At 61.1% G+C, this 115343-nt stretch carries 104 protein-coding genes, 16 pseudogenes, 2 riboswitches and 1 other annotated feature (2 of these 123 only partly in view); of the genes and pseudogenes, 74 read left to right on the top strand and 46 right to left on the bottom strand.

The window, feature by feature from the left end:
* Positions 1-670, bottom strand: partial view of an aspartate-semialdehyde dehydrogenase gene (gene asd, locus G5S35_RS38180; protein ID WP_110329857.1) — the 5' portion only. Its footprint begins 446 nt before the window's first position; only the first 670 of its 1116 coding nucleotides appear in the window; the start codon lies at positions 668-670; the stop codon falls past the left edge of the window.
* A 270-nt stretch (positions 671-940) separates the two neighbouring features.
* Between asd and G5S35_RS38175 the strand changes: the two genes are divergently transcribed.
* Complete coding sequence (locus G5S35_RS38175; RefSeq protein ID WP_110329872.1) at positions 941-1372, top strand: MarR family winged helix-turn-helix transcriptional regulator; 432 nt, start codon at positions 941-943, stop codon at positions 1370-1372.
* Between the two features lie 193 nt (positions 1373-1565).
* The gene (locus G5S35_RS39920; RefSeq protein WP_237181999.1) at positions 1566-1742 is read left to right on the top strand and encodes a tautomerase family protein; all 177 of its coding nucleotides are present in this window, start codon (positions 1566-1568) and stop codon (positions 1740-1742) included.
* Between the two features lie 397 nt (positions 1743-2139).
* Here G5S35_RS39920 and adh read toward each other — a convergent pair whose 3' ends face one another.
* On the bottom strand, positions 2140-3660 hold the full coding sequence (gene adh / locus G5S35_RS38165) for an aldehyde dehydrogenase (RefSeq protein ID WP_110329855.1): 1521 nt from the start codon (positions 3658-3660) through the stop codon (positions 2140-2142).
* 376 nt (positions 3661-4036) lie between these two features.
* Here adh and G5S35_RS38160 point away from each other — a divergent pair, with 376 nt between their 5' ends.
* From G5S35_RS38160 to G5S35_RS38125, 14 genes and pseudogenes are all read left to right on the top strand, one after another.
* The gene (locus tag G5S35_RS38160) at positions 4037-4873 is read left to right on the top strand and encodes an AraC family transcriptional regulator (RefSeq protein ID WP_110329854.1); all 837 of its coding nucleotides are present in this window, start codon (positions 4037-4039) and stop codon (positions 4871-4873) included.
* Positions 4874-4951: 78 nt separating this feature from the next.
* Positions 4952-6049 carry a threonine aldolase family protein gene (locus G5S35_RS38155; protein WP_110329853.1) on the top strand — a complete coding sequence of 366 codons (1098 nt, stop codon included), beginning with the start codon at positions 4952-4954 and terminating at the stop codon, positions 6047-6049.
* Between the two features lie 523 nt (positions 6050-6572).
* A riboswitch (glycine riboswitch) is annotated at positions 6573-6662 on the top strand.
* Positions 6663-6666: 4 nt separating this feature from the next.
* Positions 6667-6758, top strand: a riboswitch (glycine riboswitch).
* Positions 6759-6819: 61 nt separating this feature from the next.
* A complete protein-coding gene (locus G5S35_RS38150) occupies positions 6820-8025 on the top strand; it encodes a D-amino acid dehydrogenase (protein ID WP_110329852.1) in 1206 nt (401 codons plus the stop codon).
* Positions 8026-8324: 299 nt separating this feature from the next.
* Positions 8325-9281, top strand: a complete 957-nt coding sequence (locus G5S35_RS38145) for a 2-dehydropantoate 2-reductase (protein WP_237182053.1) — start codon at positions 8325-8327, stop codon at positions 9279-9281.
* A 259-nt stretch (positions 9282-9540) separates the two neighbouring features.
* A complete protein-coding gene (locus G5S35_RS39910; protein WP_237182052.1) occupies positions 9541-9687 on the top strand; it encodes an FAD-binding protein in 147 nt (48 codons plus the stop codon).
* 10 nt (positions 9688-9697) lie between these two features.
* Positions 9698-9880: a hypothetical protein gene (locus G5S35_RS39905; protein ID WP_237182051.1), complete on the top strand. Its 183-nt coding sequence runs from the start codon at positions 9698-9700 to the stop codon at positions 9878-9880.
* Positions 9881-10154: 274 nt separating this feature from the next.
* On the top strand, positions 10155-10313 hold the full coding sequence (locus tag G5S35_RS39900) for a hypothetical protein (protein WP_237182050.1): 159 nt from the start codon (positions 10155-10157) through the stop codon (positions 10311-10313).
* A gap of 45 nt (positions 10314-10358) precedes the next feature.
* A complete protein-coding gene (locus tag G5S35_RS39895) occupies positions 10359-10547 on the top strand; it encodes an FAD-linked oxidase C-terminal domain-containing protein (RefSeq protein ID WP_237182049.1) in 189 nt (62 codons plus the stop codon).
* 98 nt (positions 10548-10645) lie between these two features.
* Positions 10646-10696: pseudogene (locus tag G5S35_RS40220) on the top strand (hypothetical protein); the annotation flags it as partial.
* 49 nt (positions 10697-10745) lie between these two features.
* Positions 10746-11360: a 4Fe-4S dicluster domain-containing protein gene (locus tag G5S35_RS39890; protein WP_237182048.1), complete on the top strand. Its 615-nt coding sequence runs from the start codon at positions 10746-10748 to the stop codon at positions 11358-11360.
* Positions 11361-11388: 28 nt separating this feature from the next.
* Entirely contained in the window at positions 11389-11580 is a 192-nt protein-coding gene (locus G5S35_RS39885) for a (Fe-S)-binding protein (protein ID WP_237182047.1), read from the top strand.
* A gap of 325 nt (positions 11581-11905) precedes the next feature.
* Complete coding sequence (locus G5S35_RS38135) at positions 11906-12595, top strand: class I SAM-dependent methyltransferase (protein ID WP_111475086.1); 690 nt, start codon at positions 11906-11908, stop codon at positions 12593-12595.
* A gap of 219 nt (positions 12596-12814) precedes the next feature.
* On the top strand, positions 12815-13111 hold the full coding sequence (locus G5S35_RS38130) for an H-NS histone family protein (RefSeq protein WP_110329849.1): 297 nt from the start codon (positions 12815-12817) through the stop codon (positions 13109-13111).
* Positions 13112-13353: 242 nt separating this feature from the next.
* The gene (locus G5S35_RS38125) at positions 13354-13647 is read left to right on the top strand and encodes a hypothetical protein (RefSeq protein WP_110329848.1); all 294 of its coding nucleotides are present in this window, start codon (positions 13354-13356) and stop codon (positions 13645-13647) included.
* Between the two features lie 223 nt (positions 13648-13870).
* Here G5S35_RS38125 and G5S35_RS38120 read toward each other — a convergent pair.
* Positions 13871-14116: pseudogene (locus G5S35_RS38120) on the bottom strand (transposase); the annotation flags it as partial.
* Positions 14117-14525: 409 nt separating this feature from the next.
* On the opposite strand from G5S35_RS38120, the gene fliE reads away from it, so the two are divergent.
* From fliE to tnpC (G5S35_RS38090), 6 genes are all read left to right on the top strand, one after another.
* On the top strand, positions 14526-14867 hold the full coding sequence (fliE, locus tag G5S35_RS38115; RefSeq protein ID WP_110329847.1) for a flagellar hook-basal body complex protein FliE: 342 nt from the start codon (positions 14526-14528) through the stop codon (positions 14865-14867).
* A 150-nt stretch (positions 14868-15017) separates the two neighbouring features.
* Positions 15018-15515, top strand: coding sequence for a flagellar basal body rod protein FlgB (gene flgB, locus G5S35_RS38110; protein ID WP_110329846.1), 498 nt, complete (start codon positions 15018-15020; stop codon positions 15513-15515).
* Between the two features lie 84 nt (positions 15516-15599).
* On the top strand, positions 15600-15959 hold the full coding sequence (locus G5S35_RS38105) for a DJ-1/PfpI family protein (protein WP_311684179.1): 360 nt from the start codon (positions 15600-15602) through the stop codon (positions 15957-15959).
* A gap of 150 nt (positions 15960-16109) precedes the next feature.
* Positions 16110-16589, top strand: a complete 480-nt coding sequence (gene tnpA, locus G5S35_RS38100; protein WP_373681723.1) for an IS66-like element accessory protein TnpA — start codon at positions 16110-16112, stop codon at positions 16587-16589.
* Entirely contained in the window at positions 16589-16942 is a 354-nt protein-coding gene (gene tnpB / locus G5S35_RS38095) for an IS66 family insertion sequence element accessory protein TnpB (protein ID WP_181441131.1), read from the top strand. The genes tnpA and tnpB (G5S35_RS38095) overlap by 1 nt, the downstream gene beginning before the upstream one ends.
* A gap of 99 nt (positions 16943-17041) precedes the next feature.
* The gene (tnpC, locus tag G5S35_RS38090) at positions 17042-18646 is read left to right on the top strand and encodes an IS66 family transposase (protein WP_183040844.1); all 1605 of its coding nucleotides are present in this window, start codon (positions 17042-17044) and stop codon (positions 18644-18646) included.
* Positions 18647-18857: 211 nt separating this feature from the next.
* Here tnpC (G5S35_RS38090) and G5S35_RS38085 read toward each other — a convergent pair whose 3' ends face one another.
* Positions 18858-19745, bottom strand: a complete 888-nt coding sequence (locus tag G5S35_RS38085) for a LysR substrate-binding domain-containing protein (RefSeq protein WP_110329841.1) — start codon at positions 19743-19745, stop codon at positions 18858-18860.
* Positions 19746-19845: 100 nt separating this feature from the next.
* Here G5S35_RS38085 and G5S35_RS38080 point away from each other — a divergent pair, with 100 nt between their 5' ends.
* From G5S35_RS38080 to G5S35_RS38070, 3 genes are all read left to right on the top strand, one after another.
* Positions 19846-20760, top strand: coding sequence for a DMT family transporter (locus tag G5S35_RS38080; RefSeq protein WP_110329871.1), 915 nt, complete (start codon positions 19846-19848; stop codon positions 20758-20760).
* 107 nt (positions 20761-20867) lie between these two features.
* The gene (locus G5S35_RS38075) at positions 20868-21266 is read left to right on the top strand and encodes a MarR family winged helix-turn-helix transcriptional regulator (RefSeq protein WP_110329840.1); all 399 of its coding nucleotides are present in this window, start codon (positions 20868-20870) and stop codon (positions 21264-21266) included.
* Between the two features lie 111 nt (positions 21267-21377).
* Positions 21378-21761, top strand: coding sequence for a tautomerase family protein (locus G5S35_RS38070; RefSeq protein WP_110329839.1), 384 nt, complete (start codon positions 21378-21380; stop codon positions 21759-21761).
* A 72-nt stretch (positions 21762-21833) separates the two neighbouring features.
* On the opposite strand, the gene G5S35_RS38065 is transcribed toward G5S35_RS38070, so the two are convergent.
* Both G5S35_RS38065 and G5S35_RS38060 read right to left on the bottom strand, forming a co-directional pair.
* On the bottom strand, positions 21834-22991 hold the full coding sequence (locus tag G5S35_RS38065; protein ID WP_110329838.1) for an alpha-hydroxy acid oxidase: 1158 nt from the start codon (positions 22989-22991) through the stop codon (positions 21834-21836).
* 77 nt (positions 22992-23068) lie between these two features.
* Positions 23069-23461, bottom strand: coding sequence for a tautomerase family protein (locus tag G5S35_RS38060; protein WP_110329837.1), 393 nt, complete (start codon positions 23459-23461; stop codon positions 23069-23071).
* Between the two features lie 138 nt (positions 23462-23599).
* Between G5S35_RS38060 and G5S35_RS38055 the strand changes: the two genes are divergently transcribed.
* A complete protein-coding gene (locus tag G5S35_RS38055; protein ID WP_110329836.1) occupies positions 23600-24517 on the top strand; it encodes a LysR family transcriptional regulator in 918 nt (305 codons plus the stop codon).
* Between the two features lie 164 nt (positions 24518-24681).
* On the opposite strand, the gene G5S35_RS40405 is transcribed toward G5S35_RS38055, so the two are convergent.
* Complete coding sequence (locus G5S35_RS40405) at positions 24682-25068, bottom strand: substrate-binding domain-containing protein (RefSeq protein WP_181441130.1); 387 nt, start codon at positions 25066-25068, stop codon at positions 24682-24684.
* A 423-nt stretch (positions 25069-25491) separates the two neighbouring features.
* Between G5S35_RS40405 and G5S35_RS38045 the strand changes: the two genes are divergently transcribed.
* The 8 genes and pseudogenes from G5S35_RS38045 to G5S35_RS38015 all read left to right on the top strand — a co-directional run bounded on the left by G5S35_RS38045 (position 25492) and on the right by G5S35_RS38015 (position 29925).
* Entirely contained in the window at positions 25492-26574 is a 1083-nt protein-coding gene (locus tag G5S35_RS38045) for an ATP-dependent DNA ligase (protein WP_183040843.1), read from the top strand.
* The gene (locus G5S35_RS38040; protein ID WP_110330015.1) at positions 26571-26774 is read left to right on the top strand and encodes a hypothetical protein; all 204 of its coding nucleotides are present in this window, start codon (positions 26571-26573) and stop codon (positions 26772-26774) included. Before G5S35_RS38045 ends, G5S35_RS38040 begins: the two co-directional genes overlap by 4 nt.
* Positions 26771-27145 (top strand): hypothetical protein, encoded by a 375-nt coding sequence (locus tag G5S35_RS38035; RefSeq protein ID WP_110330016.1) that lies wholly within the window; start codon positions 26771-26773, stop codon positions 27143-27145. Before G5S35_RS38040 ends, G5S35_RS38035 begins: the two co-directional genes overlap by 4 nt.
* 67 nt (positions 27146-27212) lie before the next feature.
* The gene (locus G5S35_RS38030; protein ID WP_146230145.1) at positions 27213-27638 is read left to right on the top strand and encodes a hypothetical protein; all 426 of its coding nucleotides are present in this window, start codon (positions 27213-27215) and stop codon (positions 27636-27638) included.
* Between the two features lie 38 nt (positions 27639-27676).
* Complete coding sequence (locus G5S35_RS38025) at positions 27677-28078, top strand: hypothetical protein (protein ID WP_110330018.1); 402 nt, start codon at positions 27677-27679, stop codon at positions 28076-28078.
* The gene (locus G5S35_RS38020) at positions 28078-28554 is read left to right on the top strand and encodes a hypothetical protein (RefSeq protein ID WP_110330019.1); all 477 of its coding nucleotides are present in this window, start codon (positions 28078-28080) and stop codon (positions 28552-28554) included. Before G5S35_RS38025 ends, G5S35_RS38020 begins: the two co-directional genes overlap by 1 nt.
* The gene (locus G5S35_RS40145; RefSeq protein ID WP_258365592.1) at positions 28554-28682 is read left to right on the top strand and encodes a hypothetical protein; all 129 of its coding nucleotides are present in this window, start codon (positions 28554-28556) and stop codon (positions 28680-28682) included. Before G5S35_RS38020 ends, G5S35_RS40145 begins: the two co-directional genes overlap by 1 nt.
* 201 nt (positions 28683-28883) lie before the next feature.
* Positions 28884-29925: pseudogene (locus tag G5S35_RS38015) on the top strand (PDDEXK nuclease domain-containing protein).
* Between the two features lie 659 nt (positions 29926-30584).
* Here the strand turns inward: G5S35_RS38015 and G5S35_RS38010 are convergent.
* The 7 genes and pseudogenes from G5S35_RS38010 to urtA form a co-directional block, all read right to left on the bottom strand.
* Positions 30585-32129, bottom strand: coding sequence for an amidase (locus G5S35_RS38010; protein ID WP_074987278.1), 1545 nt, complete (start codon positions 32127-32129; stop codon positions 30585-30587).
* A gap of 97 nt (positions 32130-32226) precedes the next feature.
* On the bottom strand, positions 32227-32916 hold the full coding sequence (gene urtE, locus G5S35_RS38005) for an urea ABC transporter ATP-binding subunit UrtE (RefSeq protein ID WP_074987279.1): 690 nt from the start codon (positions 32914-32916) through the stop codon (positions 32227-32229).
* A 2-nt stretch (positions 32917-32918) separates the two neighbouring features.
* Positions 32919-32972, bottom strand: coding sequence for an ABC transporter ATP-binding protein C-terminal domain-containing protein (locus tag G5S35_RS40400; protein ID WP_390971001.1), 54 nt, complete (start codon positions 32970-32972; stop codon positions 32919-32921).
* Between the two features lie 9 nt (positions 32973-32981).
* A pseudogene (urtD, locus tag G5S35_RS38000) lies at positions 32982-33656 on the bottom strand (urea ABC transporter ATP-binding protein UrtD); the annotation flags it as partial.
* Positions 33653-34789, bottom strand: a complete 1137-nt coding sequence (urtC, locus tag G5S35_RS37995) for an urea ABC transporter permease subunit UrtC (protein WP_074987281.1) — start codon at positions 34787-34789, stop codon at positions 33653-33655. The pseudogene urtD and the gene urtC, both read right to left, overlap by 4 nt.
* Before the next feature lie 4 nt (positions 34790-34793).
* Entirely contained in the window at positions 34794-35693 is a 900-nt protein-coding gene (gene urtB, locus G5S35_RS37990) for an urea ABC transporter permease subunit UrtB (RefSeq protein ID WP_074987282.1), read from the bottom strand.
* A gap of 61 nt (positions 35694-35754) precedes the next feature.
* Positions 35755-36948, bottom strand: a complete 1194-nt coding sequence (gene urtA, locus G5S35_RS37985) for an urea ABC transporter substrate-binding protein (protein ID WP_074987283.1) — start codon at positions 36946-36948, stop codon at positions 35755-35757.
* 398 nt (positions 36949-37346) lie between these two features.
* Between urtA and G5S35_RS37980 the strand changes: the two genes are divergently transcribed.
* The 10 genes and pseudogenes from G5S35_RS37980 (at position 37347) to G5S35_RS37930 (ending at position 47343) form a co-directional block, all read left to right on the top strand.
* Positions 37347-38513 carry a transporter substrate-binding domain-containing protein gene (locus tag G5S35_RS37980; protein WP_074987284.1) on the top strand — a complete coding sequence of 389 codons (1167 nt, stop codon included), beginning with the start codon at positions 37347-37349 and terminating at the stop codon, positions 38511-38513.
* Complete coding sequence (locus tag G5S35_RS37975; RefSeq protein ID WP_074987285.1) at positions 38510-39118, top strand: ANTAR domain-containing response regulator; 609 nt, start codon at positions 38510-38512, stop codon at positions 39116-39118. Before G5S35_RS37980 ends, G5S35_RS37975 begins: the two co-directional genes overlap by 4 nt.
* Positions 39119-39511: 393 nt before the next feature.
* Positions 39512-39913 (top strand): annotated as a pseudogene (locus G5S35_RS37970) (CobW C-terminal domain-containing protein); the annotation flags it as partial.
* 225 nt (positions 39914-40138) lie between these two features.
* Positions 40139-41139: pseudogene (locus G5S35_RS37965) on the top strand (phage integrase family protein); the annotation flags it as partial.
* A gap of 221 nt (positions 41140-41360) precedes the next feature.
* Positions 41361-42497 (top strand): annotated as a pseudogene (locus G5S35_RS37960) (IS3 family transposase).
* Positions 42498-42650: 153 nt separating this feature from the next.
* Positions 42651-43244: a CGNR zinc finger domain-containing protein gene (locus G5S35_RS37955; RefSeq protein ID WP_183040841.1), complete on the top strand. Its 594-nt coding sequence runs from the start codon at positions 42651-42653 to the stop codon at positions 43242-43244.
* Between the two features lie 350 nt (positions 43245-43594).
* Positions 43595-44428 (top strand): annotated as a pseudogene (locus G5S35_RS40395) (dsDNA nuclease domain-containing protein); the annotation flags it as partial.
* A gap of 145 nt (positions 44429-44573) precedes the next feature.
* Positions 44574-45538 (top strand): annotated as a pseudogene (locus tag G5S35_RS37940) (helicase-related protein); the annotation flags it as partial.
* A gap of 196 nt (positions 45539-45734) precedes the next feature.
* Positions 45735-45998, top strand: a complete 264-nt coding sequence (locus tag G5S35_RS37935) for a helix-turn-helix domain-containing protein (protein WP_074987288.1) — start codon at positions 45735-45737, stop codon at positions 45996-45998.
* Position 45999: 1 nt separating this feature from the next.
* Positions 46000-47343 carry a type II toxin-antitoxin system HipA family toxin gene (locus G5S35_RS37930; protein WP_183040840.1) on the top strand — a complete coding sequence of 448 codons (1344 nt, stop codon included), beginning with the start codon at positions 46000-46002 and terminating at the stop codon, positions 47341-47343.
* Positions 47344-47368: 25 nt separating this feature from the next.
* Here the strand turns inward: G5S35_RS37930 and G5S35_RS37925 are convergent, their stop codons facing one another.
* From G5S35_RS37925 to G5S35_RS37900, 6 genes are all read right to left on the bottom strand, one after another.
* Positions 47369-49042: an MFS transporter gene (locus G5S35_RS37925; RefSeq protein ID WP_183040839.1), complete on the bottom strand. Its 1674-nt coding sequence runs from the start codon at positions 49040-49042 to the stop codon at positions 47369-47371.
* A complete protein-coding gene (locus G5S35_RS37920; protein WP_074987291.1) occupies positions 49039-49995 on the bottom strand; it encodes an ornithine cyclodeaminase family protein in 957 nt (318 codons plus the stop codon). The genes G5S35_RS37925 and G5S35_RS37920 overlap by 4 nt, the downstream gene beginning before the upstream one ends.
* Positions 49992-51029 carry a 2Fe-2S iron-sulfur cluster-binding protein gene (locus G5S35_RS37915; protein ID WP_074987292.1) on the bottom strand — a complete coding sequence of 346 codons (1038 nt, stop codon included), beginning with the start codon at positions 51027-51029 and terminating at the stop codon, positions 49992-49994. The genes G5S35_RS37920 and G5S35_RS37915 overlap by 4 nt, the downstream gene beginning before the upstream one ends.
* 74 nt (positions 51030-51103) lie before the next feature.
* Positions 51104-51583, bottom strand: coding sequence for a GlcG/HbpS family heme-binding protein (locus G5S35_RS37910; RefSeq protein ID WP_074987299.1), 480 nt, complete (start codon positions 51581-51583; stop codon positions 51104-51106).
* Between the two features lie 117 nt (positions 51584-51700).
* A complete protein-coding gene (locus G5S35_RS37905; RefSeq protein WP_074987293.1) occupies positions 51701-53158 on the bottom strand; it encodes an aldehyde dehydrogenase family protein in 1458 nt (485 codons plus the stop codon).
* 129 nt (positions 53159-53287) lie between these two features.
* Positions 53288-54019, bottom strand: a complete 732-nt coding sequence (locus G5S35_RS37900; protein ID WP_074987294.1) for an iron-containing redox enzyme family protein — start codon at positions 54017-54019, stop codon at positions 53288-53290.
* A gap of 361 nt (positions 54020-54380) precedes the next feature.
* Between G5S35_RS37900 and G5S35_RS37895 the strand changes: the two genes are divergently transcribed.
* The 4 genes from G5S35_RS37895 (at position 54381) to G5S35_RS37880 (ending at position 56311) form a co-directional block, all read left to right on the top strand.
* Complete coding sequence (locus G5S35_RS37895; RefSeq protein ID WP_074987894.1) at positions 54381-54686, top strand: 2Fe-2S iron-sulfur cluster-binding protein; 306 nt, start codon at positions 54381-54383, stop codon at positions 54684-54686.
* The gene (locus tag G5S35_RS37890) at positions 54683-55033 is read left to right on the top strand and encodes a hypothetical protein (RefSeq protein WP_074987895.1); all 351 of its coding nucleotides are present in this window, start codon (positions 54683-54685) and stop codon (positions 55031-55033) included. The genes G5S35_RS37895 and G5S35_RS37890 overlap by 4 nt, the downstream gene beginning before the upstream one ends.
* 64 nt (positions 55034-55097) lie before the next feature.
* On the top strand, positions 55098-55376 hold the full coding sequence (locus G5S35_RS37885; RefSeq protein ID WP_074987896.1) for a 2Fe-2S iron-sulfur cluster-binding protein: 279 nt from the start codon (positions 55098-55100) through the stop codon (positions 55374-55376).
* Complete coding sequence (locus tag G5S35_RS37880) at positions 55370-56311, top strand: alpha/beta hydrolase (protein ID WP_074987897.1); 942 nt, start codon at positions 55370-55372, stop codon at positions 56309-56311. Before G5S35_RS37885 ends, G5S35_RS37880 begins: the two co-directional genes overlap by 7 nt.
* Before the next feature lie 64 nt (positions 56312-56375).
* Here the strand turns inward: G5S35_RS37880 and G5S35_RS37875 are convergent.
* The 3 genes and pseudogenes from G5S35_RS37875 to G5S35_RS37865 form a co-directional block, all read right to left on the bottom strand.
* A pseudogene (locus G5S35_RS37875) lies at positions 56376-57744 on the bottom strand (IS3 family transposase).
* Between the two features lie 83 nt (positions 57745-57827).
* On the bottom strand, positions 57828-59018 hold the full coding sequence (locus G5S35_RS37870) for a methyl-accepting chemotaxis protein (RefSeq protein WP_080180395.1): 1191 nt from the start codon (positions 59016-59018) through the stop codon (positions 57828-57830).
* 90 nt (positions 59019-59108) lie between these two features.
* Positions 59109-59717, bottom strand: a complete 609-nt coding sequence (locus tag G5S35_RS37865; protein WP_074987900.1) for a glutathione S-transferase family protein — start codon at positions 59715-59717, stop codon at positions 59109-59111.
* 451 nt (positions 59718-60168) lie between these two features.
* On the opposite strand from G5S35_RS37865, the pseudogene G5S35_RS37860 reads away from it, so the two are divergent.
* From G5S35_RS37860 to G5S35_RS37840, 5 genes and pseudogenes are all read left to right on the top strand, one after another.
* Positions 60169-61261: pseudogene (locus G5S35_RS37860) on the top strand (porin).
* 138 nt (positions 61262-61399) lie between these two features.
* Complete coding sequence (locus G5S35_RS37855) at positions 61400-62131, top strand: iron-containing redox enzyme family protein (RefSeq protein ID WP_074987294.1); 732 nt, start codon at positions 61400-61402, stop codon at positions 62129-62131.
* 173 nt (positions 62132-62304) lie between these two features.
* A complete protein-coding gene (locus G5S35_RS37850; protein WP_074987914.1) occupies positions 62305-63873 on the top strand; it encodes a hypothetical protein in 1569 nt (522 codons plus the stop codon).
* A gap of 13 nt (positions 63874-63886) precedes the next feature.
* A complete protein-coding gene (locus G5S35_RS37845; protein WP_080180398.1) occupies positions 63887-64615 on the top strand; it encodes a YjbE family putative metal transport protein in 729 nt (242 codons plus the stop codon).
* 180 nt (positions 64616-64795) lie between these two features.
* Positions 64796-65494 (top strand): GntR family transcriptional regulator, encoded by a 699-nt coding sequence (locus G5S35_RS37840; protein ID WP_074987912.1) that lies wholly within the window; start codon positions 64796-64798, stop codon positions 65492-65494.
* 116 nt (positions 65495-65610) lie between these two features.
* Here G5S35_RS37840 and G5S35_RS39875 read toward each other — a convergent pair.
* Positions 65611-65937, bottom strand: a pseudogene (locus G5S35_RS39875) (LysR substrate-binding domain-containing protein); the annotation flags it as partial.
* Between the two features lie 357 nt (positions 65938-66294).
* A pseudogene (locus G5S35_RS37830) lies at positions 66295-66828 on the bottom strand (IS110 family RNA-guided transposase); the annotation flags it as partial.
* Between the two features lie 158 nt (positions 66829-66986).
* Here G5S35_RS37830 and G5S35_RS37825 point away from each other — a divergent pair.
* From G5S35_RS37825 to tnpC (G5S35_RS37815), 3 genes are read left to right on the top strand one after another with little or no spacing between them, the layout of a single operon-like run.
* Entirely contained in the window at positions 66987-67478 is a 492-nt protein-coding gene (locus G5S35_RS37825; protein ID WP_183040837.1) for a transposase, read from the top strand.
* Positions 67454-67804 (top strand): IS66 family insertion sequence element accessory protein TnpB, encoded by a 351-nt coding sequence (gene tnpB / locus G5S35_RS37820; RefSeq protein WP_074987642.1) that lies wholly within the window; start codon positions 67454-67456, stop codon positions 67802-67804. The genes G5S35_RS37825 and tnpB (G5S35_RS37820) overlap by 25 nt, the downstream gene beginning before the upstream one ends.
* 31 nt (positions 67805-67835) lie before the next feature.
* Positions 67836-69416: an IS66 family transposase gene (gene tnpC, locus G5S35_RS37815; RefSeq protein ID WP_183040836.1), complete on the top strand. Its 1581-nt coding sequence runs from the start codon at positions 67836-67838 to the stop codon at positions 69414-69416.
* Between the two features lie 15 nt (positions 69417-69431).
* Here tnpC (G5S35_RS37815) and G5S35_RS37810 read toward each other — a convergent pair whose 3' ends face one another.
* From G5S35_RS37810 to G5S35_RS40215, 4 genes are all read right to left on the bottom strand, one after another.
* Entirely contained in the window at positions 69432-69947 is a 516-nt protein-coding gene (locus G5S35_RS37810) for a hypothetical protein (RefSeq protein ID WP_074987645.1), read from the bottom strand.
* A 484-nt stretch (positions 69948-70431) separates the two neighbouring features.
* A complete protein-coding gene (locus G5S35_RS37805; RefSeq protein ID WP_074987646.1) occupies positions 70432-71274 on the bottom strand; it encodes a DUF3037 domain-containing protein in 843 nt (280 codons plus the stop codon).
* Positions 71271-72011 carry a HipA family kinase gene (locus G5S35_RS37800; protein WP_074987647.1) on the bottom strand — a complete coding sequence of 247 codons (741 nt, stop codon included), beginning with the start codon at positions 72009-72011 and terminating at the stop codon, positions 71271-71273. Before G5S35_RS37800 ends, G5S35_RS37805 begins: the two co-directional genes overlap by 4 nt.
* Positions 72012-72851: 840 nt before the next feature.
* Positions 72852-73061 carry a hypothetical protein gene (locus G5S35_RS40215; protein WP_074987674.1) on the bottom strand — a complete coding sequence of 70 codons (210 nt, stop codon included), beginning with the start codon at positions 73059-73061 and terminating at the stop codon, positions 72852-72854.
* Positions 73062-73285: 224 nt separating this feature from the next.
* On the opposite strand from G5S35_RS40215, the gene G5S35_RS37795 reads away from it, so the two are divergent.
* Together G5S35_RS37795 and G5S35_RS37790 are read left to right on the top strand one after the other, a co-directional pair.
* The gene (locus G5S35_RS37795) at positions 73286-73639 is read left to right on the top strand and encodes a hypothetical protein (protein WP_124263369.1); all 354 of its coding nucleotides are present in this window, start codon (positions 73286-73288) and stop codon (positions 73637-73639) included.
* Between the two features lie 440 nt (positions 73640-74079).
* Positions 74080-75317, top strand: a protein-coding gene (locus G5S35_RS37790; protein ID WP_183040409.1) for an IS3 family transposase whose coding sequence is annotated in 2 segments (ribosomal slippage) — positions 74080-74371 and positions 74371-75317 — 1239 coding nt in all. Because the reading frame shifts where the segments join, the coding sequence is not laid out codon by codon here.
* Positions 74361-74477, top strand: a sequence feature (AL1L pseudoknot). Its footprint overlaps the gene before it by 117 nt.
* Positions 75318-75366: 49 nt before the next feature.
* Here the strand turns inward: G5S35_RS37790 and G5S35_RS37785 are convergent.
* Positions 75367-75561, bottom strand: coding sequence for a cupin domain-containing protein (locus G5S35_RS37785; protein WP_161495588.1), 195 nt, complete (start codon positions 75559-75561; stop codon positions 75367-75369).
* A gap of 336 nt (positions 75562-75897) precedes the next feature.
* On the opposite strand from G5S35_RS37785, the gene G5S35_RS37780 reads away from it, so the two are divergent.
* Together G5S35_RS37780 and G5S35_RS37775 are read left to right on the top strand one after the other, a co-directional pair.
* Positions 75898-76722, top strand: coding sequence for an alpha/beta hydrolase (locus G5S35_RS37780; RefSeq protein WP_074987649.1), 825 nt, complete (start codon positions 75898-75900; stop codon positions 76720-76722).
* Positions 76723-76892: 170 nt separating this feature from the next.
* Entirely contained in the window at positions 76893-77666 is a 774-nt protein-coding gene (locus G5S35_RS37775; RefSeq protein WP_183040852.1) for an IclR family transcriptional regulator, read from the top strand.
* Positions 77667-77794: 128 nt separating this feature from the next.
* Here the strand turns inward: G5S35_RS37775 and G5S35_RS37770 are convergent, their stop codons facing one another.
* The 3 genes from G5S35_RS37770 to G5S35_RS37760 all read right to left on the bottom strand — a co-directional run bounded on the left by G5S35_RS37770 (position 77795) and on the right by G5S35_RS37760 (position 82364).
* Entirely contained in the window at positions 77795-79141 is a 1347-nt protein-coding gene (locus G5S35_RS37770; RefSeq protein ID WP_074987651.1) for an MFS transporter, read from the bottom strand.
* Positions 79142-79306: 165 nt separating this feature from the next.
* The gene (locus G5S35_RS37765) at positions 79307-80923 is read right to left on the bottom strand and encodes a GMC family oxidoreductase (RefSeq protein ID WP_074987652.1); all 1617 of its coding nucleotides are present in this window, start codon (positions 80921-80923) and stop codon (positions 79307-79309) included.
* Positions 80924-80945: 22 nt separating this feature from the next.
* Positions 80946-82364 (bottom strand): NAD-dependent succinate-semialdehyde dehydrogenase, encoded by a 1419-nt coding sequence (locus G5S35_RS37760; protein ID WP_183040835.1) that lies wholly within the window; start codon positions 82362-82364, stop codon positions 80946-80948.
* A 309-nt stretch (positions 82365-82673) separates the two neighbouring features.
* Here G5S35_RS37760 and G5S35_RS37755 point away from each other — a divergent pair, with 309 nt between their 5' ends.
* The 6 genes from G5S35_RS37755 (at position 82674) to G5S35_RS37730 (ending at position 87847) form a co-directional block, all read left to right on the top strand.
* Positions 82674-83084 (top strand): cupin domain-containing protein, encoded by a 411-nt coding sequence (locus G5S35_RS37755; protein ID WP_074987654.1) that lies wholly within the window; start codon positions 82674-82676, stop codon positions 83082-83084.
* Positions 83081-83845 (top strand): HpcH/HpaI aldolase family protein, encoded by a 765-nt coding sequence (locus G5S35_RS37750; RefSeq protein ID WP_074987655.1) that lies wholly within the window; start codon positions 83081-83083, stop codon positions 83843-83845. Before G5S35_RS37755 ends, G5S35_RS37750 begins: the two co-directional genes overlap by 4 nt.
* 11 nt (positions 83846-83856) lie before the next feature.
* Entirely contained in the window at positions 83857-84789 is a 933-nt protein-coding gene (locus tag G5S35_RS37745; protein WP_074987656.1) for a DUF6282 family protein, read from the top strand.
* Positions 84790-84821: 32 nt separating this feature from the next.
* A complete protein-coding gene (locus G5S35_RS37740; RefSeq protein ID WP_074987657.1) occupies positions 84822-85658 on the top strand; it encodes an IclR family transcriptional regulator in 837 nt (278 codons plus the stop codon).
* A gap of 19 nt (positions 85659-85677) precedes the next feature.
* Positions 85678-86742: a beta/alpha barrel domain-containing protein gene (locus tag G5S35_RS37735; RefSeq protein ID WP_074987658.1), complete on the top strand. Its 1065-nt coding sequence runs from the start codon at positions 85678-85680 to the stop codon at positions 86740-86742.
* Positions 86743-86821: 79 nt separating this feature from the next.
* Positions 86822-87847: a porin gene (locus G5S35_RS37730; RefSeq protein ID WP_074987659.1), complete on the top strand. Its 1026-nt coding sequence runs from the start codon at positions 86822-86824 to the stop codon at positions 87845-87847.
* Positions 87848-87865: 18 nt separating this feature from the next.
* On the opposite strand, the gene G5S35_RS37725 is transcribed toward G5S35_RS37730, so the two are convergent.
* The 11 genes and pseudogenes from G5S35_RS37725 to G5S35_RS37675 form a co-directional block, all read right to left on the bottom strand.
* The gene (locus G5S35_RS37725) at positions 87866-88210 is read right to left on the bottom strand and encodes a cupin domain-containing protein (RefSeq protein ID WP_074987660.1); all 345 of its coding nucleotides are present in this window, start codon (positions 88208-88210) and stop codon (positions 87866-87868) included.
* A 270-nt stretch (positions 88211-88480) separates the two neighbouring features.
* Positions 88481-89671: a M20 aminoacylase family protein gene (locus G5S35_RS37720; RefSeq protein WP_183040834.1), complete on the bottom strand. Its 1191-nt coding sequence runs from the start codon at positions 89669-89671 to the stop codon at positions 88481-88483.
* Positions 89672-89791: 120 nt separating this feature from the next.
* Positions 89792-91261 carry an aldehyde dehydrogenase family protein gene (locus G5S35_RS37715; protein WP_074987662.1) on the bottom strand — a complete coding sequence of 490 codons (1470 nt, stop codon included), beginning with the start codon at positions 91259-91261 and terminating at the stop codon, positions 89792-89794.
* Entirely contained in the window at positions 91258-92535 is a 1278-nt protein-coding gene (locus G5S35_RS37710; protein ID WP_183040833.1) for an NAD(P)/FAD-dependent oxidoreductase, read from the bottom strand. The genes G5S35_RS37715 and G5S35_RS37710 overlap by 4 nt, the downstream gene beginning before the upstream one ends.
* Before the next feature lie 75 nt (positions 92536-92610).
* Positions 92611-93279, bottom strand: a complete 669-nt coding sequence (locus G5S35_RS37705) for a haloacid dehalogenase type II (RefSeq protein ID WP_074987664.1) — start codon at positions 93277-93279, stop codon at positions 92611-92613.
* A 98-nt stretch (positions 93280-93377) separates the two neighbouring features.
* Positions 93378-94703, bottom strand: a complete 1326-nt coding sequence (locus G5S35_RS37700) for an NAD(P)/FAD-dependent oxidoreductase (protein WP_074987665.1) — start codon at positions 94701-94703, stop codon at positions 93378-93380.
* Between the two features lie 338 nt (positions 94704-95041).
* The gene (locus tag G5S35_RS37695; protein ID WP_074987666.1) at positions 95042-96898 is read right to left on the bottom strand and encodes an ABC transporter ATP-binding protein; all 1857 of its coding nucleotides are present in this window, start codon (positions 96896-96898) and stop codon (positions 95042-95044) included.
* Positions 96895-97802: pseudogene (locus tag G5S35_RS37690) on the bottom strand (ABC transporter permease). Before G5S35_RS37690 ends, G5S35_RS37695 begins: the two are co-directional and overlap by 4 nt.
* On the bottom strand, positions 97799-98752 hold the full coding sequence (locus G5S35_RS37685; RefSeq protein ID WP_074987668.1) for an ABC transporter permease: 954 nt from the start codon (positions 98750-98752) through the stop codon (positions 97799-97801). Before G5S35_RS37685 ends, G5S35_RS37690 begins: the two are co-directional and overlap by 4 nt.
* Before the next feature lie 133 nt (positions 98753-98885).
* On the bottom strand, positions 98886-100463 hold the full coding sequence (locus tag G5S35_RS37680) for an ABC transporter substrate-binding protein (protein ID WP_074987675.1): 1578 nt from the start codon (positions 100461-100463) through the stop codon (positions 98886-98888).
* Between the two features lie 115 nt (positions 100464-100578).
* Complete coding sequence (locus G5S35_RS37675; protein ID WP_237182042.1) at positions 100579-101487, bottom strand: GNAT family N-acetyltransferase; 909 nt, start codon at positions 101485-101487, stop codon at positions 100579-100581.
* Between the two features lie 379 nt (positions 101488-101866).
* Here G5S35_RS37675 and G5S35_RS37670 point away from each other — a divergent pair, with 379 nt between their 5' ends.
* From G5S35_RS37670 to G5S35_RS37635, 8 genes and pseudogenes are all read left to right on the top strand, one after another.
* On the top strand, positions 101867-102808 hold the full coding sequence (locus tag G5S35_RS37670; RefSeq protein ID WP_074987669.1) for a LysR family transcriptional regulator: 942 nt from the start codon (positions 101867-101869) through the stop codon (positions 102806-102808).
* A 121-nt stretch (positions 102809-102929) separates the two neighbouring features.
* Positions 102930-104059, top strand: a pseudogene (locus G5S35_RS37665) (DSD1 family PLP-dependent enzyme).
* A 78-nt stretch (positions 104060-104137) separates the two neighbouring features.
* Complete coding sequence (locus tag G5S35_RS37660) at positions 104138-105109, top strand: ornithine cyclodeaminase family protein (protein WP_074987671.1); 972 nt, start codon at positions 104138-104140, stop codon at positions 105107-105109.
* A gap of 128 nt (positions 105110-105237) precedes the next feature.
* The gene (locus G5S35_RS37655; RefSeq protein ID WP_144005108.1) at positions 105238-106719 is read left to right on the top strand and encodes an NAD-dependent succinate-semialdehyde dehydrogenase; all 1482 of its coding nucleotides are present in this window, start codon (positions 105238-105240) and stop codon (positions 106717-106719) included.
* Positions 106720-106918: 199 nt separating this feature from the next.
* Complete coding sequence (locus G5S35_RS37650) at positions 106919-109924, top strand: FAD-binding and (Fe-S)-binding domain-containing protein (protein WP_338048751.1); 3006 nt, start codon at positions 106919-106921, stop codon at positions 109922-109924.
* Positions 109925-109990: 66 nt separating this feature from the next.
* Complete coding sequence (gene gabT / locus G5S35_RS37645; protein WP_183040832.1) at positions 109991-111283, top strand: 4-aminobutyrate--2-oxoglutarate transaminase; 1293 nt, start codon at positions 109991-109993, stop codon at positions 111281-111283.
* An 838-nt stretch (positions 111284-112121) separates the two neighbouring features.
* Complete coding sequence (locus tag G5S35_RS37640; protein ID WP_183040831.1) at positions 112122-113627, top strand: sensor domain-containing diguanylate cyclase; 1506 nt, start codon at positions 112122-112124, stop codon at positions 113625-113627.
* A gap of 243 nt (positions 113628-113870) precedes the next feature.
* Positions 113871-114677, top strand: a complete 807-nt coding sequence (locus tag G5S35_RS37635) for an IS5 family transposase (protein ID WP_074987920.1) — start codon at positions 113871-113873, stop codon at positions 114675-114677.
* Positions 114678-114685: 8 nt separating this feature from the next.
* Here the strand turns inward: G5S35_RS37635 and G5S35_RS37630 are convergent.
* Both G5S35_RS37630 and G5S35_RS37625 read right to left on the bottom strand, forming a co-directional pair.
* Positions 114686-115047: pseudogene (locus G5S35_RS37630) on the bottom strand (transposase); the annotation flags it as partial.
* Positions 115048-115118: 71 nt separating this feature from the next.
* Positions 115119-115343: the 3' portion of an IS6 family transposase gene (locus G5S35_RS37625; protein ID WP_183040830.1), read on the bottom strand. The gene runs 510 nt beyond the window's last position; 225 of the gene's 735 nt are visible here — the last part of the coding sequence; its start codon lies off the right edge, out of view — the gene reads right to left on this strand; its stop codon occupies positions 115119-115121.

The following is a 115343-nucleotide window of genomic DNA, read 5'->3' as shown; positions in this document are numbered from 1 at the left end:
CCGCGAGCGGCACACCAAATCGGGTGATTGGATAGTCGTCGCTCGCCGCAGCGAAGCGAGCGCGATCCAATACGTCAATGGTCGGCGTCGCGGGATCGGCGAGTGCCGCGCGCGTGTGATCCGATAGCGCGGTCATTTGACCAAGCAGTTCAGTCACATGGGTGGCACCCGCACCTGATGCGGCCTGATAGGTCATCATAGACATCCAATCGACGAGCCCAGCTTGGAGCAGCCCGGCCAGGCCAACGAGCGATAAGGTGATGGAACAATTGCCACCGATAAAATTCTTCACCCCCGATGCGATAGCCGCGTCGATGTGCACTCGATTGACCGGGTCGAGAGCGATTACGGAGTCACTGTCCATGCGCTTTGCCGATGCCGCGTCGATCCAGTAGCCATTCCAACCGGCGGCCCGCAGAGCGGGGTAGATTGCCTTCGTGTAACTGCCGCCTTGGCACGTGACGATGATGTCCATCTCTGCGAGTTGTTCGATCGCGTGGGCGTCACGTAGTGTGTGCTCTCTGCCTCTATGATCGCGCGTGCGCTGGCCAGCGGCCGATGTACTGAAATACGTCGGCGCGATGTGCGCGAAGTCGTTTTCTTCCCGCATACGCTTTAGAAGGACGGAGCCGACCATGCCTCTCCATCCGACCAATCCCACTTTTCTCATGTTTCGCTTTCCCCGGCAGGCATGGCCTGCTCGCACGCCCACAATCGGTTGAAGCCAATACTCTCCGTCATCATTACCTGGCGGCTTTGGATAAAATAGCCGTTATTTGCATGGTGACGTACTTCCTTGACGGTCCGACGAGAGGGTGAGCCTGTCTCGTCAGGGGGGCATTTGCAGGTCCTCAGCTGCTGGCGCGTGGCTATACTGTCGCTTGTCTTACTCGACCCGATAGCTTGCGGGTGCGCCTATCTAGAGTTCGTCGATTCCAACATGTTCACTGATTGTTACTGCACACAATTCCGGCGCTCCGCGAATGCACTGACCGGGGTCTACGACGACGCTCTACGTCCTGTCGGTTTAAAAATCACGCAATTTTCACTTCTGCGTGCACTGGAGCGCCTCGACGCGGCGACTTACACGGAGATTGCAGGCGAAGTCGGACTCGACAAGACCACTATTTCTCGCAACCTCAAGCTCCTGATCGATGCCGGATGGGTTAACGTAACCTCTGAGGCCGACGCTCGCGTCAAGGTTGCGCGATTGAGCAAAGAGGGCGACGAAAAATTGCGCAGTGCCGAGCCTTACTGGAGGCGTGCCCAGAATCGGGTTGAGCGTGATGTCCAGAGGTTCATGAAAGGCGCTGCCAAGGAGCGCTTGCTTGAGGCGCTGGAGTCGCTGCAGCGTCCGGACGACCGGGGCTAGAAAGGCGGCCTGCGAACGCTTTATTTTGTCGCGCCATTCACAAGGGTTAATCCTTCCTGACGGGCAACCGCTCCAGCGAATAAGATGCACCTACAACCATTTGCAGGCCTGATGGTTGCTCGGATATTGAGTGCGGCTTGCCGCTTCACTATCGGCCATAGAGTTTTAGCTACATTTATTTGAGGAGCGCGCAATGCCGACATACGTTGTGACGGCAGCTGAGGGCCGTTTCACCCCCGAGGAAAAAGGCGAAATCGCAAAGGGAATCACACATGCCCACAGCAGTGCGACCGGGGCACAGGGATTCTTTGCGCAAGTCATATTTTCCCCTGTCGCCGCAGGCAATCACTTTCTCGGGGGAAGCCACTGAAAGCAGACCACATTTTTGTACATGGTCAGATTCGGGCAGGGAGAACGAACGAACAGAAACAGGGCCTGCTCGACAGCATCGTGGGTGTCGTGGCGCGTGCTGCAAACACCGACAGCCGCTACGTTTGGGTCTACCTGGCTGAGTTGCCCGCCGCGCAGATGGTGGAGTATGGGAAGCTGCTGCCGTCTCCCGGTGGCGAGTTGGCTTGGCTGGAGTCAATGTCTCAGGAAGATCGGGACTATCTGACCAGCGTTGGACGATAGGTCGTTGCGCAGCGAGGCGCGAAGTTCAGTGCGGTGCGTCTCATAGACACACCGCACTGCAGACGATACGCAGAGCAGAGAAAAGATAACAACACACCCGGCGCGGATACGTGATCCGCCCCAGCTCGCATAGGTCAGAAGAACCCGAGCGGCTTCGCGGCGTAACTTACGAGCAGATTTTTCGTCTGCTGATAGTGATCAAGCATCATCTTGTGGTTTTCGCGCCCGATACCGGATTGCTTGTAGCCACCGAACGCAGCGTGCGCAGGGTAGAGGTGGTAGCAATTGGTCCAGATTCGACCTGCCTGAATCGCCCGACCGAATCGGTAGGCACGATTGCCGTCACGCGTCCAGACGCCCGCTCCGAGGCCATAGAGCGTGTCGTTCGCAATCGCGAGTGCTTCTTCCTCATTCTTGAAGGTGGTAACGGAAACAACGGGCCCGAAAATCTCTTCCTGGAAGATTCGCATCGAATTGTTTCCGCGGAAAATGGTCGGCTTCACGTAGTAGCCGTCGCGCAGATCGCCGTCCAGTCGGTTTTGCTCGCCGCCGATCAAACATGTGGCGCCCTCGTCCTTGCCGATCTGCAGGTATGACAAGATCTTCGATAACTGTTCGTACGAAGCCTGCGCCCCGATCATCGTGTCGGGGTTGAGCGGATGTCCTTGCTTAATGGCGGCCACGCGTGACAGAGCACGTTCCATGAATTTTTCGTACGCGGATTCCTGGATGAGTACCCGCGACGGGCTAGTGCATACCTCGCCCTGATTCAGGGCAAACATCGCAAAGCCCTCGAGTGCCTTGTCGAGGAAGGAATCGTCTGCGCTGACGACGTCATCGAAGAAGATGTTCGGGCTCTTTCCGCCCAACTCGAGCGTGACCGGAATGAGATTTGTGCTCGCGTACTGCATGATGAGACGGCCGGTCGAGGTTTCGCCCGTGAATGCCACTTTCGCCACCCGAGAGCTCGATGCTAGCGGCTTGCCGGCTTCCACGCCAAAGCCGTTAATGATGTTCACGACCCCCGGCGGAAGCAGATCGGCGATCAGCTCGATCAGCACCAAGATTGACGCGGGAGTCTGCTCAGCCGGCTTCAGCACCACGCAGTTGCCGGCCGCTAGTGCGGGCGCGAGCTTCCACACCGCCATCAGCAGCGGGAAATTCCAGGGGATGATCTGTGCTACGACGCCAAGCGGTTCGTGAAAATGGTATGCGACGGTATCCTGATCGATCTCGGCCAATGTACCTTCTTGCGCCCGCACGCATCCTGCGAAATAGCGGAAATGGTCGATCGCGAGCGGTAGATCGGCGGCACGCGTTTCACGAATGGGCTTGCCGTTGTCGATCGTCTCCGCAACGGCGAGACGTTCGAGGTTGTCCTGCATTCGGTCGGCGATCCGATGCAGAACGAGTGCGCGTTCGGCAGGCGAGATAGCCGCCCAGGCTCCCTTGGCAGCGTGGGCGGCGTCCAACGCCATCTCGATATCTTCTGCCTGAGAGCGCGGTACGTCACACAGCGGCTTACCTGTGATTGGGGAAACATTGGTGAAATATTCACCGGCCAAAGGCGGAACCCATTTTCCACCGATGAAATTGTCATACTTGCGTCGATAGGGGAACGACGTCGTCAGATGTTCAAGGTCAGCATGATTCATGGAGTGTCTCGCTTGAGATTAGAGGGACGCAGGACGAAGAGTGTCCTCAACACGGACCAGCGGGGGAGGCGCCAGGCCCTGATCGGGACGTTCCGTTACGGATCGTTGAGTTGCACATGCGCGTCGACGCGTGGCCGGCCAAGCATCCTCGCGGCTTCCTCGTGCCGGGTGATGGACAAAATTGCGGTTTTGTGCAAAATCGGGACTCGCGGAACGAATTGGCAGCGTCATAGGTGCATAATTTGGAAGATTGAAGATTATTTAGATGTAGCTACAATCATTGCGTCCAGTCTGCGCCACATGGCAGGCCGCGAATGCACCGGTGCCTCGTTTCTGCTGGATGATCGTTGGCCACCACTGACTATGGGGCACGAACATGAGTACTGGACATACGTCCCGATCAAACCAGGCAAAATTTTGGCGCGAGCCTGGCTTCGCGGATGCTGAACTGATGACTGCGAGCTATCGCACCCATCGGTTTCCGCCGCATGCACACGATGAGTTCGCGATCGGCGTGATTGAACGCGGGGCACAGGCATTTCTCGAGGGCCGCGGTCGACGGTTAATCATGCCGGAAGGCGCGATCTGCGTGATCAATCCCGGTCAGCTGCATGAAGGGCGTCCGGCAATTGAGGGCGGTTGGGATTACCGCATGGTGTACGTGTCCGCGTCAGCTCTGCTCGGCCTAGTGCGAGACGCGGACGGCGCACCGCAGCGGTCCGTGCATTTTCCCGATGTCGTGATGGATGACCCGGATACGATGTTGCTATTTCGCACCGCACACATTTGCTCGGAATCTCACGACGCGAGCCAGCTTGAAAAGACATCCCGACTGACAACCGCGATGACCCAACTCGTGTTGAGGCACGCGTCTACAGCTCGTCGGCCTTCCATCGGGGGAGCAATGCCAGGGGCGGTGAGGCGGGCGCGTGACTATATCGATGCCCATTTTGTGGATAATCCGTCGCTCGACGTAATCGCCCAGGTAGCAGGGATGAGCGCTTACCACCTGCTGCGCGAGTTCAAGAAATCAGTCGGGGTCGCGCCCCATGCGTACCTTGTGCAACGCCGAGTCGCGCTGGCTAAGCACCTTGTGCTTCGGGGGGTGCCGCTGCGGCAGGTTGCCATTGAGGTCGGCTACTGCGATCAAGGGCATTTGAGTCGGGAATTCAGTCGCTTCTTCGGCGTGCCGCCGGGTATCGCTCGGCAGTAAATCCGCAAGTTTGTCCAAATCCCCGGCCGGTATGTGGCTGAAGCTGTGCTCACTATTCACCTGATTCGGGGGCACACTATGATCGATCTGCGAAGCGACACCTGCAGCCAGCCTACCAAGGCCATGCGCGACGCCATAGCCAACGCACCAGTCGGCGACGACGTATACGGCGACGATCCGACCGTCAAAGCACTTGAGCGAGAAGTCGCGGAACTGCTTGGTAAGGAAGATGCCGTTTACATGGTGACGGGCACGATGACCAACCAGGTCGCGATCCGGGCGCACACCGAGCCGGGCGATGCCGTGCTCTTCGATCAAAATGCCCATGTCTACATTCTTGAAGGCGGTGCGCCGGCGGCGTTCTCTGGAGTGCTCCCGCGTCTGCTGCCCGGCGTGCGCGGCGTATTCACCCCGGAAGACGTGTCGAATGCACTCGGCGTGTCGCATCGGTTCTTCCCCAACACGATTCCCGCACCGGTCAAGCTGCTGTGTCTGGAAAACACCCACAACATCGGTGGCGGCAAGGTGTGGCCGATCGAGCGACTTCAGGCTGTCTGCGAGCTTGGCCGACAGCGCGGGCTCGCATTGCACCTGGACGGCGCGAGGCTATGGCATGCGACAGCTGCCACCGGGATTCCCGAGCGCGAATACGCCCGCCACTTCGATTCGGTCAGCGTCTGCTTCTCGAAAGGCCTCGGTGCGCCGGTAGGCTCAGCGCTGGCTGGCTCCCGTGACTTCATTGCTCGCGCGCGTCGTTTCAAGCAGCAAATCGGCGGTGGTTTCCGCCAAGCCGGGATTATCGCGGCAGGTGCGCTGCATGCACTGCGCAATCATCGTGAACGGCTTCAGGAAGATCATGAGCATGCTCGAATGCTCGCCAACGGTATCGCAGGTCTGCCTGGCATTTCGCTCGATGTTTCCGCGATCGAAACTAACATCGTGCGTTTCGGCGTCTCTTCGCTTCCCGCTGGAACATTCGTCGAGCGTCTTTACGACAAGGGTCTGTATGTACTGCCGTCCGGCGCAGATGGCGTACGCGCCATTCCTTATCTGAACATAACTCGCCAGCAGGTACAGGAAGCCATCGATATCATTTCGGTCGTCGCACAAGAGAACGCACGTAACGCTGGCGTGAGTGGACCTGGCGGCAAGGTGTCGTCTGGGGCCGGCTATTAATTACATTTTTTGGCGTCAGCCTAAAGTATCACCTTGATAGCAGTAAAAGCGGGGGTGACGATGCCCTCGTGACGGTCGCTATCTCTCGATCAGCTCGTCACACCAACTCGTTGGTGGCGCGTGGCAATGCGCGCAAGTGCGTTGCCACGCGTCTATCGAGAATGGCAGGGCGGAACCAAAGGCTCGAGCGATCAGGAAGTCAGTGCGCGTCTCGACGCAGTCGTTCATAGGGTGTGCACACGACCGGGGCAGATAACGGAGCGCACGTTCAGGTTGGCACCGATCAATTTGTCGAAAGGGAGTTCCGACCTGTCACTCTGCAGAGGAATGTCTCGCAAATTCGAACGGCTGCACAGGATTGGCGTGAGTGGAGCAGCTGCCTCACGCGTTGGCGATGCAGGGCGTACTACTCCTGCCGTTGGAAGGATCCACTCCTCCGACAAGATGCATCGGGGTGTCCGCGTCAAGCGGTGAGCCTAGCTATTGTCCGATGCATGTCATGGTAGTTTTGCAATCGTTGTATTCGTGCATCACGGGAGAGACCGCTCGATTGAGCGGCGCCGATGGAGCAACCGCCCCGGAAACTCTCAGGCAAAAGGACCGTGATGCGAGGACGCTCTGGAGAGCGGCGCCTCGTGCGCCCACCGAAGGGGAGCCACCGCCGTAACGCAACAGGGACAGTGGCGAAACTCTCAGGTAAACGGACAGATGGGGCATCCGCGTCGGCGACACATATCGCTGGCGATGCTCAATACAATCTGGACCAGAACATGTCACGAATCGCCATCATTGGCGCCGGTATTACCGGCGTCACTACCGCTTATGCCCTTTCGAATCACGGCCATAGCGTCAGTGTCTTCGAGCGGCATCGCTATGCCGCAATGGAGACGTCCTTCGCGAATGGTGGCCAGCTCTCGGCCAGCAATGCGGAGGTATGGAACAGCCGTGCCACTGTCCTCAAAGGACTGCGTTGGATGTTCGCACGCGACGCACCGCTGCTACTGAATCCGCGGCCAAGCTTACACAAGTACGGCTGGATTGCCGAGTTTCTCGGAAACATCCCGCGATACGAAGCGAACACGATTGAAACTGTGAGGCTTGCGATCGCTGCACGCGCACACCTATTCCACATTGCGGAGCGCGAGGGCATCCAGTTCGATCTCGAGCAGCGCGGAATCTTGCACTTCTATGCAACGCGCAAGGAGCACGAAGCAGCAATGCGCGTGAATACCTTGCTGCGAGCGGGGGGGCTGGATCGTCGCCCAGTGACGCCGGAGGAGATGCGCGCAATCGAGCCGACTCTTCACGGCCGCTTTCACGGAGGATTTTTCACTGAGTCGGATTCGTCCGGGGATATCCACAAATTTACCGGAGGGCTTTCATCGGCCTGCGAGCGTCGCGGTGTGCAATTTCACTACGACACGGCAATCGACAGCGTCGAATCCGTGGACTGCGGCAAGATTTTGATTTCTTCCGACCAACGACGCGAAGTCTTTGATCGCATCGTCATCTGTGCCGGCGTCGGCAGTCGCCGGTTCGCTGCGATGCTGGGCGATCATGTGAACGTCTATCCAGTCAAGGGCTATTCGATCACGGTACATCTGGATGATGAACCGAGTCGGAGCAGCGCTCCCTGGGTGAGCATCCTCGATGACCGCGCGAAGATCGTCACCAGCCGTCTTGGGACAGACCGGTTCCGGGTTGCGGGCACAGCAGAGTTCAACGGCGTGAACCGGGATATTCGTTCGGATCGGATCGAACCATTGATCAATTGGGTGCGTCGATACTTCCCTGTCGTCTCCACTTCGCGAGTTATTCCATGGGCAGGACTGAGACCGATGCTGCCAAGCATGCTGCCGCGCGTGGGTCGTGGCAGGCGCCCTGGTGTCTTTTACAACACGGGACATGGTCATCTGGGCTGGACTTTGTCGGCGGCAACCGCGGAGGCCGTTTCCTCCATGATCGGTGTAGATTGAGCGAATGGCAACATTGCCGTTTGCCAACAGAGCGTGCTTTGCCACAACTCGCCCGGATAGAGTTCGGAAACTCCCATTTGCAAGTCAGTCGCCTGCAAGTGCAGTGGCAGATCGACATCACCTCGGTCTATCGGGTTTTTGTCTTTCCGCAGCAGCGGCGAAAGTACGGTAACTACGGGCCCCTATCGTTTTTATAGATGAAATACTACTTTGATAGTAGTATCTCATCTATAGCGGTGTTCGCCCTCATAGAATGGGACCGGGCACCACGCCACATATCACGCAGAGCGGGACATTCGATGGCAGACAATATGAGCAACCGTCATGAAAGGCTTAGAGTTCTTATCCTTGGCGCTGGCGCACTGGGTGGTTACTATGGCTCCCGCTTGATCCAGGCCGGCGCTGATGTAACGTTCCTGGTGCGTCCCCGGCGCGCTGAAGCGTTGATGCGCGATGGATTGCGTGTATCGAGCTCATTGGGGGACTTCTCTTCGGCGGTCCGTACGGTGGCCGCGGACGCAGTGAGGCCGGGCTACGACCTGGTCTTGCTCACCTGCAAAGCGTACGACCTCGACGACGCCCTGAATTCGTTGGCGCCCGCGCTAGCCGGCGCAGCCGGTATTCTCCCCCTGCTGAACGGCATGGCGGTGTACGACACGCTAGACCGTCGCTATGGTCGAGCGCGTGTGCTGGGGGGCGTCTCGTATATCGCGGCGTCGAGCGCAGAGGACGGCAGCATCGTGCACATGGGCAATCAGGACAAGCTCATTGTCGGTGCGCGCCATCCGTCGCAACGCGATCTGGTCGGGCAGCTCCATGCGGCGTTCGCCGCCACATCGGGCTTGCGTGTGTTGTCCGAGAGAGTTGATGCTGACCTCTGGCAGAAGTGGGTAATGCTGTCCTCAGGCGCAGCCGCGACCTGCCTGATGCGCGGGCGCTTGTGCGATATCTTGCGAACGTCTGATGGCAAGAACTTGATCTCCGCATTGATCGAAGAGTGTGTAACTGTCTCCAGGGCGGAGGGCTTCGATCTCAGCCCGCAGGTCGTGGACGGCGTCCGTCGCTTTTTGCTGGATGCAGAGTCGACCTGGGCCGCATCCATGATGCGCGATATTGCGCGACTCTCCCCGCGTATCGAGTCGGAAGCGATCGTCGGTGACATGATCGCCCGCGCGGCACGCCACCAGATCGATACGCCATACTTGCGGGTTGCCTATGCGCATCTGCAAACGTACGTCCTACACAGCGCGAATTAATACAAGTGCTATTGGCGCAACCCTCACCATCGGTGCTGCGCCCCACCTGGCTATCGATCCGAAGAGTATCAGGCGCTACGCGCCGAGCGCGACGCTGCGTGCCGAGCTTCAGGAAGCGAAACCAGTTGGTAGAGACTACCGGCTTCGCACTGCGCGGTCATCTTGCTGAGCTGGGCGCGGAGCTTATGATGAGTGCCGGACGTGGACTTCACGCTGTCGCAGCCGGGCATGCCCGACGACATCGCACGAGCATCGTCGCGTGGTGGAAGCCATGCGCGCGTTCCAAGAAGCCGACTTACCGATGCTCACGCGTGGCGGGGGCACGTCGATGTGCGGGCAGTCGGTCAACGCGGCGGTCATCATCGACGCGTCGAAGTACCTCACGACCATCGGGGAAAACCGATGAGACGAGCCTCGTGGCTAAGGTGCGGCCGGGCGTGATCTGCGATCAGCTCAACGACGCCGCCGCGTTGCGCGAGCACCTCGCGGCGGGCGGCCGACGCGCGGAAATTGTCTCGGGTCTGCTCGGTCCCGTGGAGAGATACGGCGACGCCATCCGCGAAGGCTTTCCCAAACTCAAGCGCCGCGTCGCGGGCTAAAGCGCCGACCAGCTGCGGCCGGCGAACGATTTCAACGTCGCGCGTGCTGGTGGGCTCCGAAGGTACCGGCGTTTCCGTGCTGCGCGCGAAGACTACGCTAGTCATCAACCCCGTACATCGCCTGCTCGTGGTGTTCGGATTCCCGACCATTTTCGATGCCGCCGATTGCGTGCCGCAACTTCTGCCACGGTCGCCGATCGCGATGTGAGAGCTAGACACGGGCATCGTCGAAGGCTTTCGCGAGCGTTGCATCGCGCTGGCTGACATCGTCGATTTGTCAGAAGGCAATGCTTCGCTGATCGTCGAATTCGGCGCGTTCGACAAGGCCGTGGCGATGGAATTCGCGCAGCGCGCGGCGGCACTCGCGCCTGAGTTGTCGGGCACGCCGTCGGCGCGGCTCGTCGACGATGCCGCGCTCATGAAGCGTTTGTGATCAGCCCGCGAAACCGCCGCGTCGGCTACCTCCATCGGCGACGACATGTCGAAGCCCGATCCGGTCGTCGGCTGGGAAGATGCCGCCGTGGAGCCGCGCCATCTCGGCGCCTACCTGCGCGAATTCTCGGCGCTGTTGGAATTGTACGGCTACAAAACGAGTGTGTACGGCCGTTTCGGCGATGGCTGCATTTACTCGGGCATCACCTCGACCTGCGTAACGGGCAAGGCCTGAAGCCGTGGCGCGAGTTCCTGTTCGACGCCGCGAAGCTCGTCGTGAAGTACGAAGGCTCGCTGTCGGGCGAACGGTGCGACGGCTAGGCGAAGGGCGAGATGCTGCACCTGATGTACTCGCCGGAACTGATGGAAGCGTTCCGCGCCTCCAAGGCGATCTGGGATCCGCGCGAGCGTATGAATCCGGGCAAGCTGGGCGATGCCATGCCGGTGGACGACAAACCTGCGCCTCGGCACGACCTATCGTCTCTTACATGTGTCGCGCCAGTTCACGTTCGGCGATCTAGCGAAGCCCGACACGTTCGCGCGCGCGACGGAGCGCTGTATCGGCATGGACAAGTGCCGTTCGCTGGGCGGGGACAAGATGTGTCCGAGCTATCGCGCGTCGCGCGAAGAGAAGTATTCGACGCGCGGCCGCGCGCGTCTGCTCTTCGAACTGCTCAAGGGCGAAGTGATCGAGAACGGCCGGCAAAGCGCGGCCGTGAAGGACTCGCTCGATCACTGTCTGGCCTGCAAGGGCTGTCGCAGCGATTGCCCCACGCATGTGGAAGTCGGGAATCACAAGAGCCACTTGCTTTACGAGTATCACAAGTACAAGCGCCGTCATGTGATGGACGCGGTGGTGAGCCGCACCGGCAAGTGGCTGCCCGCCGCCACGCATGCGAGCGGGGTGGCGAATGCGCTGATGCGCAATCCGTCGTTCCGCAAGGTGAGCGCGAAATTCTTTCTCGCCCGAAGACGTGAAGTTTCCGGCCATCGCCGCGAAAGCTTTCCGCAACGGCGCGAGCGCGAAGCGCCTGCTCGCGCTGTGTGAAAGCACGACAAGCGGGAGGAGGAAGCGCATGCCCGTTCTGCTATGGGCCGACACATTCAACAACGGCTTCACGCCCGAAGCGATGGAAGCGGCGGTGCGCGTGTTCGAATCGAAGGGCCTCGAAGTGCGCCTGCTGAGCAGGCACGTGTGCTGCGGATGTCCGATGTACGACGCGGGTCTGCTCCACCGACATTTTCATGTCAACCGCGTAAGCCGGTAATCGACCGACTATAGTTCAAAAGAATCTCGTCTCCACGAGCGCCACCAGCTCAGGAAGATTCGGCATCTCAGATCACTCTGCACGGTGCTCATGACCATCGATTAGTTATCGCCACATCTGAAATATTAGGTAAGGCATGCTAAGGTATCGAAAGTAGATTGCCGTTGCGCATGAGGATAGGTGAGTCGCACTGATCTTGCCGACCTAGCTTTTGGTGCATTCGTCGGAGCGGCGCGCGCAAACGCCTTATTGGTCTACATTTTTCAATACATGTGACAGCGATTGTCCCCGCAGTCATTTGATTAACCCGAACAACGCCAACACTGTGGATACGAACAATCTGATTCAGGTAATAGAATATTCAATCTTCAGAAAGACTACTGACAGCTTCGATGTTCTTCAGTGCGCAAAGATCGATGCAGCGCTGTCTTCAGCTCGGTACTATCAGCGAAACATGCTGAGATCCAAAAATTTCTCCAATGATCTGGATCATTTGGCGTTTTCGCTCGAGAACACTTGTATAAATGGTCTTTATTTAGAGTTTGGTGTGGCATCTGGGCGCACGATCAACCACATTGCTGGATTGAAAAGCGGACAGACAATCTACGGATTCGATGTATTCACGGGTCTGCCTGAGACATGGAGAACTGGCTTCGAGTCGGGCGCCTTCGGACGTGCCGCATTGCCGCCGGTACGGGAGAACTGCAAACTGATTTCAGGACTTTTCGAAAATACCTTGCCTCCATTTATAGAAGGCAAGTCCCGCGATATCGCATTCATCCATGTCGATTGCGATTTGTACGCGGGCACACGCACCATCTTGGAGACATGCCGGCCATATTTGAAGGCCGGCACCGTGATCTGTTTCGACGAGTATTTTAACTACCCCGGCTATGAGCAGCACGAATTTTTAGCTTGGCGCGAGTTTTATAATAAGTATGGAATTGCATATGAATATCTCGGCTTCGTCAGCAGTCACCAACAGGTATCGATTCGTATCACAGCAATCGCCTAGTTAAGGCGATTGCTGTTATCGCTGGCCCCTTGTTTGCAACGTGATGGTAAGAGTATTTCGGCTATGACTGAAAGGTTTGCATTTCCCACCAAGCTGAACACGCATTAGTCACTGATGGGCGTCAGCGTGCGTGCGGGGCGGGCAGCGGGCAACTGCCGGTTGCACTGACGCGAAGCGGGCTATGATCGTCATCATCGTATCCGATCGGGGAGATAGATCTTGGCGACATACAAGGAGCTGAAAGCACAAATGGCCGAGCTGGAGGCGCAGGCGGCTGCTGCCCGGGAGGCAGAGTTTCAGGAGGTCCTCGCTGACATCCGGGCGAAGGTGTCCGAGTACGGATTCACGGAGCAGGACATCTTCGGCCGCAGGCGTGGTGGACCGCGGGCGCCGGCGGCACACGTGGCGGCCAGATACCGTGACCCGAAGACGGGGGCGACCTGGTCGGGTCGGGGCCGGGCGCCGAACTGGATCAAGGACGCGAAGAACCGCGACAGGTTCCTGATCGACAGCTAATACGCGCGGGGAAGCAAACGTCAGGCATATGCGTTTCCACGAACGGGCGGCAGGCGGGTATCGCATCGGCGGTTGATGGTCAGTGACCACGCGCAACGGCATCGGGTGAGGGTCGACGCGATCCGGCGTACTCTAGACCATCTCAGATCGCCAGCGCATGCATGTAGCAACCGGCGAACGTGTTTGGCGCCAATCCCGGTGCGTAGCGCAATAGGTCCGGCGGCTCCGCGTAAAATGCGCTTATGTTTAACTCCGCGGAGCGCAGGTTGGTCAGGCCAAGGAAAGCAGAAAAATTGAAGGTTGTCGCAGTCCGCATCGATCCGGGCATTGAGCGCAGGCTACGGCTTCTGGCGGAAACAAGCGGCGGCAAGCCGTCTTTTTTCCTGCAGCAACTGATCGAAGGCGGGATCAGCGCGCTCGAGGAGGTCTGGCTGCCAGCGGACCAGTTGGCGCAGGTCCGCGCCGGCGAAGTACCCGGGCCCGCTGCGTTCCGGGCAGCCCCTGATCTGTTCGACGAACCGGAGTTTGATCGCTGAAGGGTTGCGTGCCCCAAGCGCTAGTCCGTTGCCCACCGACTGCTCATAGGGACCTGTGGTGGCATGGATGCGCTCGTCAAGCCTATTGCCGTGGACACGGCATTTTCCACTTCGTTAGATCGCCCAGTGGCAGAGGGAACGAACAGCTGCGGATGGGAGCGATTTTATGGGGCCGGTACAAGTTTCACTTCCCGAACGGATCAATTTTTACTTTGTCGGACGGTTGCCAGACACCAGCGTGCTGCCACTCGACCAGACGTCGCCAGCGAGCCGTGCCTGAACCGCATCCCATTTCTTGCGGGATCAGATTCCATGTAATGCCGGAGCGCAACACGAACACAATGCCTGCGAGCACCGCGCGGTCGGGTGTCGGTTTGCGGCCCGCATACTGGCGATTGCGTGGCGCTCGCGCAGGCAGAAGCGGTTCGATGAGTGACCACAATTCGTCGTCGATTAGTTCTTTAGGCATCGCATCCTGTCAGTCAAAACAAGACAGCAAGTTAAAACCAACCCAGAAAAGTTAACAGCCCCGAAATTTAATTTCGCAACAACTTCTTAGCCGAACCCGGGAGGACCGTCGCCGATATATAGGACCTCCAAGCTCGCTGACAACAATGGCCGCTCCCTGCTTGGCTCCGGACGGCCACTCGCAGCGCACGTTGCTGTGTTGAGTCGTCGTTCGGTAACTTATTGTCATAGTAGTTGCGAGCGAGATAACAAAGTTGTAATTGGACCGTATCCTTGGCGTCATGAAGGATCGTCATAATGTCCTCCGCTCTGGTGCGCGGGCTAAGAGCGACTCCTACAGACGAAACCAGCGCGCACCATGCGCAGCTTTAAGCCGGTTACGTTTGCCCGCGCCGCAATGACGGGAGATAGTGATGGTACCGGTAAATCCGATCACATCTGCTTTGCAGCAGATGCAAGTAATGGCGAATGAAGCGGCGAATCCGGAGTCGCTGGACTCTTCGGCGTCGGTTTCGTCTGCGACCAGCCAGGTTAGCTTCACGGAACTGCTTCAACAGTCGCTCGCGAAGGTAAGCGCCAGCCAGGCGTCGGCATCGGGTGAGATGCATGCGTTCGAACTTGGCGCGTCGAACGTCTCGCTCAATTCTGCGAAGATTGACGGCGCTAAAGCCGGCATTATGTTTCAGCAATCGCTGCAAATCCGCAACAGACTCGTAAGCGCCTATACCGACATCATGCAGACGCAGTTGTAGTGAAACGTCGGGCTTCTGGATGCTCGGAATTTGAGTCTTGGGCAATGCCGACCGATTTGCCAAAGGTTATTACGGACTCGGGGCCTTCTCAGTTGCCGAAATTAACGTTCTGTGACGCCTTGCACGCCCGATCAATCGTAAGGGACTTTAATGCTAGATAAGCTCGATGCCGCCTTCGCCTTTGACAAACAGGCGCTTGATGTCCGCTCGTACCGACAGGAACTGATGTCCTCGAACATCGCGAACGCAGACACGCCAGGCTACAAGGCGCGCGATGTCGATTTCGCGTCCTCTCTTGCCCGAGCACTGCGACGGAGCGACGGCACGGTGGGCTCGGGCCCGTCGAAAGGCTCTGCGCTGCCCATGATGGGGACTGCCAACATAACAAGCGGCGTGACGATGGCATTGACGCAACCCGGTCACATCGCCGGCGACACGACGCTCGTCGCAATGGGCGGACCTGCCGATGACTATGGCCCGTTGCTATACCGAATTCCAATACAGCCAGCGCTCGACGGCAACACGGTGGATCTGGATACAGAGCGCGTTCAGTTTGCGGACAACACGGTGCATTTCGAATCGCTGCTTACGGATGTGTCGGGAGAAATAAAGACGTTGCAGTCGGCGATCACGTCGGGCGGCACCTGAGGTTGGGAGACGTTGATCAGCGTAGCAACTTCCGCCGACGGGCGTGTAACCGACTCTTGAGCGTCCGACTGAACACAAGGCTGGATCAAATTTGACCGTCATGTTGGCGACGTGAAGGCCTCCGAGTACGACGCGTACATTGTTCCGGGCGGGACGTGGAATCCGGACTCCCTGCGAGCCGACCGGGACGTCCTGAATCTGGTTAACGAGGCTCATGCTTCAGGAAAGCTTCTCGCCGCAATCTGCCACGGTCCCTGGATCCTGGCAGATGCAGGGCTCCTTAAGGGGCGCCGCGCGACCGCATGGTGGTCGACGGAGAAAGATCTGACGAATGCTGGCGCGACCTACATTGACGAAGCCGTCGTAGTAGACGGGCGCATTGTGACCTCCCGTGCACCGACGGACCTCGAGCCGTTCGTCACGAGGATTGGTTCGATGCTGTAACGGACTCCGATTAGTGTCGACCACACTGATCTGAGCTGCGGGCGCCCATCGTCGACGGGACTTTCGTAAGCGCGAAATTCTCCGCACCTAGGCAGCGCTGCCGAATCGATCCACGATTGCGTCCGCAGACTTGAATTGCGGACGCAGATGATGACCGACACTGACTTTGACTTTCTCCCTCTGCGCGTAACCCGGACGTGCGCGGATGGCAAGCATCGATACGATCCGGAGGGCAAGCGTAAGTTGATCGCAGCCTGTCGCCGGCCGGGCGCGTCATTGGCTGGTCTGGCGCTGAAGGCTGGGGTCAATGCGAACCAGTTGCGCAAATGGGTGCAACTGGAAGAGCGATGTGAAGTTGCCGACGTTTCACATGATGCTATCGCGCAAGCACCGTCAACCTTCGTGCCGGTCGTCTTGATCGGCGAGTCACTGGCATCGACTCCTGCGGACACAGCATTACCAGCCCCGCAGCCGTTGCTGCAACGAGATCCGCCACGTCCGTCGCCGCGAGCTGCACCACTTGCGCGCTTGTCGGCAACACTGCCTAACGGTGTCGTGCTCGAGCTCGAATGCTCTGGGAGAGACACCTCGCTGGTCACGGCGATGATTGCCGCGCTGGGAGCGGGCTGATGTTCCGCTTCGACAACGACCTGCGGATCTACCTGCATCGCGAGCCGATCGACTTCCGGGCTGGACTGAATACGCTGGTGACGATGGTCGAACAGTCGATGCAGCTCGATCCGCTCGCGGGAGCCGTCTTCGGATTCCACAACCGGAAACGGGATCGGGTAAAGCTGTTGCTCTATGACCGTGCCGGCTTCTGGCTGATGTTGAAACGGCTCGAGGTGGATCGTTTCGCGTGGCCCCGTCGTCAGCAGGCCGTGATCGAACTCACGGTCGACCAGCTCCATCTGCTGCTCGACGGCGTCGATCTCGACGCGCTGCGTCCACATCCCGCACGACAGTACTGCTTCACGAGTTGAGGAGCGGAATCGCGAACGTCGTTGGCGAACAACGGCCGTCCCGGCTGTTACACATCTCCGTAAACCTGTGCGACGCCGCGCTTCGCTATCGTGAAGCGCATGAAAGCCGATCTCGCCCGATTGCCGCAGGCCGCCAAGGTCTATATCCACGAACTCGAAGCAGGTCTCGCCGAGCGCGATGCCAGGATCGACGAACTGACCAAGCGCCTCGACGCGTTGGAAGAGCAATATCGTCTCGCACTGGCCCGACAGTACGCGCCAAAGAGCGAAAAGCGCGAGGGCCGCGTGTTCAACGAGGCCGAAGATGCCGCCGACGCCGATCCAGACGGCGCAGGCGACAGTGACATGCCTTCGCTGCCGGACACCGGATTGCCGGAGCTCGACAAGCCCGAGCCGCGTAAGCGCGGCCGCAAGCCGCTGCCTGCGGATCTGCCGCGCGAGCGCATTGAGTACGACCTGCCCGAAGAGCAGAAGATCTGCCCGTGCTGCGGCAAAACCCTGCACCGCATGGGCGAGGACGTCAGCGAACAGCTGCACATGGAGGTCAAGGTATCGGTGCTGCAGCACGCGCGCGCCAAATATGCGTGCCGGCACTGTGAACGTCACGGCGTGCGTACGCCAATCGTGATCGCGCCAATGCCAGCGCAGCCCCTGCCGGGCAGCTATGCCAGTCCGTCGATGATCGCCGCCGTCACGGCCGGCAAGTACGTCGACGGCACACCGCTGTATCGAATGGAGGATGTGCTCGCGCGCTCGAACATTGCAGTCAGCCGCGGCACGCTGGCGAACTGGATCATCCGCCCGGCCGAGCTGCACTACGCGCGGATTTACGATGCGCTCAAGCAGATTCTGCGAAGCCAGTGGTTGATCCACGGCGATGAGACCACGGTCCAGGTGCTCAAGGAAAAGGATCGAAAGGCACAGGACACGTCGTACATGTGGGTCTACAGGAGCGCAGCGGACAGCGAGCAGCCGGTCGTGTTGTTCGAGTATCAACCTGGGCGCGGTGGGGAACATCCGCGTGCCTTCCCCGGCGACTACGCCGGCACGCTGATGACGGACGGTTGGCCTGCCTGGCGCACGATCAAGACGGCGATGCACCTCGGATGCCTGGCGCACGCGAGGAGGCTGTTTACGGACGCGCTCAAGGGCCAGAAGAACAAGCCGAGTCCCCGCATCACGAAGGCACTCGAGTTCTTCCAGGCGCTGTATCAGGTCGAGGCGCTCGCGAAGCAAACGCTGCCTGAAGGCGAAACGCTGACCGATTACCGGTATCGCCTGCGGCAGCAGCACAGCGTGCCGCTGTTGACCGCCTTCAAGACCTGGCTTGACGAGCTGGCACCGAAGGTTCTGCCGCAGAGCCTGCTGGGCGAAGCGATCGGTTACTGCCGTCGGCAATGGCAGTATCTGATCCGCTACGTCGATGACGGCCGTCTGCCGCTTGATAACAACGTCATCGAGCGCGACATCAGGCCGTTTGCCACTGCGAGAAAATCGTGGTTGTTCAGCGACACGGTTGCGGGTGCGAAGGCGAGTGCGATGGTATACAGCATGATGCTCACATGCCGCGCCTGCGGCGTCGAACCGCACGCCTGGCTGCTGCATGTGCTGACCGAATTGCCGCAGCGCGCCGCAGACGCGGACATCAGCGACCTGCTGCCGTTCAATTACGTGAAGCAACAAGCCGAGGCGAGCGTGAGCTGACACAGCGAGCGCGCCGCAGTCATCGCGCCGGCACACTTTACCGAAACCCAGATGCGGCCATCGCCGGTCAGCCTCGGCCGTAGCGATGCGGCTATGCTTGCCCATCAGCTGCAAATGATTCTCCATTCGGTGTGCTGAATTTACCGCTTACGGACTTTCGGGCGCCCGCTTCATTTGGGCATCAGTCCTCGACAAGCGGTGCGGTGCCCGGTCAGCCAGCCTCGACCTGGTCGAGAAACCATTCTTTTAGTGTCTCGACGGCTGGGACGGCCGCCTCCGCGCGTGGATGGACCAGGTAGTAGGCAGTTCGGAGCGCAAGCGCGAATACGAAAGGCTCGACAAGGGATCCGTTAGCCAGTTCGTCCTCCACAAGCAGCGCGCTCGTTAAAACGATGCCTTGGTTTCTAAGCGCCGCATCAATGGCCATCAACGACTGGTCGAAATGAATGCCGCGAATCGATTCGATTTCATCCGGCGAAAGTTCGCTGAATTTGCTTAGCCAGTCCACCCAGTGAGGGTGAAGCGTGTTATGCAGCAGTGTCGCTCGTGCCAGGTCAGCGGGCGCCTTCAATGCGAGCTCACTCGCGTAGCGCGGGCTGCAATACGCCCTGGCCTCATCAGCTCGAAGGAGGGTGACGCACAGATCAGCGTCGCTACCGTCGAAATACCGGACGGCTAAATCAACCGGTTCGAAATCGAAGTCGACAAGCGTGGTCGAGGTGGTCAGGTTGAGCGCAATACCTGGGTTTTCGCTCAGGAACGCAGCCATGCGCGGCGCGAACCACTTCGCGGCGAAGCTTGGCGGCATTGTCACGCGCAGGCCGCGCCGCCTGGACTCGCGAATCCTGTGACTCGCCAGGACGATTTGCGCTAGCGCTGGCTGTATCTGCAAAAAGTAGGCCTTCGCCTCTGGCGTTGGGATGAGCTGGCGTATCTGTCTGACAAAAAGGGGGGCGGTCAGCCACTCTTCCAGCTTCTGCACTTGCTGCCCAACCGCGCCTGGGGTGACATGCAATTCGACAGCGGCCTCCGAAAAGCTGCCATGGCGCATGGTGGCTTCGAACGCGATAAGAGCCTTCAGGGGTGGAGGTGTGTTCATGGCGTAGTTTTTCTATTGCATGCCAAAGTTTATTTCGGTTGTCCGGGGGCTGTCCAGCGCCCAGAATTCATCCCAGTTATATCTTTCCTGGAGGTTTGAAATGAACCCCGCAAGCGTCGCTTTTGGTCTGTTGGGCTTTATTTGGGGCACCAATTTCTTGTTCATGCGCTGGGCCAGCGTTCTCATCTCGCCGTCGCAGATCGTTTTTCTGCGCGTGCTCTTCGGATTTGCGCCCATCCTGGTCTTTGCGCTCTTTAGAGGGGCACTGAAGTGGAAGCAGCTCCGCCATGTGCACCACTTCTTCGTGATGTCGTTGCTTGCCACGACGGTGTACTACTACTCGTTTGCGAAGGGAGCCTCTTTGCTTCCGTCGGGAGTAGCGGGAATGCTGAGCGGCGCGATTCCGCTGGTCTCCTTCCTTTGTGCCTGGGTCGCGCTGCGCTCTGAGCGACCAACCGCTCGAATGGTCGTGGGACTGGTTTGCGGGCTTGCGGGCGTTCTCCTGATCGCGCGGCCTTGGTCCGCTAGCGCGTCTGGCGTGAATCTGCAGGGTGTGCTTTACATGATGGCAGGGTGTGCCAGCGTTGGCTGCTCGTTCGTCTACGCTCGCCGCTACCTGAGCAACATTGACATGTCGCCGCTTGCCCTGTCCACGTGGCAAATCGGGCTCGCGCTCGTATCAATCAGCCTGGTGACGGATTTCCACGGGATCATGGCGGTTACGACGAACGTACAGGCAGCAGCAGGGCTTGTGGTGGGGCTGGGTCTGACGGGCACTGGCGTAGCGTACATCCTCTACTACTACATCGTTCAAAAGCTCGGCGCATTGACGGCCTCCAGCGTGACCTATGTCCCTCCGCTCATCGCTGTCTTGATTGGTGTCGTCTTTGCGAAAGAAGCGGTCCATGCCATGGATTGCGTCGCAATGCTCTGCATCCTTGGTGGCGTGTTCCTGCTTCAGACGGGCAAGGCGAAGAAGGCAGCGGCAGCCGCCCCCAAGGCAGAAGCGTGCTGATGGTTGTCTTTGACAAGGGGAGCGTGAAGCTCCACTTGCCAAATCCCAGAAGTGTGACCATCGAGCGTTGGCTTTAAGGTATCAGTTGCGGGTATATACTCGCAATCATGAACGTACCTTGCTACTGCACATCACTGCGCAACGCTGCTCGTCGTCTGACCGCAGCCTATGACGCTGCTCTCGCTCCCGTTGGGGTGGGTGCAGCACAGTTTGCCCTGCTACGGGGAGTAGATTCGTCCGAGGCTGTTGGGCTATCCGAGCTGGGCGAAAACCTTGACCTCGATCGTTCCACGGTGGGGCGAAACGTCAGGGTGTTGGAGAAGATCGGGTTGATTCAGACCGGCGCGGGCGCTGACCAACGAGGCACTTATGTCACGCTGACGGCCGCAGGGCGACAGGTGTTGAAGAAAGGTGCACCCTTATGGGAAAAAGCCCAGAGTGAATTTGAGGCGCGGATTGGTCTCGAACAGGCTCAAGGACTCAGGAACGCGCTGCACACGGTGTAGGAACGCGATTGTAGAGGAAACGGAGTCGCGATAGAGGATTCGTCGCACTCTCCCGGGGCGGTCGCCCCATTTTTTCGGTGATATGCGGGTATATACCCATAAGAAGTTGCGATGCCATTGGTGAAGATCAACTTGCGTAAAGGGCGAGAGGCAGAGGTCAAGGTGGCGATTGCTGATGCGGTCCAGGCTGCACTGGTGAACGTTCTGGGTATCCCGGATGCCGACCGTTATGCCGTGATCAACGAGCTGGATGGGGAGCATTTTATTCACACGCCTGCCTATCTGGACCTCAAATATTCCGAAGATCTCTTGATGATCGAGATAACGTTCATCGAGGGGCGTCCAGACGAGACGAAGAAGGAGCTTTTGAAGGACCTGAATCGAAGGCTGACCGCTACCGGTCATGTCCGAGAAGATGATGTGTTCGTGATGATCTACGAGGTCGGGAAGGCAAACGTGTCTTTCGGTAAGGGGCTTGCACAGCGGGCTCTCTAACGACCTGCGGAAATTCAGCTATTGGTCGGTGGTGCGACAACGGATTATCTATTGGCCGATGTCGCGATCAAGTTAGTGCCGTGCAAGAATGGCTGGCGTAATGTCGCGTACTGCGCGCGTCCCAGTCAGCGCCATCGAAACATCGAGCTCCTTACGGAGAATATCAATTGCCTTGCTCACGCCCGGCTGTCCACCGGCACCGAGACCATAGATAAAAGCTCGTCCGACCATGCAGCTACGTGCACCGAGGGCCAGCGCACGTAGAACATCCTGTCCTGTGCGCACACCACCATCGAACAGCACCTCCACCTTGTCGCCGACGGCGTCCACAATCCGTTCCAGCATAGATATTGATGACTTCGCCCCGTCCAGTTGACGCCCACCGTGATTTGACACGACGATGGCGGAGACTCCGAGGTCCGCAGCGATCTTCGCGTCTTCTACGTCCAAAATTCCTTTCAGGATGATTTTCCCTGGCCAGATGCGCCGAATCCAGTCCAAGTCCTTCCAGTTCAGCGTCGGGTCGAACTGTTTCGACATCCACTGGGCGAGCGTATTGACGTTATCCATGCCTTGAATGTGCCCGGCAATGTTGCCGAAGTTCTTGCGCTTCCCCTTGAACACGCTCCAGGCCCACGTTGGCTTGGTCGCGACGTCCAGGATGTTGGCGAGGGTGATTTCGGGTGGGACCGTCATGCCGTTTTTTATGTCGCAGTGCCTTTGCCCAAGAATCTGAAGATCGAGCGTGGGCATCAGCGCACTACATTTGGCCTCGATAGCCCTTTCGATGAGTGACCGAACGAAACCGCGATCGCGCATCACATATAGTTGAAACCAGAACGGTTCACCTACGTTCGCGGCGACATCTTCGATTGAGCAGATGGACATCGTGCTGAGGCAAAAGGGAATGCCAGCTTCCTGCGCGGCTCGGCAGGCAAGGATTTCCCCGTCGCCATATTGCATGCCGCAAAGACCAATTGGAGCGAGCGCGAAGGGTAGCGACGTTTGTTCGCCGAGCACGGTCGTCGACAGGTCACGGTCGTCGACGTTGATAGCGACGCGCTGGCGCAATGGAATTGCCTCAAGGTCCGCGCGATTGGCGCGCATTGTCGACTGCGTATACGAGCCGTGATCTGCATACTGGAAAAATGCGCGCGGCACGTGACGTTGCGCGATTTCACGCAAATCGTCGATGCATGTTGCTTTTCGTAGTGCGGCTTCTCTTGCCATGTGAACTGCGTCTCCCAATTGCTCTTTTTTGATGGGGCGCATAGCCCCGCCTTTAGCTGACATGTACTTGCCGCGCGTTATTCCGTCGGTGCGTATTGCATTTCGCCATTTCCGAAGGACCAGTCGACGCCCGCGACGTCGATGAGGCTGATCCAGATGTCTTGCTTGCGCATGCCCGTTTTGGCATGAACGCCGTCTGCGATTGCCTTGTAGAAGGCCTTCTTCACGTCGACCGTCCGACCGGCATTCCAGGTGACCTGGATGAAAACGATGCCCGGCGTGTAGTCGATACCCAGATAGCCTTCTGCGGGGTAGATCAGTTCGTCTTCCGAGTGGCGCGAAATGATCTGGAACTTGTCGTTCTTCGGGACATTCGCCACATTGATCATGGCCTCGTACACCGTGTCGCTAACTGCCTTGACGACTTCGGACTTAGCGTCCTTCGAAATATTGATTCGTACGAGGGGCATTGCTATCTCCTTTGGAAGGTGCACCCGGTGGTATGGATACCTAGGCGGGAGCTGGCACTAGGCAAGTCCTTAGGATAGACTTCGATATGCTCTTCCGAAAGCGAATAATATTCATCGTTAACATGCCGGATAGGAATTATGATCGAAGACCTTAAAGCCTTCGTCACCGTCATTGACGAGGCCTCCCTGACCCGTGCTGCGACTGCGCTATGCGTTACGCAGTCCGCTGTCTCAAAACGCATTCAGCGCCTGGAGCAGTATTTGGGGGCGGATCTTCTGGACAGAAACTCGAAGCCGCCACGTCCGACGGCGGTGGCCTGTCGCATCTACGAGCAGGCCGTCCCCCTTCTGCGCGGCCTCGATAGGCTGCTGGAGCTCGCGAGAGAGGATGCGGAGCCGACAGGGACGCTACGGTTCGGCTTTCCGCAGGTCGTTGCTGAAATCGCTCTGTTCAATGCGGTCGTCATGACGAAGGAGAGATTTCCGCTGCTTGAAGTGCGACTGCGCACTGATTGGAGCTCCGCGCTGCTACGGACGATGGAGCAAGGAGAGCTTGATGCGGCAGTGATAATGGTCTCGAGTGATCGCACTCCGCACGAGGACTTCTCGCGGACCTTTGTGGCGAGGCTCGAGGTACTTGTTGTTCAGAGTCGGAGCAAGCCGCTTGTGGAGGCGGTCAATTCGATCAAGTCGCTCGCGTCCCAGGAGTGGGTATTGAACCCTCAAGGGTGTGGGTACCGCGCAGCGCTTGAAGCAGCAATGGACTCAGCGGGAAAAAGTCTGCGACTGGGCGTGGATACCCACGGTACAGACATGCAATTGCGACTGGTTGCCGCCGGACTTGGCTTGGGCCTTGTCCCGCGCGGCGTACTGGAGAACAGCGAATGGAAGGACGAAGTATCCGTTGTCGAGGTAAGCGACTTTGACCTGAGCGTCGACGTCTGGCTGGTTCGGCCCGCCCAGCTTGGCAATCTCGGGCAAGCCGTCAACTTTCTCGGAGAGTCTATTCAAGCCTCATTCGATGGCCAGACTAGCCGGGGCTCTAGGCCCGCGTAATTGTGTCGTTGGTTTCCCCGAGGGCTTGCCGACCTCGGTGTCTGGACATCGGGCCACCCATGGCGCGTCAAGCCGTCGAATTCATGCGCCAATCGGCCAGGTCGTTTCGTCAGGGGTCCCGGGCCCAAAGCACCCTCAATGGACGAGGAGGCCTGTCTTTGCATTCACGCGAGGTGGCCACCGGTCGCTGACTCGAATCCGCAGGAGTGTCGTATGTCCCGTGTCGCCGACGATGTAAGCAGTTCTATTAGCGAACGCGCCGTCGCGTCGGAAGACGATCCTTTGCTCACCGCGACGGAGTAGGTCGTGGACAGCCGATAGCGATCCGGCAGAAGGCCGACCAGAGTCAGGTGATTCGTGTATTTAATCTCGGTAGCCTGTGTAATACCGATAGCTCCCACACGAGCTTCCTCAGACAGAGCCCGCATTGCGGTCTCACCGTTCGCATGTGGGCGGATCTTGTCGCGGATTGATGGTAAGCCGTCAATAAACGACGCCCTACCAATGGCAGGCTGAAGGTCAGATGCTAAGTGTCCGCGTGGACATGTCAACGCCGACTGAATCCTGACCTTTCGGCGAAACGCCGAAGTAAATCTGACCCACCCAGTTGGTATCTCTTTGATTTTCGTGCAGCTTTCCGGTTAGGGACATCTAAGGCCGACGCGCCTTCGCCTTGTGGTCCGCTATAAATTCCGTTTTGAATCAAACGCATGATGTCTACCCGCCGCGAGCGAATGCTGCAATCGCGAGGGTACTGACGTGATGCACTCTCCCAGGTTAAGGGGTGCGCTGCGCAGCAGCCCCTTGCGCTCACGCCATGACTGTCCGCGATGGGGAGTCAGCAGGCCGCTGATTACAAGAAAAAATGTTCGAGGGCCGGAAGGCAATGCCTCACCAAGGTCAAGCGCGGGCTAATCGGAAAAATGCACGGAAATCAAAGGGATCCCAGTAAGTAACCATAAACTACGCCCTAGTTGGCCGAGCTTCTGAAGCGCATCATCCGCAAGGATCTGCGCGCGGGCTTTTCCGAGTCGTCGGTGAACAAGGGCATGCCGGGCCTCATCGCCGAGTTCCCCTACATGCGCTGCGTGCTGCCGAAGAAGGCGAAGTTCAACAAGTGGGAATGGGAGCAGGGCGTATTCAGCCAGGAAAAGGCTGACGGCTTCTACGACAACCTCGACCACGACGACGACGGCAACGTGGAGCTGCGCACGCGCCAGGGCAATCCGCTGCCGCTCGATCAGTTCGGCGGGGTCGTGGCCGAAGCGAAGGCGCGCCTCGATCGCGGCACCGAGACGCACGGCGAGATCCTCGTGCTGGTCGATGGCGTGATTGCGGATCGTGAGATCGGCAACAGCATCGTCAACCGCGTGGCCGCGGGCGGCGAATTCGCCGCGAACGAGCAGCCGCTCTTTCTCGCGTGGGACCAGATTCCGCTGCACGTGGTCGTGCCGAAGGGCGAGTATCACGTCGGTTATCGCGAGCGTTTCAAGGCGCTGCTGATGCAACTGGCCCGCGTGCCGGGCAGCGACGTGCGCGTCATCCCGACCAAGATCGTGCACTCGCTGCGCGAAGCCTACCAGCACTGCAAGGAGCTCCAGCTCCAAGGCAAGGAAGGCACGATCATCAAGCGCCCGACCGGCTTCTGGAAAGACACGAACAGCGGCAACCCGGACGTCGTGAAACTGAAGGTCGAAGCCGAAGCCGACCTCGTGCTCAAGGCGATCGTGCCGGGCCGCGCGGGCACGAAGAACGAAGGCCGCCCCGGCTCGATCACGTGCGAAACCTCGTGCGGCCAGCTCGTGGTGGACGTCACCATGAAGAACGAGAAGATGCGCGACGGGCTGGAAGCGGGCTGGTCCGCGTGGGAAGGCCGCGTGATGAAGGTCGTGTTCAACGACATCATGGCGCCGTTCGCGTCGAGCAACGTGCACTCGTTCTTCCTGCTGCGCTTCGCCGAAGATTGCGTGCGCATCGACAAGGACGTGGCCGACAATCTGGCGCGCTGCCGCGAGCAGCTCGAGGCGGCCATCAACGGCGAGGGCGTGCCGGCATGATCACGATGGCGACGAGCCGCGAAGCCTCGCCGTTCCCGTGGCGCTCGCATGTCAACTTCGACGGCGCGGGCGGCTGCCGCATGATCGACGCGAAGGGCGTCGAGGTGGCGCTCCTGTCGGTGATGGCCCTCTCGGGTATCGTCACGGCCACGATCGCTGCGCAGCCGGCGGCGACGCAGAAAGAGGGCGCGGCAGCATGAAGATTTTCACGCATGTGCTGCTCGCACTGCGTGCGGTGCGCCCGGTGGCAGCGGGCATCGCACGCGCGCTACGCGAAGATCCTCAGACCTTCACGTTCGGGCGCGCGCGCGGTCAGGCGTTCACATGGGCCACGCACTGCTCGGGCGTGTGGGCCGTGATGCACTTCCCGCCACCGGCGCGCGGCGTTCTGCCGGTGATCCGCGTGGTGAACCGGGAAGGGCGGCCGACCGTGGTGCTCTCGAAGTTGGAGACCCTCCTGATCGCGCTGGCCTGGCCTGAAACGTGGGAACCGCGCCGCGACACGGGTAAGCAGTTCGACCCAGACGCGACGGGCGTGCAGTATCGCCTCACAGGTCTTCGCGAATCCTGACCAAAGGCCCGCTTAATGCGGGCCTTTTGATGCTATAAACGCCAAAACAACTCGCATGGGAACAGCGATGACGACGCTATTCGATCTGATGGAGAAGGCGATTTTGGGACTGCTCGCTACAGCTATAGCTGCCGTCATAACGTTAGCCTCCGTCGCAAAAGCTGAGCTTGACGCAAACCTGCTCCGCGCCGTTCAGGACTACTTCTGGAGTATTCCGTTTCTCGCGGGGGTCGCCGTGCTTTTGGTGATGAGGAAATCGGAATCCACGATGAAAGGTCTCGGCAAAGGCGTTCTCGCGTTTTCGTGCATGTTCGTCATCTGGTTATCCGCCGGAATCGTCACGTGGATACAGGCCACATTGGCACTTCTTGGTCACTATGCAATACCGGGATGGAAGGGGACGATCATGTTCTTGATCTTTCTAATCCCATACCACTTTTGCCTGGCGTATGGGAAGAAGCAAAGCTGCAGTTCCTCTATCGACAGCAGGTAAACCGGGCAAGTATCATGTGCGGATCTTTGGAGAGGCACATGACCTACAAGACCTTCACGCTGGGCGACCTGCGCGCCTTGCTTGCACCGCTATCGGGGGCGCGTCGCGCCGCGGTGCTTTACGCACTCGACACGCACACCAACCTGGACCGCACCGTGATGCTCGAATGGAAGGAAGCGCTGCGCGCGCCGACCACCGAGTTCGCGCGCGACCTGATCCGTATCCAGCCGCGTCACCTGCGGCTCGATTATGTCTTTTGGGAATATCTCGAAAACGGGAGTGCAGCGCCATTATTCTGTCTCGAAGATAGCGTTAGCGAGGTGACGATGGGTCGCAGCTTCGCTGACCTTCAAGCGCTCTACGACCGCATGATCTGGATCGATGCCGAGCTGGAGGCCGACTCGTTCTCGCGCGACCTCAAACAGGCGATGGAGGGTTGATGCTCGGTTGGATATGGGTGAATGCGGGCGTGGCGATCATTGCGCCGATCGTCGGGCTGGGGGTCGTGCTGCTGGTGCACTTGCTCGCTGGTGGGGACGGGGGCCTGTCGAAGGACATTATTGACCGCATCAAGCTGGTCGCGCCGTTTCGCGACGGCCAGCTTGGCTATATCGCAGTGGGCTGGGCGGTGGCGGCGTATCATGATCTGCACGAGTGGCAGAGCGGCAAGATCAGCGTGGACTGGGTCAGTGATGTTGATATTGCCCTGTTTTTGCTGGGTGGTCTCGCGGGCTTGGTCGCAGCGTTCGGGGCGGTATCGCCGCTCAAGCCCCTTGCGGTAGGCGCGACTCGCCCCAGACTGTTCAGCCGGGCGGGATTCAAGCGCTACATCCTCGCGATTGCGTCTATCGTGCTTTCAGTTCTGGTGCTATGTATAATGATCTTTGTGCGCCTCAAAACCACAGGGAAAATCTAATGACCAAGCTACTCCATCTCGATCACATGTCGGAAGAGTCGCGAGCCTTGATTTACATGGCTGCGATCGTGGGCGTGGGCTGCGTCACGGCTGTTGGCTTTGTCGTGCGGGCGATGCTCAAGCTCTGACGCTCCAGCACCCCAGCGAAAAGCCCGCCGCGTGCGGGCTTTTGTTTGCGCGCATAATTTAACATAATATAAATTATCGATATTTCAATTGGGGTTGAATGCTATAATGGAAACGTGGCCGCAGCTAGCACTGCTCGCTGTCTGACAGTACCCTGTACGCGTTCGCCCCGATCCGACAACCGCAGCCCAATAAAATCGCGCATGACCAACGAGCCAGCCAATCCCGTCTGGGCCGAAGATTATCGAGACTGGCTCGCCGACGTCAAACAGCGCGTCGAGCACGCACGGCAACGCGCGGCGGCCAGCGTAAATCGCGAACTGGTAACCCTTTACTGGCAGATCGGACGCGACATTCTTGAGCGACAACTGGCCCAGGGCTGGGGCGCCGGGGTTATCGACCGTCTGGCGCGCGATCTCAAGACGGCGTTTCCCGACATGCGTGGATTTTCCCCGCGCAACCTCAAATACATGCGCGCGCTGGCCCAGGCGTTTCCGCAGCAGGAATTTGTGCAACAGCCCGTTGCACAATTACCGTGGTCCCACGTTGTCACCTTGCTCGACAAGCTTGACGACGCACCTCTGGTATGCGGGAAAATCCCTCGAACACGGCTGGTCGCGAAGCGTCCTGATCATGCAGATCGAGACCGCGGCGCACTCGCGTGCTGGCAACGCGGTGACAAATTTCGCCGACCGGCTGCCGTCGCCACAATCCGATCTCGCGCGGGACGCCCTGAAAGACCCGTATATCTTCGACTTCCTGGGCTTGACCGAAAGCGCTCAGGAGCGCGATATCGAGCGTGCGCTCACGCAGCACATCACCCGTTTCCTGCTCGAACTGGGCGCCGGCTTTGCTTTTGTTGGCCGCCAATACCGCCTGGAAATAGGCGGCGACGAATTCTTCATTGATCTGCTTTTCTACCACTTGAAGTTGCGATGCTATATCGTCGTCGAATTGAAAACGACGCCCTTCAAGCCTGAATACGCCGGACAACTCAATTTCTATCTGTCCGCGATTGACGCCCAAGTCAAGGCGCCGGAAGACCAGCCGACCATAGGGCTGCTGCTGTGCAAGGAGAAAAACCGGCTTGTGGCCGAATACGCCTTGCGTGGCATGGCTAAGCCGATGGGCGTAGCCGAATACCAGCTCATGCGTGAAGTGCCGCCAGCAATGGAAACAGGACTACCCACAATCGACCAGATCGAAGCCGAGCTCCGTCCAGACTTCCCTGACTCGACAAGTTAGTTATCGCGGCTGCGTTGAGTAGCGCCAGCCGGAGGCGCGAGTGTATCCGCGCCGCCCCACCCTCACTACCGCGCCTCAAACGCTCCATTCGTCACCAACTCGAAGCGCTCTGGGCGGGTACGAAAAACCATCATTCACCGTCACTTGCGGACCACCGTTACAGCCTCCCCGTGACAGTATCAATTCAGCGCCCCGGAGGGCCACCGCAGGCACGCAACGTTCACCGGCGACCGATCAGAGTCGAGTCCGCATGCGCATCAGAACGCCCCACCCCTATCTGTGCCACGCGTTTCGTTCACCAGCCACACGTCACTGCCCACCGTAGCTAAACGCAAAAATGTCCCATTATTGCCGATGATAAGCGACATTTTGTCTTCTCCATGCCAATTCGCGCATCCTGTCACTATGTGCCCGTCCGGACTGCAAGATCCCGACTCACTGACCGCTTAGTTGAGCATTCAGCACTTCCCCCTCCCGCCAAGCTTATGGAAAGCAGTCCGTTGAATGTCGCGGGTAGGCGTTCGGGTAAGATGATCTCGTTGATCGTTAGTTGCATTAAAGAGAGAGGCAACAGGTACTTCCTAGATGTTCGCCACAGGCGCCTTAACCTCCGTCTTTAAAGCCGAGTGCAGCGATATTTTTATCCCCGACCGGTCCGCCTAGCCCAGCTTTGGTACCCTACGATGGAGTGTCGCCTGTTCAAACGCGTAGGCCATAGCAATCAAGGCAGCCTCGCTCCACTGCCGCCCGACGAAGATAATTCCGAACGGGGATCCCGATTCGTAGTATCCGGCCGGCACCGTCACGCCCGGCAACCCGGCGATATTCAGTTCCCCCACCGTCGTTTCCTGGATAGTCTCCTTGCTCCCGAACAGGGGCAGTTCGCTGCGCATCTGCGGAAACACAAGTGCATCGAGCCGATGTTCCGTCATCACGGCATCGAAAATCTTCAGATACCTCGCTTTCAACTCAATGAATTCAGAGAGATCCGGCGGACTCGCCGGATTGGCGAGCGCGGCTCTGAACTGCGTGAGGTTCTGCAGATAGCCAAGAATCTCGCCGGGCGCAAACACGTCCTGAGCCGCTGTCGCCTTCGCAAACTCGGCGAACGTTTTCAGAGCGGCATCCGGCCCCAGACGCTTCAAATACTGCTCAAGATCGTACGGAATCGATTCGAGGCCTCGCGCGTCGAAATTCGGAAGCGGCGCCGTCGGCTCGCGGAGCGAAGCAAAGCCGGTGCCGGCAAACGGGTCGTCGACGAGCGTCGCCCCTGCATCCCGCAATTCCTGCTTCGTGCGCTCGTACAAATGCGCGGCTTCATCCGAGAGCGGCTGCGCCCGCCATCCCGCGCCATACAGACCGATCCGCTTGCCCATCAGCGCGTCGGCGCGCAGACCTGCGGTGTAGCCGCCCTCCGGTTCGTGTCCGACCGACGCGAGGGTCTTGGGGTCCTCGGCCGTGTAGCCCGCCAGCACGTCGAGGCAAAGCGCGGCATCGCGCACGGTTCGCGCGATCGGGCCAACCACATCACGATTACCTGAAAGCGGAACCACACCCGCATTCGGCACGAGGCCGATCGTCGGCTTGATGCCGACCAGATCCTGTGACGATGCAGGGTTCTGGATCGAGCCCCCGGTCTCTTCGGCAAGCCCAAGCACAGCCATTGCAGACGCAACGGCCGCCGCGGTACCGGCACTACTCGCTCCGGGTACGCGGTCCGGCATCACGACGTTGCGCGTAGGACCGGCCCAGCTGTCGTCGGCGTGCGTACCGGAATGGCTGAGCACCGGTACGTTGGTCTTGCCGAGCAGAATCGCGCCAGCCGCGCGCATCCGCGCGACCACTGGCGAATCGGTTGCCGGCATCAGATCGACACCGCCAGTCTTGCTGTACAACAACGACCAGCCTGCCGTAGTCGGAAAGCCGACCATGTCCATCGGATCCTTGATCACGGCAGGCACGCCAGCCAGCGGCCCCAATGCCTCGCCCGCCGCGCGGCGCCGGTCGATCTCGCGCGCGTCGTCGAGTGCTGCGTGGTTCAGGAAAATTATCGCGTTGTACTGATCGTTTAGCGCATCGATGCGAGCGAAGCACGCGCGTGCCAGCGATTCGGCCGTGAAGCGGCCCTCGGCAAAGCCGGCTTGGACGCGCTCGACGGTCAGCGTGTCGAGATCGATTGGCGTGGTGTCTTGCGTTTGCGACATGGTGCATCCCAGGTTCAGTGGTCAAACATCGCATGCACGCGAGGCGCATGCGTCTCGTGGCCAGCCGTCGACGGACGCCCATCGCGCCCATGAGCGGTCAGACCGTCAGAAACGTCATGATCTTGTCGGCGTCGATGCCGTCGCGCGCCGCCTCGTGCGCGAAGCGGCCGCGCTCGATAATCAGGAAGCGGTCGGCGATGTCGAGCGTGAACGACAACACCTGCTCGGACACCAGCAGCGCGAAGCCGCGTTCCGTCTTGAGCCGGTTCAGCGTGCGCGCAATGTCCTTGATGATCGACGGCTGGATGCCTTCGGTCGGTTCGTCGAGGATCAGGACTTTTGGCTCCGAGACCAGGGCGCGCGCGATGGCGAGTTGCTGCTGCTGGCCGCCGGACAGATTGCCGCCGCGCCGCCCCCGCATCTCCCAGAGCACGGGAAACGCCTCGAAGATATAGTCGGGAATTGTCGGGCGACGCACCCGCTCCATGCCGCTCAGGATGTTTTCCTCGACCGAGACATTCGGAAAAATCATCCTCCCTTGCGGCACGAACCCGAAGCCAGCGGACACGCGACGATCGCTGCGCGCCTGCGCAAGATCGCAGCCGTTCAGTTCGATGCGCCCGCTGCGAGACGGAATCATGCCGATCATCGCCTTCATCAGCGTGGTCTTGCCCATACCGTTGCGGCCCATCACTGCGAGCGTTTCACCGGCCGCGAGAGAAAAATTCAGGTCGTGCAGCACGTGGCTCTCGCCGTAGTACACGTTCAGGTTTTCGACATTCAGCATCTTCAGTGTCCCAGGTAGACCTCGACCACGCGCGGATCCTGCTGCACCGCGCTCATCGGTCCTTCGACGAGTTTCCTGCCCTGATGCAGCACCGTGACCTTGTGCGCAATCGACCTCACAAACTCCATGTCGTGCTCGATGACGATCACCGAACGCCCGCGCGCGATTTCACGCAGCAACTCGGCCGTCAGTTCCCGTTCCTTCGCGCTCATCCCGGCTACGGGTTCGTCGAGCATCAGCAGCGCCGGATCCTGCATCAGCAGCATGCCGATTTCGAGCCATTGCTTCTGCCCGTGCGACAGCAGCCCCGCACGGCGGCCAAGCTGGTCGGACAGGAAGATCTTCCCGGCGATCTCGTCGATCGCCTCGCGTAACGCAGCGTCGCGTCGGAAGAACAGCGAGCCGAGCACGTCGCGCTTGCGCGGGTAGGAAATCTCGAGGTTTTCCTCGACCGTCAGTTCTTCGTACACCATCGGATTCTGGAACTTGCGTCCCACGCCCGCGCGCGTAATCTGGTACTCAAGCATCTGTTCCAGATGAAGCCCGTTGAAGCAGATCGTGCCCGACGTCGGCTTTGTCTTGCCACAGATCATGTCGAGCAGCGTCGTCTTGCCAGCGCCATTCGGGCCGATCACGACGTGCAATTCGTTCGCATCGACATAAAAATTCAGCTTGTCGATGGCCTTGAAGCCGTCGAACGACACGGTCAGGTTCTCGACCGACAACACGAGGCCGTTCATTGCGTGCCCTCCCTATCAGGCGCGAAAGATTGCAGTAATCCGGCCAGTCCCTTCGGCAGATACATCGGCACCACGATGAACAGCGCGCCGATCAGATACATCCAGAAGCCGACGAAATGCTCCGACAGGTAGCTCTTGCCGGCCCCGACCACGAGCGCGCCGTAGACGGCGCCGACCATCGACAGACGCCCTCCTACGGCTGCGTAAATCACCATTTCCACCGATGGCACGATTCCGCAGATCGACGGCGACGCGAAACCGACTTGCAGCGTGAACAACGCGCCGCCGATCGCCGAGCACATCGCGGCCATCGCGAACACGAACGCCTTGAACATCGCCGTGTCGTAGCCCGAGAAGCGGATCCGGTCCTCGCGGTCGCGGATCGCGACGAGCACCTTGCCGAGACGGCTGCGCACGATGAAGCGGCCGAGCAGCACGATGGCGAGCAGCAGCACCGCGCCGATGTAGTACAGCACGCGCACCGCACCGTTGCTCTGCACGTTGTAGCCCATGAATGTCGGCAGGTTCGTGATGCCGTTCACGCCGCCGGTATAGCCCTGCTGGCCGATGATCACAATCGACAGGATCGAAGCAAGCGCGAGCGTGACGATCGAGAAGTACACGCCACCGACGCGCTTGCGAAAGTTCGCGTAGGCCAGCAGGAATGCGAGCCCGGCCGGAACGAGCAGGATCGCCGGGATCACGAATCCGACGTGCGCGAACGGTTTCCACCAGAACGGCAAGTCGGTGATGCCGTTCCAGGTCATGAAGTCGGGCACCGGCGCCCCGCCACCGCCGAACACCGCGGCGGCCGGATCGGCGGCCGTTGCCTCGAGCTTCATGTTCATCGCCATGAAATAGCTGCCGAGCCCGAAGAAAATGCCCTGACCGAGGCTCAGAATCCCGCCGTAGCCCCAGGCGAGAACCAGGCCGGCTGCGCAGAATGCGAACGTCAGATACTTCGCGAAAAGGCCGAGTCGAAATGTGTCGCATAACAGCGGGATCGCGACGAGCAGCACGATCGCGAGCCCGACCACGCTGTAACGGTTCGCGAACGCGACGAGGCTGCTGCCGGCCGCCGCCGCATTGGGTCGCACAGCAGGCGCGACCGGGGAGGACGAAAGATCTTTCATGGGCTCACCGCCGAAGTTTGAGGGCGAACAGGCCGTTGGGCCGGAAATACAGCGCGACGATCACAAGCATCAGGATCGAGGCCTTCGCCATGGAGCCGCTCAGTACGAGTTCCAGCAGCGACTGCATCTGACCGATCGAGAACGCCGACAGGAACGTGCCGACCAGGCTGTCGACGCCGCCGAACACCACCACCACGAAGGTGTCGACGATGTACTGCTGGCCGGTGACAGGCCCCGTCGAGGCCAGCAGCGTCAGCGCACTCCCGGCGATCCCGGCCAGCCCGCAGCCGAGCCCGAACGTCACGGCGTCGACGCGCTGCGCATCGATACCGGCGGCGCCGGCCATCGCGCGGTTTTGCATCACGCAGCGAATGCGCAGTCCCCAGCGGCTGCGGAACAGAAACAGGAAAACCGCCAACGCGACACAGCCCGTCAATCCGATGATGAACAAGCGGCTCAGCGGGATCGTAGTGCCCCCGAGCGGCCACGCGCCTTGCAGCCAGCTCACCGTCGGCACGCTGACGTCGACGGGGCCGAACAGCTGACGAAAGACCTGCTGCAAGACCAGCGACAGGCCCCAGGTGGCCAGCATCGTATCGAGCGGCCGTTTGTAGAGGCGGCGGATCATCACGCGTTCGAGCAGCACCCCCACCGCAAACGTAGTGGAGAACGCGACCACGATGCCGACGAGGAAATACACGCCCATCAGCGACGGCAGCCAGCGCTGGAAGACTTGCGCGCACAGATAGGTCATGTACGCGCCGAGCGCCATCAGTTCGCCGTGCGCCATGTTGATCACGCCCATCAGGCCGAACACGATCGCGAGGCCTAGCGCCATGAGCGCCAGCACCGTAAACAAGGACAGGCCGTTGAAGACCTGCGTGAGCAACAAATCGGGAGTCATAGTCGATCACCGGAAGAACGCGTGGCCGGGGCGGCCACGCCAGAAGCGCCAACGCGCGCGCTCAAAGCTTCGGGAACGGATTCGGCTCGATCAGCGGCGACTCGTACAGAATGTCGACCTGGCCGTCCGCGCGGAACGCACCGATCCGGGCGTGCTTCCACAGGTGATGGTTGCTCGTGTGGAAGCGGACCTTGCCTTCTGGAGCGTCCCATTCGAGCCCCGAGGACGCGGCCACCACGTTCTCGACCTGTAGCGATTTCGCTTTTTCGGCCGCGAGCTTCCACAGATGCACCGACGTGTAGCTCGCCTCCATCGTGTCGCCGAGCACGCGATTCTGGCCGTAGCGCTTCTTGAACGCGCTCACGAAAGCCTTGTTCCCGGGCGTGTCGATGCTCTGGAAGTAGCCCATGCAGCTCAGCACGCCGACCAGGTTGTCGCTGCCGATGCCGTATGCCTCCTCTTCGCTGACGGCGAGCGCCATGATGGCCTGGTTGTGCCCATTGATACCGGCCGAGTTCAACTGCTTGAACAGGGCGACGTTCGAGCCGCCAACGACCGTCGACAGGATCACGTCCGGCTTCGCGGCCTTGATCTTGGCAATCACCGACGAGAATTCCATCGCGCCGAGCGGGAAGTAGTCCTCACCGACTATCGTGCCGCCCGCTTTCGCCACCACCGGGTGTGCGATCCGGTTGATCGTGCGCGGCCACACGTAGTCCGAGCCGATCAGGAAGAACTTCTTGCCCTTGTTCTTCGCGAGCCAGCCGATCGCGGGGATCACCGACTGCGTCGCCTCCTGCCCGGTGTACATGATGTTCTTCGACATCTCGAGGCCTTCGTAATAGCACGGGTAGTACAGCAGGCCGTTATAACGCTCCATCACCGGCAGCACCGCCTTGCGCGAGGCGGACGTGTGGCAGCCGAAGATCACCGACACCCTGTCGCTCTCCAGCAGCTTCTGGGCCTTTTCGGCGAAGGTCGGCCAGTCGCTCGCGCCGTCTTCGACGACCGTCTGGATCGGCCGGCCGAGCACGCCCCCGCTCGCATTCAATTCGTCGATCGCCATCTTCTCAGCGTCGACGATATGGGCTTCGGCAATCGCCATCGTGCCCGTCAGCGAATGCAGAATGCCGACCTTGATCGGCTCCGTGGCTGCTGCTGCCGAGCGGCTCGCCAGCGTCGCAACGGCAGGAAACGCAGCCGCGGCGGCGGACGCCAGGGCACTCTTGAGAAACGTACGTCGATCGGCTGTCATCGCTACCTTCAAGAAAAATGAAGAAAAAAAGCCCGACGACCAGCGTGTGCTGGACGTCGGGCTTCAGTGGCCGTTGCAGTATCGGACGCCTTTGTCCGACACCGCGCAATCAGTGTGTACTCGGTGGCAAGGAACACAATTCCGCTGCCATGGCGAAAACATATCCTGGCGAAAATTCCGCTGCAAGCGAAAATTTAACGGACGAGCCACAACCGCTCAGAAAAATTTCCATACCGTTGCGTCCGACCGGACCGGGTTTGCTTTTCGATACGCGAATCAGTTATGGTCACGTCGTTGAGCCAGCGGGCACGTAAAGCATGACAGTGCGAAATGTTGCGCCGTGCGCATTTGCAGCTTCCTTGCAGCCTCATTCCTCCTACCGTTGCTTTTCCTCTCTCATGACTTCATCGCATCGCGACCCGATCCGGATCGGCGTCCTACTTTCCGAAACCGGCGTGACTGCCCCGATCGAATGCTCTCAGCAACGCGCAACGCGCTTCGCAACCGAGGAGATCAACGAGGCCGGCGGCATCGACGGCCGCGAGATCGAGCTCGTCCTTTGCGACCCCGCATCGCGTCCGTCTCGCTACGCTGAACTGCTGACCGGAATGATCGCCAATGAGCGGATACGCGTCGTGGTCGGCTGCTACATGTCGAGTACGCGCAAGGCCGTGCTGCCGGTGCTCGAGCGCCACAACGCACTGCTGCTGTATCCAACGCTTTATGAAGGCTTCGAATGCAGCCGCAACGTGTTCTACACGGGCGCAGCACCGAATCAGAACAGCTTCCCGCTGGCCGCCTACATGCTGCGCCATCACGGCAAGCGTGTGTTCATGATCGGCTCCGACTACATCTATCCCTACGAGGCGAATCGCGTGATGAGCGACCTCGTGTTTGAAAGCGGCGGTGAGAAGGCAGGCGAAATCTACCTGCCATTGAATGCGGATTACGAGGCGTATCAGGACGCGATGAAGAAAATCGTTGCCGCGGCTCCTGACTTCATCTTCTCGACCGTGGTCGGCATCGGGATGGCGCATCTGTATCGCGCCTACGCGGAAGCCCGCCTGGATCCCGCGCGCTGCCCGATTGCGACGCTGTCGACGACCGAAACGGAATTTACCGCGATGGGTGCCGATATCGGCGAAGGCCATATTACGTCGGCGCCGTATTTCCAGTCGGTCGACACGCCGGTCAATCGAGACGTGCTCGCGCGTTTCCAGCGCCGTTTCGGTGACGATGTGGTCACCGACATGTGCTGGGAAGCTGCATATTTCCAGATGCATCTGCTCGCGGAGGCGATGCGGCGCACCGGTGGTGCCGAGCCCGATGCGCTACTGCGCGCTCTGCCGGGGCTCGAATTCGACGCGCCCCAAGGACGCGTCAGGATTGATGAGCGCAATCACCACACCTACCTGCGTCCACGTATCGGACGTCTGAACGCGCGCGCCCAATTCGACATCCTGAGCGAATCTCCGGACTGGGTACGCCCTGATCCGTTCGTCATCGCGTTCGACGATGACCGGCGCGCACCCGCGCTCGAAGTGCGAGCGGGAGTGCGCGAATGAAGCCCTTCCACACCGCCCGTACGCCCGAAATTCTGCGGGCGATCCGCTCGCTACATGTCGCCGTGATCCATCCCGATGACGACGATCGTGCGGAATTGGTCGCGCAACTGAATCTGATCGGATGCCGCGTCTGCACGTTCTGGCCTCATGCAGCCGAATTGCCGGACAGCGTCGATCTGGTGTTTCTCGCCGTTCGTCCGGAATCACTCGCGGTCGAACTGAAGTGGCGCGAACGACGCGATCCACTGCCCGTCATTCCCGTCGTCACATACGAGAATCCCATCATCATCGAGGCGGCGATGCAACTGGACGCTCATTGCGTAATTTCCTCTCCGGTCCGATCATTCGGTGTCTTGACGGCCATTTCAATCACGATGTTTCAGCATCGCAATCGCCTTCAACTCGAACGCCGCGTGAAGCGCAACGACGAGAAAGCAAGCGAGCGACGACAGATCCAGCGCGCGACAGCCATACTCAGCCAAAGCAATGGCATCTCCGAGGACAAAGCATACGAATTGTTGCGCGCAAAATCGATGACCGATCGCACGCCGATCGAGCAGATCGCAAGTGCGATCATCAATGCAAACCAGTTGCTGCGGATGTAAGAGGCTTTCCCGAACCTTCATTCGGAAAGCGTCGGCGACGAAAGTCAGCTCAAGGGTCCATCGACTATGCGCGCGCCTATACTGTCAGGTCACTGGATCACGCTTGATTCGTCACCCAGCGTCAATGCCCAATGCCGGCGGGCAGCAACGTTGTCTGCCGTGCCCAATCTGGCTTCGCAGGTCTCCACTGCACAAATCGGCACTGTCAGGTTGCTGGAGGTGTAGCAGTAGAATAAAGCGATGAAGAAGACGAAATCGCTTTATCACGGCCACCGCTTCCCCGCTATCGTCATCAGCTGCGCCGTTCGCTGGTACTTCCGGTTCAGCCTGAGCCTGCGCGGGCGCGACGCCGCGGCATCGCCGCCGTTCGTGGCGCCGGAATCCCGCGCGACTCCGGCACGCCTGCTCGCGTGGCTATGTCAACCGTGGACAAACGGCCGGCTGCTGCGCTGCAAGGGCTACCTGTGGGCCGCACACCGCCATGCCGAGATTGGCATGCTGGTGCAGACGGGCGGACGGTTCCAGTGGGGCTACGTCGGCCGCTGGTGGCGGTTCGTCCCGCAGTCAGACTGGCCGCGCGACGACTATCGCCGCGACGGTGTGCTGAACAGATGGGAGGAGCCGGTCGGCGATTGTCGGCAGGAGATCGTATTCATCGGGCAAGCGATCGATTGCGAGCGGTTGCAGCATGAACTCGATGCGTGCCTGCTGACAGTCGAGGAAATCAACTCTGGACCGGGATCGTGGGGGCGGCTTCCGGAAGCCGACGCGTTCGACGCTCTCTCGGCCATTTAGCGACGGAGTTGAAAGCGCCCCTCGTTTTACCGGGCGGGCTTGCTAGTCCCGTAAGACGCTGCAATGACAGGTCTAATCTGCCAAGGCATTTGCATGTTTCTATGTCGCTAACTGCTCTTAGCGATAGAGCTGTGTTTTATTCACAAACTACCGTTTTACAAGACGCGCCTCATGACGGCCCCCGGTGCTACCATAACCAGCCCGTTCGCGCTGCCAACCCTTCCGATGCAGGATTTCGCTATTCCATGCAGCATGCCCGACGCCGCGTCCCTAGCCGCACTGCGCGCCTGGTATGCGGGAATGGGATCGCGTGACGCGGTCGTGCGCTTTTGCCCCGATGCGCTCGGGGAAGGCGGCTCGGCACGCGGCATTCTCGGCCGCATCCGGCGACAGATCGCCGACTTTGCGCACAACCGCCACAGGGACGATCTGGCTGCGTTGTTCCGGTGCGCGGTCGCTGAGCGGACGCGTCACGCCAAAACCGTCGCCCGCGCGCTGGAGATCCTGGGGTATCTGCCCATTCCGCAGCCGCGAGTCAGCGACCCGGTCAGTGCGTGGTTGCCGACCCGGGCGGTTTCAGCCTTGCAAGCCTGCGGCATCAACACGCTGGCCGAGCTGACCGTGCGCATTCCCCGACGCCGTCGCTGGTGGATTGCCATCCCCGGACTCGGCATCAGAAGCGCACGGAAAATTGAGGTCTTCTTCGCCTCGCATCCGCAACTGACCGAGCGGGCCCGTGCTCTCGTCGCGGTCGTGTCGCCCGAGCCGGTCGTACCTGGGAGCGAATCCATCTGTCGCATGAGGTCGACGGCTCGCACGGCACCTTCCGAGCGCCACAGAAGATGTGCGCGCTCGAAGCCAGCAACGACTACGAGGCAATCGGCGCCTGGCTTTGTTTGCACGAAGCGGCGCAAACGCAGCGCGCCTATCGCCGGGAAGCAGAACGACTGCTGTTATGGGCCATCGTCGAGCGTGGCAAGGCACTGTCGCCACTGGCCACCGAGGATGCCACTGCCTACCGCGCCTTCTTGCGGCATCCCGCACCTCGCGGCCGCTGGGTCGCCCCGGCGCGTCCGCGATCCTCACCAGAATGGCGTCCTTTTACCGGACGGCTGTCACCGCGGTCGATTGCCTATGCGATATCGGTCCTCGGTGCAATGTTCCGCTGGCTGATCGAGCAGCGCTATATGTTCGCCAACCCTTTCGCCGGGCTCAAGGTGCGAGGGGCCCAGCGAGTTGATGCCATGGGTCGTTGCCCATCAGTTTCGCGCTAGCGACTGAGCTTCAGCGTCCGTCGTCAAGACGGTCGTCGCGACGCGCTTACCCACTAACGGACACTCAGACAGGAGCAATGTCAGATTGAGGTGGTCGCGCAAAATCGGACGGCGGGATAAGTGGAACGGCCGGGGCCTGAGCCAGCGATAATGCAGGCAAAGGAACTGAGGAAATGACGAAACGAACCCGACGCACGCACTCAGCGGCGTTCAAAGCGAAAGTAGCCCTGGCGGCAGTCAAGGGCGAGCGCACGCTCGCCGAACTGGCGCAGCAGTTCGATGTGCATCCGAACCAGATCACGGAATGGAAACGGCAGTTGCAGGAGCGCGCGGCTGACGTGTTCGGTGCGGTCGGCCCGGTGTCGAGCTAGGCACCGGTGGACGTGAAGACCCTGCACGCCAAGATCGGCCAACTCAGCCTGGAAAATGATTTTTTTAAGCGGTGCGCTCACCAAGGCGGGATTGCTGAGCGCAAAGCGATGATTGACCGTGGCCATGCGTTGCCGGTTTCGCAGCAAGTCCGGCTTGTTGGTATCGCGAGATCGAGCGCGTATTACCGGGCGCGGCCTGTCAGGGAAGTCGATCAACGCCTGATGCGCCGGATCGACGAACTGCATCTGGAGTTCCCGTTTGCCGGTGCACGAATGCTGGTGCGCCTGCTGCGCCGGGAAGGCCACGAGGTCGGCCGCCGCCACGTGCGCACGCTCATGAAGTGCATGGGCGTGGAGGCGCTGTACTGCAAGCCGAGCACGAGTCGACGCAACGCGCAGCACAAGGTCTGGCCGTATCTGCTGCGTGGCATGAAGATAGAGCGGGCCAACCAGGCTTGGGCACTCGACACGACCTACGTTCCCATGGCGCGCGGCTTCGTGTATCTGACGGCGGTGGTGGACTGGGCCAGCCGCAAGATCCTCACGCACCGCGTAGCGATCACGCTGGAGGCCGTGCATGCCGTTGAAGCGCTGGAAGAAGCGTTCGCCCGCTATGGGCACCCCGAGATCGTGAACACCGATCAGGGCAGCCAGTTCACAGCGGGAGCCTTCACCGGGGCGGTGCTCGGCCGGGGCATCCGGCTGTCGATGGACGGCAAAGGCGCCTGGCGCGACAACGTGTTCGTCGAGCGCGTGTGGCGCAGCATCAAGTACGAAGAGATTTATTTGAGAGCCTACGAGTCGGTCAGCCACGCCCGGCGCTCCATTGGCCAATATATTGAGCTGTACAACCGCAAACGTCCTCATTCGAGCCTGGCGGATCAGACGCCCCATGAGGCATACTTCGCGACGCTGCCAGCGATCAAATCGGCAGCATGATCGCCCCGGATGCTCCACTTAAAATCTCCGGACCCTGTCCGAACAAGCGGCGCCACCTCTGTTCAACCATTATTTTGCTCGCGATTTTTCCTAACGTGTAAACTTTATTTTGAGCATTAAAAATGAGGGGAAACCGATGACGGAAGATCAAGCATGGAACGCTGGCAGTTTCGCCGGGGGGCTCTATGCCTAGATTTCGCGAATACGCAGGGCGGCCGGGACAAGACGAGAGACGAGGAGCGCTTGACCAACTACCGGGCAGCGGTGGCTTGGGCCTCCGCAGCCGGCGCGGTTTCCGGGAACGAGGGTAGGCGTCTGCGCGCGATGGCGGTGCAGGCTCCAGCCGAAGCCGCGCACAACCTCGAGCAATTGCGACTTTTTCGCGAAAGTCTGTATCGGCTACTCTCCGCACTAGCGGCCAACCGTGTGGTGGAGCCGGCGGATGACGTCGTTTTGCGAAGTGCCGTCGCCGCAGCGGTCAGTGTCGCTCGTTTGGAGCGGCGTCCAGACGGGTGCGATTGGCAGATCGACACGGATAAAGCTGGCCTGAATACGTTGTCGAACCGCATCGCATTAGACATTCAGCAACTTCTACTCAGTAGCGAAATGCCCTACGTGAGGGAATGCGAACGTTGCACATGGCTATTCGTAGATCGTTCCAAAAACAAGCGCAGGCGGTGGTGCAAGGCTGAGACTTGTGGCAATCGGGCCCGTGCGTCAAGGCACTATCAGCTAACGAAAGCCTGAGCGCCAGTAGCGGGCGGAAGAGTCGAGATGCTAGACGAGGCTTGGGCTTTCAGCGCTGAGCGGCCGCTTTGAGGCAAACCAAAGGTCCGGAGTGGGTCGGTTCCGGGCGTCAGCGTCGGGCGGAACTCGGCCAGTTTCTGCCGCTCGGCTGAGACAGCCAACGGTCACTCGAATGACCGGTTTGAATGGGAACAGACGGACATTAAGTTGCCACGTGATGGCGGGTGCCACCAAGGCAGCCTGTCGATTCACGCCACCCCGGTGCACCTACCTGAAAGATTTCAGTGGAATGGGTGGCTTCTGGCTCTCCAAGCTGCGGCAGCCGAGATAGTACTGTATATTTATACAGCATGGAATCTCTCAACAAAGTGGACCGGAGCCGTGACAAAAACGACCTTGTAATAGGCCGAAGTCACGGTGCCGCCGCTCGCACGAGCATTTGGCGCCAAATTTCCCGTCGCACCCGCAAAACGTCTCGTGGGCGCGCTCACGCGAATGTGATACAAAGCGGGCATACGAAATCCGGGGATAATGCAAAAGGCTTGGACGTCATCCATGATAAAAAGCCGCGCGAGACAGTTGGTCGAACCACTGTCGCCAGGTTCCGTATGCAGTTCCAAGGAGCCGCCTATGCAGCGCTAGAGATCCTGAGCGGCAAAGAGATCGACCGGGTCTACTGCGACTATCACGACGATTTTGTCGTGCGCAGAACCGTAGCGGGTGTTGTCGACTACCACTTCTTCCAAGTGAAGACCAAGGGCAAGGCAAACCAGCAATGGGATGTCGCGGAGGTGTTCGCTCTCAAGAAGACAGGTGCGCTGGATACGGACGAGAAGTTGGAGGCGGTCCGCAACAGCATCGCCGGCAAGCTGTTCATGCATACCGTCGAATTCGGCGACCAGTGTCGTGAAATCACGGTTCTTAGCAACGTTCACTTCAACGACGATGTTCACGGCGTCGTCACTGACCTTTCCGCCGGCACGTCCAGCAAGAAGTACATCCGTCAGCTCATCGAAAAGTTCGCGGAAATCATTTCACCCGAGAGTCCACTGTCCTCCGAGCAGATTGATGCGGCTCGAAAGAAACTCTCCTTGCTGCCGAACGTTCAATACATCGGCGATACGCTCGAAGCCTTCAGTATTGCCGCGCACAATGCAATCTGGAGGCACAGCGAGATTGAGCTGCATCAACACGAGATTGAACGCCTCGCAAGAAGCTTGGTGACGCTTGTCGAGGAGAAGTCCTGCTCTCCCATCGGAGGGCTATCCAAAGCTGACATCGATCTAGCAACTGGGGTCGGCCTAGGAGACCTGCTTGACGTCCTGAGCATTCGCGCGCGAACTCAACGCCGTGTTTGCGGCGCTGCCCGCGAAACGTCAGACCCTGTTGTTTTCCGCCACTTTCACCGACGATATCCGCACCATGGCCGCGGGCATTCTGCGCAGCCCGGTCGATATCAGCGTCAGCCTGCCCAATGCCACGGCCAGCCGGATCAAGCAGTGGGTGGTGCCGGTGGACAAGCGCAACAAGCCCGATCTCTTCATGCACCTCGTGGCGCGGAACCACTGGAAACACGCGCTGGTGTTCGTCAAAACCCGCAACCGCGTGGATTACCTGGCGGCCATGCTCGACGAAGCGGGCTATGCGGTCGACACCATCCGCGGCGACAAACCGCAGCCCGCACGCTTGCGTGCGCTGGAACGTTTCAAGACGGGCGAAGTGCAGATGCTGGTGGCCACCGATGTCGCCGCGCGCGGGCTCGATATCGACGATCTGCCGTTGGTAATCAACGTCGATCTGCCGATCGTGGCGCAGGATTACGTGCATCGCACCGGCCGCGCGGGCGCGAGCGGCGTGGCGGTTTCGCTGGTATGCGCCGACGAAGCGCCGCAACTGGCCGCGATCGAAGCGCTGATCCGGCAAACGCTGCCTCGCGAAGAGGAACCGGGTTTCGAAGCCGATCACCGCGTGCCGCAAACCAGCACGACGGGCGAGATCGTCAAGAAACCGAAAAAGCCAAAGAACCCAAAGTGCCGCAAGCCGCGCCGGTCGCCGCGAAAGCGCCTGGGAAGAAGCCGCGTCCGCAAACTGGCGAGAACAAACATAAGCCCGCTGTGCAGCGCGCGACTACCGCGGATTACGACTTAAGCCCCGTGGACGCCAGTTTGATCAGCGGTAGCCCGTTCAGCGTGAAAAAGCCGCGCAGCAAACCCGCTGGCAAGCCGAATGCGGGTTCGTCGCGTAAGCCGGCTGCGGGTTCGCACAAGCCGGCGGGCAATCGCGGCAAACGCTAAAGCGGATCGGTGAGATGAGCGCGCGGCCGTTGCCGTCGCGCAGCGGGAGCTACTGCGTTTAGTAGCCCCACGGCCACCAAAATCGCCTTTTCGATCGACCTTGTAGCCCAAAGGGTACAAATTCAAGAATGCATTTTGTAGCACATAGGCTACAATAAATCTCATTATTCCGATTTATGATGCCCAGGGGCTACATATGACCACGCTCGCGGATGTCGGCGAGATGCTGAAAGAGGCTCGACGCGAGGCCGGACTTTCGCAAAAGGAACTGGCGGAGCGCGCCGGCGTCGCGCGCACGACGCTCGCGCGCATGGAAACACTCGCGCGCGGCGACATGAGCGTTTCCGCGCTCGCGCGACTGCTCGAAGCGGCGGGCTACGACCTGCGCGTCGTCAAGCGCGGCCATCGGCGCACGCTGGACGACGTGCTGAACGAGCAGCGCCACGCCGAGGGCCAGTAACGTGCGCCTCCACGTCTACACGCAAGGCAAACGGGTTGCCGATCTTTATCGCCAGGCCGACGACTACGCGCTGCGCTACACCGCCGACACCAACGCCGGCGATTTCGTCAGCCTGACGATGCCGGTTCGCGAAGACGCCTGGGTGTGGCCGCGCGACCTGCATCCGTTCTTCCGGCAAAACCTGCCCGAAGGTTTTCTGCTGCAAGTGATTCGCGAGGAATTCGGTCCGTATCTCGACGGCACGGATCTCTCGCTGCTCGCCGTGATCGGCGGATCGGGCATCGGCCGCGTGACCGTCGCGCCCGAAGGCGGCGCGCCGGGCGGCGCACTCGATCCGCTCGATCTGAAAAGCCTGCTGCACGAGGACATCACCACCGCGCATTTCGCCGAACTCGTGCGCTATTACGCGCGCGCCGCCATTTCGGGCGCGGTGCCGAAATTCCTCGCGCCGGAAGCGTCCGCGGTCGACACGCCCGTGGGCAAGCAAACGCTGCGCACCGGCCAGCACATCGTCAAAGGCTCCGACGAGCAAACGCCGTATCTGGGTTTCAACGAACATTATTCGATGCAGGTGCTGGCCCGGCTGGGCGTGGCGCGCGTCGCCAAAACCACGATGTCGGACGACGGTCGCCTGCTCGTGGTCGATCGCTTCGATGTCGACGAAACGGGCAAGCCGGCGTTCGGCGTGGAAGACGCCTGCAGCCTGCTCGGCCTGCCGCCGCACGAGAAGTATCGTCCGTCGACGGAACAGGTTCTCAACGCCACCAAGCCGTATATCGGCGCGGCCAACTGGCGGCAGGAAGCGGAGCAACTCGGCTGGCTGCTGCTCGCCAACTATGTCGTGCGCAACGCCGTCTGCCACGCCAAAAACATCGCGCTGCTCTACTCGACTATCGACGACGTGATCTACACGCCCGCCTACGACATCGTCACCACCGAGGCGTATCCGCGTTTCGCGAACAATCCGCCCGGCCTGAGCGTAGACGGCCGCAAGACATGGGCGCCCGGCAAGACGCTCGAACGCTTCTTCAACACGCGGCTCGGCATTGCGCCGAAGCGGTATCGCGAGATGGTCGAAGCCTTGTGCGACTCGGCCGTATCGACGGGCAAAGATATCGTCGAAGCGGCCAGGAACGAAACGCGCTGGCACTGGATCGCGAAGCAGATGCTGCACGCGTGGAACGAAGGCATGGCGTCGCTACGCAGCGCCAAGCCGCAAGTGGCGTTCAAGGCGCTCACGCCGGTGATCGACGCCGCGGTTTTTTCGGACGCCGATAAAGCCGAGGCCGCGCGAGACGTGATCGGCCGCTCCGAATTGATGGCGAATCACGGCAAGAAGGGCTGAAGCCCGAGCGCGGCGCTCACGCCGTTCAAGTCGCTCGACGCTTTTGCGTGCGCGCCGAGATGGCGATATGCGGCAACAGCCAAACCGTCAAGCACGCCAGCACCATCACTATCGCCACGCCCAAAAGCGATGTTTCCACCGCATGCAGGAGCGCGCCGCGCGCGAGCGCCAGCAACGCATCGCCGGCCAATCCCGCGCGATCCGCCTGCGCCGCAAACCGCGCGGCGGCCTGCGTGGACATCAGCGTCTGCGGATCGTGCAACCCCGCCATCCATTGCGCGTGCGCGGCGGCGGCCTGCCCGGTCAACGCGCGATCCAGACCGGCCACGTAGAAGTGGCGGATGGTCGTTCCCGCGACCGCCGTGCCCAGCATGCCGCCCACCATGCACGACGACTGGATCAGCGCCGTGGCAATGCCCAGACGCGTGGTGCCGGCCACTTGCTGCACGAACACGGTCAGGTTCGGCATGACGAAGCCGATGCCGACGCCCGCCGCCACCATCGCCGCGACGAACGCCGCGCTATGCCGATTCCCGCCGACACACGCGATCGTCGCGCACGCCGCGCCGAGCAGCCCGAAGCCGAGATAAAGCAGCAGATTGGGCCGTTTCAGGCGCGTCACGATGCGCGTATTCGCGATCGTTCCCACGGTGATGCACACCACCATCGGCGTTACCACCACGCCCGTCTCGCTCGCATCGAGTCCCACGCCGCCTTGCAACAGCAACGGCACGTAGAACAGCAACGCGAACATCGCGACGCCCATCAGCATCGATAACACCAGCAGCACGAGCGTCGCGCGATCTTTCAGCAGGCCAGGCGGAATGATCGGATCGGCGGCACGGCGCTCCTCGCGCGCGAGCCATCCCAAGCCGATCGCCACCATCAGCGCATAGAGGCCGACGTGCGCCGCGCTTCCGGTCCCGCTGCCCATCCCGCTTCCGGCCGCTTCGACAAGCAGTTGAAACGCGCCGAGCGCGAACGCGATCAGCAATGCGCCGCGCCAGTCGGCGTTCAGGCGCTGGCGCCGCACGTGACGAATATGCGGCAAATGCCGCGCCGCGAGATACAGACTCACGACGCCCACCGGCAGATTGACGAGGAACGCCCAGCGCCATCCGTAATGCTGGCTCAGAAAGCCGCCAAGCGACGGACCGACCGCGTTGGCGAGACCGAAGGCGCTCGAAAACAGCACCTGCCAGCGCAATCGACGCACAGGGTCGGGAAAGAGATCGGGGATCGACGCGAAGCAGGTGCCCACCAGCATGCCGCCGCCAACGCCCTGCAACGCGCGGCACGCGATCAGCATCGGCATGGAACTGGCCACGCCGCACAGCACCGAAGCCAGCGTGAACAGCACGATGGCGACGACGATGAGCGGCTTGCGCCCGAACCAGTCGCCGAGCCGCCCGAACACCGGCACCGTGATCACCGAAGTCAGCAGATACGCCGTGGCGACCCATTCGTAGAGATCGAAGCGTTGCAGATCGGCGACGATGGACGGCAGCGCCGTGCCGACCACGGTTTGATCGATGGCGACCGTCATGACGACGCTGGACAAGCCCAGCATCGCGAGCAGCGACTGGCGGAACGGCCGCTCGCTGGCTTGCGGCTGCGCTTGTGCCGCCGCTTTCGCCACAGCCTGTGCCGGGGTTTCGGTTGTCGTTGCGTGCGCCTCGGTCCCCGGCGTGGCGCTCATCGTGCAGCGTCCAACGGCGACGGTTTCGCGTTGCGCGCGAGATGCTTTTGCCACGCGATACCGGCCAGCGCCACATCCTGCAAGCCGATGCCGACCGCTTTATACACGACGATATCGTCCGCCGATGCGCGGCCCGTGGCGCGGCCCGCGAGTACGTCGCCGAGTTCGACCGTGTCGTTCCAGTCGAACGTGCCGGGCTTCACGAGCAGCAAATCGCCCGCTTCTTCGCGCGCCTGCTCGCGCAATTCCACGACGATGCGCGACGCCCGCGCGATCAGCGTGTCGTCGAGTTCGCGCGTATGCGGCAGGCTCGAACCGATCGCGCTCACGAGCGCGCCCGGCACGACCGCGTTGCCGTCGAACAGCGCGCCCGTCGCGCGCGTTGCGGTCACGATCACGTCCGCGCCGCGCACCGCATCGTTTGCTTCGCATACCGAGGCTTCGATGCCGCGCGTGGAACCGGCCGCCATCACCGCCGCTGCGAGTTCGCGCGTGCCCTCCAGCCCGACGATGCGAAACGAACGCAGCTTCGTATGCGCGGCCAATGCCAGCGCATGAGCGCGGCCCTGCACGCCGGTGCCGAATACGGCAACGGTACGCGCGTCCGGCTTCGCCAGTGCGCGCACTGCCACCACCGTGGTCGCGGCGGTGCGCAAGCGCGTGATCGCGTTCGCATCGAGCGTGGCGAGCAAGCTGCCGTCCACGGTCGAAAACAACACGATCGAAAAATTGAATTGCCCCGCAATCGTCGAATACACCTTCGCGCCCGCCACGCCCAGTTCGGGCATGACCGCGCCGAGCGTCGACAGCTTCACGCCGCCCGCTTCGGTCCGCACGCGGCGCTGCACGGCCGCGTGGCCGTTGGCGAGATCGCGAAAGCCGCGTTCGAGTGCCGGAATGGCATCGTCGATGGTGATCAACTCGTCGATCTGCGCATCCGTCAAATGAATCATGAAGTCTCCCGTTCTTGATGCAAGGATTGCGTTTCGGCTTCGTGCTGGAACGTGAAGCTGTCTGTGTACAGATGGTCGATGCTCGCGCCGCGCTGAAGAAACCGATGCCGCGCGTCGTCGATCATGGCGGGCGAGCCGCACAGATACACCGCGTGCTCGGAAAGATCCGCGAAATCCTCGCAAACCGCGTGCTGCACGTAGCCGCGCCGCCCGCTCCAACCTTCATGCGGACGCGACAGCACCGGCACATACTGAAATTCGTAGAGCCGCGCGCCCCACTGCTGGATTTCGTCGTGCAGATAGAGATCGGCTTGCGTGCGCGCGCCCCAGTAAAGCGAAACCGGCGGACAATCGGGATCGTCCATCAACGATTCGAGAATCGCCTTGACCGGCGCGAGACCGGTGCCCGTTGCGACCATCACGAGCGGCCGATAGTCTTCGGCGTGAAAGCGGAAAATGCCGAGCGGCAGTTCGACGTCGAGCGCATCGCCCGCACGCAGCGCCGACAATCCGCCATCGGTAAAACGCCCGCCCGGCACGCGCTTGATATGAAAGTCGAGCGCCTGCGCGCCCGCCGCGGACGCCATCGAAAAACTTCTGCGTTCGCCGTTTTCCAGCAGCACGTTCATGTACTGGCCGGGATTGAACTTGAGTTCGAGCGATTCGGGCAACGCGACGGCAAGCCGCCGCACGTCCGGGCCGAGCACGCTCACGTCGATCACGCGCGCCTGCACCACGGTTGGCGCGGAGACGTCCGCGCCCGCTTGCGCCGCGCCGATCAGCATGTCGCTGCGCGCGCGCGCCTGACACGCGAGCGCGTAGCCCGCATCGGCTTCTTCCTGCGAAAGCCCGAACGGAAATTCCTCATACTCGTGCGCGCCGCGAATCACCTTCACGCGGCAGGTGCCGCAGCCGCCCAACTGGCAATCGTGCGGCAACGCCACGCCCGCGTTCGACGCCGCCTGGAGCAGCGATTCGTCGGCCTGCGCCGCGAAGCGCTCGCCGGTTTCCGCGATCTCAATCTGATAGATCATCGTGCCAATCTCTAACGAAACAGGGGACGCGCCCGCCGCCGCGCGGCGGACGCATTGCCGCAATCGCGACGGCGTTATTTCTTGATGTCGGCTTCCACGAGCACGCGCTGCCCGCTCGCCGCAAGCAGCGCCTGCAACGCTTCAAGCGCCGCGAGACCGCATTGCGTGTCCTGCTCGCCGTTGCCGCCGCTCAGGCCCACGCCGCCGATCACCTCGTCGTTCACGACGATCGGAAAGCCGCCGACGAACGCCGCGAAGCGCCCTTCGAAGCTCAGTTGAATGCCGAACGCCTCGTTGCCCGGCAAGGCGGGACCGTTGGGCGCTTTCGTGAACAGATGCGTCGAGCGCTTGTGGCCGGCCGCCGTGAACGCCTTGTTCCAGGCGATCTGCGGACCGGTGATGCGCGCGTCGTCCATGCGTTCGAGCACGAGCGGATAACCGCCCGCATCGACGATACACACCGACTCGGGAACATTGATGGCCTGCGCGCGTTCGAGCGCGGCGCGCGCCATGGCGCGGGCTTCGGTCAGTTCGAGTTTGAAGATACTTTTCATGAGGCGTTTTCCGTGCGTTTTCTGCGTGTTTTTCGCGTGTTTTTCGATTCACGATTGCGTCGATATCGCGCGAGGATGAAGCGTTCGCCCGATATATCCGCATTAAAGGCCGTCGCGTTATAAGCCACGATAAACCGTCTTGATCTGCGTATAGAACTCCAGCCCCGCGCGGCCCGACTCGCGGAATGTCGAGGTGCTCGAACGCTTCAAGCCGCCGAACGGCGCGTTGACCACGTTGCCCGTGGTGGTGCGATTGATCTTCACCGTGCCCGACTCGATCTCGTCGGCGAAGCGGTGCATATAGCGCGGATTCGACGTCGCGATGGCCGCCGAAAGACCGTATTCCGTGTCGTTGGCTTTCGCGATGGCGTCGTCGAAATTCGTCACCGAAACAATCGCCAGCACCGGCCCGAAAATTTCCTCGCGATAGATACGCGCGTTTTCCGGCACATCGGCGAATACGGCGGGCGTGACGTAATAGCCGTGTTCGAAGCCTTCGCCCGTCAACTGATCGCCGCCGATCAAATGCGTCGCTTCCTGCTTGCCGGACGCCACGAAACCGAGCACCGTATCGAGTTGCTTGCGATTCGCGAGCGGACCGAGATCCATGCCGGGCGTGACGCCGCTGCCGATCTTGAGTTGCTTCACGCGCTCGACCAGCCTGGCCGTGAACGCTTCGCGCACCGCTTCGACCACCAGAATGCGGCTCGTGCCCGTGCACGCCTGGCCGCTCAGCGAGAAACCGCCCTTAACCGCGAGATCGACGGCGCGCTCGAGATCGGCGTCTTCCATGACGATGAGCGGATTCTTGCCGCCCAGTTCCATTTGCGTGCGCGTGGTGATCAGCACCGAGCGATGAATGTGCTCGCCCGCGCCCGTCGAACCCGTGAACGACACGGCGCGCACCACCGGCGACTCGGTGATGGCCGCGCCGATATCGCCCGCGCGACCCGTGATGTAGTTGAGCACGCCCGCCGGAATGCCCGCTTGCACGAACGCCTCGGCAAGCCGATAACCGATCAGCGGCGCATCCGACGAAGGCTTGAAAACCACCGTGTTGCCGGCCATCAGCGCGGGCGCGATCTTGCGCGCGGGAATCGAGATCGGGAAATTCCACGGCGTGATCACGGTGACGACGCCCAGCGGTTCGCGCTGCGTGTACACGAGTTGCTCGGGATCGTCGCTCGGGAAGGTTTCGCCCGTAAAGGTCTGCGCTTCGACCGCATAGAAGCGCAGCACCTGCGCGGAACGCAGAATTTCGTCGCGGCTTTGCGCGAGCGGCTTGCCTTCTTCGCGCGTCAATTCCAGCGCGAAAGCGTCGGCGTTCGCTTCCAGCCAGTCGGCGGCCTTGTTGACGATCTTCGCGCGCGCGGACACCGACATGCGGCGCCATTTCGCGAATGCCGTCGATGCCGCGCTGATCGCGGCCTGCGCGTCCTCGACCGTCGATGCCTGAAACTGACCGACGAGATCGCGCGTATCGGCGGGATTGATGTTCGGGAAGGTCTTGCCGCTTACGCTGGCAGCCCACTCTCCCGCAATCAGATTCTTGAATACCGTCGCGATTTCGCTCATGACATTCACTCTTTATTGATTAGTTATGCCAATCGATGACGAATCTATCGCCATCGATTGTGCGGAACGGCCAGCGCTAGTTTCCGGCCTCTATAACCTCAAGGATTCCTGATGATTACGCTTGACCGCTTATGCTGCGAGGCCGAGTTCGGGCAGCGGGATTTCCTTCTCGACGTAGTCGTAGTAAAGCGCCGTGGTGTACAGCAGACGCATCTGCGCACCGATCTCGCAGATCTTCAGGCAACGCTGCTGCAACTCGGGCGTGGTGGCGTTTTCCAGCACGATCTGGTAGCCGCGCTCGCCGTGGATTTCGTCCGAGACGATATGCAGGTCGAAGAATTCCACCTCTTCGTCCGTGAACTGGTACTGCTCGCGCAGCGTGGGCGTCTGCTTGCGGTAGATCGACGGCACCTGCGATTCCAGCCCGACCACCAGCGCGGCCACCGCCACCACCGGGTCTTCGCGCATCGCCACCGAATAGCACCACGCCTGCAGGCCGCGCGTGGTGGGCGACATGTTGTCGGGGTTGGTGACGCGCTCGCGCGTGGTGCCGCAGGCTTCGGCGAAACGGATCAGCAGGTCGGTGTGACGGTCGCCGCCAATTTCTTCCTCGTACATGTTGGCGAGGAGGAAGTCCTTGGCCTCGGTCATGTGGTCGGGCGTGCGGGCGTAGAGGTAGGCGAGATAGTCGGCGAAGGGGCCGACATAGTGATAGTGGTTTTCGGCCCAGCGTGCGAGATGCGCGCGGGAGAGCTTGCCGCTCGCCCAGGCGACGCTGAAGGGCGCCTTGTTGGCGCTCTTGCCCTTGATCGCTTCTTCGAGCGCGCTGCGGAATGCGTCGCGGTTCATGAGTTCGGCCATCTTCGTTTGCTCCTGATCTTGGTGGGAACGACATCGACTGTTGCAAGGCGAGACGCCCGAAAAGCAGACAGTCGGCTTAGAATAGCGCAGTTAATGGATACTGTATACATACTTATCGCGAACCCTGCTTAGAAACTTGCCGCGAGTCTCCTCTTTCGCGGCTCCATTTCGCCCAACCAGCCTAATCGCAGCAATAAACAAGCCATTTCAGACGTTAGAGATCCGCGACAGCACGCAAGCAAAAGCTTCATTTGCGGAATTTGAATTACGTATACAATATTCTTGAAGCTCGATACAATCGGGCGAACAACGCGTGCGACACCTCGCGCGATCCGGTCTACCGATGGAGAGGAAAGCGGCAATGCCGACGGTCACATTTCACAAAAACGGCGAAACCTGGCAGGGCGAGGTCAAGAAAAACACCAATCTGGTGGTCCGCGCCGGCATCAAGCAGTTTCCGTTTCCGCATCTGCGTTACGAGTGCGGCATGGGCAAGTGCTCCAAGTGCGCGTGCGTGATTCGCGCAGGCGGCGAACATCTGCCCGCGCCCAACTGGAAGGAAAAGAAACAGCTCGGCGAACGCCTCGAACAGGGCTATCGCCTCGCGTGCCAACTCTGGATCGAGCACGACATCGAACTCGAACAGATCGACGCGGAGGCGGCATGAGCGCCAGCGCAAGTACCCAGACCATTGCGCCGATCACCTACGTGATTCTCACGAGCAAGCCGGGCCAGTACCGCACGGAACCTTTCGGCAAGCTCGCGCCCGCCGAAACGTGGGACTACGTGTATTGCGGACGCCATCTCGCGACCTTCGTGATCGCCGAGCTGTACGGCGAAGCGCGCATTCGCGTGATCGACGAATCGGAAGGCGGCTCCGTCAACGACATGCCCACGCGTTTCCTCGAAAAATTCGCCAACCGCGATGCGGCGTTCGCAGCGCTGCAAATACTCGTGGGCGCGCGCGATCAGGACGCCGCGCTGCAACCGCGCCCCACGGCGCTGGCCTCCTGAAAGGCCTTTAGAACCGCAACGCCGATCCACCGATTCACGCCTTCAGCCAGAACAGGTCTCACGCATGATCCAGATTACTTTCCTCAGCAACGACAGCAAGTGCGTCAGCGCGCCGCCCAATAGCAATCTGCTGCGCGTCTCGCTGCGCGAAAAAGGCGGCATTCCCTTCAAATGCGGCGGCGGCCTGTGCGGCACCTGCAAATGCAAGGTCGAACAAGGCATCGAACACACCGACGCCGTGAAGGAAAAAGAAAAGCGCCATCTGAGCGCCGCCGATCTCGAAGCCGGCTATCGCATGGCGTGTCAGACCTTCGTCAACGGTGACGTGAGCGTGTCATGGTGAATCCGCACGCCAGTTACGAGCCGCTGGGTTCTTTGCCCGAAGATCAACGCCGCCTGTTGCTCGACATCGGGCCGCGCTGGGGGCAAGACATCGTCGGCAACCGGAAAACGGTGATCGACTGCTACACGCCGCTCGTGGCTGCCACGCCCAAGGACGGCATCGCGGTGGAGCGCGATGTGAGCTACGGCCCGCACGAACGGCATGTGCTCGATGTGTTTTTGCCGCCTAACGCGGCGGCGCAGGACAAGCCGCTCGACGCCATCGTGTTCGTGCACGGCGGCGCATTCGTGCGCGGCAACAAGAGCGTCAACGGGCAGATTTACGACAACGTTTGCTACTGGTTCGCCACGCAAGGACTCGTTGCCATCAACGTCGAATACCGGCTTGCAGATATCGCGCCGTATCCGGGCGGCGCACACGACGTCACCGACGCGCTGAACTTCCTCCACCAGAACGCACAGCGCTTCCAGATCGATCCGCAGCGCGTGTTCGTGATCGGCCATTCGGCAGGCGGCGCACATACGGCCACGTGTTTGTTCGATCCCGCCGTGACCGAGGCGAGCCCGCCGCCGCCCGTCGCCGGACTGGTGCTGATCAGCGCGCGCGTAGCCGCTGACGTGCGCCCCGGCAACCCGAACGCGAAGCCCGTGCGCACCTATTTCGGCGACGACGAAAGCCTCTACGCGGTGCGCTCGCCGCTCAGTCACGTGGCGCGTTCGGCTGTGCCGCTGATGATCGCCGTGGCCGAATTCGAGAATCCTTATCTCGACGAATACGGCGCGCAATTTTTTATCGAAGCGCTGCGCCATCGCGGCGTGCCGCCTCGCCTGATTCAGATGCGCGGCCACAACCACACGTCGATCGTCGCGCACTTCAATTCCGGCGAAGACTATCTCGGGCGTGAGATTCTTCACTTCATCGGCAGCGTTCCGTAAATTATGCGAAATAAAAAACGACCGGAAATGAACTGAACCCCAGAAGTTGGACGGTTCAAAGAGGCTAGATTTTCAAGGGCTGGGTCCTGTATTGCACGGGACTCAGCTCTTTGAGTTTCAGCCTGATGCGTTCGTGGTTGTAGTAGTGGATGTAGTGCCTGAGTTCAGCCTGTAGCTGTTCGATGCTATCGAACTCGTTCAGGTAAAAGAACTCTGTCTTGAGTGTAGCGAAGAAGCTTTCCATCGCGGCATTGTCCAGGCAGTTTCCCTTGCCTGACATGCTCTGGCGAATCGAGCGCTGATCCAGCAGCCTGCGCCAGGCATCCATCTGATACTGCCACCCCTGATCGGAATGCAGCTGAGGGCGCTCATCGCGGCCCAGACGCGAGAAGGCTTTGCGGAGCATGTCCCCGCCAGATCGAAGGTGGGCCGCACTGCGCTCTGCCAGGCGATGATTTCCCCGTTATACAGGTCCATCACCGGCGACAGGTAGAGCTTCGCGCCTTTCACGTTGAACTCGGTGACATCCGTGACCCACTTCTCGTTAGGCCGCCGTGCCTCGAATTGCCGGTTGAGCAGGTTTGGGGCAACCCGGCCCACCGCGCCGCGCCAGGACCGGTACTTCTTTGGCCGCACCAGCGACTTCAGGCCGAGCTGAACCATCAGGCGCCGGATCAGTTTGTGATTGACCCGCTCTCCAGCCTGCTGGATGACCGCCGTAATTCGCCGATAGCCATACCGGCCCCGGTGGTATGCGTAGATTGCCTGGATGCGTTGCTTGAGTGCGGCGTAACGGTCCCCCGCCCGAAGTACCTTCCGCTGGTAGTAGAAGGTGCTGCGCGCCAGGCCCGCCACGTTCAGCAGGATCGACAATGCATGGTCTTGCCTTAATTCGAGCACTACTTGCGCTTTGCGCGTCGCGTCTGACGTTGCTCCGCCCGAATCAAGGCATCGAGTTTTTTTAGGTAGGCCACCTCCGCGCGCAGGTACTCGTTCTCCTTGAGCAATTGCTCACGGGTACGGCTATCCGGTTCGGCATCTGGCGGCGTGGGTGGGGCAGGCGGTGAGGTCGTCATCTTTGGTCGGCGCCCTTTCGGACGCGCTAACAATGCGGAGAAACCGCCTTCATGATACTGGCGTTGCCAGCGGGCGATCGCACCGGGATCCTTGATACCCAGAATGCGCTGCAACCGGGTTCGCGACAGATCCTCCCTTTGCATACGCTCCAGCGCCTCGAGCTTGAACTGCGCGCTGTACTGCGTATGTCCCTTGCGTTGCAGCCCCGCTGGACCATGCAACTGGAATTCCGCAATCCATTGCTTCACGAGCGTGCGGGCAACCCCATATTCCCGCGCCAGGGCTGTGGCTCCGATACCTCCTGCCCGGTATCGCCTCACTACTTCGAGCTTGAACTTCTCATCGTACTTCGCCATGGAAAAACCCCAAGAGTCGGATTTGTGTCCAACTCTTGGGGTTCAGTTCAGAAATTCCGGTCGTTTTTTTGCCGATATAGTTTTCAGCAGCGCAACGGATTTGCTTGCACGGCGTCCCAAACCGACATTTTCGCCGATGAAAAAACCGACGTCTGCAACGTATCGTCCTCGATCTTGAACGCATTCACGGCACGCTGAAGCTGCAAAATCTGCTGCGATAACGACGATGCAGCGGCCGCCGCCTGCTCCACCAGCGCGGCGTTCTGCTGCGTGGTCGAATCCATCTGCGCAACCGCCTGATTCACCTCCGCCACGCTCGTGCTTTGCTCCGTCAACGCACCCGATATCTGACCGAGCAAGGCCGTGACTTCGTTCACGGCGCGCATGATTTCGTGCATCGTCACGCCCGCTTCGCCTACGAGTCGCGAACCGCTCGTCACGTGCTCGACCGATTCGACAATCAAGCCGCGAATTTCCTTCGCCGCCACGGCGCTGCGCTGCGCGAGGCTGCGCACTTCGCTCGCCACCACCGCGAAACCGCGCCCCTGCTCGCCCGCACGCGCGGCTTCCACGGCGGCATTGAGCGCAAGAATATTGGTTTGAAACGCAATATCTTCGATCACCTGAATGATGTTGACGATCTTGCCCGAGCTTGCGCTGATCGACTCCATCGTGCCCACCACGCTTTCGACCACGGCGCCGCCGCGCGTCGCGATGGCCGAGGCGTCGTTGGCGCGTTCGCTGGCCGCATGTGCCCGTTCCGCACTTTCGCGCACCGTCGCGGTAATGCGGTCCATGCTCGCCGCCGTTTGCTGCAGCGATGCCGCCTGGCGCTCCGTGCGTTGCGAGAGATCGCCATTGCCCGCGTCGATTTGCTGGGAGGCGGTGGCGATCGTATCCGTCGATTCCTTGATGCGCGTGACGAGATCGGTGAGCGAGTCTTCCATGTCGGCAAGCGCGCCGAGCAGACGGCCGAATTCGCCGCCGCTGCCACCCGAAAATTCCTTGCTCAGATCGCCGGAAGCCACCGTTTCGGCAATATAGACGGCGTCCGCCAGCGGCTTGCCGATACCACGCGCGAGCGCCGCAACCGACAGCACGCACACCACCGCCGCGATCACGCCGGCACTCGCCAGCACGCTGCAAATACGGACGAATTCGGGACTTCGGCTATCCAGATGTGCGACGGCAAACGCGATTGTTCCCGCCATCAGCACAAACAGCAGGCCATACGACAGCGCGATTCGCGTGCCGAATTTCATGTCGCTAAACATGGTCTATCCTTTTACTCTGTATTACCAAATAAGATCGAGCGAGCGTTTCGCGTTATCGCGCGTCATTGCGCGCAACGCCGAAACACTCGCTCAGCCACGTTCGCCAAATACACGTTGCGCCGCTGGCCGCTCGAAACAACGCCGATGCCACGCCAGCGCGTTCGGATAATCCGCGCCGCCCAGTTGCACAAAGCGCTGCAACACCGCGGCCACGTTGAGATCCGCGACCGTGAAGCGATTGCCCACAAGATAATCGGCGTCGCGCAACGCGTGATCTAGCACGGCGAAACGCGCGCGCAAGCCTTCCAGCGCGGCGGCGGCCAACGCCGGAATACGCGATTCCTGCGGCAAGAACGAGGTATACCGGAACCATTGCCGCGCCAGCGGTTCGGCTTCTGTCGCGGCCCACAACGTCCACTGGAAAATGCGCGCCTCTTCGTGGTCGTCGGCGCCCCACAAGCCGAAAGCGCGATGTTGTTTCGCCAGATACAGGTCGATAGCAAGCGATTCGAACAGCACGAGATCGCCATCGACCAAAGTCGGCACTTGCCCGTTGGGATTGAGCGCAAGGTAAGCCGCCGATTTCACTTCGTCGCCCGCGTAGTGCATCGGCACGAGTTCATAAGGAATGCCGAGTTCTTCGGCGGTCCACACGGGTCGCACGGCGCGCGACTTGAGAATTCCGTAAATCTTGATCATGACGAGTAGGAAGGAGTAAAAGGCGGCTTTTTCTTTCGCGAACCGATGCGCATCCACAACACACGAATGCGCAAAGTGTTGCGTCGGCCGCACAACCTGCGGCGTGCCGATGCTGCCATCGCAGCCGTATTCATCGCCGACGCATCAAGCCTATTTGTATACTATGTACACGTAAATATGGCTGCAAGTTTAAACTTGCACGCGTTTACCCTGGCGGCAAACCGGCAAATCCCTCCGCTCGGTGGCCAACAAAGGCCGATTTCCGGACATTTCGCCCTTCAACACGCCCAATAAAAACCTGCAAGCCGCTCGAATCCCTCGGTAAACCCAAGTCAAAAAAATCGTTGGCGATATTTTTGTATACCTAATACTTTGTTCTGCTGGATACACGATGATAACGACGACCTCGCACCAGCATCGAGGACGACTCTGCCTCAAAGGGATAAACGGGATGAAGAAGACGTTCTGCATTGCACGGTACTCTCTTGCGCCACCGCCGGCGCGCACGCACAAGGAAGCGTCACGCTCTACGGCCTGATCGACGCATCCGTTCAGTACACGAACAATCAGGGCGGCGGCAGCACGGTCGCGATGAGCAGCGGCACCACACGCGGCAGCCGCTTCGGCCTGCTCGGCAAGGAAGACCTCGGCGGCGGCACGTCGGCGATCTTCCGCCTCGAAAACGGCTTCGACGTCACCGACGGTTCGCTCGGCCAAGGCGGTCTACTGTTCGGCCGCCAGGCGTATGTCGGCATCGAAAACGATCGCTGGGGCGCAGTCACGTTGGGCCGGCAGTACGAATCGATGGTCGATTACGTCGCTCACCTCACCTCCGCCGACTGGTCCGTCTACATGGAACACCCAGGCGACATGGACTTGACCAATCGCGGCGTGCGCGTGGACAACGCGGTGAAATACACCAAGACCTACGGCGCCTTCACGGGCAGCGCGCTGTACAGCTTCGGCGGCCAGGCGGGCAGTTTCGGCAAGGACAGCATGTGGAGCTGGGGCGGCAGCTACGACAGCGGCCCGCTCTATGTCGGCTTCGGGATGACCTACGCGCGCCAGCCGGGCGACCGCTCCGCCGGCACCTTCTGGAAAGCGGCCAATTCCGCCGACGGCGAATTCGTGACGGTGGCGCACTCGTTCCTCACCATGGGCGGCGGCGCGGCCTATCGATTCGGCTCGATCAAGCTTGGCGGCGACATCACGAGCACGACCTACAAGGACGGCTTCGAAAACCAGGACGTCAGCTTCATGAACTACGAAGTCAATGGCGTCTACTACTTCACGCCCGCGCTTTCCGCAGGCCTCGGCGTGACGTACACCGACGGCAAGGTCGATGCCAACGATGGCGACCCGCGCTACATCCAGTACAACGCGACCGCCACTTACAGCCTCTCGAAACGCACCGATCTCTACGCCTTCGCCACCTTCCAGCGCGCCATGGGCGATGCACAAGTGGCGCAGGTCACGCAATTCATCAGCCCGTCGAGCACCAATAACAGGTGTCGGCCGGCGTCGGTCTGCGTCACACGTTCTAAATGCTCTAACGCCGCCGCGATAACGCTCTAAGGCCGATATCGCGCCGATCGATCTCGATTAACTGCATCGCCATGCCTCGCCTCGCTCGGGGCATGGCCCAAAAGTACCGTCCCACCAAGGATCAGGAGCAAACGAAGATGGCCGAACTCATGAACCGCGACGCATTCCGCAGCGCGCTCGAAGAAGCGATCAAGGGCAAGAGCGCCAACAAGGCGCCCTTCAGCGTCGCCTGGGCGAGCGGCAAGCTCTCCCGCGCGCATCTCGCACGCTGGGCCGAAAACCACTATCACTATGTCGGCCCCTTCGCCGACTATCTCGCCTACCTCTACGCCCGCACGCCCGACCACATGACCGAGGCCAAGGACTTCCTCCTCGCCAACATGTACGAGGAAGAAATTGGCGGCGACCGTCACACCGACCTGCTGATCCGTTTCGCCGAAGCCTGCGGCACCACGCGCGAGCGCGTCACCAACCCCGACAACATGTCGCCCACCACGCGCGGCCTGCAGGCGTGGTGCTATTCGGTGGCGATGCGCGAAGACCCGGTGGTGGCGGTGGCCGCGCTGGTGGTCGGGCTGGAATCGCAGGTGCCGTCGATCTACCGCAAGCAGACGCCCACGCTGCGCGAGCAGTACCAGTTCACGGACGAAGAGGTGGAATTCTTCGACCTGCATATCGTCTCGGACGAAATCCACGGCGAGCGCGGCTACCAGATCGTGCTGGAAAACGCCACCACGCCCGAGTTGCAGCAGCGTTGCCTGAAGATCTGCGAGATCGGTGCGCAGATGCGTCTGCTGTACACCACGGCGCTTTACTACGACTACGTCGAGAAGGAAATCCCGCTGCCCGAACTCGGCCTCGCAGCATAAGCGCAGTGAAATCCCGAACCCGAATTCCTGAGGCAATTATGGCCTGGTATAATCCTCCGATAGGCGCTGTGGGCAATCGACTTCTGCCGGCAATCCCCATTCGAATGCGCTGCGGAGAATCAGGCCGGAAACCGCGTTCTTCGCACCTTTTATTATTTGAGCCGAGGTCCCCCATGCATCCGCTAACCGCCCTCACGCCGGCCCACTTTTGTTATCTGGTTGGGGTAGTGGCTATCGTCGTGACGATGATCTGGCGCGCGAACGTCGTCGTTCCGGCCATCCTCGCGACCTTCGCCGTCGCGTTCGCTTTTTCGGGCAAAGTGCTCACCGGTCTGCAAGCCATTTTCATGGGCAGCCTGACCGCCGCGCACGAGCTGTTCAACATCTTTCTCGTCATCGCGCTGATGACCGCGCTGCTCAACGGGCTGCGCGAAATCGGCGCCGACGTGCGCATGGTCCAGCCCTTCCGCAAGATCATGATCAACGGCCACGTGGCCTTCGCGATCCTCGCGCTAATCACGTATCTGATCTCGCTGTTCTTCTGGCCGACGCCGGCCGTGCCGCTGGTCGGCGCGATCCTGATTCCGGCCGCGATCTACGCGGGCCTTTCGCCGCTCGGCGCGGCCGTCGCCATCGCCGTGGCGGGTCAAGGCATGGCGCTGTCGTCCGATTACGTGATCAAGGTCGCGCCCGGCATTAGCGCGAAAGCCGCCGGCACCGACATGCAATCGGTCGCCAATACGGCGCTGCTGCTTTCGGTGATCGCGGGCGCCGTCGCGCTCGGGCTCTGCTGGTACTTCACGGTGCGCAAGAACGTGCGCAAGCCTAGCGCGAGCAATCTGACCGAATGGGAATCGTCGGGCGAGAGCGGTCTGTTCGGTCAGCCGGAAGCGCATCAGGGCAGCTTCGCGAAAGCCGAACTCGCGCGCAGCACCAGCGGCGTGCATGAGGACGAAGACGGCGTGCCGGCGATGTCCGCCAGCGGCGCCGCCACGCTGACCCTGCCGATGGGCGGCGCGAACCCGCTGCAACGCCGCGAGATGTGGTCGCGCGTGTTCTCCATCGTCACGCCGCTCACGTTCCTCGCGGTCGTGGTCATCATGACGCGTCCCGAACTGGTCGGTGCATCGGTGATTCGCGGCGGCGACGCGGCATCGCTGATCGGCGGCATGGCGGCGGTGCTGATGATGCTCACGACGCTGTCGTACGGCCGCAAAGGCTTTCTCGACCGCACAGCGGGCCACATCATCGACGGCTTCGTGTTCGCGTTCAAGGCGATGGGCGCGGTGCTGCCGATCGCGGGCTTTTTCTTCGTCGGCGACAGCAGCACGGCGGGCCCGATCCTCGGCATCGAAGCCGGCGCGCACGTGCCCTCGCTGCTCTTCGAACTCGTGCAGTCGTGCAGCCAGTTCATTCCGCACAGCCCCGTGCTCGTGTCGCTCGGCGTGCTGCTCACGGGCATGATTACCGGCATCGACGGCTCCGGCTTCGCGGGCCTGCCGCTCACCGGTTCGCTCTCCGGCGCGCTCGCCCCGATGGTGCACATGCCCGCTTCCACGCTCGCCGCGATCGGACAGATGGGCGCGGTCTGGACCGGCGGCGGCACGCTGGTCGCGTGGTCGTCGCTGATCGCCGTCACGGGCTTCGCGCGCGTGCCGGTGCTGGATGCCGTGCGCGCACTGTTCGTGCCGGTGGTCTGCGGGCTGATTGCCGCCACGCTCGTCGCGGTCGCGATCAGCTAGACGGTCGCGGCCCATGACTTCTACGCTGATTCCTGCATCGCTGATGCAGGAGGGCTGGGCCGCCTTGCAGATCGTGTTCGTCAACGTTCTGCTGGGCGGCGACAACGCCATCGCCATTGCGCTCGCCTGCCGCTCGCTGCCGCCGAAACAGCAACGCATCGGTATTTTGCTGGGCACGGCGCTCGGCATCGTCTTGCGGCTCATGCTGATCGGCGTGATCGGCAAGCTGCTGGCGATTCCGTTCATGCACGTGATCGCCGCCGCGGTGCTGATGTGGATCGGCGCGCAGCTCGTGCGTCCCGGCGACGACGACCCGGCGGTGAGTTCGTCGTCGGCGCTCTGGAAAGCCGTCATGGCGATCGTCTGGGCCGATCTCGCGATGAGCCTCGACAACGCGCTCGCGACCGCCGCCGTGGCGCAGCCGCTGCCCGAAGCGACGCGGATCGTCGTGGTGTTCGTCGGCCTCGCGGTGGGCGCGCCGGTAATTGCGTTCGGCAGCCGGATCATCCTGACGCTGCTCGACCGTTTTCCGTCGCTTGTATACATTGGCGCAGCATTGCTCGGCTGGATCGCCGGCGAATTGCTGATGGCGGACCCGACCGCGAGCGCCGCGCTGCAAGCCCTGCTGACGCGGATTCCCGGCCTCAGCGCCGCAGCGGTCAACACGCTGATCTGTATTGCCGCTGCGGCGCTCGTATTGCTGCTGGGCCGAATGGCGGCGCGCCGCACTCGCCCGGCCTAGCCGCCGCCCTACCCTGCTCTATCCCGCCCTATATCCGGCGTCTCGCGCGGCAGAGTGACACGCTGCCGCGCGAGATCAACCCGCGCTTGTGTATCGTCTACAAAAACAGGGAATGCGCTAAAATTCGACAATCAAGCTTGCACGGCCGACCGGCCATGCACAGACGCGCATGGAATCCCAATGAGCACACAGCCGGACCTTTCAGCAACGGCGTCGGATCGCGAACCGTCCAACTCCAATCCCATTCTTCACCGCCAGCTGTCCGAGCTGGTCACGGCCCGTATTCGCGAGTCGATCACGTCGGGCGCTTATGCGCCGGGCGCGCGCCTGATCGAAGGCCGCATCGCCGAGGAATTCAACGTGTCGCGCGTGCCGGTACGCGAGGCGCTGCGCGCGCTCGCGGCGGAAGGCCTTGTCGACGTACGGCCGCGCCACGGCGCGGTGGTCGCGTCGCTCGACCCGGCATCCGCGCGCGAAATGGTGCAGATCCGCGCCACGCTCGAAGGCTTGAACGCCCGGCTCGCCGCGGAACATTGCACGCCCGAACTCGCCGCCAAGGTCGCCGAAGTGCTCGCGGAAGGCAACGCGAAGCTGGCTTCGGGCGACACGGCGAAACTGCTCGACCTCAACGCGCGCTTTCACGACCTGCTTTATGCAGCGGGCGCGAACACGATGCTGGCCGACCTCATGCGCACGCTGCGCGATCGCTCGCGCCGCCTGTTCATGAACGCGACCGAAGACGAAATCCGGCTCACGTGGGAAGAGCACGCGGCCATTCTGCGCGCCGTTCAGGCTGGCGACGCGGCGTTGGCCGCCCTGCTCGCGGAACGCCACGTCATGCGCGCGGCCCAGCATTATCTGGGCACGGTTCCTAAATAACGCTCTTGCCATTCGTCCGAAGCCCCTTGCGCCCCGTCGGAAAGATTGGAATCGCGCTTGCCGGAGCGCGCGATCGATTTGATTCGTCATCCTGAGTAAACGCTCGTCACCGCGCATCAGGACTCAGGCCAGTTCCGCGACCGGAACAGATCGAGCAGCGCATGCACCTGCTTGCTCAACGGCACCTCGCGGCACCACACCGCACCCACGTCCATCGTCGGCACGGCCACGCTCAGATCGCGCCGGCTGATGCGCTTGCCCTCCAGCGACCATGGCCGATACACGAGATCGGAGAGAATCGTCACGCCTTCGCCGAGCGCGACAAGGCTGCGCACGGCTTCGATCGACGTACTCCGCACGCGCGGCGCGACCCCGAACGGCCCCCAATAGCTCTCCACCGTGCGCAAGTGCTCGTCCATATCGAGCAGCAGGAAGTTCTCGCGCCGTAGACCGCATTGAAAGTGTCTACATGAACGCCCCCTTTGCGCCAGGTCTCCAAGGTGTTGACGAACAGGATGGGCTGCAGCTCTACATTCGTACATGGACTCCCGCCTATGAGCAAGATCGGTTCGCACTTTGAAGGTCATGACTGCGTCCGTACATTCGGCTTTTAATGTGCTTGCTGCCGCACGAGCCATCATGGAAATTTGCGCGCTTGCTCCTCATCGGCCTTGTGGCTTCGTACAGCAGCCGTCGGATGTATCAGGATCTGCAAGCGCCGGTCCGACCGGTTCGCCATGCTTGCCGCTTCTTGCGCAATCGTGAAAGAAATAAAACCGTACTCTGCTGCTCGCTGGGTGTTACGCCACCCTGAAACTATCATTGCTTGTCAATATTGCCCACGCGATACGTGCTGTCTTGTTCGCCAGAGCGATCGCCGCGACGCTCACGTGGCGACGTTGCATGACTGCCTTGATCCAGCGACTGTGTCGATCATCGTGGCGTTTCACGAAGTGCATCACCGCACGGGCGCCCTGTACGAAGAGGGTACGGAGATACGTGTCGCCTTGCTTTGTGATGCCGCCAAGCTTGGTTTTGCCGCCACTGGACCTTTGCATCGGCGTCAGCCCCAACCAAGCTGCAAACTGTCGACCATTTTTGAACTGTGCCGGATCACCGACGCTGCTCACGATCGCGGTCGCGATTACCGGTCCGATACCGGGGACAGTGGCAAGCCGCTGGCAAGCTTCATTGCGTTTGAAGACTTCAGCAAGCTCGGCAGCGAGTTTATCGAGCCATTGCTGCAAAGCCTCCAGTTGCTCGAGATACATGGATCCAAGGCGCCTCAGCACGGATGTTATCCGGGCATCTGGGTCGTTGACTAACGCAACCACGGGCACTGTCAGGTTGCTGGAGGTGTGGCAGTAGAATGAAGCGATGAAGAAGACGAAATCGCTTTATCACGGTAAGCGGTCAATAAATAGCGCCCTTTCCATGAGGGTCAGGAGGTCAGAAGCTAGGTGTCCGCGTGGACACCTGCACTCAGACCTCAATGACAGAGCAACCTAATCTTCGAAACAGACTCGTAGTCGGCCGCAAGCGAGACGGTCGACGTGAATTTGACGAGGCAGCACGGCAGGAACTGGTCGAGCTGTGCTTGCGGCCTGGCGTGTCGATTGCTCGCACGGCGATGGATCACGACGTCAATCCGAACCAGTTGCGCAAATGGATCGCGAGCCATCAACAACGGCAACTTGCGCAGCCATCGGCTGATGAGGCTGTGGCCGACGGCGTACCCATCGATATTCCAGGGCCAACGTCCCGTTGTCCATCACCCGAGTCGCCGTCTGCATTTGTGCCGGTGATGTCGGCCTCACGGCAGCCGTCACCGCCGCGATCGACTGAGTTGCTCATGGCGATCACGTTACATGTGCGGCTACCCAATGGCGTCGAATTCGATCTCGGCGAAGCGAGCCTCGATGAATTGGCGGCAATCGTCCAGATGCTGGGGAGGTTGCCGTGTTCCGGCTCGACGAAGCGCTGAAGGTCTACCTGCATCGTGATCCGGTTGACTTCCGCATGGGCATCAACGGGCTGTCGATCCTGGTCGAACAGGCGATGCGCCTGAACCCGATGACCTCTGCGTTGTTCGTCTTCGGTAACCGCCGTCGCGATCGAATCAAGATTCTCGGCTGGGGCGGCAACGGTTTCTGGTTGCTGCTCAAGCGACTCGAGGCCGACCGCTTCATCTGGCCGAACGGGGGCGATACGATCACGCTCAGCGTTGAGCAACTGCACTGGCTGCTCGACGGTATCGACCTGGCCGTGATCCAGAAGCATCCGCAGCGATATTACGAGCGAATGAGCTGAACACCGGGCGCACGGCCAAGTCTAACCGACCATGCCGAACGCTCCCGTCATGTTGAGCGCCGAAGAGTATCAGGCGCTGATTGTCGCGATCGCCGAGCGCGATGCGCTGCGCGGCGAGCTTCGGCTCGTGACAGCACAACGCGATCTGGCCGAAGAAAAACTGCGGGCCTACAAGCACGAACTGTTCGGTGCATCGAGCGAGTCTCGCCACGCTGACCAGCTCGGCCTGTTCAACGAAGCCGAGGCATTGGCGACGACTGCCGACGTGCCGGCGCGCGAAGACGTGCTGGGCACGTCGGTCGCCGCCCACACGCGCGGCAAGCGCGGGCGCAAACCACTCGATCCGAACCTGCCGCGCGAGGTCGTGCGGCATGAGCTGCCCGAGTCTGAACGGTTCTGCGCGCATGACGGACATGCCCTCGTGGAGATCGGCGTGGAAACGAGCGAACAGCTCGACGTGATTCCCGAGCAGGTGCGTGTCGTTCAGCACCAGCGGATCAAGTACGCGTGCCCATGCTGCGATCTTGGCATCAAGGTCACGCCGGCACCGGCTCGGATCATCCCGCGCGGGCTACTCACGGAATCCGCGCTGGTGTGGATCATCACCGGCAAGTACCAATACGGAATGCCGCTGTATCGCCAGGCCACGCTGCTGCGTCGCTTCGGCGGCGACATCTCGTCGAACACGCTGGCCGCCAGTGTAGTGCGAGTGGGACTGGCCACGCAGCCGGTGATCAACCTGATGCGCGACGCGCTGCTCGAATCGGACTTGATCTACGGCGACGAGACGACGTTCCAAGTGCTGAAGGAACCGGGACGAAGGCCGCAGGCGAAGAGTTACCTCTGGGCACAGATCAACGGCTCGGGGCCGCCTGTGCGGATGTTCTCGTACTCGCCGGGGCGCGGCGCCCAGCATGCGCAGAAGCTCTATGCCGGCGTGCAGCCTGGCACCGTGCTGATTACAGACGGATATGAGCTCTACAACGGCATCGCCCACGATCACCAGCTCGTGCATCTCGGATGCTGGGCACACGTGCGCCGCGGCTTCATCAAGGCTGAAGAGTCGGTACCGAAGGCGGCTCGCTCGCCAGACTTGCTGGCGACACGCTTCGTGGCGCTGATCGGCAAGCTGTTCGCTGCCGAAGCGCGCAGTGCGAAGTGGAAGCCTGAACGCCGGCAGCGACTGCGCGCCCGGTACAGCGCTCGCGTGCTCGCCATCATCGAGCGCATGCAGGTCGGGAATCTGCCTACCGTGGTGCCGTCGAGTTTGCTCGGCAAGACATTGCAGTATATGAGCGGACAGTGGCCCAAACTGGTCCGCTACGTCGAAAACGGCAACTGGCCGATCTCGAACAACCTGTGCGAGAACGCGATCCGGCCGTTCGTCGTTGGCCGCAAGGGCTGGCTGTTCTCCGATACAGTCGCCGGTGCGCAGGCCAGCGCCAACCTGTACTCCCTCGTCGAGACCTGCAAGGCGAACGGCATCGAACCGTATCGCTATCTCGTCTGGTTGTTCACGAAGTTACCGCGCGCATCCACTGCCGATGAGTACGCGGCACTCATGCCATGGGATATGCCTACTGCAGAGGAAGCCCCTCGCCGGCAGGTGTAGCGCGCTATGCGGCGATCAGAGTGGCACGATCGGAATGTTCCACCCGAGGAACGATGCTCGGTCGGGCGCTTCGTCCACGCCATGAGGTAGGCGATCGTCGAATATGAACCAGTCGCCAGCCTTCGGTTTATGGCGAACCCTGCCTTGCCGGAAGGTCAGGCCGTCGTTGTGCAGCACCACCATAAGTACCAAGCCCTCATCGTCCGTGTGCATGTCGGCGGCGGCCGTTGCCACGAGCAGTTCCTCACGGCCCCGGTAGTCGCTGTCGGCGCGACGGTAACCGAGCGCAGTGAGATCCGGAAGCCACACGGCACCATTGCGACTGGCCCAAGACGGAATTGCATAGGTTTCGACCTGATCGCCGCAGAACTCACTTTCGTCAGCGGCGGTGTAGAACTCGTTGGCTAGTTCGTCCGATAGACGAATAACGTCACCCGGAATCTGGACCGAGCCAAGAATGGAACCGAGCGGCAGCGTGCCTCCCGCTGGGCGGGTCGGCATCGGGCGCTGGCGAATGTGGGTGCGTTGCATGGCGAGTTGCGCCTCTTGTGATCGGGTATAGACGAATTATTCCAGATGGCGCGCGTCATTCAAGGACAGGCGCACAGTCCCGGTTCGCTTGCTGTCAGAAAAGTGCCTTAAGCCGCACCGATCACCATGCCAAACGCGTCCCGATAGGAAGGCAGATCCACTGAGAGGTGTGATTCACGGACCGCTTACAATCAATCGCATCGACGAACTTCTGCCTTGGCGTGTGGCCGACAAGCTGCACACACCAGGCAGTCCGCCAGATCCCTCTTCCTGACTGGCAGTTCCAGTCACCATCTTGCCTTACGCGCACGCGAATGGACGAACGGCCCAACTGAGGCTCTTACCGCTTACCCAACGCCGCAAGCCGAGCTTTGCCAATTGTGGGTGTCAGGCGCACGGCGGGGTCCGGGCTTAGGCGCGGAGAGAGAGTGATGAACGTTTCGTGCGAACGAAAAAAAAGCCCCGCAAGGTGCAGGGCCACCACTCAGGAATGCTCTGCCTCAGCGGCAAATCGTTTTATACGTTCGACTTCCGTTTCTTCGGCAACCTGAATGTCGGCACGCTCAAGTTCGGATTTAACGTCGGCGTAAACCGCTGCACTTGCATCGAACCGGCTTTCAGGCGGGCGGACGACAAACAACGCGTCACCGTATAGCTGCTTGTCACGACGCAACTTCTTGATCTTGCCCAGCCACTCCCAGCCGTGATCGTAGAGACGTGTTGGATCGCTTCGATCAAGGTCCAGCGGCTTGATCAGGCGAACAGCGCGATCCGTCTCGTCAACCTTGACGAACGGAACCCTCGCCTGGATGTCCAGACCAAGGACGCGTGTCTGATAGGCTTTCTGCAGGTCGACGGCCTTCAGAATTCCTCTCACGCGTTGCTCGACCATCCGTTCCTGATAGACGGGGGTCGCGAACGACCGCCCAACGTAATAGTCGAAATACTCCTCGAGCGCGATCCGTGGATCTGCAACGATCGCACCGCGGGGCGTATCGGCGTAGATGATCGCTTCGCGAGGACGAGAAAGCTCATCAAACGCAAAGTTGACGAACTCCGCGCTCGGGCCGTTCACCGCGCCGATGAACGCACGCTCAATCATCTGACCGATACGGAAAAGTTCGTTGCGGAAAGTGTCGCGCGCCCGCTTGTACACGGTGACGTCGAGTTCATCAAAGAACGCGGTAATACGTCCTACCCGGTCAAGAAGCTTGTAACCAAAAAAGCGTGCGGTTGGGCTCATCACCACAACCCCGACGTTGGCGAACTCTCCTGTTTCAGGGTATGGCATGAACCGCACGAGGGCATATCTGCATGCGTGTTTCATGTTTTGTTCCAGAAATCTGCTAAATCGACTCGATCCAATACATGTTTGACCTTATCTGGTGTCAAACGTGCCGGGACTCCAGGTGCGACCTCCAGCCAGTCATCGGGCATTTTGTCGCACGCCTCTTCAAACCGGCGTAGTGCGGTGCGCATCCGTGTCTCGTAGGCCGGCCGCGCAATGAAGTCCTGGTACACACTGTTCCAGTCTGCCGCAAAAACGTGCCCAGCGAGGAACTGTCTGGGGTCGAATGTGTCATCGAACGCCAGATTGTAGTCGATTACGATCAACTCCTGCTGAACCACATGCCACAGCAGGTTCACGTTTCCACCAAGGCTCGTCAGCGTGCGGTCGTCGTTTTTGACCCACCAATCGAACACCGCGACATCCCGGCGCAGTTGATCCGGAACACGGTCGACAAAACCAAATGGGAGGTCGATGACACTGTCAGCAATCACCGACCCGAAAGCATAACCCACCCCAAGGTCCTGAAAGTCAGGTAAGCCAAGCCATTCCATTTCTTCCGGGATTTCAACGATCCGGAATTCAGCAACGGGCAGACCAAATGCCAGTGCCAGGCTGGAGGCCAGCCATTCGGCGATGAGACTCTGGCGACCAGCGTCGCGCCCCTTCACGTAGTAGAGTCGACCGTCCGCGCCGCGGCAACGGAACGGGAGCGTGCGCCCCTGAACCGAGCGCGCCTGAATTTCGACGATCTGGACCACTTCCCCGTTAATCATCAGCGCGTCCAGTTCCGAGAGGCTCCGACGCAGCGCGTATGGCGATCGGGCGTGTCACCGTGCAGCCCCCTAAAATTCGTCGACTCATGTTTCTCTCATGCCTCTGGCTCTTTATATTCGTTGCTGCGTCCGCGCTCGGCGTCCAGCGCCCACGGCGCGTTCGCAATCTCCCAGATATTTTAACGGGAAGCCGCCATATCCCCTCCGGGCGGCCGCCCGGATTGACTACATCCGCCTGGCTCAACCGGCCGTGCGTCATTCAACCTTCCCCCCTGTGGTCCTCAACGCGTCAGCGGCTCCAGAGTCAGAACAACCCGCCCTGCCGCGCGTCGAGCCCCGCGACGGCGAGCGACGCGGCGCACGTGAGCGACGAGATCGGCCTGGGCGACGTCGGCGTCCCGCGCGGCCAGCCGCAGCGCGTAGCGCCGGACGCCAATGTGTCGGGTCCATGCAATGCCCGCAAGGAGAGACGCAGCCCTGCGCGGTTCACGCGTCCGACGAAGTGAAACCTGTTCCATTCCAGAAGTAAATCTGGTAGTGCCCGATGAGGCATGGCAGCTGATTTTGAATTTATCGCCCCAAAAAAGCAGAACGCGTCTGCGGCAAAAAGGAAGAGCGCCTCAGAGTGGGCTTGCTAACGCCTGATGATATTTCCATGTTCTGTGGCAAGAATAATCGGCCGTTATAGGGACAAATCACTCTTCGTCGTCATGCACCGAAGGGGCACAAGAAGCCCGGATAAATCTGTGCACAGCCGATCAATATCCCCGGCTTGCTGCACTTCACGCATCCGGGTAAAAACTGAAAGCCAGTTTGCTGGCGTCATCGCAATCTCCGTAGCTAGTTCGTAATGACGATGCGTGGCCCATCTTCGTCGAGACGAAATTCGTCGGTTCGACCGGCTCGAACGTCGAGCAGGAGCCTGTCCAGAGCAGCAACCTTGGCGTTATCGCCATCGGTTGGCGGGACGCGCCCCCCGTCCGGGATCGTTGATCGCGTCCTGATCAAAAGGCGGATTGCCTCTTTCCGCTTAATGAATATCTTGGCCACACAAATACTCTGCAAACGGTTACGACACCACAGTCGGCATCGCCAACGCCAACAGCCGCCCGACGGTAAAGGAGTCACTACCGGATTGTGCACGCTTTGAGCTCAGCGCTTTAAACACACGCTAAAATCTTCCTCACATATTCCGCAATCGAACCATCTGTCTCGCAGAACATGCGCGGCAGGTGAGCGGTACGCTTCTCATGCCGGACCCTCCCGTTCCCGCCATGACACCGCAACAAGTAGACGCCGACAGCTACCCGGCCAAGCAATACCCGGAAGACCGCCCCCCTGCCGGACGCGAAACGACGTCCCCCGGGGCAATGCCACCTTTCGCGCTCTCCGTGCAGAAAGACAATTTCGCGAATGCAAAGGCGAGGGTCATGCTGCTCGTCGAGTCCGAGACACCGGGCGTGGAAACCACCCGGGTAGTCAAACGCCAGGTTGGCGACTGGACGTGGTTCGACATCGATGCCTGGCACTCGACCTCGAAACGCTGGCTAACCCGCAGGGGTGTTCCGGAGCGTCGGCGCGCTTTCGAAATCGCGCGACTGCGAGCCTGGCTGGAAAGCGAAGATTAAGGCGTGTCATGCCGGACTACCGCACACACCATTCTGGGCATCGGCGTATGCCCTGCTCATGCCCTCACGCCCGGTTTTCAACCGCCGCAGCTGACTTCGATGAGATCGCGGCGTGCGACAGCGCCCGGACGCACCACCTGCTGTCGCAGGAATCCAGTTCCTGTCTGCGCCGCGAGGCTCACGCGCATCGCCTCCAGACGCCATCCAGCATACCCGTCTGGTGCAGCTGGTCGCCCAGTTGTGCCTGCAGCGAGTGGATCTCCGCCTGCGCGCTCCACATCGCGCGTGGCACGATGTGGCACCCCTACGGCCCACGAGCGCCTTGCCATTCGACGAATTGCGGCAAGGTTTCGGAGTCGCCGTTGCAACCTTACGCAGTTCTGTATGAATTGAACCGAGCCGGGTTTGGTGGAGGCTCCAACTCTTGAGAGAATGGAGCCATGAACAAGAAGGCAACCAAGTTTTCCCCGGAAGTCCGCGAGCGCGCAGTGCGTCTGGTGCGCGAGCAACGTAGCGAACATCCGTCGATGTGGGCGGCGGTCGAATCGATTGCACCGATGATCGGCTGTACGCCGCAGACGCTGCACGAATGGGTCAAGCGTGACCAGGTTGACCAGGGTGAGCGTGATGGCGTGAGCACCGACGAACGCGAACGGCTGAAGGCCCTGGAGCGCGAGGTCAAGGAATTGCGTCGTGCCAACGAGATTCTCAAGGTCGCGAGCGCGTTTTTCGCCCAGGCGGAGCTCGACCGCCGTTTCAAGTCCTGAAGGCCTTCGTCGATCAGTATCGCGACACCTTTGGGGTCGAGCCGATCTGCAAGGTCTTGCGGATTGCCCCGTCGGGCTACCGACGCCATGCGGCACAGCTTCGCGATCCGTCCAGACGCTGCGCCCGCGCGAAACGAGATGAGATTCTGCAACCCGAGATCAGGCGTGTCTGGCAGGCCAACATGCAGGTCTATGGTGTGCCGAAGGTCTGGAAGCAGATGAATCGCGAGGGCATTGTGGTCGCGCGCTGCACGGTCGGTCGGTTGATGAAGCTGCAAGGTCTGCGTGGTGCGGTTCGCGGCAAGCGCATTCGCACCACGATTGCCGACAAAAGCGCACCGCGTCCGCTGGACCGAGTCAACCGGCAATTCAAGGCGCAGCGGCCGAATCAGCTCTGGGTTTCGGACTTCACGTACGTTTCGACATGGCAAGGCTGGCTTTACGTGGCGTTCGTGATCGACGTGTTTGCTCGCCGTATCGTTGGCTGGCGAGTCAGTTCGTCGATGACCACGGACTTCGTTCTGGACGCACTTGAACAGGCGCTGTATGCGCGGCAACCAGGCGAGAACGGGACATTGATACACCATTCCGACAGGGGGTCCCAATACGTCAGCATTCGCTACAGCGAACGTCTGGCCGAAGCGGGCATCGAGCCTTCGGTCGGCAGCCGTGGCGATAGCTATGACAACGCGCTGGCTGAAACGATTAACGGCCTGTACAAGACGGAACTGATTCATCGGCGCGCCCCGTGGAAAACGAAGGAATCCGTCGAACTGGCAACGCTGCAATGGGTGGCCTGGTTCAATCATCATCGACTGATGGAACCGCTCGGCTATATCCCGCCCGCTGAAGCTGAGGCAAACTACTACAGGCAACTCAGAAATACTGCGGATGCGCCTGCTTTAACTTAAACCCAATAGCCTCCACGATTCCCGGCTCGGTTCAGAATCTTCAGCGTAATCATATCGCCCGTCGCAATGTGACAATCGCTCCCGGACCGATTTCTTTTTCCTCTCCGGCGCCGACCTGACAAAGCGCCGTGCCGCTCAGCACGACAAAGGTTTCGTCCAGCGCGCGGGCCGTATAGCTGTACGTGCCAGGCGTGGTGCGACACACGGCGACGGCAGCCGGGTCTTCCGCATCGCTTCCGTCCACACGCAACGGGCTCAAACGCCCGGCACTGCAACCCTTTCGAAGAGGTGACGAAGCGATCCCAAGGAGGAATAGGCAGCTAACACCTCGCTCGCAGTGCACGCCACCTTAAGATCTCGATAACACACGCCAATTTGCGCCTTCACCCGTTGGGGCGCGCAATCCTTACTCTACGCCGCTTGCGCCAGGGCCATTAAGAACATTTCAGATTCTTAATTTGCTACCAAAACTATCATTGGCGCTGTTGCTTGAAGCGTAGCGCGACGCTCCTCCGCGAGCGATGCGCCGACAGCAGCGACATCGTGGCAATGCCCATCCATCATGACAGGGAACTCGCAAATGAGCCGCATCACTACGCCTGACGGTACGGAGATTTTTTACAACGACTGGGGTACCGGTCAGCCTATCATCCTGGTCGGCGGGTGGCTTGTGAGCGCCGACATGTGGGAATACCAGGCGCTCTTTCTCGCCAGCAATGGATTCCGAGTGATCGCCTATGATCGTCGCGGTTTCGGGCGTTCTAGCCAGCCGTGGTCGGGCTACGACTACGATACTCTTACCAGTGATCTGGACGAATTGATCAGGCAGCTCGACCTCACCGACGCCATCCTGGTCGGCTACTCAATGGGCGGTGGGGAAGTTGCAAGGTACATCGGGACTCATGGATCGAAGCGTATTGCCAAGGTCGTTTTGCTTAGTGCTACCACCCCTCTACTAGTGGCACGGGCCGACAACCCGGCAGGGGTTCCCCGAGACGTCTTCGATGGGCTACGGGCCGGTACACTTAAAGATCGCGCCGAATTTCTGGTTAATTTTGGTCGCGCCTTTACCGGGGCCGATCGTGACCCATCCGCGGTCACACAGGCGATGCTCGACTGGACATTCGATATGGCAATTAAAGCGAGCATAAAGGCAACCCATGACTGCATTGCATCCTTTTCGGAAACCGACCTGCGTCCCGACCTGGTAAAGTTCGACATCCCAACTTTGGTCATTCACGGCGGCGCAGACCCTGTTGTGCCAATCGAACTTTCAGGCAAGAAGTCCGCGTCGCTAATTCCAGGCGCAAAATTTGTTGTCTACGAAGGCGCCTATCATGCTCTCTACTACACGCATAAGGATCGGCTCAATCAGGACATATTGAGCTTCGCTCGATTGTCGTAGGATCGCCACTGAAGACGGCTGCGTGACTTCAAGCATCCAACAGGATGTAAGCCTCATCGGAGGGCTTGTTCGCCTTAGCAGCGACGCCAGGCAAAGCGAGTACTTGCGAACATGTGCATGGCACTTTGGCTCGCCCATGCACTTTGAATAAGTAGGTCACACGCCGTTGTCTGACTTTCGACATTCTGGAAAGCGTCGTTGGGGCGTCGGACGACATCGGCGTGAGCGAACTCGCCGCGCGGCTCAATACGACCAAGGCGACGATCTTTCGCCATCTGCAAACGCTGATGGAACTGGGCTATCTCGCGCAGAACCCGGTGACCTCGCGCTACCGGCCGGGCGTGAAGGTGTATCTGCCGAGCCGCTCGGCGGCCTCGCGCATCGACTTGCTGAGCGCGTCGGAAGCGGCCATGCGCGATCTGCGCGAGGAATTGGGCATGTCGGTCGTGCTCTCGGGGCTCGGCGCGCGTGAGCTGACGGTGCTCGCCACCGTGGTCGGCAAGGCGCCGCTCGAGATCGGCGTGCGGCCCGGCACCAACCTCGCGCTGCACGCGAACGCGCAGGGCTATGTCGCGCTCGCGTTCGGTCGGCCCGAACTGCGCGCGCAACTCAAGCGTCAGGAATTGAAGGCGTACACGCCGCACACCGTGACCGCGCACGCCAGGCTCGACGCCGTGGTGCGCTCGACGCGCGAGGCGGGCTACGCCGTGGCCTACGAAGCGGAAACGCTCGGTATCAGCGCCGTGGCCGCGCCGCTGCTCGACAGCACCGGTTTTGCGATCGGCACGCTCGCGCTCGTGGGCAGCATTCAGTACCTTCCGAAGGCGCCGCCCGCCGCGATCGTCGACCCGCTCGTACGCACGGCGCTCCGTATTTCATGGAATCTGAGCTACAAGGGCAGCGATCTGCGCCGCGACCCGGCCGGGCCAGCTCTCAACGGTTGAAATTGCCGGGCGCGGTAGTGACGACATCAACGAAGGCGTCGATGAAGAGTCGATGTTGAAACGCGCGATGCGGATACGGCAGCAAACCGCGCCGTATCCGCATCGACGTCGGCCACCTTAAGCACGTGTCACGCCGGCGTGTCGCTAACCACGCTGCGCTGCGCCGCGCGTCGCTGTCGCAGTTGCGGCACGCAGGCCATCGTGAGCGCGCCTACGAGCGTGACCACCGAGAGCGCATAGAGCCCGCTTTCCAGATGCCCCGTGCGGTCGCGCAGCCAGCCGATCAGGAACGGACTCGCGTAGCCGCCCAGATTGCCGATCATCGCCATCAGCGCGATCGCGGCGGCGGCGGCCTGGCCTGTCAGCAGCACGCCCGGCAGCGCCCACAACACGCAGAAGCCCGAAAGACCGCCGGCCATCGCCACGCTCAGGCCGATCAGCGAGAGCCACGGCTGCGTGTGAAAACACGCGCTGAATGCGAGACCCGCTGCCGAAAGCGCCGTGGCGATCGTGCCGTGCCAGCGGCGCTCCTTGGTGCGGTCCGAATGCTTGCTCACGATGATCATCACCACGGCCGCGACCGCGAACGGCACGGCGGCGAGCAGACCGGTCGTGAAGAGACTGCGCACGCCCAGGTTCTTCACGATCTGCGGCATCCAGAACGACACGCCGTAGGTGCCGCACAGCAACGTGAAGTTCGTGACGATGAGGCACCAGATGCCCGCGTTCGTGAACGCGGCGCCGAAGTCATGGCGGGCGCCGTCGCGTTCGTTCGCCCCGCGCTCCGCCGCGAGTTGCGACGTCACGCGCGCGTTGTCTTCGGCGCTGAGCCAGTGCACCTTGCCGGGGCCGTTGTCGAGATAAAAATACGTGACGGTGCCGAACAGAATCGCCGGCGAGCCTTCGAGCAGAAACAGCCACTGCCAGCCCGCAAGCCCGCCCACACCTGCGAACGTCTGCATGATCCAGCCCGAGAGCGGACTGCCGAACACGCCCGCGAGTGCGATGCCGAGATTGAAATACGCCATCGCCTGCGAGCGTGCGTAGGTCGGGAACCAGTACGTGAGATACAGCACGATGCCCGGATAGAAGCCCGCTTCCGAAATGCCGAGCAGAAAGCGCAGCATGTAGAACGCCGTGGGCGTATGCACGAACAGCATGCACGAGGAGACGATGCCCCATAGCACCATGATGCGTGCGATCCAGAACTTCGCACCGAAGCGCTGCAGCATCAGGTTGCTCGGAATTTCGCAGAGGCAATAGCCGATGAAGAACACGCCCGCGCCGAAGCCGAACGCGGTGTCGCTCAGGCCGATATCGGCGGCCATTTGCAGCTTCGCAAACCCGACGTTCACGCGGTCGAGAAACGAAATGATGTAGAGAAAAAACAGGAACGGCAGGATGCGCCGCGCGATGCGGTTGTAGAGCGCCCAGTCGCGTGCTGAATCGAACGTCGGGCGGGAAAGCAGATTCATGGGTGTCTCCTCGACTGCGTAATGTGCTGTCTCGTGTACGGCTTTTAGGTGTGTGGCGTTTGCTGCTTGCTACGGTTCGTGCGACCGGCGGCGCGGCTCTCTGGCCGCTTCCGCCGGTCTTCGCATCGACGTGTTTTAAATCGCACCGCGTCAGGCCGGGCCGCGCTAGGCCGTGCGACGTGCGCCGGCTTCGCGCTGCGCGAGCATGAAGTCTGCGCAACGCTCGCCGATCATGATGGTCGGTGCATTGGTGTTGCCGCTCACGATCAACGGCATGACGGATGCGTCGGCGATACGCAGTCCTTCCAGCCCATGCACGTGCAAATCCGGCGCGACCACAGCCTGTGTATCGGTCCCCATCTTGCAAGTGCCGACCGGATGGAACACCGTTTTCGCTACCGAGCGCACGTAGTCTTCGTACACGCTTTCGGGGATCGAATCGTCGGCTGTATCGGGCAGCATGAGCATGCCGTCGAGCAGCCCCGCGAGCGACGGTGCGCGCATGATACGCCGCGCGAAGCGCACGCCCGCGACCATCGTGCGCATATCGGCTTCGTCGGAAAGAAAACCCGCGTCGAGCGAAAAACCGTCGTGTGGATCGGCGCTGCGCAAACGTAGCGCGCCGCGCGATTTCGGCCGCAGCGCGCACGGATTCACGGAGATGCCGTGACCTTGCGGCGGCGCGCGATCCACGTCGCCGACCAGCGCGGGCACGACGTGGAACTGCACGTCCGGGCGGCCACAGCCAGTGGCATCGACGAAAGCGCCGCTCTCGATCACATTCGACGTGAGCAACCCGCGCCGCGCCGCCACGTATTGCAGGCCGTGACGCAGCGCCTTCACGCCGCGATCGTGGCCGAGCAAACTGACCGGCTCGCGCGTGCGCCCATACACCGAAGCCGAAAGATGGTCCTGGAAGTTACGGCCAACGCCGGGCAGATCATGTAGCACGCCTACGCCCAACTCGCGCAGATGAACGCCGTCGCCCACTCCCGAAAGCATCAGGATCTTCGGCGTAGCCAGCGCGCCCGCGCTCAGCACGACCTCCTCGCGGCAACGAATTTCGTGGCGGCTGCCGTCGTCGGCGCGCGCGATCACGCCCGCAGCGCGGCGCCCTTCGAACACCAGCCGCTCCACTTCGTAGCCGGTGCGCACGCTCAGGTTCTGCCGGCCGCGCACGCGACCGAGATACGCGACCGCCGAACTGCAGCGGCGGCCCGCTTCGGTCGTCGTCTGGTAGTAACCGACGCCTTCCTGGTGGGTGCCGTTGAAGTCCTCGGTGTACGGCACGCCCGCTTCCATCGCCGCCTTCACGAACGCAAGACTCAACGGATGACGATGCGTGCCATCGCTCACCGTGAGCGGCCCGTCCTGACCGTGCAGCGGCGCGCCCAGTCGCTGATTGCCTTCGGCGCGGAGGAAATACGGCAAGACATCGGCGAAACGCCAGCCCGTCGCGCCCGCGGCGGCCCAGTCGTCGTAATCCTGCTGCTGGCCGCGAATATAGATCATCGCGTTCACGGAACTGCCGCCGCCCAGCGTGCGCCCTTGCGGGATGTACACCTCGCGGTGGTTCACGTGCGCCTGCGCATCGGTGCGATACATCCACGTGCGGCGCGTGCCGTGCACGCGGATGAACGTGCCCGGAATGTGGATGAACGGGTGATTGTCGCGTGGGCCCGCTTCGAGCAGCAGCACGTTACAGCCCGCCTCGACGAGACGCGCCGCAACCGTGCAGCCGCCCGAGCCGCCGCCCGCCACGATGTAGTCGAAAGTTTCCATGGTGTGGCTAGTCACGCGCCGCTCACACGCCGATCTGGCTGACGAACTTCGGCTGGAGATACGCGTCGAGTCCTTCGCTGCCGCCTTCGCTGCCGTAGCCACTGTCCTTCCAGCCGCCGAACGGCGTTTCCGGCGCGGAGAGCCCGAAGTGGTTGATCGACACCATGCCGCATTCGAGGTCGTCGGCGAGACGCGTGGCCGCGGCAATCGAGCTCGTGAACGCAAACGCCGCGAGTCCGTACGGCAGCGCGTTGGCGCGCGCGATCACTTCTTCGAGCGTGTCGAAACGCGCCACCGCCGCGATCGGGCCGAACGGCTCGTCACGCATCACGCGCGCGGCGTCGGGTACATCCGTGAGCACGGTCGGCTGGAAGTAGAAGCCGTCCGTGCCGCCGACCCGCGCGCCGCCCGTGCGCACGGTCGCGCCGCATTCGCGCGCGTCTTCGACGAAGGCGCTCATGGCGTCCACGCGGCGCGCGTTCGCAAGCGGTCCCATTTGCGTGGCGGCGTCGTGGCCCGCGCCCACGGCGAGGCGCGCGCTGTGATTCACGAAGGCATCGACGAACGCTTCGTACACGCCCGACTGCACGAAAAAGCGAGTGGGCGACGCGCACACCTGGCCTGCGTTGCGGAACTTGAGTCCGGCACCGAGCGCGGCAGCCGCGGCCACGTCAGCGTCGTCGCAAACGATGAACGGTGCGTGACCGCCGAGTTCGAGCGTGCAGCGCTTCAGATGCTGCGCCGCGAGCGCACCGAGCGCGCGGCCGACCGGCACCGAGCCCGTGAACGAGACCTTGCGAATAACGTCCGACTGGATCAGATACGACGAGACTTCCGCCGGCACCCCGAACAGCAGATTCAGCGCGCCGTTCGGCACGCCCGCGTCCTGAAACGCGCGGCACATTTCGATACACGACGACGGCGTTTCCTCCGGCCCTTTCGCGATGATCGAACAACCGGCCGCCAGCGCGCCCGCGATCTTGCGCACCAGTTGTGAGACCGGGAAGTTCCACGGGCTGAACGCCGCCACCGGTCCGACCGGCTCGCGCTGAACGATCTGGCGCGCACCGCGCTGACGAGGCGGAATCAGCCGGCCATACGCGCGGCGGCCTTCCTCCGCGTACCAATCGACGTGATCGCCCGCGCCGCCCGCTTCCATGCGCGCTTCGGCGAGCGGCTTGCCCTGCTCCTTGGTGATGAGCTGCGCGATGGTCTCCGCGCGTTCGCGCAGCAGATCCGCCGCGCGAACGAGAATTTTCGCGCGATCGTAAGCCGAGGTCTTGCGCCACACCTCGAAGCCGCGCTGCGCTGCCGCGAGCGCGAGCGCCATCTCCGCTTCGCTGGCGAGCGTGAGTACGCCGAGCGACGCGCCGGTGGCGGGGTCGCGCACCGTCGAGCGCTGCGCGTGCGTTCCGGCGCGCCATGCGCCGTCGATCAGCAAGGGAGTTCCAGATTCATTGTGTAGCGTCCTTTACGGGTCCCGCGACCTTTGTTTGTTGCGCTTAATACTTTTTTTCGTTTCCATGAAAGAAACAACGTTCTTTCCATCGACACATCGTAGAGGCGCAATTCCACCAATGTCAAGCACTTGTCGCCTCGGTATAAATCCTGACGACTTTTATCGATGCCGATGCTTGACCGCCGCTTGAAACAACAACTAGGATTCCCTTTGTCGAAAAATTGTTCTTTTAATCGAAACACGCAGCACACCTTCCCCGCGCGCCGCGTCAACCACGAGGGACCCACGCAGATGAACTCGAAGAGCTATCAAGACCTGCTTCACAACTGGAACGACCTACCGCGCGAAGTGGTGCGCAAGGGCGTGGAACGCGTCGGTTTTCGCGGCGACGATGTGATGTGCGTGATGAACTGGCTCACGCCGGGCATGCAGGTGTTTCCGCACAGCCATACGTTCGAGCAGCTCGTGGTGATCGTGCAGGGCCGGGTGCGCTTTCATCTCGACGAGGAAGTGATCGAAGGCGGCCCCGGCACGATGATCCGAATCCCGCCGCACGTCGTGCATTACGCCGAACCGATAGGCGACGAAGTCGTGCTCAACCTCGACGTGTTCGCGCCGCTGCGCGAGGACTACCGCCATCTGGTCGAATACCAAGCCGATGAATTCGCGGCGAAGGACGCTTCGGCCGGAGCGTCCGCATGAGCGCGCTGACGTTCCGCCAGCGCCTGCGTTCGGGTGCGGTCATCGTCAGTTCGTTCATCAAGACCGGCCACTATCAGCCGGTCGAGGTGGCGGGCGCGGCCGGGCTGGACGCCGTGGTGATCGACGCGGAACACGCCGCCTTCGGCGCGGGCGAACTCGACGCGTGCCTGATGGCGTGCCGCGCCGCGGGCGTGGCCGGTCTCGTGCGCGTGCCGGACACCCAGGCGGCCACGCTGCTGCGCGTGCTGGACATGGGCGCGGACGGCGTGCTCGTGCCGCACGTGCGCAACGCCGCGCAGGCCGCGGAAATCGTCGCACGCACCCGTTACGCGCAAGGCGTACGCGGCTTTTCGAACTCGGCGCGCGCGGGCGATTACGGCGTCACGCCGATGGGCGAGCACATCGCGCGTCAGGACGAAAACATCTGCGTGATCTGCCAGATCGAGGACGAGGACGCGCTTGCCCATCTCGATGCGATCGCCGCCGTGGACGGCGTGGACTGCCTGTTCGTGGGTCGCGCCGATCTCTCCGTCTCGCTAGGCACCTTCGATCTGGACGCTCCCGCCGTGGCCCACGCCACGCGCGCGGCGCTCGGCGCGGCGGTGGACGCCGGAAAGACCGGCGGGATTTTTCTTGGCGAAACCACAACCGTGCCCGAATGGCGCGCGGCGGGCGCCTCATTTTTTGTCATCGGCTCGGATCAATCCATGATGCGCGCCGGCTGGCGTCAGGCCGCACAGCATGTGCGCGCCGCACTCTGAAAGGAATTGCCATGAACGACACCATCCTCGAACACGACACCACTGAGCAGGACGCACAGATCGACCGCCTCATGCAAGGCGCGATCGACCTGCATTGTCATAGCGGCCCTTCCGTGATGGCGCGCTATCTCGATCACATCGAGGCCATTCGCGAAGCGTCGGCTTCCGGCATCAAGGCCGTGCTGCTCAAGGACCACTACTATTCGTGCACGCCGGTTTCGTATCTGCTCAACAAGCATTTCGCCGATTCGGGCGTGCAGGTGCTCTCGGGCGTGCCGCTCAACAACGCCGTGGGCGGCCTGAACGTGCACGCGGTCGAACACGGCCTGAAGCTCGGCGCGAATCTCGTGTGGATGCCGACGTTCTCTTCGAAGAACCACATCGCGCATCACCATCAGGACAAGCAGTTCGACCAGAAATTTCCGCAGACGACCCAGCGCATGCTGGAGCCGATTCCGCTTACCGTGCTGACCGACGACGGCAAACTCAAGGACGAAGTGCTGGCGATTCTCGATCTGATCGCCGAAGCGGGCGTGGTGCTTTCGGGCGGCCATCTGCATATTTCGGAGATTTTTCCGCTGTTCGAGGAAGCGCGCAAACGCGGCGTTAAGCGCCTGCTCGTGAATCACCCCACCTACGTGGTGGACGCGACGCTCGATCACATGCGTCAGCTCGCGAGCGAAGGCGTGTTCATGGAGCACTCGATGTGCATGTGGGTGCCCGGCTCCAAGTTCAAGTTCTACGACCCCGAATTCTTGGGCCAGGTGATCGAGGCGGGCACCGTCGATCTGACGATTCTGGGCTCCGATCTCGGCCAGAAGGGCAACCCGACTATCGGTGACGGATTCCGCAGCGTGATACGCACCGCACTCGACATTGGATATAGCGAGTCGGACATACGTAAAATGACGTCGGGCAATGCTGCCCGGCTGATGGGCATCTGAGCCGCGCCGGGCCACAACCGGAGAACGAATTAATGGCAACGCAAAAGGCGCGCGTACAGGAAGCGGGAGAAGGTCCGGCGCTGCTGGAGTCGGTGGATATAGTGTTCAAGCTGCTCGACGAGCTGTCGTCGGCGCGTCGGCCCATGGGCGTGACCGAGCTCGCGCAGATCATCGAGGAACCCAAGCCGCGCGTGTACCGGCACCTGGCTTCGCTGCGCCTGCTGGGCGTGGTGGAGCAGGACCCGGTGAGCGAGAAGTACCGACTCGGCGCTCGCCTCGTGATCTACGGCGCCGCCGCAAGCGAGCAGTTCGACCTGCGCCAGCTTGCAGATCCGTATCTCACGCAGATTCGCGACGCGACGGGACAAACCGCCCTGCTTTCGGTCGCGACCAACGACACCGCGCTCGTGGTGGCGACGGTCGAATCGAAGGCCAACGTGTGCATTTCAGTTAAGCCCGGCAATCGCGTGCAGCCCTACTGCTCGGCGCAGGGGCGCATCGTGCTGGCGTTCGCCGATGAAGCGAGCCAGCAGCGCGTAATGCGGCGGAAGATGCCGCCGCTCACGCCGCATACGATGACCGATCCCGCTGAACTCGCGGAGCGCCTGAAGCTGATCCGCGCGCGCCTTTACGACGACGCGCCCGGCGAAGTGACGGTCGGCATCAACGCGCTGTGCTGCCCGATTTTCGGCCATAACAACGTGGTGCTCGGCACGATCGGCGTGGTGGGTTCGAGCGGCGAAGTGATGTCGCCGCCCGAACCGGCCATGCTCAAGCACGTGCAGACCGCCGCCGCCGCCCTGAGCGCGCGCCTGAACGGCAACGCTTACGAGCACACGCTCGCGGCGCATCGAAAGAAAACCGAATAACCAAGGCATCGAAAGCATCATGACGAATCGACTGGAAAGCCGCGTGGGCACGCTCACCCTCAAGAACCCGGTGATTTGCGGCGCGGGCGAGCACACCATGACCAGCGACGCGATCCGCGCGGCGCTGCGCCAGGGCGCGGGCGCCGCGGTCGCGAAATCGACCAACGAATCGCAGGCCGCGAAAGACCAGCTCGATCGCACCGATTACGCACTGCTCGACGCGCACTGGAATCCTGTGCCGTGGCACCAGGCCGCCGCGCAGAACGCCACGCTCTTTTGCCGCTCGGGCCTGCTGCAACGCAGCTTCGAAGGCTGGATCGACGAACTCGCCGCGCTCGACACCGAAGCGCGCGCAAGCGACAGCTACGTGATCCCGAGCCTGATCCTCAGCAATCTCGAACAATGCGCGCAGTTCGCCGCGCAAATCGAGCAGGCCGGCCTGCGCGTGCTAGAAGTGAACATCGGCGCGCCGCACGGCGAGGAAGCGGCGCAAGGCGCGATCCGCCTCGAACGCGACGCCGAGCGCATTACGCGTATCGTCGCGCGCCTGCGCGAAAGCACGAAGCTGCCACTGTGGATCAAGCTCACCGGCCAAAGCGAAGACGTGGCCGGGATCGCGGCAGCGGCGAAAGCGGGCGGCGCCGATGCGGTCATTCTGATGGGCCGCTTCATGGGCTTTTTGCCCGATCTCGACACGCAACGCCCGGTGCTCGGCACCAACGCGGCGGTCGGCGGCGGCTGGGCACTGCCGCTCACGGCGCGCTGGATTTCGCTCGCGCGCCGCCGCGTGGGCGCGGATTTCCCGCTGCTCGCCACCAACGGCGCGCGCAACGGGCTGGACGTCGCGCGCTTTTTGCTCGCAGGCGCGTGCGCGACCGAGATGACTTCTGCCGTGCTCACGCGCGGTTACGCGGCGCTCGGCGACGCCATCGCGGAACTCGACGCGTACTTGCGCGAACGCGACCAAACCGTGGCCGAAGTTTTGGGCCGTGCGGCGGACAGCGTCGAAACCTATCAGCAGCAATCGAGCCGCCCCGGCTACTGGGAGCAGTTCGCGCCTTCGGCCGCAGCCTCGAACGATTAACCCAACACGCGCCTTTTCAATAAAGCGCTCTCACATAAATAGTCAGCAATCCAAATCAAATACAAGACGCAGGAGACATATGAAACGCTTGACCCCACGCTACGCGGCGCTCGTCGCGTTGCCGCTGCTTGCCGCCTCTAATGCGCACGCGCAATCGTCCGTGACGGTGTACGGACTTGTCGATACTTTCGTGCAATACGTCGATACCGGAAAAGGCTACACTGCCGCGATGAACAGCAGTGGCCAGTACGGCTCGCGCATCGGTTTTCGAGGCTCGGAAGACATTGGCGGCGGCAACAAGATCGACTTCGACCTGGAAAACGGCTTCAATTCGAACGACGGCACTTTCTCCACGGCGGGCTCCCTCTTTAATCGCCAGGCGTGGGTGGGCGCATCGGGCAACTGGGGCAGCGTGCGCGCGGGGCGGCAGAATTCGCTGCTCTTTCTCAACGAGGGAAGGCTCGACGCATTCGGCGGCGCGACGCAAGCCTCGGGCATCGACAACCTGAGCGTGTACACGTATCGCACGAGCAACACGGTCGGCTATTTTTCGCCGAAGTTCGCGGGCTTTCAGGCGTCGGGCTATATCGGTCTGGGCGATGCGGGCGGCTTTCGCTCTGGCGGCTCGAATTATCAGTTCGCGTTGACTTACGACAATCAGGCGATTTCGGCCGTGTACGCGATGCAAGGCGTGCGCAACGCTAACGCGACCAGCACGGAGCGTTCGACCTTCGCAGGAGGTTCGTACGACATTGGCGCGATCAGGCTCTATGCGGGTTACGCGGGCGCCTCGTGGGACGACATGCACATCAACATCCGCAGCGTGGAATTTTCGGGCCGCTGGACGATCTCGCCGTTCGCCTGGGTCGCGCTCGGCTATACGTTCCTGCAAGATCGCATCGGCAGCAACGACGCGGCGCAATACAGCGCGCTTTTCGACTACGCCCTTTCGAAGCGAACGAGTTTTTACGCAGCGGTTTCATGGCTTGACAATCGCGGCACCGCACAGTATCGACTCGCCGGCGCAGCCAATGCAGGTTTGGCGCTTGCGTACCCCGGCGCTCCCGCGCGTGGCGTCCAGGTCGGCGTCGTCCAGGCTTTTTGATCAACGCTGTTAGAAGCGTTAGAGAATGACGTAGAACTTGCGCATGGGCTCGGGCATTTCCCAGAGCCCCTGAGTGTTAGCAGCGAAGAACAGCGTGTCGCCCGGCGAGAATTCGACAGGCGCTTCGCCGTCTGGCGTGAAACGCCCATGACCCTGCAGAATATGCATGACTTCAGGTTCCATCACGATCCGGCGATAGGATCCCGGGGTACATTCGAAGATCCCGGTGTTCGTGACTTCCGCGCCGTCAACCGACTGTCGGATGCCGCGAAGTTCAATATCGGGCCCGCTGAGCGAAGCGATCGAGCCACGATCCTCGAGGTCCGGGAAGTGCGCGCTATTTTTAATGCTGGTGACTTTCACGGGGATATCCTGTTGCGTGTTCCGTCTATGATCGAAGCGAAAGATTTGCCCATTGTGGCATGAGTCTTTCGGGGTTAGCCCAACTATAGAAATGCAAAACCGCGCTGGGTTTAACGGCCATTAAACCCGCGGTTAAACGAGGATGAACGTCACAGGCAGCACAAGCTGCGGCACAGGGGATTTGGGAGGCAGAAGAAGGCGAGCAGGACGCGCGTGCGACAGAAAGCAGGAGACCGGCGGTGCACTGCACCGCCGCCTGTTGGGAGAAGGCTATCCCCTGAAATAGCGCTGTGCGAGTTCAACCCAGTAGCGCACGCCGACCGGCAGAATGTCGTCGTTAAAGTCGTAAGTCGGGTGATGCAGCCCGGCCGGCGCACAATCAGGCTTTGCATTTCCGATCAGCACATAGGTACCTGGCCGCTCTTCGAGCATGAAGCCGAAATCCTCCGACGTCATGTTGGGCGGCACGTTCGCGTGGACGCGTGCATCACCAAACGTATCGCGCAAAACCGCGTCGCAGAGCGCGGTTTCGGCTGGCGCGTTGACCGTCGCCGGATAGTACTGAAAATATTCGACGTGCACGCTTGCGCCGTAAGCCGCAGCAAGCCCCTCGCACATTGTCTGGATATCGCGCTGCAATTGCTGCTGCAACGTAGACGATAGCGTGCGGATCGTACCGCGCAGTTCGGCGGACTCTGGGATCACATTGTCTGTGTCGCCGGCATGCACCATGCAAACCGAGATCACGCATGGATCGACTGGATCCTTGTGGCGCGCTGCAATCGTCTGGCATTGCAGCACCATCGAACACGCGAGTGGAATCGGATCGAGCCCGAGATGAGGCTGCGCCGCGTGTGCGCCCTTGCCTGTTACAGTGATCCGGAAGCGCGAGCCCGCCGCCATGATCGGTCCAGTGCGCAGACCAAATTCGCCAGCCGGCAATCCTGGCCAATTGTGCATTCCGAATACTGCCTCGGTCGGAAAGCGCACGAACAGCCCATCGTCGATCATCTTCCGTGCACCGGCCCCGCCCTCTTCTCCCGGTTGAAAGACGAAGTGAACGGAACCGGGCAGTTGTGGCAGCGATTTCAATACGCGCGCCGCACCGAGCAACATGACAGTGTGGCCGTCGTGGCCACACGCGTGCATCAGGCCGGAGCTGCACGATGCATGAGAAAACGTGTTGGCTTCCTGGATCGGCAATGCGTCGAGATCCGCGCGAAGCACAATACCGCGCGACGGATCTGCGCCAGGGAGACTCGCTACGACGCCGGTTTGGCCGAGACCACGCACGGGTTCGTAGCCGAGCGACGCTAGCTCGCGCGCGACAACATCGGCCGTGCGAGTTTCCTCGAAGCGCAGTTCGGGGTTGGCGTGAAGGTCATGCCGCAGCTTCGTCCAATGTGCGTGATGCACGCGGTAGAACGGCAATGAGGTGTCGGGTTCGAGAGCGGTTTCCATGCTATCCATAGAGAACAGATACGGGCGGGAAAGCAACTATCGAAGTTGGCAGCGGCATACCAGATGCCCGCGAACCGCTGCATGCGCTGCTCATAATCGCTATGCCTCCACGCCGCTGTCTTAAGCGTAATACCCGAGGATCGATTTGATCTCCAGGTATTCTTCCATCCCTTCGACACCGTACTCACGTCCATTGCCGGACTGCTTGTAGCCGCCGAACGGCGCTTGCGGATCCCAGGCCGGGTAGTTCATATGTACCTGTCCCGACCGGATCTGTGCGGCAACCGCACGCACCGCGTCGAGGTCCGTGCCCTGAACATGCGCGCCGAGCCCGTAGACAGTGTCGTTCGCAATCTCGACCGCTTCCTCAACGGTATCGTATGGCAGGATCGACAGTACCGGTCCAAAAATCTCCTCGCGAGCGATCTTCATGTCCGTGCGAACATCCGAGAAGATCGTGGGTCGCGCAAACCAGCCACGCGTGAAACCTTCCGGCCTGTCGAGGCCACCCGTCAGCAGCTTTGCCCCTTCCTCGATGCCCGCCCCGATCATCGTCTGCACGCGCTCGAACTGCGCACGATTCGCCAGTGGACCGTGTGTCGTGCCGTCGGAGAACGGGTCTCCCACGACCATGGCCTCGACGGCTGCAATAGCCAGCTCTTCAACCGCAGGCAGGAGCGCGCGTGGCACGATCATGCGTGTGGGCGCACTGCAAGACTGCCCCATGTTACGGAATGCAGCTGCGACGCCGAGCGATACGGCGCGTTGCAGATCTGCATCCGGCAGGACGACATTAGGAGACTTGCCGCCAAGCTCCTGTGCGACCCGTTTGACGGTGGGTGCGGCTGCCTGCGCGACCAGTACGCCGGCACGCGTAGAGCCGGTGATGGACACCATGTCGACCTGGTCGTGCGCGGCAAGTCGTTCGCCCACTTCAGGGCCAGTGCCATTCACCAGATTGAACACCCCGGCAGGCAGACCAGCGGCCTCCACGATCTGGGCGAACAGAAGCGCGGACAGCGGGGAGAGTTCGCTCGGCTTGAGCACGACCGTGCACCCAGCCGCAAGCGCCGGCCCGACCTTGGCCGTGATCTGGTAGATCGGCCAGTTCCACGGTGTAATCAGCGCGCAGACGCCAATCGCCTCGCGCACTACTGCAGTCGCACCGCGCTGCCTGCGAAACGGATAGTCGACGAGATTGTCGCGCGCCACGCGCAAATGTTCGGCCGCGAGCGGCACGTGTGCGCCGCGTGCATAAGCAATCGGTGCACCCATTTCGGTCGTGAGCGCCTGAGCAAAAATCTCAGCACGCGCCAGCATCAACGCATGCAGTCGCGCGAGATACACTGCCCGTTCGTCAGGGGACGTGCCAGACCAGCTTGTGAATGCGCGACGCGCGGCTTGCACCGCGCGATCAACATCGGAGGCATCGCCGAGCGGCAATTCGGCCAGCGTCTCACCGGTCGACGGACAGACGACCGGTACACTTTCCGCCCCGGCGGGCGTCGTCCATTCACCGTCGATAAAAATACGGCTGAGATGCCCTGTGCGGCGCAGCTGATCGAGAGGTGATTCCAGCGGTGTTGTCATTGCGTTGCGTCCTTGTATCGGTACCAGGCTCCAACGATTGGCAGGAACCACGGCTTGCCGAAGTGGCCAGGGATCGCTGGCCAAGAAAAATCCTTCCACGGATTCAGGTCCGTACGGCCGTCCATGATGTCCGCCATGCGAGTGCCCATCAGCGTCGACATCTGGGTACCGTGACCGCTGTAGCCCATCGAGTAGTAAATGCCGTCCCGCTGCCCGGCGCGCGGCAGCCGGTTCTTTGTCATGTCGACCATCCCGCCCCAGCAATAATCGATACGGGTATCAGCCAGTTCAGGGAACACGCTCGCGAGTTGTTGCCGCAGGATCTGACCACTTTTTCCGTCAGCGCTGGGGCTCGACACCGCGAATTGCGCGCGGCCACCAAACAGCAGCCGGTTGTCCGGCGTGGTGCGGAAGAAGTTGACGAAATTCTTCGTGTCTGTCGCCATTCGACGACGAGGCAACAGCCGGTCAAGCACTTCGACTGGCAGTTTTTCCGTCACGATCAGAAACGCGCCGACCGGCACGATGCGTCGACGGATCCAGCCAAACGGACCGACCTGGGAGATGCCGCTCGCGAGCAGCACCTGCTTTGCACGGATCTCTCCGCGCGGCGTGCCGATCCTGTATGCACCGCCAGGCTCCCGGTTGAGTGCAAGCACCGGATTGTGCTCAAGAATGTGGACGCCACGCGCTTCGGCTGCACGCGCGAGGCCACGCACATAGCGGCCAACGTGCATCCCTGCGCTCTTGCCGAAGATCAAGCCACCGTAATAACGGTCGGAGCCAATCTCGTCGCGTAACTCAGCGCGCGTCAGGATGCGAGTGTCAGGATCAACGTGCGCAGCCAGCAGCTCGTGGCTACGCGCGAGCTTGTCAAAGTGTGCGGGCTTCGCCGCGAGCTTCAGCTTGCCGGTACGCGCAAAGTCACAGTCAATGGATTCCTCGCGCACGAGCCGCTCAACCGTGTCGACACCAGCATCAAACGCGCGGTACAACTCGTTCGCGCGTTCGACACCGATCAGCGTCGACATCGTTCCGTAATCCTGCGCGAATCCGTTATTGCACATGCCACCATTGCGGCCTGACGCAGCCTGACCAACCGTGCCAGCTTCGCACACGACCACGCTCGCGCCCTTCTTCGCGAGCGCGAGCGCGGCAGTCGTACCAGTGATGCCTCCGCCCACGACCACCACGTCGCACGAATCGACAGGTAGCCCCACCGAGCGCGATACGAACGGCTCCGATGTGTCCAGCCAGTATGATGAGAATTGCATCAGGATTTCCTTGCGCAGAACAGACAATGCCGGTGCGTCAGCGCACGACTGCGCGCCGCATCGGCATTGCGTGCATTACAGACCGACGACGCCGGCGAGGCCAGAAATATCGCGGATCTCGATGTTCTCGTAGAACGGATTCACCGGCTCGTGGCCGCGATTGACGAACACCTTGTGCTTCACACCCATGTCGTGCGCCGACATCAGGTCGTAGCGGAACGAAGACGAGACGTGCAGGATGTCTTCCGGACCGCACCCCAGGGTGTCGAACATGTACTCGAACGCACGCAGCCGCGGCTTGTAGGCACCGGCTTGCTGTGCCGTCAGCACTGCGTGAAACGGCGCACCGAGCTTTGCGACGTTGCTTTGGATCTGCGCGTCCATCGAATTCGTCAGGATCACCAGCGGAATCTCCTTCGCGACTTTTGCGAGACCTGCCGGCACATCCGGGTGCGGGCCCCATGTCGGGATGCTTTCGTAGATCGCCAGTGCGTCCTCAGGACGGAACGGCAGCGAGAAGGCTCTTGCCGCGCGCTCCAGCGCGTTGTGAACGATCTGCGCATACGGTTTCCAGTCGCCCATCGCCTCATCCAGACGGTACGCGGAAAACACCTTGCAAAAGCGCGCCATCTGGTCCGGCGCCAGGCGCGCCCCGTACAGTGCGTGAGCCGCTTCGTTCATCTCGAAGTGGATAAGCGTGCCGTGGCAATCGAAGGTAATGTATTTCGGGCGAAGCGTTGTCATCTGCGAATCCTCAGTGTGGATGTGTCGGCATCAGTGCAAAAGAGCCAGATACCGGTCATGCAATCGAAAAATTTGGCGAATTGTCTCGCGGGTGCTGCTTAGAAATCGGCAACCTTGCCCCAGACGGATTGCTCGAACCTTGCGTGCTGATAGGGCTGCGGATCGACAATCGGCGTAGCGCCGCTGACGATATCGGCGGTGAGGTGGCCGACACCAGGCCCAATACCGAAGCCATGGCCGCTAAGCCCCGCTGCGAACACAAACCCTGGAATTTGAGCCGATTCACCAATCACCGGCACACCATCCGGCGTCATGTCGATATAGCCAGCCCACGCACCAGCAACAGGTGCGGCAGCGATCGCCGGACACAACGCCGCAGCACGGCGACGGATTTCCGCGACAGTCGGCTCGTCAACGCTTGGGTCAAGCACACGCATACGCTCCATTGGCGTCGGCTCGTCGAGCCGCCACCGAGCGCTGCTCTCGTGACCGGAACGGACACCCTCGAACGTGCCAAAGCTGAGACTGCGCCAGCGGGAGGAAAACATCGGCAGGAAGTCCCGTGAATACCGCACCTTCTGCCAAGTGGGATCAAAGCGCGCGATACCGCTGATTGCGAGCGTATAGGTCGCGTCGCCCCGTCGCGTTATCGTAATGCCCGACGTGTGCAGCGCATCCGGCAGCGAGCCGGTTGGCAGCGATACAGCGGCAACCGATGCCCGGATCGTGGCCTGGGGAAACCGGATGCCGAGCTGCCGGCAAAAAGTCGACGCCCAGGCGCCACCAGAGAGCACCGCGATAGGCGTGCGAATCGTGCCGTGCTCCGTGACTACCGCTGAGACACGTCCACCCGATGTTTCAATGCCGCGCGCAGCACAGTTCTGGTGGACCGAGCCACCAAGTTTGCGTATCGCCGCTGCGACTGCGGGCGCTGCGCGGCCTGGATCAGCCGTGCCATCGGTTGGCGCAAACACGCCCCCTTTCCAGTCACGGCCCGTCGCTTCACCACGCGACCTCGCTTCGCGGCTACCGAACACCTCTGTCCTTACACCTGCCGAGCGCGCAAAATCGCACCAGCGTGCCCAGCGGGCGAGTTCGGCTTCGTCATTGCTCAGATACAGCAGGCCGCCGCGGCGAAAACCGGTCGTCTCGCCGGATTCGGCCTCGAACTGCTCCCAGAGTCGCAGGCTTTCAGTCGCGATCGGCAATTCACGCGCATCGCGGTTCTGCTGACGCACCCAGCCCCAGTTGCGACTGGACTGCTCGCCGCCGACAAGGCCCTTCTCCACGAGGGCGACCTTCATCCCGCGCTTCGCAAGAAACCACGCAGTGAATACGCCGACGATCCCCGCGCCAATTACAACGACATCGGCGTGGGTCGGCAGCGGGTCGTTAGCGTCGATCCGGGTCAGCGGTACGCGCATGGTCTAAAAACTCCTTTGATATCTGGCTTCATGAAATTCGTTGGACTGATTATCGAGTAGCGCATACGGGCTTTGTTGAACGATCAATAAAGCCAGCGTTAAAGAAGATTTAATGCTCTTCGCAGCTACACGCAGATTGAAACCGCTGGGTTCGAACCTTTATCGTTGAAGTGAAGCGGCCCGCACAAGGCCGGCCAGTCACGAGCCGTATCTGCGATCAGCGGCTGGCAAGTCTCGATATCGTGCAGACGCAAGCCAGCGCGCGGCTAAACAGCATCGACCACCGCACTGACCCACAACGCCCCATTCGTGCCCGCACAGGATTTCGTGCCACAGGCTCAGAGCGCCGGTGCGGCTTCCGCCTGCAGCAAAGCGAGATCCGCCTCCGTACGATGACACAGCACCTGCGCGCCATTTCCGAAGGTCCGCAGTGACGGCGCCGTCCGGTTGCAAACGCCGTCCACCCGCAAAGCACACCGTGCCAGGAACGTGCAGAGGTCGGGGTCCGACGCGACGTCGCCAATCGGCGCGAGCGGCCGATGGCAGCGTTCGCTCGCCTCATCGAGCCAGCCTTCACGAGGCTCGGGTGCCGACGACACCAGCAGATGCGAATACGGGTGCAGAGGTGGTGCCGACAGTGCGTGCCGATCCCCCGATTCGACACGATGCCCTGCGTAGAGCACGACAATGTCGTCACTGATCGCGCGGACCTTCGCGATGTCGTGCGTGATGAACAGATACGAGACGCCCAGTTGGCGTTGCAGATCTCGCAGTAGATCGAGGATTGCCGCGCCGACTACGGTATCCAGCGCCGAAGTCACCTCATCGCACAGGATCAGATCGGGTTCGGCTGCGAGCGCGCGAGCGAGATTGACGCGCTGCTTCTGACCACCCGACAGCTCGGTCGTGCGACGCTGCGCGATGGATGACGGCAGCTTCACCAGTTCCAGCAGTTCCGCCACCCGGCGCCTCGCACGCTCCCCCTTTAATCCGTGATAGAACGCGAGTGGCCGCGCGAGCGTGCGTTCAACCGTGTGCACGGGATTCAGCGCAGTATCCGCGTTCTGGAATACGATCTGGATGCGCCGGAACTGATCGCGCGTTCGCCCGTGCAGGCCACGCGGGAGCGGATCTCCATTGAGCAGCACGCTCCCCCCGCACGACGGCACGAGCCCCGCGATCACCTTCGCAAGCGTCGACTTGCCAGAACCCGATTCGCCGATCACTCCGACCGTTTCTCCCCGACGGATTGTCAGGTCGATATCGTTGAGGATCATCTTTTCCGGCCATCCCTTTGCGTCGCGACGCCCATAGCCCGCTGCAACGCGACGGATTTCGAGCAATGGTGCATCCGTCGTGTCGGTCGTACGCTCACGCGCAGGGAGATCTGTCGGCGTGACCGCCGCAACAAGGCTCTGCGTGTAGGGATGCTCGGGGGCCTGTAGAATCTGCGCCGTTGCGCCGATCTCGCGAACAACGCCTTCGCTAAGTACCGCGATGCGATCCGCCATCTGGCCGACCACTGCCAGATCGTGCGACACATACACGGCTGTCATGCCGCGCTCGCGAATGACAGTGCGAAATGCACGCAGCACATCGACCTGGGTGGTCACGTCCAGCGCTGTGGTCGGCTCATCGAGGATAACCACTTCGGGATCGGTGATCAGCGCCATCGCGGCCATCAGTCGCTGCAATTGCCCACCCGATACCTGGTGCGGATACCGCCGACCAATCGTTTCCGGTTGCGGCAGCGCAAGCGCACGAAACAGCTCAATCGCCTTTGCCTGAGCTGCGGCCTTCGACATCGTGTGGTGGATCAAAGCACTTTCGATCACCTGGTCGAGAATCGTTCGCGACGGATTGAAGGCTGCGGCGGCGCTTTGCGCAATGTAGGCCACGCGCCGTCCGCGCAGCGCGGCAAGCTCACGGGCACTGAGCGCAAGAACATCAGTGTTGCCGACGCGTACCGTGCCCCCTGCAATCCGGCAGCCCCCGCGCGCATGCCCCATCAGCGACAGCGCGATCGTCGTCTTGCCTGAGCCGGACTCGCCGATGAGCGCCAGTATTTCACCGCGCGCGATATCAAGATCAATGCCATGTACGATCGTCGTGTCAGGTTCTCCGGGGCGGCTGCCAACAACGCGCAGTCCGCGCACCTGCACGTGGACACCTGCATCACGCTTCGTGGTAGTCATGCCCGACCTCCCGATTTCTTAGCCATGCGACGGCCGCGTCGCGGCAAACCATCGACCAGTAGATTGACGCCGATAGTCAGCATCGCAATCGCCAGCGCCGGAAAGATCACGACTGGTGTACCTTCCCCAGCCCTGTCATGTTCTCGCGTACCAGCGAGCCCAGATCCGCATACGGAGGCTGCACGCCAAGGCCGAGAAAACTCAGGCTGCTCAGCAGCAGTACGATAAATGTGAAACGCAGCCCTGTATCGGTCAGCATCGGATGAATCATGTTCGGCAGCATCTCGGTGCACGCGATGTACAGCACACCTTCGCCACGCGATCGTGCGACCTGCACGTACTCAGACGTACCGATGTTCACAGCCAGTGCACGTGCAATGCGGTACGAGCCCGGCATGTAGCTGACCGCAGCAGTCAGCACCAGCAGGGTCAACGACGAACCAAGCGCAGCGACGAACATTAGCGCGAACATCTTCGACGGGATCGACGTGAAGGCATCAAGCAGACGGCTCAGCGGTTCGTCGACGGCCGGACCCGAAACGGCAGCGAGCAACCCGAGCAGCGTCCCGACGATCGCCGACAACAGTGCCGACGCGAGCGCGAGCAGCACTGTCAGGCGTGTGCCTTCAATAATCCGGCTCAGCATGTCCCGCCCGAGGTAGTCTGTGCCCAGCGGGGTCTTCACGCTGATCGGACCGTACAGGTCCTGGGAGACGATCGTGCCTACCTGATGCGGCGCAAGCCATGGCGCGAACAGCGCAACGAAAAGCGCAAGTGCGACCAGCACTGCGCCTAACCAACCACCGATCGACAGACGCACGCTGGCGACGCGGCGAAAAACGGACAAAGGTGGGCGTGCGACGGCGGCGCCTGCATGATCTGAACGAATTCGGGAGAACATCATGTCCGCAGCCTCGGATTGGAAAGGATCGCGCACAGGTCCGCGAACAGGACCAGTAGCAGGTAGCCGGAGCAGAACAGCAGTGTGCAAGCCTGAACCAGCGCGAGATCGCGGTTGCTTACCGCGTCGACCATCAGGCTTGCGAGCCCGGGGTAGTTGAAAATCGTCTCGACAACGATCACGCCGCCTAACAGATAGGACAAGCTCAACGCAATTGCATTGGCAATCGGCCCAATTGCATTGGGAAGTGCGTGTCTCAGGATCAGGCGCGCCGGGCGAGCGCCTTTTAGCAGTGCCATCTCGACATACGAAGCGTTCAGTTGCTCAAGAACGGCTGCGCGTGTCATCCGCGCCATCTGCGCAATCACTACGGCACACAGCGTCATAACCGGCATTGCATAGGCGCGTAGCAAATCGTGCAGACTGTCGATTTCCCCGCCGTACGACAGAGCGGATAGCCAGTGCAGCTTGACCGCAAGCACGAGAACAGCAACGGTCGCAATCAGGAATTCCGGAGTTGCGATCAGCGAAAGCGTGCCAAGACTGATCACCCGATCGATCCAGGAGTCTCGGTTGACCGCGGCGACGATGCCACCAGTCACGGCAATCGGCACCGACACCAGCGCGGTAATCCATGTGAGTTGTAGCGACTTCGGCAAGCGAGACTCAATCAGCTGCGCGACCGGCAGGTTACTCGACGACGACATGCCAAAGTCACCGTGGGCCAGCGCGTTCAGCCAATGCACGTAACGCAGCCATGCCGGCTGGTCGAGTCCGAGCTGATGCCGGAGCGCCGCGACCGTTTCCGGCGTAGCCGACTGGCCGAGGGCCGCCTGCGCTGCATCGCCGGGCAACAGGTTCGTGATCACGAAGATGATCGCCGACACCAATAGCAAGGTTAGAAGCGCCGCCCCAACCCGCTGCGTAATCAATATCGCCATGCCGCGATTCATTTGCTACCTCCGTCAATCCCGCGTACGGGGACGCAAGAATGCGAATCCCCGTTCGCTTCATCACCGGACGCGTGAGCGGTCACCGTGCGTGCCATATGCACACCTGGCGATGCCGGGTGCGTCCGGCATTGCATCACGCATTCCACCAAACGTATTCAGCGAACGCACCACCCATCATCGCGCCTGTCGGAATCGAGCCGAGTCCCTGCAGACGCGTGTCATACGCATCGAGGAAGCTCAGGAAAGCGGGTATCCCAATGCCACACTGCTCCGATACGATTACCTGCATGTCACCGTACATCTGCTTGCGCTTCGCTTCATCCGTCTCCGAGCGCGCCGCGGCGAGCAACTGGTCGAACTTGGGGCTGTTCCACCCGGACTCATTCCACGGCGCGTTGGATTTGAAGAACTGGCTGAACAGCACGTCAGCACTGGCACGTGGATTCACGTTTCCGAAGCCCAGGGGATGCTTCATCCAGTGATTCGACCAATACCCGTCGGACGGCACGCGGTTCACGCTCAGGTTCACACCGATCTTCGCGCCGGCCTGCTGCAAAAGCTCTGCCATCTCGATCGAGCCATTTGCGTCGGTCGTCGCATACATTGGCGGCAGGGCGATACCCACAGCACCAGCCTTCTGGAAGTGAAACTTTGCCTTGTCCGGATCGTAGGGACGCTGCGGCAGTGACGCATTGAAATAGCGATGACCCGGCTGGATCGGCTGATCATTGCCAACCACCGCATACCCCTGAAAAACCGCGCTACGCAGCTGCTCCCGGTCGAACAGGAATTTCATGCCCTGCACGAAATCCGGGTTGCCCGTCAGAGGGTTGTCGCGACGCATAATCAGGTCGGTGTAAAGCCCGGACTTCGTTTCCTTCATCGCATAGCCGGTCGTCGAACTGATACGTCGCGTCTGACGGGGATTCACCGAATTGATCAGATGCACGTCGCCAGCGAGGAGCGCGTTCACGCGCGCGGCGTCATCGCTAATGCCGATCAACTCAATCTGATCGAGGTAAGGGCCTGCGCCAGTTTTCCAGTAGCTCTCGTTGCGCACACCGACGGTCGACACGCCGGGCTTGAAGGACTTCAACCGATACGGACCCGTGCCAACCGCAGTCGTAAAGTTGGTCGAGCCCGCTTTCACAATGACCAACTGCGGCGTCGCCAGAATGACCGGCAGATCAGCATTCGCCGAATCCAGAGTCAATGTGACTTCGTCGGGCCCGGTCTGCTTTGCTTCGGTAAACTGCTCGGCGAGCACCTTGATTTTCGATGCGGTATTCGGATCCTTGTGCCGCATCAGTGAAAACACCACGTCAGCCGGCGTCAACGACTTGCCATCATGAAAGGTCACACCGGGACGAAGCTTGATCATCCAGACACGTCCGTCGCGCGACTCGACGCTGCGCGCGAGATTCATCTGCGGCGTCAGCGTACCGTCGAGAGTCGTCAGGCTGCTATAGAACGTGAAGCAGCGGATGTAGTCGGAACCGGTTGACGCCTTTGCCGGATCCAGCGTATCGGCGGTCGACGACGTGTCATAGGCGACTCGGATCGAGCCTCCTTTCTTTGGCGCAGGCGCTGCGAATGCGCGCGATGCAGTGCCAATCCAACCGCCTCCCGCCATCGCAGCGCCGCCCGCCGTCATCAGTCTCAGCATGTCGCGTCGCGTCACGCCACCCGTTGTTTTTTCCTGCTCGGTCATGCCCATCACTCCTCGTGTATTCACTGGGTCGAATCGCTGACTGCCATGCAAAGCAACGATCCACGTGACGACGCAGCCCGCTCCACGCAGGCGAGCGTCGCCACCGCGTTATCGGTCAGAACATCGCTTGAGTGATCAGCCCGTACCAGCGAAGATCAGGATGCGGAGCACGGCGATGTGCGTCTGCGGGAGCATTGCGTACCATCTTGACGACAGAGTCGACGCACGGCAGCCCCTGCTCGGCCAGCCAATCGTCGACACTCGATCCGTCGGGTACGTCAACCCGGATGTACTCGTTCTCACGCCCTGCCAGCCAGTAGCCGATTAGCGCCTTCGCATGCAGGTCGTCCTCCGAGTTCGTCGCGATAACCGGCCCGATCACGTAGCCGCGCCCAAAACTACGGAAAACAGAGAAGCCGATAATCGCGCCGTCACGCTCCAGCACAACGCCCGTGCCAACCTGGAACAATGCGGCAAGCATTGCGGCGCGTTCGAGACCAGTTGCACTCGCCGCGAGCGCGGAGAGCACCGAAACGTCGCCGGGTTGGGCATCACGAAGTCGCAGGTTATCCGGCAAAACGACGGGGACAGTCTCCGTCACTCGACCCTGATGCTGGTTCAACAGACCGCAGACGCTGAAACCCAGCTTTTCATAGAGCGGCTGTCCGGCCGGTGTCGCGTGCAAAAACGTTACGCGCTCACCCACCTCTTTCAGCAGCATCTCCATGAGCGTGCGGCCAATGCCCCGCCCCTGATATGCGTCGGACACGATTACGAGACCCAGAGAAGCACGCTCTGGCCCATGCTTCCAGCAAAGTGCAGTACCGATCACGTCGCCATCCAGTTCCGCGACGAAGCCGGTGCCGGCATCCAGTGCGAACTGCCAGTCCTCGGGACGATGGGGCCACGACACTGCGAGCGACATCGCATGTGCGGTGGGGATGTCCGCCGACGTCATCAGTCTGTAGTTCGGGGGCGTTGTCGACGCTTTCTGCATGGAGCTTTCAGTCGCCTTAATATTCATACGTACACCTTAATGATTGTCGTTGCGATGCGATCTCTTCCCGGGCGCCTGCCGGGGTACGGCTGGCACCACCGTTGAATCGATTATCCGCGATCAAAATAAATATCAATTAATCGCCGACTAACATCGCATTAAGAAAAATTTAATGACCGAAGATCCAGTCTGCGCCGATCATCGGGGCTGGGCGATGCCACCAGCATTGCTTCGGGCCCCTATGAGCGGCCTCTGACGGTGCTGCGGCCGTCTCAGTCAGTGAGAACGCGCCGCCTTGGCGCTGCTCGCGGGCAGGACAGCCATCGTTCCGGCTCGCAGCACACGATACGGGGCGGGATTTTTGGCGTGTTTAATATCTATTGAACGTATGATTTAGGGCCATTTAATGATCGAACTTGACGACATGCGGCTGTTTCGGGCACTGGGGGCATCCCGTTCGCTCGCCGCTGCCGCGCGCCTGCTTAACCTCACACCGCCGGCCGTGTCGGTACGCCTGCAACGCATGGAGGAACGCCTCGGCTTGCGCCTGGCCGTGCGCGAAGCACGCGGCGTTACCCTTACCGACGAAGGCCTGAAGTTACTCGAAGAATCTATCGAGCTGCTGGAGAGGATCGAGTCGATTGCGTCCCGCGTAGCTGAGCAATCGGGAAGCGTCAGCGGACATTTGCGTGTAGTCGCGCCATTCGGGTTCGGCCGTACCCACATTGCGCCCCTCCTTCGTGAAATGCATCTCACGCATCCCAAGCTGGAGGTTTCACTGATTCTTGCGGAGAGTCCGCTATCTGCCGCCTCGGGCGCGGACATCGTGTTGTCGATCGGTGCAGCCAAATCGTCATCGTGGGTCGGCCATTTCCTCGCACCAAACGAACGCTTCCTGTGTGCGAGTCCCGCATACGCGAAGCGAATTGATCGCCTGGACCATCCAGCTGACCTTTCACACTACGAATGCCTGACACTTCGCGAGAACGATGAGGACGTAACGCGCCTGCGCTTTATGCCCGCGGGCGACTCACACAAGCCCGGCGCCAAGGGAATCACGGTGAGACTGTCAGGGGCACTTTCGTCGAACGACGGCACTGTAATCAGCGACTGGGCGACTGCCGGCCTCGGCATTATCGAACGCTCGGAATGGGATGCTGCACGTTTGATCGCCTCCGGCAAGCTGGTCCGAGTGCTTCCCGCATGGAGGCTGGAGCCGGCACCGATCATGGCGCTACTGCCTTCGCGTCACGGCGTGACGAACCGTCAGCGATTATTCCTCGACGCCGCGAAGCGGGCCCTCGATCCTCCGCCCTGGAGACAGCCGGCAGGCGTTAATCCGGTTTAACGATCGGTTTATCGTCCGTTAAACACAAGCTGAAAACCGACTCCTATAGTGGGAACTCCATCCAGGCTGCGCAGCTCCGTTGCCCAACGCTGTGCGCCGGTATCTCGCAAGGAGTCGAATTTTGAATCTGCAGTCGTTGAACACGCCGGCCGCCCTGATCGACGTCGCGCGCATGAACCACAATATTGCGCGCATGCAACAGCGCCTTGACGCGCTAGGCGTCGCGTTCCGGCCGCACGTCAAGACCACCAAATGCGAACCCGTCGTACGTGCGCAGCTCGAGGCGGGCGCGTGCGGCATTACCGTATCCACGCTCAAGGAAGCCGAGCAATTCTTTGCAGCTGGCATTAGTGACGTTGTCTATGCGGTGGGTATCGCACCGGGAAAGCTGCCTCAGGCACTCGCGCTACGACGCGCAGGCTGCGATCTGAAACTTGTCACGGACAGCGTCGCCAGCGCAGAAGCGATCGTCGCCTTTGGTCAAGAGCACAGTGAAGCATTCGAGATCTGGATCGAGATTGACGTCGATGGTCACCGCTCCGGCATCCCCCCGAAGACGCAACGCTCATATCTGTCGCAACCGCCCTGGTGGAAGGCGGGATGCACCTGGGTGGGGTGATTGCACACGCAGGATCGAGCTATGAATACGACACGCCGGAAGCGCTTGCACACATTGCTGAGCAGGAGCGTGCTGGCACCGTGCGAGCGGCGCAGCGCCTGCGTGAAGCAGGCTTGCCGTGCGAAGTCGTGAGCATTGGCTCCACCCCTACTGCACTCGCCGCCGGACATCTCGAAGGAGTGACCGAGGTGCGAGCCGGTGTTTACGTGTTCTTCGATCTTGTCATGCACAACGTCGGCGTTAATGAAACGTCCGAGATCGCGCTCAGTGTACTCACCACGGTGATTGGCCACCAGGCCGAGAAAGGTTGGGTGATCGTCGACGCGGGGTGGATGGCGATGAGCCGGGATCGTGGCACGCAAAAGCAAAAGCAAGATTTTGGATACGGTCTCGTCTGCAACGAGCAGGGCGAGGTACTGGACAGCTACCTGATGTCGGGGGCAAACCAGGAACACGGAATCATCTCGCATGTTGGTACGCCTGATCACGATATTGAAAAGCACTTCCCGATCGGAACGCGACTGCGCATCCTGCCGAATCACGCTTGCGCCACCGGTGCACAGTACCCCGACTATATCGCGGTCAAGCCGGACGGCGAATTGCAAACGTGGCCGCGTTTTCACGGCTGGTAAATAGCAGTAAACGCACGGGAATACGGTCTGGTCAGACCAATTCGATACACGCTATTTTCTCGTTAAATCTCTAGAACTATGGATGCCTACGCGCAACTCCTTCTGCTGGACAACGAATCGGTCGAATTCGCTTTGCAAACTGAAGACGTACTTGGCGCCGTCCGCGAGGCCTTTGTTCTTCACAGTCAGGGTGCCGGCCGTGTTTTTCCGGTCATTCGAGAAAAGCTGCATACGGGAGGTGTCTTCGGGATCAAGGCGGGAGATGTTGCTGGCCAGAACCTCCTCGGCTTCAAGGCGGCGGGGTTTTGGCCATCCAATCGTCAAACAGGGAGCGAACCGCATCAGGCAACAATTCTTCTGATCAATCCCGCGACAGGTCGGCCACAAGTCATTCTGGACGGCAACGCAATCACGACTGCCCGCACTGGTGCTGCGGGTGCATTGGGCCTGAAAACCTTCGCGCGAGAAGACAGCGAGCGGCTTTGCCTGTTTGGCACCGGCGTCCAGGCTCACATCCAGCTTACGTACGCACTCAGCACCCTGCCGAATCTGCACGACGTTCAATACGTAAGTGCGTCTGGCGAGCCGGAACATGGCTTCGAGGCTCAATTCCGTGACCGATGCACGATTCGCGTAGCAAGAGACCGCAACGATGCCGTCGCATTGAGCGACGTCGTCATCACCGCTACGCCGGGTCGCCAGCAGCTGTTCGATTCGACGGCAATGCAAGCCGGTACGCACCTCACCTGTGTTGGCGCTGACACAGCCGGAAAGCGCGAATTGCCGCCCAACGTGCTGGAACGCGCACGCGTTTTCGTTGACGACAGGCAACAGGCACAGTCGATCGGCGAGTGCCAATGGGTTAGCGGCATTCAATGCACCGAGATCGGCGATGTGCTCGTCGGCAAGGTACCGTTCCAGCGCGAATACAGTGACATTACTGTCTTCGACATGACCGGACTCGCCTTACAGGATCTCACGGTTGCACGTCTGGTTTACCAAAGCGCCATATCAAGCGGAAAGGGGCGAACCGTCGCGTGGCCTTGGTAATTGCATACCAGCAGGCCGGGGATTCAACACGAATTGGCCCGCCGTATGCTCCAGATACACACAACACACATTGCTCCGCTGATGCAACCATGGTCGTCATGGGAGCACTTTATGTTCAGGATTACGAAATGCCCTTTAGTCTTGATAGCGATTCCCTGCTCCCGGGCCGCAATTACATCGACGGCGCCTGGGTGGAAGCCGTCGACGGCAGCACGTTCCCGGTCAGCGATCCGGCCACCGACGCCGTGTTCACGCAAGTCCCCAACAGCGGCGCACAAGACGCGAAGCGCGCCGTGGACGCCGCGCACAACGCATTCGCCACATGGCGCAAGGTCCCGGCGAAGCAGCGCGCCGCGATCATCAAGCGCTGGAACGATCTGATCGTCGCGCACAGCGAGGACCTCGGCAAACTGATTTCGCGCGAACAGGGCAAGCCGCTCGCCGAAGGCAAGGGCGAAGTGCTGTACGCCGCGAGCTACGTCGAATGGTTCGCCGAAGAAGCCACGCGCACGAACGGCGACATCATTCCCGCGCCCGTGCCGGGCCGCCGCATGTATGCGCTGCGCGAACCGGTCGGCGTGATCGCCGCGGTCACGCCGTGGAATTTCCCGGCCGCGATGATCGCCCGCAAGATCGCTCCGGCACTCGCCGCCGGTTGCACGGTCGTGTGCAAACCTGCCGAAGATACGCCGCTCACGTCGCTCGCGCTGGTCAAGCTAGCCGAAGAAGCCGGCGTGCCTGCGGGCGTGCTGAACATCGTCACCGCCTCGCGCGAGAACACGCCCGCCGTGGTCGACGTCTGGCTCGACGACGCGCGCGTGCGCAAGATCACCTTCACCGGATCGACGCCCGTGGGCAAGCATCTCGCGCGCCGCAGCGCCGACACGCTCAAGAAGCTCTCGCTCGAACTCGGCGGCAACGCACCGTTCATCGTGTTCGACGATGCCGATCTCGACGCCGCCGTCGAGGGCCTGATGATCTCGAAGTTCCGCAACGGCGGTCAGACCTGCGTGTGCCCGAACCGCGTCTACGTGCAGGCGGGCGTGCATGACGCCTTCGTCGCGAAACTGGCCGCGCGCGTGGGCGCGCTCGTCGTCGGTCCGGCCACCAACGCCGCCTCGCAGATCGGCCCGATGATCAACGCGCGCGCGGTCGACAAGATCGAGCGCCACGTGCGCAATGCCGTGGAAAACGGCGCGAAAGTGATCGTGGGCGGCACGCGCGTGCAGTCGGAACAGTGCGCTTCGGCGAACTATTTCGCGCCGACCGTGCTGATCGACGCGACGCCGTCGATGGACTGCTCGTGCGAAGAAACCTTCGGCCCGGTCGTGCCGATTACGCGCTTCGACACCGAAGCCGATGTGATCGCGCAGGCGAACGCGACGCCCTTCGGTCTCGCCGCGTACTTCTATTCGACGGACGTGCGCCGCATCTGGCGTCTCGCGGATGCGCTCGAAAGCGGCATCGTCGGTGTGAACGAAGGCGCGCTCGCCGCCGAATCCGCACCGTTCGGCGGCGTAAAGGACTCCGGTTACGGCCGCGAAGGTTCGACGCACGGCATCGAGGAGTACATGCACATCAAGTACGTCTGTCAGGGACAACTCGATTGATTATCTGAGCAATTCGAGTGACAGCAAAACGGTGACTGCTCTGCTGCAGGGTTCCCGCTCCCCGTACATGCGTGCCGTGGCCGGTAACACCTTCAAGGTTCTAAAAATGAACGGCTTTTCCATACTGACCCACGGCATTGCAGGGAATCATGCTGAAGCGCCGCTCAATGCTGCCATGCCGCGTATTCCAGAAGGTTCCATGATGCACGCCAACGGTTCCGGCGCGCCGGATCTCAACCAGATGCTGATGCTGCGTCAGCAACTCGGCGCGCAGACCACGGCAGAGATCCGTTTCGATCCGGCCACGCGCGCGATGTATGCGTCGGAGGCGTCGAACTATCGCCAGCCGCCGATCGGCGTCGTGATTCCGCGCACGATCGACGACTTCGAAACCACCGTCGAACTGTGCGCGAAACTCGGCGTGGCGATCCTGCCGCGCGGCGCGGGCACGTCGATGTGCGGCCAGGCCGTCAACGCAGCGATCTGTATCGATCATTCGAAGTATCTGCACGCGATCGAATCGATCGACGCCGCAGCGGGTCACGCAATCGTGCAGCCGGGCGTGATCTGCGATCAGCTGAAAAAAGCCGCGGCCGCGCACGGTCTGACCTTTGGTCCCGATCCCGCCACGCATAGCCGCTGCACGCTCGGCGGCATGATCGGCAATAACTCGTGCGGCGCGCATTCGGTGATGGCGGGCAAGACCGTCGAGAACATCGAACGCCTCGACGTGCTGACCGCGACCGGCGCGCGCTTCTGGGTCGGCCCGACCGACGCCGCCGCGTACGCCGAGCATCTCGCAGCCGGTGGCGAACGCGCGCGCATCGTCAAGGGTCTGCGCGAACTCGCCGAGCGCTATGCGGACGATATCCGCGCGGGCTTTCCGAAACTCAAGCGCCGCGTCTCGGGCTACAACCTCGATCAGTTGCTGCCGGAGAACGGTTTCAATATCGCGCGCGCGCTGGTCGGCAGCGAAGGCACGCTTGCCACCACGTTGCGCGCGCAGGTCACGCTCGTCGAAGGTCGGCCCGAGCGCGTGCTCGTCGTGCTCGGCTTCGATACCATTTTCGATGCTGCGGACAGCGTGCCGCATCTGCTGCCGCTCGGCGCGATTGCGATGGAAGGGCTGGACCAGGGCATCGTCGGCGGTCTCAAGGCGTTGGGACTCAAGCTCGACGACATCGCCGAACTGCCCGCCGGCGACGCGTGGCTGCTGGTCGAATTCGGCGCGAGCACGCGCGACGCCGCGATCGCCCAGGCGCGCGCGATGGCCGACGCGGCGCAGCGTTTTCCGCAACAGCCGAGCGTGCGTTTCGTCGAAGACGCGGCCTTGATGAACCGGCTGTGGACGATCCGCGAAACCGGCGCGTCGGCGACCTCGCTGTCGCGCGATCCCGCCGCGCCCGACCCGGTGGTCGGCTGGGAAGACGCCGCCGTCGAGCCCGCACTGCTCGGCGCGTATCTGCGCGAATTCACGGCGCTCGTCGAGCGCTATGGCTACAAGACCAATCTGTACGGCCATTTCGGCGACGGCTGCATTCATTCGCGCATCACCTTCGATCTGCGCTCGGCCAGCGGCGTGCGCGACTGGCGCGCATTCCTGGAGGAAGCCGCAAAGCTCGTGGTCAAGTACCAGGGCTCGCTGTCCGGCGAACACGGCGACGGCCAGGCCAAGGGCGAATTCCTGCATCTGATGTACACGCCGCGCCTCATGCAGGCGTTCCGCGAATTCAAGGCGCTGTGGGATCCGCAAGGGCTGATGAACCCCGGCAAGCTGATCGACGCGATGCCGGTGGACGAGAATCTGCGCATGGGTCCGCAGTATCGCCAGGGGAACGTGAAGGGCATGTTCACGTATCCGATGGCGGCAAATCCCGCCAGCAACGACGCGCCCGTCGACACACTCGAAGAACGCGGATACGGGCGCGAAACCGAGCGCTGCATCGGCATGGGCAAATGTCGCTCGATGGACGGCGGCACGATGTGTCCGAGTTTCAAGGCGACGCGCGAGGAGCGCAATTCCACGCGCGGACGCGCCCGCCTCTTCTTCGAAATGCTCAACGGCGAGGTGATCGACGAAACGCGTAACGCCGAAGCCGTGAAGGAATCGATGGATCTGTGTCTCTCGTGCAAAGGCTGCAAGAACGATTGCCCGACACACGTGGATATTCCCAAGTACCGCGCGGAATTTCTGCATCGCTACTACAAGACGCGGCGTCGTCCGCTGATGGATGCGGCGGTCGGCAGGATCGGCGCATGGCTGCCGGTTGCCACGCGCGTAAGCGGGCTCGTCAACGGCGCGATGCGCAACAGGCTCGTCAAAAAGGCATCGCAGCGCTTTGGCCTGGCTGAAGGCGCGGCGTTTCCCGCCATTGCTTCGCAGGCCTTCCGCGACACGCCGGCGGCGAAAAAGCTGATCGCGCCGTGGCCCGCGCGCTTTGGCGCACAGGACGTCGTGGTCTGGACCGACACGTTCAACAACGGCTTCTCGCCCGCCGTGCTCGACGCCGCCCTGCGCGTGGTCGAAGCCGCAGGCGGCACGCCGCGCCTCACGCCGCGTCATGTCTGCTGCGGGCGTCCGCTTTACGACGTCGGCCTGCTCGACGAGGCGAAGAAGAACCTGCTCGATATCGTCGAGATGATGCGCGCGCCGGTTGCCGCCCGCGTGCCCGTGCTGATTCTCGAACCGAGTTGTCTTTCCGTGTTCCGCGACGAAATGCTGGCGTTGATCGGCCATGATGCCGAGGCCGGTGAACTCGCGCGCAAATTGTCGTCTTCGTGCATCACCGTTGCAGAATATGCCCAGAAAAACGGGCTGAATCTTCCATCGACGTTGCCGGGCGAAGGTTCTCGCGCAGAATCTGTGCATGTGCACACGCATTGCCATCAGCGTGCATGCGGCGGCGCGGGCGCGGAGAAAAACCTCGGCGCGAAGGTGCTCGATACCGGCTGTTGCGGCATGGCGGGCGCATTCGGCTATCACCACAAAACCGCCGCCGTGGCGAAAGCGGTCGGCGAAAAGGAACTCGTGCCGAAGCTCGCCGCGCTGCCCGACGACGCCATCATGGTCGCCGACGGTTTCAGCTGCCGCTCGCAGATTGGCAAGCTCACCGGCCGCACGGCGCAGCATCTTGCACAGCATCTTGCAGAAGCCATCGCCAGCGCGAACCCAACTGTGCGTACCGGCACCGACGAACCCGCGTAGCGGCCTGATCCACCTTTGCTCAACACCGTCCGAATACGGTATCAAACAAACCAGAGAGAACCTGACATGACCCGCGACAATCAATCCCTGATCGAACATCGCCAGCATCACGTGCCGCGCGGCGTCGTCACCGCGCATCCGCTGTTCGTCGAAAAGGCGCAAGGCGCAGAACTGTGGGACGTCGAAGGCCGCCGCTTTATCGACTTCGTCGGCGGCATTGGCGTGCAGAACATCGGCCATAGCCATCCGCGCGTGATCGACGCCGTGCAGAAGCAACTCGCGAAGGTCACGCACGCGGCCTTCCAGGTGGTCAGCTACGAGGTCTACACACAACTGGCCGAGCGCCTCAATACGCTCGTGGGAAACGGCGCACACTACAAGTCGTTCTTCTCGACGACGGGCGCGGAAGCCGTCGAAAACGCAATCAAGGTCGCGCGTGCGTGGCGCAAGGTGCCGGGCGTGATCGCGTTCCGCGGCGGCTTCCACGGCCGCACGCTGCTCGGCTCGACGCTGACCGGCATGAGCGCGCCGTACAAGCAGAATTTCGGTCCGATGGCGGGCGAGGTCTATCACACGCCCTATCCCGACGCGTACCGCAACTTCAGCGCGGCCGATGCGATGCGCTCGCTCGAAGACCTGTTCGCCACGCAGATCGCGCCCGACCGCGTCGCGGCGATCATTCTGGAGCCGGTGCAAGGCGACGGCGGTTTTCTCCCGGCGGGCAAGGAGTTCATGCAGGCGCTGCGCGAACTGACGACGCGTCACGGCATCGTGCTGATCTGCGATGAAATCCAGGCGGGCTTCGGACGCACCGGCGAGATGTTCGGCTTCCAGCACTTCGGCATTCAACCCGACGTCATCACGGTTGCGAAGAGTCTCGCGGGCGGTCTGCCGATTTCGGGTATTGTGGGCCGTGCGGAGATCATGGACGCACCGCTGCCTGGCGGCCTGGGCGGCACGTATGGCGGCAATCCGCTCGGCTGCGCGGCGGCGCTCGCGGTGCTCGACGTGTTCGAAGAAGAACAGTTGCTGGCGAAGGGCCGCGCGCTCGGCGCGAAGCTTCACGCCGGTCTTGAACAGATCGCGCGCGACCACGCGGCGATCGGCACGGTGCGGGGTCTCGGCCCAATGGCCGCGCTCGAATTCGTGCGCAACAGCGACCCGTTCCAGCCCGACGCCGACTTCGCCCAGGCCGTCATCGATCAATGCCGTGAAGACGGTCTGCTGGTGATCAAATGCGGCGTGCACCGCAATACGGTGCGTCTGCTCGCGCCGCTGACCGTGAGCGATGCGATCGTCAATGAAGCGCTGACGATCCTGCGCAATGCGGTGACGAAGGTATCGGCGAAACTCCGCTAAGACTACCAGCAAATGCTGGCGCAGCTCTTTGGAGTACTTCATCATTACGCTCGGTTTCCGCTAACTCGAGAGCATAAAGATAACGGTTCGTGTGCTCGACATCGCCCGCGCGATGCTGCGTCAAACGATGAAGAGCAGCCTCACGCGAACCACGCTGGGTCGCGCCGGTAAAGAAGCACTGCCCGGCGCTTCGACGAGAGAATCGGCGACAAGGTTCCTTTGCGCGCGTTATCGCTGGCAAACGCCCCCGATGTTCCACTTATCCTGCTGTCTGATTTTGAGCGGCCACGTCTTAGGCGAGAGGAGCGGCGGCATTTGCACGCCTTTACAGAAGACGAAGACAAGACCGTGAAGGCAGCCTTCAGCGTGCCCGAACTATGATTCTCCCGCGCGAACTCGCCGCGGTCGATATTCGGTGCCCAATATCAGGACGGCATCGAGCCGCCGCCGAGGCGATGATACATCGCCTCGGCAAATAGCTGTGCTGCACTGGCTGCAGCCAGCGCCTGCCGGAGTTACATCCGGCGGTGGCTCGATTACGCGGTACGTAGAATGATTGGATCGATCCGGAAGCGACGCCGCGTCCCGCGGACATGCACCGGCGCGGGCAACCCATCCAGTCTCACGCTGATCCTAGCGCAGCACCGTTCGGATAGCCTGCTCGCCGCGCAAGGCGATTTGCCTAGTCGCGGATGTTGCCTACCTTCATCGCTGCACCGCGCTTTCGCATTCTCGCCCCCACTATGACTTTCAATCAAGTCTCGATTTTTTAACCTACCAGCCGTTAACCCGAGTTTACACAACATCCGGTCTTCTAGATCCAGACTCATATCATTCGATGACCGCATCCACTATCATCGAGAAAGTCGCCAAATGGGCGGGACGCAACCATGTTGTGGTAGGCGGACTTGGCACGCTGATGTCGATCGCAACACTATGCATCAGTGCGCTAACGCTGTATTTGACGAAAAGCGAAGTCGTCAAGCATGCGCACGAGACGTCGCGTAACGTCACAGCTGTGCTCGTCAGCGAAATCGCACGCACAGTCGAAACCTCGAACAATGCTCTCGTTTTACTCACCTCTGACCTTGAAAGGCCAGAGGTGAGACGTATGGATGCTGAGTTGAGGCATGCTCTGCTCTTCCGACGCACTGCAGCGCAGTATGTAACGGGAATGGGCGTAACCGACAGGTCCGGCACGCTAATCGATGGCTGCTGCGGCCGCTCCCATCACTGGGACTTCAGCGACCGCGACTATTTTACAGTTCAGCGCGATAACCAGGATATTGGCCTATACGTGTCCGAAGCATATCAAGCTCGCTCGCGTGACGGCACGAAATCTATTGCATTGTCTCGTCGTATAGAGGGGCCGCGTCATACCTTTAACGGCATCGCAGTGGTGGCGATCGATCTGGCCTATTTCGATCAGTTGCTATCCAGACTTGATGTAGGGCCACATGGCATCAGCGCAATTTTGCGCACAGATGGCACAATTCTGTCTAGAAATCCGTCGTTAAGCGACAACCAGATGATTCGCTTGCGTCGCTCGAAGACCTTCGACCGCATGCTAAGCCAAGACTTCGGATTCTACACGGCATATTCACATATTGATGGGACATTGCGTCTCTACACCTTTCAGCACGTACCGGGTACACCGTTGATTGCTGTCGTGGCTCCCGCGGAGCAGGACGTACTTGCGAACTTCAGGCAGATGGCCTGGACAGTGGGTTCCGCTGCCTTCAGCATTTGTGCGCTCTTTTGTGCCGTTGTCTGGTTGCTCGCTTTTGCGCTGCGTGAAAATCTTCGCAAACAGGAACTGCTGATCGATCTTACGCATAGAGACGCCCTGACGGGCCTATTGAATCGCCGTGCGCTCAACGCTGCACTGGAAGACGAATGGGAAAAACTTCACCAGGCATGTAGCAGCAGCTTGTCCCTCCTGTTCATCGATGCCGACCATTTCAAGCAGTACAACGACAAGTATGGACATGCTCAAGGAGACAATGCACTGAGAGCTCTGGCGACGTGCCTCTGCACACACATGCAACGGTGCGGAGGCATTGCAGCCCGTTACGGCGGGGAAGAATTCGTTGCTGTGTTGCCCAACGCGGACAGTGGTCAAACGGCAAAGATTGCAGAGGCGATCAGGCGCGACGTCGAAATGAATCGACTCGCGAGATCTGTAGAAGCGCTGCCACTTTTTACGGTCAGCATCGGGTATGCGACCGGACATCCGTTAAGAACCCCATCCGTCGAGGAGCTCATGCATCTGGCCGATTTATCGCTATATCTCGCCAAACGCGAGGGTAGAAATCGCGTATGCGGGGGTGATGCGCTCCTCTAATCGAAGGTTGCTTAGAAGGTTTCGGTGTTACCCCGCCAAGCCCCATATTGGGGCGCTCGTGATGCCATTGATCTAGGTGTCTAGTCCCAGTCAACCAGTAGACCCACGCAACGAAGTGTTCGGCTGCCTGGTTCCGACCGACTGCCTTTTTATCCTTTTCTTGCATTATATGACTAACGAATAGTGAGGTCCGCGTCCTAGAGCGTGTTAGACACTTGCGGCCAGACCTGGTATCCTGGCCAGATGGCAAAACGCAGACCCTACCCGACAGATGTGTCGAATGATGAATGGAGCTTTGCGGCTCCCTATCTGACTCTGATGAACACAGACGCACCGCATCGCAGATACGAACTGCGCGAGATGTTCAATGCGCTGCGCTGGATCGTTCGCGCGGGTGCGCCGTGGCGTTTGTTGCCCAATGACTTTCCACCGTGGGAACTGGTCTATCAGCAAACACAACGCTGGATTCAGGCGGGCTGTTTCGAGGCCATGGTCAACGATCTGCGTTCGATCATCCGGGTCGCGCAGGAGCGCCGTGGTCAACCCAGCGCGGTCATTCTCGACGGGCGTACCCTGCAGTCGACCTGCGAGAGTGGGTCTCGTGCCGGCTACGACGGATACAAACGCAAACGCGGCAGCAAGGTCCATATGGCGGTCGATACCTTGGGGCAGTTGCTTGCCGTGCATGTGACGCCCGCCAACGAACAGGAGCGCGCGCAAGTCGGAGAACTGGCGCGCCAGGTTCAGCGGGCCACGGGCCAGACTGTCATGGTGGCGTTTGCCGATCAGGGATACACCGGCGAAGAGCCTGCACAGGCCGCACTCGACGAAGGTATCGAGCTTCAGGTCATCAAGCTGCCGGAGGCAAAAAAGGGCTTCGTCCTGTTGCCGCGCCGCTGGGTGGTCGAACGCAGCTTCGGCTGGCTCAACCGCTTCCGCCGACTGGCCAGAGACTACGAGCGATTGCCCGAAACCTTGGCTGGCTTGCACTTCGTCGTCTTCTCCGTGCTCATGCTCGTTCACTTTGCAGCCCTTAACAAAAGTGCCTAACACGCTCTAACCACCGCGAGCATCTGCGCGGCCAGACCGTGCGTTTCGAGAAGATGACGGAACCGCAGAATCGTGCTCTCGTCCGGCAAACGCGTCATACCTTCGCCCAGTCCCGCAAACTCACGATACAGCGGCACGTCATAAAGCGCCTCTTCCATCGCTGGGTCTGACAGACCAAACCACTGCTGCATGAAGTGGATCTGCAGCATCGTCGCAACCGGAAACGGCGGCCTGTCTTACCCTTCGGATAGTGCGGTTCGATCAACGCAATCAACCTCGACCATGGCACCACGCGCATCATCTCATCGAGAAATTCCCGCTTGCGCGTGCGTTTCGTCGAAAGATCCAGACCAAGACCGAGTTGTGTCATCGACGAACTCCTTGAACGGCATTGTCAAGTTGGCGGCTGTGGGCAACTGTGCGTCACGCGCGTAGTTATCCTTAACAGATAACGGTCTCGCTTGCGGCGGAAAGAGTCCAAGCGCGCCATGTGCCGAGGCGTTCTTGAAGTATGGCACGATGACGTGCAGCGTTCATCTGATGCCTTGGAAGCGCGAAGTGCTGACGGATCGGGCCGAAGCATGAAAGAAAAGCCTGCGTGCGACGCGCATCGCGAAAGCCACACATCTGGCGTTCGCGCCTACGGGTTGGCTGGTGGCTGCTCTC

It is taken from the genome of Paraburkholderia tropica, from assembly GCF_014171495.1.
Taxonomy (GTDB): Bacteria; Pseudomonadota; Gammaproteobacteria; order Burkholderiales; family Burkholderiaceae; genus Paraburkholderia; species Paraburkholderia tropica.
Note: the sequence above shows the minus strand (reverse complement) of the source record. Positions and strands in the feature narration are given on the sequence as shown.

What these genes read in the sequence shown, in the direction of transcription:
- G5S35_RS38175 (WP_110329872.1), top strand. Translation starts at nt 941, where the DNA reads ATGTTCACTGATTGTTACTGCACACAATTCCGGCGCTCCGCGAATGCA.
- G5S35_RS39920 (WP_237181999.1), top strand. Translation starts at nt 1,566, where the DNA reads ATGCCGACATACGTTGTGACGGCAGCTGAGGGCCGTTTCACCCCCGAG.
- adh (WP_110329855.1), bottom strand. Translation starts at nt 3,660, where the DNA reads ATGAATCATGCTGACCTTGAACATCTGACGACGTCGTTCCCCTATCGA.
- G5S35_RS38160 (WP_110329854.1), top strand. Translation starts at nt 4,037, where the DNA reads ATGAGTACTGGACATACGTCCCGATCAAACCAGGCAAAATTTTGGCGC.
- G5S35_RS38155 (WP_110329853.1), top strand. Translation starts at nt 4,952, where the DNA reads ATGATCGATCTGCGAAGCGACACCTGCAGCCAGCCTACCAAGGCCATG.
- G5S35_RS38150 (WP_110329852.1), top strand. Translation starts at nt 6,820, where the DNA reads ATGTCACGAATCGCCATCATTGGCGCCGGTATTACCGGCGTCACTACC.
- G5S35_RS38145 (WP_237182053.1), top strand. Translation starts at nt 8,325, where the DNA reads ATGGCAGACAATATGAGCAACCGTCATGAAAGGCTTAGAGTTCTTATC.
- G5S35_RS39895 (WP_237182049.1), top strand. Translation starts at nt 10,359, where the DNA reads ATGTCGAAGCCCGATCCGGTCGTCGGCTGGGAAGATGCCGCCGTGGAG.
- G5S35_RS39890 (WP_237182048.1), top strand. Translation starts at nt 10,746, where the DNA reads ATGCCATGCCGGTGGACGACAAACCTGCGCCTCGGCACGACCTATCGT.
- G5S35_RS39885 (WP_237182047.1), top strand. Translation starts at nt 11,389, where the DNA reads ATGCCCGTTCTGCTATGGGCCGACACATTCAACAACGGCTTCACGCCC.
- G5S35_RS38125 (WP_110329848.1), top strand. Translation starts at nt 13,354, where the DNA reads ATGTTTAACTCCGCGGAGCGCAGGTTGGTCAGGCCAAGGAAAGCAGAA.
- flgB (WP_110329846.1), top strand. Translation starts at nt 15,018, where the DNA reads ATGCTAGATAAGCTCGATGCCGCCTTCGCCTTTGACAAACAGGCGCTT.
- tnpA (WP_373681723.1), top strand. Translation starts at nt 16,110, where the DNA reads ATGACCGACACTGACTTTGACTTTCTCCCTCTGCGCGTAACCCGGACG.
- tnpB (WP_181441131.1), top strand. Translation starts at nt 16,589, where the DNA reads ATGTTCCGCTTCGACAACGACCTGCGGATCTACCTGCATCGCGAGCCG.
- tnpC (WP_183040844.1), top strand. Translation starts at nt 17,042, where the DNA reads ATGAAAGCCGATCTCGCCCGATTGCCGCAGGCCGCCAAGGTCTATATC.
- G5S35_RS38085 (WP_110329841.1), bottom strand. Translation starts at nt 19,745, where the DNA reads ATGAACACACCTCCACCCCTGAAGGCTCTTATCGCGTTCGAAGCCACC.
- G5S35_RS38080 (WP_110329871.1), top strand. Translation starts at nt 19,846, where the DNA reads ATGAACCCCGCAAGCGTCGCTTTTGGTCTGTTGGGCTTTATTTGGGGC.
- G5S35_RS38075 (WP_110329840.1), top strand. Translation starts at nt 20,868, where the DNA reads ATGAACGTACCTTGCTACTGCACATCACTGCGCAACGCTGCTCGTCGT.
- G5S35_RS38070 (WP_110329839.1), top strand. Translation starts at nt 21,378, where the DNA reads ATGCCATTGGTGAAGATCAACTTGCGTAAAGGGCGAGAGGCAGAGGTC.
- G5S35_RS38065 (WP_110329838.1), bottom strand. Translation starts at nt 22,991, where the DNA reads ATGGCAAGAGAAGCCGCACTACGAAAAGCAACATGCATCGACGATTTG.
- G5S35_RS38060 (WP_110329837.1), bottom strand. Translation starts at nt 23,461, where the DNA reads ATGCCCCTCGTACGAATCAATATTTCGAAGGACGCTAAGTCCGAAGTC.
- G5S35_RS38055 (WP_110329836.1), top strand. Translation starts at nt 23,600, where the DNA reads ATGATCGAAGACCTTAAAGCCTTCGTCACCGTCATTGACGAGGCCTCC.
- G5S35_RS38040 (WP_110330015.1), top strand. Translation starts at nt 26,571, where the DNA reads ATGATCACGATGGCGACGAGCCGCGAAGCCTCGCCGTTCCCGTGGCGC.
- G5S35_RS38035 (WP_110330016.1), top strand. Translation starts at nt 26,771, where the DNA reads ATGAAGATTTTCACGCATGTGCTGCTCGCACTGCGTGCGGTGCGCCCG.
- G5S35_RS38030 (WP_146230145.1), top strand. Translation starts at nt 27,213, where the DNA reads ATGACGACGCTATTCGATCTGATGGAGAAGGCGATTTTGGGACTGCTC.
- G5S35_RS38025 (WP_110330018.1), top strand. Translation starts at nt 27,677, where the DNA reads ATGACCTACAAGACCTTCACGCTGGGCGACCTGCGCGCCTTGCTTGCA.
- G5S35_RS38020 (WP_110330019.1), top strand. Translation starts at nt 28,078, where the DNA reads ATGCTCGGTTGGATATGGGTGAATGCGGGCGTGGCGATCATTGCGCCG.
- G5S35_RS40145 (WP_258365592.1), top strand. Translation starts at nt 28,554, where the DNA reads ATGACCAAGCTACTCCATCTCGATCACATGTCGGAAGAGTCGCGAGCC.
- G5S35_RS38010 (WP_074987278.1), bottom strand. Translation starts at nt 32,129, where the DNA reads ATGTCGCAAACGCAAGACACCACGCCAATCGATCTCGACACGCTGACC.
- urtE (WP_074987279.1), bottom strand. Translation starts at nt 32,916, where the DNA reads ATGCTGAATGTCGAAAACCTGAACGTGTACTACGGCGAGAGCCACGTG.
- urtC (WP_074987281.1), bottom strand. Translation starts at nt 34,789, where the DNA reads ATGAAAGATCTTTCGTCCTCCCCGGTCGCGCCTGCTGTGCGACCCAAT.
- urtB (WP_074987282.1), bottom strand. Translation starts at nt 35,693, where the DNA reads ATGACTCCCGATTTGTTGCTCACGCAGGTCTTCAACGGCCTGTCCTTG.
- urtA (WP_074987283.1), bottom strand. Translation starts at nt 36,948, where the DNA reads ATGACAGCCGATCGACGTACGTTTCTCAAGAGTGCCCTGGCGTCCGCC.
- G5S35_RS37980 (WP_074987284.1), top strand. Translation starts at nt 37,347, where the DNA reads ATGACTTCATCGCATCGCGACCCGATCCGGATCGGCGTCCTACTTTCC.
- G5S35_RS37975 (WP_074987285.1), top strand. Translation starts at nt 38,510, where the DNA reads ATGAAGCCCTTCCACACCGCCCGTACGCCCGAAATTCTGCGGGCGATC.
- G5S35_RS37955 (WP_183040841.1), top strand. Translation starts at nt 42,651, where the DNA reads ATGGAACGCTGGCAGTTTCGCCGGGGGGCTCTATGCCTAGATTTCGCG.
- G5S35_RS37935 (WP_074987288.1), top strand. Translation starts at nt 45,735, where the DNA reads ATGACCACGCTCGCGGATGTCGGCGAGATGCTGAAAGAGGCTCGACGC.
- G5S35_RS37925 (WP_183040839.1), bottom strand. Translation starts at nt 49,042, where the DNA reads ATGAGCGCCACGCCGGGGACCGAGGCGCACGCAACGACAACCGAAACC.
- G5S35_RS37920 (WP_074987291.1), bottom strand. Translation starts at nt 49,995, where the DNA reads ATGATTCATTTGACGGATGCGCAGATCGACGAGTTGATCACCATCGAC.
- G5S35_RS37915 (WP_074987292.1), bottom strand. Translation starts at nt 51,029, where the DNA reads ATGATCTATCAGATTGAGATCGCGGAAACCGGCGAGCGCTTCGCGGCG.
- G5S35_RS37910 (WP_074987299.1), bottom strand. Translation starts at nt 51,583, where the DNA reads ATGAAAAGTATCTTCAAACTCGAACTGACCGAAGCCCGCGCCATGGCG.
- G5S35_RS37905 (WP_074987293.1), bottom strand. Translation starts at nt 53,158, where the DNA reads ATGAGCGAAATCGCGACGGTATTCAAGAATCTGATTGCGGGAGAGTGG.
- G5S35_RS37900 (WP_074987294.1), bottom strand. Translation starts at nt 54,019, where the DNA reads ATGGCCGAACTCATGAACCGCGACGCATTCCGCAGCGCGCTCGAAGAA.
- G5S35_RS37895 (WP_074987894.1), top strand. Translation starts at nt 54,381, where the DNA reads ATGCCGACGGTCACATTTCACAAAAACGGCGAAACCTGGCAGGGCGAG.
- G5S35_RS37890 (WP_074987895.1), top strand. Translation starts at nt 54,683, where the DNA reads ATGAGCGCCAGCGCAAGTACCCAGACCATTGCGCCGATCACCTACGTG.
- G5S35_RS37885 (WP_074987896.1), top strand. Translation starts at nt 55,098, where the DNA reads ATGATCCAGATTACTTTCCTCAGCAACGACAGCAAGTGCGTCAGCGCG.
- G5S35_RS37880 (WP_074987897.1), top strand. Translation starts at nt 55,370, where the DNA reads ATGGTGAATCCGCACGCCAGTTACGAGCCGCTGGGTTCTTTGCCCGAA.
- G5S35_RS37870 (WP_080180395.1), bottom strand. Translation starts at nt 59,018, where the DNA reads ATGTTTAGCGACATGAAATTCGGCACGCGAATCGCGCTGTCGTATGGC.
- G5S35_RS37865 (WP_074987900.1), bottom strand. Translation starts at nt 59,717, where the DNA reads ATGATCAAGATTTACGGAATTCTCAAGTCGCGCGCCGTGCGACCCGTG.
- G5S35_RS37855 (WP_074987294.1), top strand. Translation starts at nt 61,400, where the DNA reads ATGGCCGAACTCATGAACCGCGACGCATTCCGCAGCGCGCTCGAAGAA.
- G5S35_RS37850 (WP_074987914.1), top strand. Translation starts at nt 62,305, where the DNA reads ATGCATCCGCTAACCGCCCTCACGCCGGCCCACTTTTGTTATCTGGTT.
- G5S35_RS37845 (WP_080180398.1), top strand. Translation starts at nt 63,887, where the DNA reads ATGACTTCTACGCTGATTCCTGCATCGCTGATGCAGGAGGGCTGGGCC.
- G5S35_RS37840 (WP_074987912.1), top strand. Translation starts at nt 64,796, where the DNA reads ATGAGCACACAGCCGGACCTTTCAGCAACGGCGTCGGATCGCGAACCG.
- G5S35_RS37825 (WP_183040837.1), top strand. Translation starts at nt 66,987, where the DNA reads ATGACAGAGCAACCTAATCTTCGAAACAGACTCGTAGTCGGCCGCAAG.
- tnpC (WP_183040836.1), top strand. Translation starts at nt 67,836, where the DNA reads ATGCCGAACGCTCCCGTCATGTTGAGCGCCGAAGAGTATCAGGCGCTG.
- G5S35_RS37810 (WP_074987645.1), bottom strand. Translation starts at nt 69,947, where the DNA reads ATGCAACGCACCCACATTCGCCAGCGCCCGATGCCGACCCGCCCAGCG.
- G5S35_RS37805 (WP_074987646.1), bottom strand. Translation starts at nt 71,274, where the DNA reads ATGAAACACGCATGCAGATATGCCCTCGTGCGGTTCATGCCATACCCT.
- G5S35_RS37800 (WP_074987647.1), bottom strand. Translation starts at nt 72,011, where the DNA reads ATGATTAACGGGGAAGTGGTCCAGATCGTCGAAATTCAGGCGCGCTCG.
- G5S35_RS37795 (WP_124263369.1), top strand. Translation starts at nt 73,286, where the DNA reads ATGACACCGCAACAAGTAGACGCCGACAGCTACCCGGCCAAGCAATAC.
- G5S35_RS37780 (WP_074987649.1), top strand. Translation starts at nt 75,898, where the DNA reads ATGAGCCGCATCACTACGCCTGACGGTACGGAGATTTTTTACAACGAC.
- G5S35_RS37770 (WP_074987651.1), bottom strand. Translation starts at nt 79,141, where the DNA reads ATGAATCTGCTTTCCCGCCCGACGTTCGATTCAGCACGCGACTGGGCG.
- G5S35_RS37765 (WP_074987652.1), bottom strand. Translation starts at nt 80,923, where the DNA reads ATGGAAACTTTCGACTACATCGTGGCGGGCGGCGGCTCGGGCGGCTGC.
- G5S35_RS37755 (WP_074987654.1), top strand. Translation starts at nt 82,674, where the DNA reads ATGAACTCGAAGAGCTATCAAGACCTGCTTCACAACTGGAACGACCTA.
- G5S35_RS37750 (WP_074987655.1), top strand. Translation starts at nt 83,081, where the DNA reads ATGAGCGCGCTGACGTTCCGCCAGCGCCTGCGTTCGGGTGCGGTCATC.
- G5S35_RS37745 (WP_074987656.1), top strand. Translation starts at nt 83,857, where the DNA reads ATGAACGACACCATCCTCGAACACGACACCACTGAGCAGGACGCACAG.
- G5S35_RS37740 (WP_074987657.1), top strand. Translation starts at nt 84,822, where the DNA reads ATGGCAACGCAAAAGGCGCGCGTACAGGAAGCGGGAGAAGGTCCGGCG.
- G5S35_RS37735 (WP_074987658.1), top strand. Translation starts at nt 85,678, where the DNA reads ATGACGAATCGACTGGAAAGCCGCGTGGGCACGCTCACCCTCAAGAAC.
- G5S35_RS37730 (WP_074987659.1), top strand. Translation starts at nt 86,822, where the DNA reads ATGAAACGCTTGACCCCACGCTACGCGGCGCTCGTCGCGTTGCCGCTG.
- G5S35_RS37720 (WP_183040834.1), bottom strand. Translation starts at nt 89,671, where the DNA reads ATGGAAACCGCTCTCGAACCCGACACCTCATTGCCGTTCTACCGCGTG.
- G5S35_RS37715 (WP_074987662.1), bottom strand. Translation starts at nt 91,261, where the DNA reads ATGACAACACCGCTGGAATCACCTCTCGATCAGCTGCGCCGCACAGGG.
- G5S35_RS37710 (WP_183040833.1), bottom strand. Translation starts at nt 92,535, where the DNA reads ATGCAATTCTCATCATACTGGCTGGACACATCGGAGCCGTTCGTATCG.
- G5S35_RS37705 (WP_074987664.1), bottom strand. Translation starts at nt 93,279, where the DNA reads ATGACAACGCTTCGCCCGAAATACATTACCTTCGATTGCCACGGCACG.
- G5S35_RS37700 (WP_074987665.1), bottom strand. Translation starts at nt 94,703, where the DNA reads ATGCGCGTACCGCTGACCCGGATCGACGCTAACGACCCGCTGCCGACC.
- G5S35_RS37695 (WP_074987666.1), bottom strand. Translation starts at nt 96,898, where the DNA reads ATGACTACCACGAAGCGTGATGCAGGTGTCCACGTGCAGGTGCGCGGA.
- G5S35_RS37685 (WP_074987668.1), bottom strand. Translation starts at nt 98,752, where the DNA reads ATGAATCGCGGCATGGCGATATTGATTACGCAGCGGGTTGGGGCGGCG.
- G5S35_RS37680 (WP_074987675.1), bottom strand. Translation starts at nt 100,463, where the DNA reads ATGACCGAGCAGGAAAAAACAACGGGTGGCGTGACGCGACGCGACATG.
- G5S35_RS37675 (WP_237182042.1), bottom strand. Translation starts at nt 101,487, where the DNA reads ATGAATATTAAGGCGACTGAAAGCTCCATGCAGAAAGCGTCGACAACG.
- G5S35_RS37670 (WP_074987669.1), top strand. Translation starts at nt 101,867, where the DNA reads ATGATCGAACTTGACGACATGCGGCTGTTTCGGGCACTGGGGGCATCC.
- G5S35_RS37660 (WP_074987671.1), top strand. Translation starts at nt 104,138, where the DNA reads ATGGATGCCTACGCGCAACTCCTTCTGCTGGACAACGAATCGGTCGAA.
- G5S35_RS37655 (WP_144005108.1), top strand. Translation starts at nt 105,238, where the DNA reads ATGCCCTTTAGTCTTGATAGCGATTCCCTGCTCCCGGGCCGCAATTAC.
- G5S35_RS37650 (WP_338048751.1), top strand. Translation starts at nt 106,919, where the DNA reads ATGATGCACGCCAACGGTTCCGGCGCGCCGGATCTCAACCAGATGCTG.
- gabT (WP_183040832.1), top strand. Translation starts at nt 109,991, where the DNA reads ATGACCCGCGACAATCAATCCCTGATCGAACATCGCCAGCATCACGTG.
- G5S35_RS37640 (WP_183040831.1), top strand. Translation starts at nt 112,122, where the DNA reads ATGACCGCATCCACTATCATCGAGAAAGTCGCCAAATGGGCGGGACGC.
- G5S35_RS37635 (WP_074987920.1), top strand. Translation starts at nt 113,871, where the DNA reads ATGGCAAAACGCAGACCCTACCCGACAGATGTGTCGAATGATGAATGG.